The following is a 115,343-nucleotide window of genomic DNA, read 5'->3' on the forward strand; positions in this document are numbered from 1 at the left end:
ACGGGAAGCACGCCATTGAAAGAACATCAGACCGCTCGCTCCATGCGCGAGTGCTTGATGGTTGAGCAGCCGCATCAAGCCGGGCCGTTTCAGGGAATTGCGCTCACGCCAGTTCACAGCGCTGGTCGCCTGTTCCATCAAGATCCACCGCTGCCCACCCCGCAACGAGCGCATCATGTCGTAGCTCATTCCCGCTTCGAAATGAGGACGGCTGCCACCAGGATCAGGATAAGCGTCCAGAGAGACGACGTCTTCCTCCTGTGCCCACTTAAAGTAATCCAAACCCGGCAAGAATCCCAAGAAATTGGTGGTCACCGGAATGTGGGGCGTCATGTTCCGGAGGACGTCCGCTTCCAACCGGTACAGGGTGAGAAGATTGTCGCTAGAAAAGCGCCGCCAGTCGAGTTGCTGTGTCGGATTGGCGTAGGTGGGAGCGCGGCGGGGCGGTTGGATTTCTGCCCAGTCGCCGTACCGCTGGCTCCAGAAAGCAGTGCCCCAGGCGAAATTGAGGGTGTCGAGCGTTCCGTATTTGTCGCGTAACCAACTCCGGAACTCTTCAGCACAGAGAGAGCAAAAGCACTGATCAACGTGGCAGCCGTACTCATTGTTGACATGCCACAGCTTGAGGGCCGGATGATCCTGATAGCGCCGCGCCAACTGCTCAGTCAACTCCCGGACATGGGTACGGAAGGCCTTGTGGCTGGGGCAATAGAGCTGCCGTCCACCCACTTCCAGCCGCACACCGTCGGCCGTCACGGGTTTGGAGTCTGGATATTTGAGGGACAACCAGGGGGGCGGAGACGCTGTAGCTGTGGCCAAATTCACCCCGATGCCATGCTCGTGAAGCAAGTCCATGACCTCGTCTAGCCAGTCGAAAATATAGGTACCGGGTTGAGGTTCGAGGTGAGCCCACGAGAAGATGCCGAGGGAAACGAGGTTCACGCCCGCCTCATTCATCAGCCGGACGTCTTCACGCCAGATTTCGCGGGGCCATTGTTCCGGATTGTAATCTGCACCGTAAATGATGCCGTCAAAGTTGTTGATGTCAAACATACGAGACCTTTTTGACCTAAAGAAGTGAATGGCCTAACCACTTCGTCCTGTGGCCAGGCGAGAGGAGGCTTTAGTCTTTAACAGCGCCGCCCGCAATGCCAGCGACGAAGTGGCGCTGCAGGGCGAGGAAGAGGGCGAGGAAGGGCAAGGTAGCAATGGTCGTTCCGACCATCAGGGCACCCCAGGACACGCGCGTGAGACCCACGAGGGTTCCCAGCGCCACTGGCATGGTGTAACTGTCCTTTTGAGTCAGGACGATCAGCGGCCACAGGTAGTCGTTCCAGCTGGACAAGAACAGCAAAATGGCGAGTGCGGCAAGGGTCGGACGTACCACCGGTAACGCAATCTGCCAGAAGGTACGCCATTCGTTGGCCCCGTCGATGCGGGCAGCATGCAGCAGGTCATCTGGAACGGTTTGAAAGGCCTGACGCATATAGAAGATGCCAATAGTATTTGCGAGGGTCGGAAGGATGACCGCCCAGTAGGTATTGCTGAGGTGCAGGTCACGGGCAACCAGAATGAACTGCGGAATAATCGTGACAAAGCTGGGAATGGTCAGCGTCGCCAAGATAAGACCAAACAAGATGTTGCGGCCGGGGAACACATATTTTGAGAAGGCGTATCCAGCCATACTGGTGAGCAACATGCTGACCAGCGTGTACAGGGTGGAAATCACGATGCTGTTGCCCAGAGCACGGACAAAGTTGGTATCGGCCTGAAGTTGACTAAAGTTTTCCCGGAAGGCTCCCCCGAGCGATAAGGGAGGTGATGGACTAAAGATGGCACTGTCTGAATGGGTGCTAAACACCACCATCAGATACAGCGGTGCCAGAAACAGCAGGGCCAACGGGATCAACGCAGCATGAAGGAGAAGGCTACTGCCCAAGCGACGGGTTTGGGCGCGGCGTGATAAGGCCTGTGCGGTGTTCGGCCGTGTCGTCTGGGAGGTCATTCTTCTCTCCCAAACAGGCGCAGCTGCACCATGCTGACAATTGCAGCGATGCCGGCGACCGTATAGGCAATGGTGCTGGCGTACCCGAAGTTAAAGCTCCGGAATCCCTGTTGGTACAGGTAGGTGCCTAACGTCATGGTGGCGTTTCCTGGACCACTGTTGGTGATCAGCGCAGGCTCGGTGAACAGTTGCAGTGTGCCGATCAGGCTCAGCACCAGGCAAAACAGCAAGGTGGGCCGCAGGAGAGGCAGAGTGATCTTCCAGAACTGATGCCAGGGGGTCGCCCCATCGATCGAGGCGGCCTCATACAGCTCCTCGCGGATGCCCTGAAGACCGGCCAGTAAAATGATGGTGTTGTACCCGGTCCAGCGCCACGTCAGGGCAAGAATAATAACGGCCATGGCAGGGACAGGCTGGTTCAACCAGTCGACAGCAGGAAGGCCAAGAGTGGTCAGGGTATGGTTGACCATCCCAAAGTCAGAGTTGAACAGCAACCGGAAGACCGCGGAGTAGGCGACTGTCCCAACGACGAGCGGCGCGAAAAAAGCGAACCGGAACAGGCCCCGGGCCCGGAGGTGACGGCTGTTCAGTGCGATGGCCAAGGTCGTGGCCAGCATCAGCATGGTCGGTACCTGAATCACCAAGATCAGCAGCGTGTTTTTCAGCGCGGTCAGGAAGAACTCATCCCCCAACAGGCGCGACCAGTTTGCCAGACTGTAGGGCGCGGCCGCGCCCAGCCGGGAGTCTTTGAAGCTCATCAGAAAGGAGCTGATGATAGGCCAGGCCCAGAAGCTGAGGAAAATCAGCAGGTAAGGCAAGATGAACAGGTACGGCGCAGCCGGGAATCGGCGTCGGGTTCGGGGCAGTGCAGGAACGGTCGTCATGGATGAACCTCAAGGCAGAGAACGCAGAGCAAAAGGGCGGGCTGACTGATGTCCCCGCCCTATCTTGGATCTCCTGCAGGAGTCATTTCCAGGCGACCGCAGATTCCCGCTTGACCCAGTGAAATCGCTGGAACTTCAAGGGGAACAGCGGGCCGCGCGACTCTCGCAGGAGACCTGCTGCATCTGATTTATTTCGCGATGGAAAGGCTTGTGGCGCTGCTGATTTTCTTGGCCGCGTCATTCAGCGCTTCCTGTGCAGTTTTATATTTGCCGTTGAGGTAGTCGGTCTGCACGACAATCATGATCTGACGGGCATCCTGAAAGTACTGGGTCCCACGCGCCTGGGGCACGTCGCCCAGGGTGCCGAGAATGGTCTGCCAGACCTTCTGGTTTCCCCAGAACGCTTGACCTTGCGCCACGTAGGGATCTTTGGTGGCGGCGAGCAGACTGGGAACCAGTCCCTGTGTTTTCAGCATGGCGATCTGGCCGGTGGTGCTGCCGACGGCATGCTGCAGGAAAGCAAAGGCCGCGGGTTTATTTTTGCTGCTGCTTGGAATGGCCAGGGCGCTGCCTCCCAAGTTGCTGGCCCGCACGCCGCCTGTTCGGCTGGCCGGCATAAGGTACACGCCCCACTTGCCCTTCTGGTCGGCTGCATTGGTTCGGATGGTGCCTTCGTACCAGGCGCCGTACATGGCGCTGGCCGTCTTGCCCGCCTTGATGTTGGTAATCTGCCCGCCCCAGTCGCCGGTGGCCAGAACCTTGGCGTCATTGAGTTTCTTGATGGTGTTGAGAGCTGTCACGCATCCAGACTTGTTGATCGTGATCTGCTGGCCGCCATCGTCAAAGTAAAAGCAGCCATTCTGGTTGGCCAGCATGCGGAACCACTCGTCGTCTTGGCCATTGGCGATGGTCGCCATTTTAACCTTGTTCCCAAATTTTGCGTTGAGCTTTTTCCCTGCGGCAATGAAGTCGTCCCACGTCCGGATGGCGGTGGGATTGATGCCTGCTTGCTGATACAGGTCGCGCCGGTAAAACAGGACCACGGGGCCGGAATCCCAGGGCATGGCGTAGCGTCGGCCGTTGGCGGTGAGCTCCGTCCACTTAAAAGCGGGGAAATTCTTGACCAGTTTGTCTGCTCCCAGCGTATTGAGGTCAGTAAAGCAGTCAGGGAAGCGCGCCCAAAACACTTCTGCTTCATTGTTTTCAATGGAATACACATCAGGAAGATCGACGCCACCCGCGGCGCAGCCCGCAAGGCCGCGGTCATAGACACTCTGGTTTCCAAGATCGACGATATTCACTTTGACGTTGGGGTACTTCTTGTTAAAGCTGGGCACGGTGCTTTGGAGAGCTTTGGCAGCGACATCCCAAGACCAGAGGGTAACGGTGCCTGACAGCGCACTGCTTTGGGCAGCGGCAGACGTGACAAGAGCAAGAGCGGACAGCAGAATTAACTTCTTCATAGGGCCTCCTGAGGCTAGGAAAACGGTAAAGAGAGGAAAGTGACGCGAAGTAGCCAAGTAACCGGTTGCTGGATAGAATTTTCGACAAACTCAACATCTGGTCTGCCAGTAACCGGTTACTGAACAACAGAGATCTGGATTTGTGATTCTCGGCGGCCAATCTAAAGGAGAACAGTCAATCCACTCATGACCTCCGGAAAGCGAACTCCCCTGAGACGAAGTTCATGTTCTTTGCCAACAGATTAGAGCCCACACAACGAGTAAGGGCATTCTAAACAACAGGGTCGTATCCTAGAAGACCAATATTCAAAGGAGCTGACTAAAGTAATTGATTGTCATGCCTCTTCAGCTTACACTACAAGTAACCGGTTTCTCAAGGGGGGTTCAGCATCCGGAAAAAAGCCCCAACCATTTACGACATCGCCCGACACGCTCAAGTTTCCGTGGCCACCGTCTCCCGGGTGCTCAACGGGATCAGTACCGTCAACAGTGATTTGCGCCTTCGTGTGGAATGTGCCATGCATGACCTGCGCTTCAGACCCAATCGCTTGGCTCAAAATCTCTACCATCACCGTTCCAACACCATTGGCTGCATCCTGCCCGATATCGTCAACCCTTTTTTTGCCCAAATTTTTATGCAGTTGGAGGTCAAAGCGTTCGAGTGTGGATACACGATCATCCTCGGAAATACGGTCAGCACCCGCGAACTTGAACGCACCTACCTGCGGACACTTGCAGAACAGCAAGTGGACGGTCTCGTGGTTCTGGGCGGACTGACCAATGATCCAGAGCCACCTCCAGAAGACATTCAACTGATGCAAGAGCTTGCTGAACGGCTTCCAATTGTCACCGTTAATGGTGACTTAGCCGACGTGAACATTATCTCCAGCGTAAGATCCGACGAATCGGGTGGAATGAGCGCCATTCTCTCGCATTTGCATGAGCAAGGTCATACGGACGTTGCCTTTTTAGGTGGCCGTCCGGACGTCACCAATACCCTCGATAAACTCTCTGTCTATCAAGGCTTCTCCCCACACCATCCCCCTGAATGGGTTCAACTTACCGGCCTGTCTATTGAATCAGGTGTTGAGGCGCTCAAGCAGCTTCTTCACTCTTCGCAGCGACCCACTGCGGCAGTCTGTGCCAATGATCTTGTGGCTGCCGGTGTCCTGATGGCCGCCCGGGAACATGGATTGAATGTTCCGAAAGATCTCTCCGTAGTAGGTTTTGACGACATTTTCCTTGCACAGGTGGTCACACCTGCCCTGACAACTGTGAACCATAATTACAGCGAACTTGCCCGAAGAGCATTAAATGCTCTGCTGGCGAGCATTGAGGGAGAATCACCCGACCGCACGATCAACGTGCCCACATTCTTGGTCAAACGAGAATCAGTTGCTCTACACCACCCACAGGATCGACGTCGTACTTCAGTGAAGTCGAATCAACCGTGAATCTGCTTCTGATCTGCTGTTGTGCCCCCTTAGCCTGCCCATGCTGACGTGATCAGAGCAGCAGTGGGGAAGAGGCTGGGGGGCCGGACATAGCCCTCAGTCCTGCTCAACTCACCATGCTGAGCACGATGAAGGATGGCGAACTATTAACCGTCCTCAACGGTGTTCCGCCTCCTAGCCCACCGGTTGTCCTGGTTGGCTCAGAGAGATTTTCCGTGAGGGATTTTCAAGTGTTGTACGAGCTCGGCTTTCTCGTGTGTACTCACAGTCAACTTGGCCGATTCACCAGATATGTCCTGAGTCCTGCTGGGATATTGGCCATTCAGGAAGCGGAGTGAGTATGGTCTGAGCGCAAGAGGTTTAGACTCTTGCGCTTACCTTAGCGCGGGCTTCTTGCCGGTTGGCTGGTCGGAATTCCAACATCGTCAAAAGAAAGGCTCACCATCTAAGTAGGCGGCTTTTTAGACGTAGCAAGCAAACATACGACAGGCAGCCTGAATTTTAGGCTACCTGTCTGTCCTAGGCTCCATGAAGAGCCCAGCGGGCTCCCCGCACCGCACCGCCGGAAGGCTGGCATTCGCCTTCAGATGCTCGACCAGCTCGGTGGGGCCATCACTGCCCTGGGCATACACATCCTGATACAGCGGCTGCTGAGTGGTCTAGGGCAGCTCGAGGCTGGGTCCCCCACCGTCATGGGCAACGTGCTGCTCAGTGGCCAGTTGGCCCTGAACCGAGTGGATGCCTACGACCTCAAGTCGGGCCAACTGCTCAAGACCATCGCCGGCTGCCCGGGCCTGCATGGTGAGCCCATCTTGGGCGACACCAGCTATTTTGGCTGCACGGACGGCGTACTGGCGGTCAGGGTCAACGGGGCGAACATCACCTCTCAGAAGTTGACCAATCCGGCCAATACTCCTGAAGGCACGCGGGTAGGCAAGGTGGTCGCCCACGCTAAAAGCCCGGTTCTCTACGGCAACTTCGGCACCGGCCTGGCCCGCTCGACAGCGCAGGACGCAGTCCTGACCCCCGTCGCCTTGCCCGCCGCACCCCTGAAATTCATGTTTGCTGCAGATGGGCAGCGGTTGATGGTGCTGACCGCGGACGGCAGCCTGCACAGCTTGGATGCCCATACAGGGCGGGTGCTGCAAAGCGCAGCGGCACTGGTCAAACCCGCGGACGCCGCCGACAAAGCGGCCATCAAACCAACCATGCTCCTTGGCCAGAACTCGGCCTACCTGACCAGCCCCAACACGGGAGAAGTGCTGGAAATCGCGCTGAACAGCCTCACCGTGCTGCGCCGCTTGGCGGTGGGCGGCACTCCAGCCCTGGTGGCCTTGACCTCGGCTTCGGGCGAACAGCACTGACACTGGTTGTGTTGCCTTAACTGGGCTGTTGGCAGGCTGAGGGCAGGGATAGCCTGACCCTTTGACTCCCCTTGCTGCGACCGCAGATCACGTCTGGAACGCCCGTTTCTGGTTGAGTCGTCTGATCTCGGCTGGAACGCTGGCGAGCGCCGCTCTGGTGGAGGGGGGTGGCGGTCGCGCTTGACAAGGGCATCACCCCAACAGGCGTCACGCTGAGGCATGCTCAGTGCTGTGTCTGCCCCTGCCTTGTTTGACGTTGTTCCGGATGGCGTGCACGATTTGGTTCGGTTGCGAGTGCCGATTCATGCTGCCCGCGTCGTCCTGTTGGCACAGGCGGTCGCGCCCCTGCTGGGGGTGAATCCATGCGAGGCCTTCATCGCTGGCTACGTGCACGATATCGGCAAGGTCGGCGTGCCCATGGCGGTCTTGGAGGCCCCACGCGCCTTAACGCTGGCCGAGAGGCGCCTGATGTAAGACCACTCCGTCATCGGGGCGGCGCTGCTCGCTCAAGTCTGGCCGGAGTGTTCCTCCGCCGTGCAGCTCACGGTGCGGAGCCATCACGAGCGCGTCGATGGTGCCGGGTATCCCTTAGGCCAGCGCGAGTTGAGTCCGCTCACCGCACTGGTGGCGGCGGCGGACGTGTGGGATGCGTTGCGGTCCCCACGTGAGTACCGGGCGGCCTTGAGCGTGACCGACGCGGGGGTAGCGCTTGAGGCCGAAGCGTTACCAGATCAGGTAAAGGCGGCAGTGTGGCGTATTGTGAGGGAGCACGGTTGGTGAGGAGCCAGCAGGAGAAGCGCCAGACGCCATTCCAGGCATCTGGCCGTGAGGGTGTGGCCTCGGTCAAGCGCAGCGTAATGCCGATCAAGCAGCTGCACGGGGGAGGGGCTGGGGCAATGACCCATTGCAGTCCACTGTGACGCGCCTCTTCTGCCGCTCCGCTCTTTCAGGCGCAGACTCTTCCTGTGAGGCTCACGATGCGAGCTTTGGCACACCAGCGGGTAATGACCCCTGAGCCGCGTGCCTTCATGGAAAAATTGATCACGCTGCGAGTCAAGCCCGAACGGCTTGTTTCTTGGTGGGCCTTCCTCAACTCTCATGGCACAACGAGACTGAACGGCTGTTGGGGGAACCTCACCAACAACATGCCCCCGCCGAACAGGCAAATCAGAGGCGGTGGTGGAGCCTGTCTGGTGCCGTAGCTGACCGATGGCTTGTCCTGCCAGCCGTGGCGATGCGTCGGAGCCCCTCCCTCCCGCCCCCCACCATTGCAGGCTCAACCTCAGGCGCTGATACTTCACAGATGAGCAAAAAATTAGGCTTGCTTCTGGCCTTTGCCTTCCTCAGCCCCCTCGCTCTAGCCACCGATTTTGTCAGCACATCCACCCTGACAGGCTTTCAGTTGCCCAAAGGCGCACTGGAATTGACTGACGAAGACTTTTCCGAGGAAATGGTTGACCTCCTTGACACTACGGCGGCAGACCTGAAGGGCAAATGCCAGTACCATGAACTGCTCTACTGGGACGGCAAACCTGATGTCATCGCCGCGACCCTCAACCGGGCGATCCCCAAAGAGTTCAAGTACAAGCTTCTTGATGTAGGCGAAACCGATGACGGCGGCACCTACGAGCAGTTCGTGTTGACCACGCCGAAGATGTGGATCGCCGGAACTTGGTTCCAGAGCGAGGCCGACGTGACCTTGGCCTGGTGCACCGTCGTCAAAAAGTAAGTTCATCTCAGGAATTTCCTGACCACAGCATCCTGTGGCTGACTCGCGGGTTCCTGACTTCAGTTCATGCCTGGATTGACTGACCGCCGAAACGCTTTTATGTGCACCATCAACAACCCAACATGGAGTGGGTTTGAGCCTTATCCGGGAATCCTTCCTTCTCACTACTGTTCTTAGGAGTTGCCATGCCCAGATCCACTCCCCTGCCGTGCCTGCTGGTTCTTACCGCTGTGCTCAGTGCCTGCTCCAGCGTGCCCGTCCCGCCGGTTCCCCCTCCGGTGGGCGGCAATCTTCAGTCGTCCCCCGCAGTCACCCTGAGCTTCATCGACGGGATGCAGTTTGCCAGTGGTTACGACTCCACGACTGGCGGCTTCCTCGGCACCACCAGTTGCCTGGTGCCTCAGGCCGAGCCCACCGTCTCCGCTCCTTCCCGACTTCAGCAGACCTTCAGCTTGACCAAAATCGAGAGCAAATCTGATCTCTCAGACGCCCTGGACGTGAGCGGCAAGGCGTCTTACAACGCGGGCGTCACCAAAGTCAGTGCCAGCGCCCAGTTTGCCCAGCAGCAAGACACCAACAGCTATAGCGTGGGCATGCTCCTGAAAGCCGACGCCATTGGACAAAATTACGCGCTCTACGACACCATCACCAAACCGAAACTCACGGACGCGATGCAACAGCTGTACGACACCGACTACAAGGCGTTCAAGGATTCGTGCGGCGACTACTTCCTCAACACATTCACGCTGGGCGGCCGCTACGTCGCGTACTTCAGCTTCACCAGCTACAGCAAAGCGCAGAAGACGCAGATTGCGGCCCAACTGTCGGCCTCGTCCGGACCCTTCTCAATTTCGGCGGATTTCAGCAAGAAGATGCAGTCGCTGGCCAGCACGTCCACCCTGAAGATCAATACCTTTCAAACGGCTATTGCGGGCACGCCCAGTACCGATCTCAATACCTTGATCTCCGACGCGCAGAACTATTCTGCCAAAGTGTTGGCGAGCTGCGCCAGTGCCGACGCACTCAAGAGCTGCGTCAAGTCGGCGACCTTCAACAGTTACGTCAACTTTTTCGGGCCGCCCGATTCCAAGTCCGCAGACGCCATCAACCGGGGATCGGCCGAGTTGACCTCACTCGTGTTGCGCGGCAACCTGGTCGAAAATCTGCTGGGGAGTGCCAAAGTCATTCAACTCAATCCGGCCATCTATGACCAGACGGCCCTGAATGCGGTCAAGACTGCCATTGCTGCTGCGCCCACCTGGAAGCTGGGCATCAACGCGGCCATCACGGCCTGCACCAACGACATCACCACGTGCCTGCCCAGCGCCGTGTCGGGTACCGGCGCTGAAGCTGACGCTGAAGCAACGTATGGCCCACTGCCGACCTACCTGACGCTGAGCACCGCTCTGGACGCTCTACCGGACATCACGGCCAAACTACCCACCAGCTGTGCGGATCAGCAGACGCTCTATCAACAGAAAAACGATCAGGACTACGTCATGTTTCTCGATCAGGATCTCACCAGGTCTTACAAACTGTTCTGCCGCGACATGGCCACGGGCCAGACCCCACTGGACTACCTGAATCTGGGCAGCCAGAGCAACACCCAGTCGGTGGTAGATTTCACCGATTCGCAGCAGTCGTCCAACAGCGGGGCCAAGCTCAGTGGCAAGCAGACCACGACCTTTACCAAGATTCGCATTGACCCCAACACCCTGATTGTCAACCCCAACGACGTCACCTACGCTACAAGCACAGGATTTCTGGTGAGAAACGACGTGCCTAACAATGCAGCAGGCGCGCCCCCAGCCATCCCCCTAGGGAATGCTGGCCAGTGCCGGCCTGAAGCAGGCGCCGTCAACCCCGTGTCCACCATCGACCTGAGTTTCACGTCCTTTATCTTCAACACGGCGGCGACCAGCTTCGTCAGCTCAGGGTGGGATCAACGCGAGCAGGGCGTCGCGACCCCTTCGGCCGACAAAAAGTCCTACGCCATTACGGCTGGGCGTGGCTGGTGCTCTGGTACTGAGCCCAGCCAGATCCGCCTGCTGTTGGTTCCCAACTGAGTCGAGTGCATTTATCGTTGAGCTAGACCCTGCAGAGCGGGAACTGGAGAAAGGACATCGCGTTGGGACTGGAGAGGTTTCGGCGCTGTTCCGAAAACGCATCAGGTGAAGGGCGACGTCCTGAAGCCCACGCTTCCCAGGGGCAGTCAGGCCGTCACCGACTTGGGAACGCGCCTCTGACATCCAGAGGCGCGTTCCCAGTAAAGTTTTCAGGGTGGGTATACCGCCCCACATGCCAGAGGGTTCTGTCAGGTTAATTGTACGGCTGGTAGACGAAGCGCAGGGGTGGCCTGAAGTGAAGTTCAGGCCACCCCTGCGCCGACCTCGTGCCACATCTGAAATGCCCAGTGTTGGTTGCTCCTTCTGATGTGGGCGGGAATTGTCGTTCTAGTATGGTGGTGAAGGTTGGTGATCCGGGCGTGCCTCAGTAGATGACAACTTCACTTTTTGGTCGTCCTGAACGGCACAAAAGAAGATTCCTATCTGTCCCTCGACAGGAACGATCAAAGGCGGTGTGTTGAGGTGCGATGCCCTCCACACCCGCTGCCCATCAGGCAACCGAACTCACCGCCCATTTCAAAACCTGCGTTCCCACTCTCCGGATTGACACCCTCCAGCGTGCCGTCGACGTCGTCCTCGCCATGATCACGGCGCAGAGCGTCAACCACCGAGACCTCGGCCCTCACCTGCCCGGTTCCAGCTCACCGGAAGCCAAAAAACGGCGCGTAGAACGCGCCGTGCACGATGAGCAACTCACCGCGCAGGTCTTCCTGGCGCTGCTGCTGGTTCAGCTCCCCCCCGGCAAGATCCTGATGAGCCTAGACCGGACGACCTGGGAGCACGGCGAATCCCCCCTCAACCTGCTCGTCTTGGGTGCAGTGGTTCATGGGTTCACCATCCCCTTGTATTGGGTTGCGCTTGATCACACGGGCAACAGTCATACCCGCGCGCGGATGTGGGTCGTCTGCAAACTGATGGAGGCCCTTCCAGCACGACGCTGGAAGGGCTTGGTCGCCGACCGGGAATTCATCGGCGCCGAATGGTTCCGTTTTCTTCGGCGGAAGGGTATTCGCCGGGCGGTTCGGATCCGCAAGGACACCGTACTGGACGAACTCTCAGCAGACACTTGGTTCCAAGACCTTCGCCCCGGGCAATTTCGGATGATCGCGGAGAACACGGAAGTTTTCGGGGAACGGATGCGAGTCGTGGCCACCAGGTCACCCGCGGGTGACCTCGTCATCATCGCAACAGATTTTGGCGTCTGGGAGACATGGAAGCTCTACAAACTCCGCTGGACGATTGAGTCCACCTTTAGTTCGTTGAAAGACAGAGGGTTTGATCTGGAGCGAACCGGAATGACAGACCCCAAACGATTGGAGCGCCTGTTCGGGCTGGTGACCCTGGCCTGGCTGAGCTGCCTGCGGGTCGGGGTCTGGCGCCACGAGGCGAAACCAATCCAAGTCCTGCCTCATGGCCGCAAGGCGATGAGCGTGGTGCGGTATGGTTCGGAATATCTTCGCAATGTGTTGCGCTGGATTCCAGACGAACTTGCCAAAATCCTTCAAGTCCTGGTCAGCCCTTTTTCTTCACTGGGACAATCAAAAAGTGAAGTTTTCAGCTACTGAGCGGGCGTGCAAATTCAGGAACTCTTGAGCGCGTTTCCGCCGTCTAAATCCCTGCTGACGTCGTTCTTGTCGCCGCGTGGAACGATGTTCTTGCAAGGTGATGTTATTGCAACGCGCCGCGGAGATCACTTGCTGGTGGTCAACACTTTTCAGGCTGGAGATCTCGCGGATTGCGGCTCCATAGCTGCGGAGCGGCCCCAGTATGAATGACCTCTGGGAAGTCATATTCACCCAGGATTCGGGCTAGGAAGGTCTTCGCAGCCTCAATATCGCGGTGGCGCTGAAGGAGGATACCCTGCACGAAACCGTGCTCATCCGCAGCTCTACATAGCCAATGCCGGACGCCATTGACGCTCGTATACATGTCGTCCAGATGCCACCGGGAACCCCGGCGGGGTTCCCGGTGGCGCAGTTCCTCAGCGAAGAGGGGAGCAAATTTGATACACCATTCGCGGAGAGTCTCGTGGCTGACCTGCTGGGCCGCGCTGGCACAGCAATTCTTGGACATCTCTGTAGCTGAGCGGGAAGCGATGATACAACCAAACCGCGTGCTAAATGATCGTCATCGGAAAACGGTAGCGGTACGGTTTCGGGTCAGTCACGGATGGTCAGCTTAACCCGCCCCAGTTAAGGCAACACAACCCATGGTGGGGCTCCAAAAGGAAAGTTCCCATATTGGGCGAGCAGATCAACTCTTACAAGTTCTTCATACAGAAGTCCAAATTTTTTCATTAACACTTCATACGTGAAGAGGCAGGCGCCTAAACTTAATTCCCACTTCAGATAGACACCAGAAAAGTTATTTTTCTCGCTTTACTGGATTTTCTTCATCTAGTGGAGGATATCGCCTGAGGAATTTATGTGTCTAAATCAAGGCACGCAACAAAGCTTCCTAGGCCGCTAGGTAAGTTGTTTATCCTCAAAGTCAATGCACTTTGAGCGGCTTTGTTGATGATTTCCTGGAGGCTCCTATGAACATGAACGTCAAACTAGGTATGGCTGCGTTAACCAGTGTGCTCCTGCTCGCCTCTTGTGGTGGCAACACGCCCGTCGTGAATCCTCCCGCCGTCACTGTCGGCATGGTCTCTCTCCCGGCCAACCCCAATGGCTACACCCTGACCATCCGCGACAGTGCCGGTGTGATCGTGGCTCCAGGCAACTACGGCAGCCTGACGCCGGGCAACTACACGGCGACCTACAGCAAAGACGGCTTTATTCCTGAGACTCAGAACTTGACCGTCACCGCGGGTGGCACCACCAATCTGGCCTACCCCACCCTGCGGGCCAACACCGTCAGCGGCGCGTTCTACATGGACGCCAACGGCAAAATGGTCGCCATCACCAAAGACGACCTGAACAACGCCGGCACCAAATTTGTCTTCTACTCCTGGCTTGAAAATGAAACGGGCGGCATCGATCCGGCCAAAGTCGGCGGCATCACCGACCCCGCTGCCCCGACCGCTGGCGAGATGGACGAAGTCGCCCCCTTGCTGAGTCAGAACGTGGCAGGTGGCTACGTGGGCTACAAGGCCGCTGACGGCAACGTGTACCCCATTGTCGGTGCCAACGTGCGCTGGGACATTCTGGAGCAGACCGGCAGCGTGCGTTTTGCCGCCGCGGATGACGGTGGCCAGGCCTCTGGTTCCCCGGTCACGGGCCAGGACATCAACGACAATGCCCTGAGCGCCAATACCTACACCAATAGCGCGACCGGCAACAACGTGCGCTTTCCCAGCAGCACCGAGTACCCGCTGTACAACGTGACCGGCGTCAATACGCCCGACACCAACGGCTTTACCTGGACGGCCCTGAACCACGACCCTGCTGTGACCACCACCGCCACGGCCCGCATTCGCGCCATCGCTTACGTCAACGGCACCGAAGTCACCAAGCGCTTCCTGAACAAGACGTTTGCCCCCAGCGCCCGCCTGACCATCGTCAAGGCCCCCAAAGACAATCAGGCCGGCATCAATCAGTCCCGTGACTTCACGGTCACGGTCAGCAACACCGGCGCAGGCCCCGCGACCGCCATCCGCCTCAGTGATGTCCTGAAGTCTGGCGACGCCGCGGCCTACAGCGTCACGGCCCCCGCCGGAACCACCGCCAACGCCACAGACGGCTTCGACGCCACCTTCGACCTCGCTGCCGGAGCCAGCCGCACCTTTACGTTGCCTGCTCAGGCCAGCGCTGTCGGCGTCTACTGTGACGTTGCCACCATCGTCAGCTACAACAACGGCGCGTTCGGCACCGTGACTCCCACCCTGTCCGATCAGGCCTGCCTGACGGTCACGGCCCCCAACCTCGGCATCAGCAAGACGCTGGGCACCCTGGACACCGCCGGAGCCTTCACGCCGATCGCCAGCGGCGTCGTCGTCGGCCCGAACGTGCCCGTCGTGGCCCGCATCACGGTCAGCAACAACGGCAATGCCCCCGCCACCAACGTGGTCGTTACCGACGCACTCGCCAACGCTACGGTGGCTGCCAACTACGCCATTCAGGGCGCTGTCACCGCCGCGCCTCAGGCCGTGGCCGTGACCAAGGCTGGTGACGACGGCTTTACCACAGGGGCATTTACTCTGGCCGCCGGAGCCACCCAAACCTTTACCTTCGCCGCCAGCGGCACCGTCGACGGCGATTACTGCGACCAGGGCACCTTTACGGCCACCAGCAACAACGGCGTCGCCGTTACGGGCGCTTCGGGCATCCCCTGCTTCAAGGTCGCCTCGCCGCTCCTGGCCATCACCAAGGTCAACAACCAGATCGCAGGCCAGCCTGCCCTCAACCAGCTGACGCCCGGCAGCAGCTATCAGAGCGTCATCACGGTGACCAACTCCGGCTCGGCCACGGCCACTGCCGTGGCCGTGAAGGACTTGCTGGGCAACCTGAACAACGTGTTCATGAACTACGGCAGCGGCAGCTACACCGTCACGGGCACCGCGCAGGCCGGCAGCGTGACCTTTGACGCCGCGACCCGCACCGTCAGCACCGTTCCCGCCACTGTGAACTTGGCCCCCGGTCAGGTGCTGACCCTCACCCTGACCAGCAGTGTCGCCGCTGGCACGCCTCGCGGCAGCTACTGTGACACCGGCAGCTTCACCAGCACCAACGGCGGCACGGGTCAGGCTCAGGCCTGCGTGACCGTCACGTCCTTCATCTCCGAGCAGACCCAGCTCACTGACACGGTTGACCCCATTCGTGCGGGCGACACGGTCGGCACGATCCTGGCGAGCGCCGCCAGCGTCGAGCCGGGCTCCAACGAAGGTGCGCTCAACAACGTCTTCATTTACAACTTCGGTGCCATCGATCCTGTTCAGCAGACCCCGGGCATCTTCAACTTCACCGATTCTCAGGTCTACTACGACCCCACGCCGACCCGTGATCCTCAGACCGGAGCGATCATCACCGACTACCTCAACGGCACCAGCACCCGCTTGACCGTGGGCGCCGGGGCAGGCCAGTACACCGTGAGTGCCGAAACGGGTGTGGGCCAGCAGACCATCACGCTGAACCCAGCCTTCCGTGTCGCGCCCGGCGGCGTGGTGTTTGTGCGTACGCAGGTCACGGCCCCCGCCGGAACTGCCGCCCGCCAGTACCAGGAAACCTTCCGCTGGAACAACACCGCCGAAAGCAGTGGCCAGGCCCAGACCAACTTCAAGGCCGAATCCACCACCGTCGTTCCCTAAATCTTCTCACGAGGCCGATGACACCGTGTTGTCGGCCCCTGAAGACCCTCAGGCGGTGCCTGAGGGTCTTCTTTGTTGAACATGAAGAGGGCACACCGTCTGTCACGTCGACAGCTGGCACAGAAGGGAGGCAGAGGAACGAATGATCACCACCCTCGGCAAGACCCTGCGCGTCGCTCGCAAGGCTCGTCATCTGACCCTCACAGAGGTAGCGACGGCCACTGGGATCAGTAACACGCATCTCAGTCGGCTGGAGAATGGCCGAATTGAGAAGCCCGGCAGGGACATCCTGGCCAAACTGGCCCAGGTGTACAGCATTCCGGATCAGATCTTGTTCGACCTGTCCAGTCGCGGGGCGTCTTCAGATCGGACTGAGCTTTCCCGCACGGTGCTTCAGCTGGTTCTGAATGCTGCGGAGGTGCTGACCGAGGAAGACTGGTTGGTTCTCCAGAGCGTGGTGGAAGGCATCATGGCCCTGCGCCGGGTAGGGAGTAAGAGCCTATCCGGAAAATATAATCTACTGATAGGCGATGACAACGACGCAACCCCATCAAGACCAGATCGATGACCAGCACACGCTTGGGGAGGTATCAGATGAACTCTGGATTCGTCTCGCCCCTGTCCTCGTGATCGAAAAGCCTAGGAAGAAGAGTGGGCGTCCCGCGTGGGACGCCCGCTCCATGTTCAACGGGATGATCTGGCTGGCCCGAACCGGCCATCAGTGGAGTCAACTGTCCCGCCGATATGGCCCAACATCGACCGTCCACGAGCGGTTGAGTGGAACACGGATGCTTCTGTGCGGCGTGGGCCATCGTACTCGAAGAGTACGACCAGGAGATCGGGATTGACGGGGAGTGGCAAGCCGCCGACGGAAACATGGTGAAAGCCCCTCTTGGGAAAAGGGGGGCGCTGGTGCGCCGCAAGCCACGGGCAGCAACCCCACTAACCGAGGGACAGCCGCGGCTCGCGCTGTTGGAGAAGGATGTTGGTTGGCGGGGGGCATGGAGGTGTGGAGTGGTGCGGGGCTGATGGATCTGGACGGCGTATGGAGAGATGAGCCCGGGAGCAAAGCACGGTTGTCGGAAGGTGCAGATGGGGTCAGGGGTCGGTCAAGCGGCCGATCCGCAGGTCATAAATTTCGCGTCTTAGGAGCACCTCGCAAAGAGCTTGACGGGTTCAGCACCGGACTTGGTGGGGAGAGTTGTTGGGGCTGACGGCTGGTCGGGGAGCCTTGCGTGGAGGGAAGAACGGTTGAGCGTTCAGTGCAAGGCGGCTCGCCCTGTTGAAGAAGGATGTCCGTTGGCGGGGGGCATGGAGGTGTGGAGTGGTGCGGGGCTGATGGATCTGGACGGCGTATGGAGAGATGAGCCCGGGAGCAAAGCACGGTTGTCGGAAGGTGCAGATGGGGTCAGGGGTCGGTTTGGTGGCCAACGTTCAGGCTGGGGAGTGTGCGTTCGGTGAGGGCTTCGGCCAGCGGTTGATCGGCAGACTGCCGGATCTGTTCGGGAGGTGTGAGGCTGCGGGCGAGTTGGGGAAACACCTCCGGTGGATCACGGAGGCAGCATGGTGGGTTGCCCGTGATCTGTGTTCGGTGGTTCACCACAGATGAATGTGGGTGGTTGGTGGAGAGGGTGGCCTGGAGAACTGGTCGTCAGCGGTGAGTTGTTGGCGGACGCAGTTGACCTGAAGGCGGCGAGGTTTGCGTGCGGTGAGCAGTTGGGCAAGCGGTTGACCGGTCGGCTGCACCGGTAAGGTTGAGGTGAACGGCGATCGCGTGTTGCCAAAGGGTGCGAGCGCAGATGAGGGCAGCGGCGCTGTGGGCGGGACGACGGACGCCAATCAGGTTGGGGAGGATGCTGATGATCGCCGTGATTATGAGGAGTTCAAGAAGCGTGAACGTTTGCTCGTGCCCTCAGGAGGCCCGTGACGGGGTGGGTGAGTGGGGTTGAGGGTACACGCACCCTATTGATTGATACTGGTAGAGATTGAAGTTGCTTTTAGTTCAAGGCGGCAGGCTGGAACACGTCCAGCACAAGACTTGACTCGATCTCACGACTTAGATTTACACCTGTACCAATGGTGTCGGTATTTTCGTACTAATGGAGATTAGTATGAAAGCGCACGTGACCTTCAGAGTGTATCGGCTCAAACCGTCCGCAACTAGGCCAATTCCTTTTGCCCTCAGGACTTGCCAGAGGGGGCTTCCTGGCCTTCCTGTGAGGTCGAGCGTTTTGAGGCGTCTCAGCCGCACTTTTCATTGCCCACCGGAGTCTGGCCAGAGTTGAAAGGGCCGTTTTCCCTCCAGCACCTCTCCAATTGAGCCTGAACAGGCGTCCTAGCATGTACTGTACAGGGGTGATCTACATGCTCACTACGGCCAGCCACCTGTGTTTGGAAGACTTCCTGGCAGCGCGTGGAGCAGCGTTTGCGCCGCACCTGGTACCTCTGCCGTATGCCACTGCGTTCAGGCTCCACAAGCTGCCGCAAGGCACCTATATTTTTGCCGACCTAGAACGGCTGTCCGGGCCCGAGTTGAGCCAAGCCGGGTGGTTGTGGGATCAGTTGGCCCGGCGCGGCGATGGAGTGCAGCTGCTGAACCATCCCACACAGGTCAAACAGCGGTTCGAGTTGCTGCGCACCTTACATACTCAGGGCCTGAATGATTTTGACGTGTACCGCCTGGACGAGCAGCGTGTGCCCGCCCGTTTTCCGGTGTTTGTGCGGAGCGAACAGGAGCATAACGCGGTGGCGTCCGGCCTTCTGCCCGATGCCCCGGCTCTGGCAGACTTTTTGCAGCGCAGGCGGAGCGCGGGTCACAACGTCTGCGGCAGTATCATCACCGAGTTTTGCGGCGAACCGGACGAACGCGGCCTGTACCGGCGATACGCGGCGTTCAAGGTAGGGCAGCGAATCATCCCCACCGATATTTTCTTTGGACACGGCTGGGAGGTGCGCGGCATGGCCCGGACTTTCGTGGTCGATGAAGACACGCTGGCCGCCGAAACTGCTTTTTTACACGGCAATCCCCACGAGGCCGAGTTGCGTGAGGTCTTTGCTACCGCACGGATCGACTATGGCCGGGTCGATTACGGCGTGGTAGGCGGGCGCATTCAGGTCTACGAGATCAATACCAATCCTTATGTTGCCGCCAGTCCATTGGGAGGCGAGCGGCGAGCGGCCCTCTACGAACACTTCTGCCGTCATTTTTTGGACGCCCTCACGTCCCTGAATAATCAGCACAGCACGCTGCTGTTGTCCATCAAACCGCAGCCCGCAGAAAAACGCGCCGATGTGCGCAAGTGGATCAAGCAGACCCTGTATAACGCCCTGTGGAACAGCGGCCCCAGCCACAGCTACGCGCAGCGCCTGCGCCACATCCGGCAACTGATGGTGCGGGCCAGGCAAGTCATGCCCAGCATGCAAAAACGCTTAGTGCGGCGTGCAGAACCCAAGACAGTTCTTGAGAAGATGCCTTGAACTGCGGCCTATCCATACCTATCTGCACGGCCCCCAAGACTCAAGCGAAACGTAAGGATGTCATACCACCGTGCACCCGTGCTTGCTAGGGTATGAGGGTGTGTTTGACATCAGAGCGTTTAGCATTCGACCTGTCTTGTGAACAACAGTGCAGTACCCGTACGGTGTGGATTCGGTGCCGATGAACAGTTGGGCCATAGAACAGGCCGAACTGGAGGCCCGGGTCTTGGCCCGCACCCGGGAGCTGGAAGAACGCAGCGCCGCCCTCGACGCGTTTGTGGCCTTTACCGAAGCGGTAGGCACGGAAACCGATGTGCTGGTGCTGGCGCGTCAGGCCATAGATGTGGTGCGGGCGGCGCTGAGCGGTGTCAGCGTTGCCTATTTTGAACGCAGCGGCCCCTTGTGGAAGGCCCGCGCCTGGTCGAGCGACGTGACGCCTGAGGTTATTGCCGGCCTCCTCGCAGGTATTCCGGTGGACGGCCCCACATCTGCCGAGGCACTCGCGACCCGTGCGCCCGTCTTTACGAATGGCTGGAATGCTGCGCTAGAAGGCGTCGAGCACGCGCAATCTTACGGAGCCGCCGTCTTCTTTCCGTATTTTTTGAGAGATCAGCCCTACAGTTTGCTGACCGCAGGGACGCAGCAGGCCCACACGTGGACGGATCAGGAGCAGGCTGTCATTCGGGCCGTGGGCCGGGGGCTGGGGCTGGCGCTGGAGCGGGCGGCACAGGCCAGTCAACTAGAGCAGCAGAACGCTGAACTCGACGCCCGCAGCCGTGCGTTAGAGGGCTTTGCCCACCTGACCCGCGACCTGAGCATCGAAACAGACCCCTATACCCTGATCAAGCGCGGACAGGAGGTCGTGATGTCGCTGCTGCCAGACGGTTACGCACTGTATTACGAGCGGAAAGACGGTCTGTGGCGCAACCGGGTACAAACCGGACACTTGGGCAACGACGGACTGCAGGCCATCATCGACGCTGGATTTGCCTACACGGTTCCGCAAAGTCTGGTGGTGCCCTGGGTCACGGGGCAGCCCTTTTACCAAGACCAGTACGCGCAGGGCAGCGATACTCCGGCAGAGTTGGTGCAGCACGTCAGTACAGCAGCCAGTTTGCCCGTCTATGTCAATGGTTCGGCCACCGGCATCGTTTGTTTCGTGCTGTTCGGGCAGCGCACCTGGACAGCGACAGACCGCGTGGTAATGGAAACAGTAGTGCATCATCTGGGGCTGGCGCTGGAGCGGGCCGGGGTGGTAGCCCAACTGGAGCACCGCACCGAGGAGCTGGCCCGCGAGCGCACCTTTTTACGCGCCGTGCTGGGCAGCCTCAGCGAGGGCATCGTGGCCTGCGACCCACAAGGACACCTGACGCTGTTCAACGACGCCACGCGCACATTTCACGGCATGGACGCCTCTCCGCTGCCGCCGGGAGAGTGGGCCGAACATTACGACCTCTACGAAGGCGACGGCGTGACGCCCCTGCCCATGCCCCGGGTGCCCCTTTTCCGCGCCCTGAACGGTGAGCGGGTGCAGGGCGCAGAGATGGTGATTCGGCCCAGAGGTCAGGCCGCCCGCCGGATCATTGCCAACGGGCAGGCGATTTTTAGCGAACAGGGCAGCCCACTGGGGGCAGTGATCGCCATGCATGACGTGACCGGGCGCAAAGAAGCCGAGGAGAAGGTGCTACAGGCCAACGAGGAACTGCGCCGCAGCAACGCGGAACTCGAACAGTTCGCCTACATCGCCTCGCACGATCTTCAGGCCCCGATTCGCGCCGTGACCAGTTTCGCGGGCATCATCGCCCGGCGGTACGGCGGCGTGCTGGACGAACGCGGCCAGCTGTACCTGCGCCAGATCGTAGACAGCGGCGAACACATGAAACGGCTGGTGGATGATCTTTTGACCTTTTCACGCATTCATACCGAACAGCGCGAGCAGCTGCCTGTCGACAGTCAGGCGGTGTTCGAGGAAGTGGCGCAGAGACTCCAACCGGAGAGCGGAGCGGAGGTACAGGCTGAGGGATTGCCCACCGTCCAAGCTGACCGCCAGCAACTCGATCAACTGCTGCAAAATCTGATGTCAAACGGTCTGAAATACCACCGGGAGGGTGTGATGCCCCACGTCCGGGTATCTGCTGAGCGCGACGGCCCGCAGTGGCGCTTTGCCGTAACCGACAACGGCATCGGGATCGAACCGCAGTATTTCGAGCGTATTTTTGAAATTTTTCAGCGGCTACATGGGCGCGAAACCTATGACGGCACCGGCATCGGGCTGGCGGTCTGCAAAAAAATCGTGGAGCGGCACGGCGGACAGCTGTGGCTGGAGAGCGTGTTGGGAGAGGGAACAAGCTTCTTTTTCACCCTGCCAGCGGCAGATACCAGGGCAGAAATCAAAAGCGAATAACCACCGCTCTTATCCGTGTGTGCCGTTCTTTGGTTCCCTGATTGCCACTCTGAATTACATAATTCAAACAGAGTGGTCAGTTCTGGCTCTGTCAACCGCCTTCAGCACAGCCCCGCTTCTGACCGCCTTCAGCAACTCATCCAACTCTGGTTTGAAATAGCGGTCTGCGTCCAGCGTGGCGACATCCTGACGAATTCGGGCGTAAGCGGCTCCGACACCTACACCGGGAGCGAGCGGCCTGAACTTCATGGCCTGCATGTCGAGCGCCTGCGCCCCGCACAAGAGTTCGATGCTGATCACCGTAAAAGAGTTGTCCAGCACGTCGCGCAGCTTGCGGCAGGCGTGCGCCCCCATACTCACGTGATCTTCCTGATTGGCACTGGTCGGAATGCTGTCCACGCTGGCGGGGTGGCTGAGCACCTTGTTTTCACTGACCAAGGCGGCGGCGGTGTACTGCGCGATCATCAGGCCGCTGCTGAGGCCCGGCTGCGGGGTCAGAAATCCGGGCAGGCCCGACAGCGCCGGGTTCAGCAGTTGCTCGCAGCGGCGCTCAGAGATGGAGGCGAGTTCGGCTACCGCCACCGTGAGCGCGTCGGCGGTGAGGGCCAGCGGTTGCCCGTGAAAATTACCGCCGCTGATGACTTCATCTGATTCAGGAAGCACCAGCGGATTATCGGTGACGGAAGCAAATTCGACGGCCAGCACACGCTCGGCATGATGCAGTACGTCTTGCGTGGCCCCGTGGACTTGCGGCACGGCACGAAGACTATAGGCGTCCTGCACGCGCCCGCAGTCGGCGTGAGAGGGGGCGATCAGGCTGCCGTGGAGATGCTGCCGCAGTTCGGCGGCCACTTCCAGCGCACCGGGATGGGGCCGCAGCCGCACCACATCGTCGCGGAAGGGCTGGTGGCTGCCGCGCATGGCTTCGATGGTCATGGCGGCGGCGAGGTTGGCAGTTCTTAGCAGGGTTTGGGTGTCCAGCACGTTCAGGGCCAGCAGACTGCCCATCAGTTGCGTGCCGTTGATCAGCGCGAGGCCCTCTTTGGCCTGCAAGGTCAGCGGCGACAGATTCAGTTCGGCCAGCACGTCGGCGGCAGGCCGAACCTGTCCGGCAAAGTCCAGTTCTCCATGTCCGATCAGCGCCAACGCCAGGTGCGCCAGCGGCGCGAGGTCGCCCGACGCGCCCACCGATCCCTGAGCCGGAATGACCGGATGCGCCCCCGCATTCAGCAGCGCCAGCAACAGATCGACGACCTCTTCGCGCACGCCCGAATGCCCCAGCGCCAGCGATTGCGCCCGGAGCAGCAGCATCCCGCGCACCACTTCACCTGGCAGCGGCGGACCCATGCCGATGGCGTGAGACACGATCAGGTTGTGCTGAAGTTGCTCCAGTTGATCCCGGTCTATGCCGATGGTGGCAAATTTACCAAAGCCGGTATTAATGCCGTAGACCGCTTCGGTGCCGTCCACGATGCGCTCGATGACGGCGCGGGCGCGGCGGATGCGGGTCAGGGCGGCGGGAGCCAACGTCACTTGTTCGCGGCCACGCACCACGCGCTCAAAGTCGGATAAAGTCAGGGTGGAATCCAAAATCATAGTGCTTGCTCCTGTGTCTGCCTGTGCAGGTTCATCTGGCCTTGCTCCCGGCCAGCCACGAAGACCGACTGAACCGGATTCGCGCCCAGCGTGTAGGCGAGGTCGCGCCAATCGCCGGAGTGCAAGGCGAGGAAATCGGCCCGCATGCCGGGAACGAGTGCCCCCCGATCCGTCAGACCCAGTGCAGCAGCGGCATTGACGGTGGCGGCGGTCAGGGCCTCGGCGGGCGTCAGGCGGTTCAGGCGCACGCCCAGCGCGAGGGCCAGTTGTGCGCTGTACAGCGGCGAACTGCCGGGATTGAGGTCGGTGCCGATGGCGACGCACGCGCCCGCGTCGATGAGTTGGCGGGCAGGGGCGGCGGGCAGACCCAGGTGGAGGGTGACGCCGGGAAGGATGGTGGCGACAGTATGACTTCGGCCCAGTGCGGCAATCTGCGCTTCCCCGCTGGCTTCCAGATGATCGACGCTCAGCGCCCCGAGTTCACAAGCCAGTTCCGTGCCGCCGAGAGCGTGGAATTGGTCGGCGTGCAGTTTGATGTTCAGGCCATACAAACGCGCCGCCGCGAAGAATTGGCGGGTTTCGTCTCCCGTAAACGCTTCCTGCTCGCAGAACACGTCTACGGCAGTCGCTAGCTTTGCGTTCGCTACGCGGGGGATCAAGCTCTGGCACACGTCCTGCACGTACTCGGCGCGGCCTTCTGCGGGCGGCACATGCAGCAGCAGCGTCGGCAACAGCGTGGCCGCCGTGTGCGTTTGCAGTAACCGCACCGCTTCCAACATCCGAATCTCAGCGTCGAAGTCCAGCCCGTAGCCACTCTTGATTTCGATGGTGGCCGCACCAGAGCGGACTAAAGCCTGTATCCGGGGGGCAGCCAGCGCCACGAGATCAGACAAGCTCGCATCAGCAGTGGCCCTCATGGTGGCGCGAATGCCGCCGCCCTGCGCGAGAATCGTTTCATAGGGAACGCCCTGTACACGGGCCTCGAAGTCGCTGAGACGGTCTCCAGCCCAGACGGCGTGGGTGTGCGGATCAGTCAGGGCGGGCGTGACCGCCACACCGCCGAGATCGTGAAATTGATCGGTTGGGGGCGCGTCCTTTTCTGAACCTACCCAAGCGATCAGACCATCCTCCACCAGCATCGCCGCCCCTGAAATCAGCGTGAGGTCACGCATGGCCGCGCCGCGCTGGGGGCCAGCTCCGGGCGTCACCAGTTGCGAGATTCCGGTAAACAGGGTGCGCTCTCCCCTATTCCCGGACATTGGATACCTCCGCACCGAACACCTCGGCCAGCGTTTCCATGATCAGGCGGGAGGCCAATAGTTCGCTGCGTCCGGTGGGATCGAGGTTCGGAGCCAGTTCGACCACATCCAGCCCTATCACCCGGTGACGCCGCACGACTTCGCGGATCAGGCGCATGGCTAAGGCATACGAAAACCCGTCCGGTTCGGGGCTGCTGGTTCCGGGTAACACGGCAGGGTCGAAGGCGTCTACGTCGATGCTCAGGTAAACCGGGCAGCGGGCGGGTAGGGCGGCGAGAGTGTCCTGAAGCTGCGCTTCCACGACCTCCATCGGCACCAGCGTATGCCCCCGCGCACGGGCCGCCGCCACTGCTTCGGCGTCAAATCTCAGCCCGCGCAGGCCCAGCGTCGTGATATGCACCAGATTGGGCAGGTCTTCACAGGCACGGCGAAACGGGCTGGAGTTGCTGTAGCGCGTGTCGTTGCGGGTATCCGTGAAGTCCAGATGGGCGTCCAGTTGAATGACATGCAGGTCGGGAATGTCATGGAAGGCCCGCAGCAATGGATAAGTGACGCTGTGATCTCCGCCCAAAAAGACAGGCAGGCGGCACCGTTCTTTGATCTGACGCGCCGCGGCCGTGATGCGCTCGCGGGCCAGTTCAGGTTCGAGGCTGGGCAGCACCACGTCGCCTCCGTCCACCATCAGCGGGTCTGGATAGTGAGCGGGGTCAAGGCGTACCCGTCCGTCCAGGCCCGCGAACGGAGGCACGTAGCGCAGGCTGGCTTCCCGCAGGGCACGTGGGGCAAAGCGTGCGCCGGGGCGGAAGCCGAGAGCGATGTCGTAGGGAATGCCCAGCACGGCAGCAAAAGCTCGCCAATGTCCATCTGGCCGCACGATGGGAGCGCGGGCGAAGGAGGCGATGCCGCCGTAGGGGAGGTGGGTGGGTGAGGTCATCGGCAAAACCTTTCTTCTTCTGTAGGCGCTTTGGGCAGAGGAAACGTGCCAGCAGGCTGAAGGTACGGTACAAGGAGACGCTGGACGGTCACGGCAGCCTCATCAAAGGACAGGGGCGAGACACAGGCGAAAAGACCTGTGGTGTCTAGAGCGCCGATGCTGTCCAGCACGCGAGTTCGCAGCTTGCCGTTGGTGTTCCAGAGGCGCAGGGTATTCACGCCGCCGCCGAGGAGATACTGGCCGTTTGGCGTCCAGTTCAGGGTATTCACGTCGCTCTCGGGCAGGGCCAAAATCTGCCCACCGGGTTTAACAAGGTACACCACCGTCACGTTGTCCTTGGCGAAGACCGCATCTTTGAGGAACATCACGGCCACGAACCGCCCATCGGCGGAAGCGGCTTTGCGTTCAAACTGCCAGGTGATCCAGCCGCTATCCGGGTGGGGAGTGGAGGCGGGGGCGGTCACTTCGACTTTTGTGCCACTCCGTAGCGTCACGGTGTAGGTCTGGGGCGCAGGTGGCGAATCGCCTTGTGCCCCAGCAAAGGTCGTCAAGGTCAGAGCGCCGAGCAGCATGTGGAAAGCGTTGGTTATCTGCATGATCTTTCCCCTACTTGTCCTCAATCCCCAAGCTCGGCAAATCCAGCCCCCGCTCCCGTGCCACACTCCGCGCCAGTTCGTAGCCCGCGTCGGCATGGCGAATCACGCCCATCGCAGGGTCGTTGGTCAGACAGCGCGAGAGGCGCCACGCGGCTTCCTCGGAACCGTCGGCCACTGCCACCAGGCCGGAATGCTGACTGTAGCCCATGCCCACGCCGCCGCCGTGATGGAAACTCATCCAGCCTGCGCCCGACGCGACTCCGGTGGCAAAGTTCAGCAGCGGCCAGTCGGACACGGCGTCGGAGCCGTCCAGCATGGCTTCGGTTTCGCGGTACGGGCTGGCGACACTTCCGGCATCGAGGTGGTCGCGGCCAATGACAATGGGCGCACTGAGCCTTCCATCGGCCACCATTTCGTTGAACAATTTGGCGGCGAGGTCGCGCTCGCGGTAGCCCAGCCAGCAGATGCGGGCGGGCAGGCCCTGAAAAGCGATCTGGTCGGCGGCGTAGGTGAGCCACGCTTGCAGGCGGGCGTCGTTGGGGAACAGTTCTAAGAGTGCTTTGTCGGTGGCGTAAATGTCGCTTGCCTCGCCACTGAGGGCCACCCAGCGGAACGGGCCACGCCCCTCGCAGAAGCTGTCACGGATAAAAGCGGGCACGAACCCGGGATACGAGAAGGCGTCATCCACGCCACCGATGCGGGCCTGTTCGCGCAGATTGTTGCCGTAATCGAAGGCCACCGCGCCGCGCCGTTGCAGTTCCAGAATGGCCCGAACATGCTCGGCCATCGCTGCACGCGCCCGGCACAAATACTCGTCGGGCTGGCTGCGGCGCAGTTCGTTCACGTCCTCGTCGGCCTCGGCTCTGGGCAGGTAGCCCCACATCGGGTCGTGGGCACTGGTCTGGTCGGTGATCAGATCGGGGGTGAAGTTGCGGCGCACCAGTTCCGGCACGAGGTCGGCGGCGTTGCCCAGCAGGCCGATGCTCAGCGCCCGGCCTTCCGCTTTGGCCGCCTCTGCCAGCGCCAGAGCGTCATCGAGGTTGGCCGCCACCGTATCCAGATACCTGGTGTCAAGCCGTTTTTGAATGCGGCTGCCGTCTATGTCGATGCAAATGCACACGCCGCCCGCCAGCTTGACCGCGAGGGGTTGCGCTCCGCCCATGCCGCCCAGACCAGCGGTAACCGTGATTGTTCCTTTGAGAGTCCCGCCGAAATGCTTGGTCGCCGCGCCCGCAAAGGTTTCGTAGGTGCCCTGCAAAATGCCCTGAGTGCCGATGTAAATCCACGATCCGGCCGTCATCTGGCCGTACATCATCAGCCCGGCCTGATCCAGTTTGTCGAAGGTTTCCCAGTTGGCCCAGTGCGGCACGAGGTTGGAATTGGCGATCAGCACGCGGGGCGCGAGGGTATGCGTGTTCAGCACGGCCACCGGCTTGCCCGACTGCACCAGCAGCGTCTGGTCGTTTTCCAGCCTGTCCAGCACCTCCACAATTTTGTGAAAGCTGGGCCAGTCCCGCGCCGCCTTGCCGCGCCCGCCGTACACGATCAGGTCTTCGGGATGCTCGGCCACCTCCGGGTCGAGGTTATTCATCAGCATGCGCTTGGCCGCCTCCTGAATCCAGCCTTTGGCGGTGCGGGCGGGGCCACGCGGGGCGCGGATGACGGGGGCCGGGGTGCTGATACCAGGTGCAGATTCGGCGGTCATGCCTTTAGTGTTCGGCCTGAGCAGGTTGCCACTCAAGGGGCGCGTCCAACCATATTGCGCGGTAACATGACCCTATGTCGCCGTCGCTGGATAAAGCCGCCACCGTGCTGCGGGCCTTCACGGTCAACGAGCCGGAATGGGGGTCGCGCCCGCTGGCCGTTCGATTGGGCTGGCCGCGCTCCACAGCGCAGTTTTACCTGTCGGGGCTGGCAGGGGCCGGGTTCTTGCGGCGCATTCCGGGCGGGCGCTACCGCCTGAGTTGGCAGTTGGCCGAATTTGGCGCGCTGCTGACCGACGCGCTGCCCTGGTTTTCCCGCGCCCGCAGCGCCCTGGCCGACCTGGCGCAGGCCACGCGGGGGCTGGGCTTCCTGTGTGTGCTGGAAGAAGGCCGGGTGGTCTGCATTCACCGCGCCCTCGGTGATCCCGACGCCCACCACACCGCTGTACAGACTGATGTGACGCTGCCCGCCAACGCCACGGCTGCCGGGAAAATCCTGTATGCGTATGGTCGTCCGGCGCTGCCCAGCTTCGAACTTTTTACCCCCAGCACCATCACCACGCCTGACGAATGGGCGGGCGAACTGGAGCGTGTGCGGGCCGACGCCTGCGCCCACTCGATAGAAGAATGGATTGCGGGCCACTGCGCGGTGGGCGTGCCGCTCTGGTGGGAAGGCGAAGTGGTCGCGGCCTTTGGGGTGCAGTTGCCGTCCAGCCGCTATCTGGCGCGGGAACGGCAGGTAGTGGCCCGCGTGCGGCAGGCGGCGCAACCCTGGGCTGTTCCAGGATGAGGCTGTTGATCTGAGTCAGGCCAATCCGTTTACAAACTGCTCCAGATAGGTCTTGATTCTGTCGTTAGATACTTCTGACCAGTCAATCCACAGCCTGCGCCTAAATTTCTAACATGAGGCCCAACCCCGTGCGCCTTGAGCCAGTTGGAGGGTAGCCGTAGTTCTGACCCATTTCTGATCTCAGCTGTACCTTATCCTGCACTCGGCTGCACCTGTTCGAATGCCCCTCAGCAGTACCCCTGAGGAGGGCAGCATGTTCTACTACGACAACAAATTACAGTACACCGTCCGCGTCGATACTCCTGATCCCCGGTTTGCCCGCCTGCTTCAGCAGGCCATCGGCGGAGTGGAGGGCGAAATCCGTGTGTGCCTTCAGTACCTCTTTCAGGCGTTCGGCGCACGCGGCCCGGCCAAGTACCGCAACATGCTGATGTCCACCGGCACCGAAGAAATCGGCCACATCGAGATGCTGGCCACCGCAGTTGCACTGAATCTGGAGGGTGCGCCCAGCAGCCTTAAAGAGTCGGTGGCGAAGGCCAATCCGGTAGTAGAAGCCCTGATGGGCGGCATGGATCCCCGGCAATACCTCTCGGCGGGCATGGCGGCGCTGGCCTCGGATGCCAACGGCGTGCCGTTCAATGGCTCGCACGTGTACGCCAGTGGCAACCTCGCCGCCGATATGTACGCCAATGTGACCGCCGAAGCCACCGGACGCGCCCTGGCCTGCCGCCTGTTCGAACTGACCGACGACCCCGGCATGAAGGACATGCTGCGCTTCCTGATTGCGCGGGATACCATGCACCAGCAGCAATGGCTGGCCGTGATCGAGGAACTTGGCGGGCATCAGGGCACCTTGCCGATTCCCAACAGCTTCCCGCGAAGCGAAGAGATTCAGGATGTCAGTTACGACTATTTTTTCCACGGCATTGAGGGCGTGGAGGTGCCCGAAGGCCGCTATACGCACGGGCCTTCGCTGGACGGCAACGGCGAATTCCGCATCCGGGCCTCCAAGCCGATGGGTCAGGAGCCGCAGCTGGCCCCGCCCATGCCGCAGGCCTACGCCGAAACCCAGCAGATGATGGGCGCGGGCGACATGACCAGCGCGAAGAACAAGTCCAGCACGGACTGAAGATGAACGCCTGAATGTCAGAACGCCACCAAGATCAGACCGATTTCGGTGGCGTTCTGCGGTCTACATAAGCGGTGGTGACAACTTCAGTCTGCTGCCACTGCCTCACCTCGCACCACTTCCGGCACGCCCATAAACAGGTTGTTGATGGATTCGCTGAGGGTCGGGTGGGCCAAAGTCGCGTTACGGAGCGTGGTCGCCGTCAGGCCGCCCATCATCGCCAGTTGCAGGGCGCTCATGATCTCGCCGCCTTCCGGCCCCAGCACGGTCACGCCCAACACCTGGTCTGTTTGGTCGTCTACCACGGCCCGCATCAGCCCGGCGGTGGCTCCGGTTTCTATGGCGCGGGCCACCGAGGTCATCGGCAGGGTGTAAATCCGGGTCGGGCGATCCAGCCCTTGCGCCTGCTGACGGTCTAAGCCGACGCGGCCCAGTTGCGGGTCAGTAAACAGCGTGTAGGGCACGAGCCGCCCGCTGACCCGCCGCTGCTGGCCGTGCAGCACGGCGTCGCGCACCATTCGGAAGTCGTCGTAGGAGATGTGGGTAAAGGCGGGGCCGCCCTTGATGTCTCCGAGGGCATATACGCCTTCTGCGGCCTGCAAATAATCGTCTACCACGATAAATCCTTGCTTGTCGAGCGCCGCGCCGGTGGCCTGCACGTTCAGGGTTTCGGTGTTGGGAATCCGGCCCACCGCCACCAGCAGGTGCGAGCCGGAGAGGGTCTGTTCTCCATCCTGACCAGTAAGATGCAGGGCCACTTCTCCCCCGTTGCGTTCGGCGCGGGCCAGGTGTGCGCCCAGCACGAAACTGACGCCTTCCCCTTCCAGCACTTGCCGCAGAGCCGCCGCCACGTCCTCGTCTTCGCGGGGCAGCAGGCGCGGGCCCGTGTCGATCACCGTGACCCGGCTGCCGAGGCGGGCGAACAGTTGGGCAAATTCAAGACTGATGTAGCCACCGCCCAAGATCAGCAGGTGGCTGGGCAGGTCGCGCAGCTGCAGGATGTCGCGGGAGGTCATGACTCCCACTTCGGCCAATCCGGGCACTTCGGGCAGGCGGGGTCTGGCTCCGGCATTGATAAACACCGAGTCGGCGCGGAGGTGCTGGGTGCCGCCACTGTTCAGGGCCACCTCCACTTCCCGCACGCCAGTAAATCGGGCGCTGCCGTAGATCAGCTTCACGCCTGCCCGCACGATTCCAGCTTCGCTGCCGTCCCGGAAGCTGTCCACGATGCCCTGCACGCGGTCTACGATCTGGCCCAGATCCACACGCACGCCCCCAGTATGTATCCCCAACGCCGCTGAGTGGCGGGCCACATGCGCGGCGTGGGCACTGGCGATCATGGTTTTGGTGGGCGTGCAGCCCTCGTTGACGCAGGTGCCGCCCGCATGTTCACGCTCCACCAGCGTCACCGACCACCCGGCGCCGGCCAGTGCGCCTGCCAGCGGGCCGCCTGCCTGCCCCGCCCCGATCACCAACGCCTCAGGCATGGGCGGTCACGCGGCAGGCGCAAGAGGGTCGAGAGGTGCGGGCGGCAGGTATTGATGGGGTCATGGAACATCCTTTGGAACCAAGAAGGGGAAAATACCGGGCGGGATAAGCATAGTCATTTCAGCCCGGTTGCTCAGGCGATTGCCCATCTTTACATCAAGGTACGCAACGGCAGGGCACAAGGTTCAGATGTGCGCGAAATCCGCCTCACCCCACGCGCCTGCCAGCCCGTGAATCCTTGCCTCAGATTTGCCCAAGGTGACCCGGCAGGCTCCCCCGTAAGCTCAGCCTATGCAACACTCTTTCCGATCTGGAGCCGTGCTGGCCGCCCTCGTTACGGCTTCTGTGGCAAGTGCCGAATACGTGAATGCCGCCGAAAAATTTGCGGTGACTGCCCCCAAAGGCTGGCAGCAAGTCAGTGTGCCGGGCGTGGTCGTGGCGTTTGTCGCGCCCGGTACCACAGGCAACTTTTCGGTGAATGCCAACGTCCTCGTCGAAAAATTGCCCGCTGGCATCACTGTTTCGCAGTACGCGCAGGCGGGGCAAGCCACCCTGAAGCGTTTGATTACCGATTACAAACTGGTGTCTTCACGCAATGTAACGCTGGGCGGCGTGGCCGGACGCGAGCAGGTTTTTAGCGGCAGACAAGGCGAATTTAGCCTGTACTTTGTGCAGACCTTTGCGCTGTCGGGCGGCAAGGCGTATGTGCTGACAGGCACCACGCAACTGAAAGACAAGGCCGGCCTGACCCCCGTGATGGCCGCGTTCGTCAAGAGTTTTAAATTTAAGCGCTGAGTTGGGAGTGAAAAAGGCGGGCCTCAACATTCTGAGTCGAGGCCCGCCTTTCTTTGTTGGGAGATCAGTTTAAATTCACTTGTCTTCCGTCAGCGCAAAGCCCCGGCTGAACTGCTTTTGCAGGGCGGTAAACACGACCAGCGGCGGAATCATGGTCACGATGGCGCCCGCCATGACCGCGCCCCAGTCGGTCTGGCCGCCCACTTCGATCAGACGGCGCAGGCCGACTTGCACCACCTGTTTGTCGTCGTTTTGCAAGATCACCAGCGGCCAGATGTACTGATCCCACGCGTACACGAACTGAATGACGGCCAGCGCCCCGATCGTGTTCCAGCTCATGGGAATCAGGATGCGGGTCAGGTAGGTCAGCGGGCCGCAGCCGTCTATGCGGGCGGCGTCGGCCAGACTGGTCGGAATGTTCATAAAGTGCTGCCGGAACAAAAAAGTTCCCGTGGCACTTGCCAAAAAGGGCACGATGATCGCGGCGTAGGTGTCGGCCCACCTCAAGTCTTGGCTGACCAGATCGAACAGGGCGATGATCAGGACTTCGGTGGGCAGCATCAGCGAGAGCAGCACCAAGGTGAAGGCGAGGCCCTTGAGGGGAAAGCGGAAATACACGAAGGCGAGGGCGGCCAGCAGCGACAGCACGGTTTTGCCCAGCGTGACCGACACCGCCAGCACGGTGCTATTCCACATATAGCGCCCCAGCTTGGCATCCACCCACACACCCGACAGGTTGTCGAAGAATGCGCCGCCCGGTATGAGTTTGGGACTGATGACCTCGCTGGAAATCTGGGTGGATTTGATCAGCGCAAAGATCAGGGGGGCGCTGATGACGAGGATGGAGATGATCAGAGCTAGATGCGTGACCCAGACGCGTCCGTGCCTGCCCTTGCTCCGGCCCGCGCCTAGCTTCGGCACGCCCACCACACCCGCCCGCACTTCACGCGCCATAGTGCACCCGCCGTTCTCCGACGCGGAACTGCATCCACGTGATAAAGGCCACCAGTGCCAGCATCAGGGCCGCCTGAGCCGCCGCCGCGCCTGTTTTAAAGTTCACGAATCCGTCCTGATACAGCTGATACACGAGGAACGTCGTCACCCCGGCGTTGCCCGTGTACGGCCCGCCTTTGGTCAGAATGTCGGTGAGCGCAAAGGAGTCGAACAGCGCCGAAATGACGTTGGTGAAGATCAGAAAGAAGGTGATCGGCGTGAGCAGCGGAAAGGCCACCCGCCAGAACACCTGCGCTCCCGACGCGCCGTCTATTTCGGCGGCTTCCATCACGTCGCCGGGCAAGTTTTGAATAGACGCCAGATAAAAGACGATGTTGTACGCCAACCCCTTCCAGATGGCGGCCAGCGTGACCAGCCCGAAGGCGAGGCTGGGCGTGTCCAGCCAGCGCGGGCGCACATCGAACAGCGAGCCGAGAATCTGATTCACCAGCCCGATTTCGGGATTGAACAGGAACAGCCACAGTGTGCCCGCGATGGCCGGACTGAGCGCGTAGGGGTAGATGAGGAGCAGGCGGTAGGTGTTGGCCCCGCGAATGGGGCGGCTCGCCAGCCACGCCAGCCCCAGCGCCGACAGCAGGCCAAAAGTGACGGTCAGCACGGTGAAGACCAGCGTTTGCAGCGCCACCTGGCGGTAGGCCGGACTCAGGAGCAGTTCGGTAAAGTTCGCCAACCCCACAAAACGCTCGGTGCCGAGGATCACGTTGGCGCGGTAGGCCGCCAGCCGCAGGGTTTGCAGCGCGGGCAGGTACACGAACACGGCCAGAATCAGCAGGCTGGGCAGCAAAAACACCCACGGCAGCGCTGTGCCCCGGAACACGGCGCGTTCTTCGGCCTCGGTGGGTTGCGGGCGGGTGGCAGCGGGTTTCAGCATGGTCGGCTTCTCACAGGCGGGACTCCTTAACGCGGCTTCATGGGCAGTGCGGCTTCTGAAATAACGGGTGCGGCCCACTTTCCCAACTCCGGGGAAGGCAGGCCGCCAAAAGGTCAATCGGGTGAAGCGGGCTGAACAACGACTCTCAACATGGGCAACACCTTGAAGGCATTGAGGTGGAAGGTGAACCCCCCGTTGCTTTTGCACCGCCCCCCTTAAAGGTGGGGACTAAAAGCTTTTGTGCTCCCCTTAAGGGGGCTGGCTGCGAAGCAGACTGGGGGGTTCACCCGAAATCGTTAACGCCCGCCAAACCCCACCACCTCTGGAATCAACTTCCCCGGCTCACTTGAAATTGGCGTTGTATTCGTTCAGCGCGGCGTCAGCACGGGCTTTGGTTTCTTTCAAGGCAGCGTCTACACTCTGGCCTGCCAGCACCTTCTGAATGCCTTCCTCGATGATCTTGCGGGTCTGGATGGCCGCGCCGTTCAGTCCACCCGCAGTTGCAGCGCTGGGAATCGTTTTGGTCAGCTGATTAAAGGCCACCAGTTGCAGCGGCGACTGGGTAAACCAGCCCTGCTTGCGCAGCAGTTCGATAGAGCTCTGGCGCACGGGGTAGTAGCCGGTCAGCTTGTGCCAGTCGGCCATATTTTTGGTGTTGGTCATGTACAGGGCAAAGTCCAGCGCGCCCTCGGCCTGCGGCTTGCTGATGCCCTTGGACACCCATAGCGACGCCCCGCCGATGACGACGCCGTTGCGCTTGGTGCTGTCGGCGATAGGCAGCACGCCCACGCCCACCGTAAAGCCACTGGTTTTGGCTGCGTCACGGATATTGCCGATGTCGGCGGTGGAGGTAATGTGGAAGACGGTCTTCTGGTTCGTGAAGATGGCGTCGCTGCCGTCCCAGTCTTCCAGTTTACCCGTGTAGGTGTAGGCCTTGTTGGCCTGCAAGGTCTTGAAGAACGTGAAGATATTCTTGGCAGCGGCGCTGTCGAGGTTGGTGGCGGTAGCGCGGCCCTGACGCCCGTTCCCGTTGTTGAGGAGCGCCGCGCCCTGCTGCGCCATCCACTGCTCTATGAACCACCCGTTCAGGCTCATGCCGAAGCAGGTTGCGCCCAATTTGGCCGCCTCAATTTTCTGGCAGGCTTTCAGCATCCCGCCGAAGGTGGTGGGGGGCGTTTTGGGGTTCAGGCCCGCCTTTTTCATCAGGTCGTGGTTGAAGTACAGCACCGGGCTGCTGGAGTTGAAGGGCAGGCTGTTGACCTTACCGCCGATGGTGTAGTAGTTGATGACGGGCTTGATGTAATCGCTGAAATCCACGGATTTGATAGAACTGACGGGCTGAAACGCGCCGCTGTCTAGGGCCAGTTGGCTGCCGACTTCAAAAATTTGAACCAGGGCCGGGGCCTTGTTCTGGCGGGCGGCCAGAATGGTGGCCTGAAGGCTGTCGTTGTAGCTGCCCTTGTAGCTGGGCACCACCTTGACGCCGGGATTGGCTTTGTTGAACTCGGCGGCGCGGGCCTGAATCCAGTCGCCGCGCTTGGCGTCCCCAAAGGAATGCCAGAATTCAACCGTGGTCTGGGCAGTGGCCGTACCCGTCAGGGCCAGCGTCAGCAAAATAGTTTTCACGTTGCCCAAAGTAGACGCCTCCTATCAGCCTCCTGTCAAGCGGAACTTAGCTCACACTTGAGCCGCCAGAGTTCAGCGGGCGCCCAGCAACACTTCGGGCAGGTCTCCAATCAGGCCGTCTACGCCGAGGGCCACCAGCCGCGTCACCTCTGCCGGGTCGTTCACCGTCCACGTGTTCACGCGCCAGCCGTGCGCCCGCGCCTGCGTCATCAGGGCGTCATCGATCAGCGGAAACATAGGATGCAGGGCGACTGCTTTCAGTCGGCGCATGGCGAATGGCACGGCGTCCAGCATGCCGAGACGGTAGGCCCGGTGAATCAGCAGGCCGCGCTCTATCGAGGGCGAATGGTGCAGCGCCGCCGCCAGCACCAGAGGGTTAAAACTGCTGATGATCACGTGCCCGCGCAGGCCATACGCCAGCACCGCGTCCAGCGTGCGGTGAACGCGGTCATCAGGGCGGGTGGCCTCGAATTTGATCTCGATGTTCACATAGGCGCCTGTATCGGCGGCCCAGGCGAGGGTGGAGGCCAGTGTGGGCACGTCGGCGGGAAGCGCCGCGCTTTGCATCTGCGGCAGCGGGCGGCCATCTTTGAGCGCGGCGTCGTGATGAATGACCAGCGTGCCGTCACCCAGGCGGCGTATGTCCAGTTCTATACCGTCCAGTCCGGCGTCCAGCGCAGCCTGAAATCCGGCCAACGTGTTTTCGCGGTGCAGGCGGGGGGTGCCTCGGTGGCCCAGCAGCAGAGGTGGCATGGCAGCTAGGGTAAAGGGTAATGGCGGCAGGGGTGTCAAGCTGGGGTTTTAAAGCCGTGGAGAGCAGTGGTCTGGGCTTATGACGCAGAGCGCCGTTATGCCCCGCCCCGCCGCCCCGCCGTCAGCACGCGCACCAGCAGCAGCAGGCCAAAAGCGGAGGCCACCATAATCGCGCTCAGCACGAGGGCAGGCCGCAAATCGCTTTCCAGGGCGCTGTAAATCGCCAGTGTCATGGTGCGGGTTTGGCCCTGAAGCGACCCAGCGAACAGGATGGTGGCCCCAAATTCCCCCAGCGAACGCGCCCACGCCAGCACCACCCCTTCCAGCAAAAACGGCAGCGAGAGAGGTAAAGTCACCCGCCAGAACACGCCCGCGCCTCCGGCTCCGTCGACCCGCGCCGCCGCTTCTATGTCGGGGTCGAAGGCCGAAAAACCCGCTCTGGCTGCGCGAATATAGTAGGGCGCACTGGTGAACAGCAGCGCCAGCACCACCGCCGCCGGACTGAATGCCAGGCGGATTCCGGCCAGTTCCAGCGGACGGCCCAGCAGCCCCGATTGGCCAAACGTGAGCAGCAACGCCACGCCCGCCACCACCGGCGGCAGCATGATCGGCAAATCCAGCAGGGTTTCCAGCAGCGCGTGACCGGGAAAACGGCGGCGAGCCAGAACCCAGGCCGTCGGTGTGCCCAGCCCAACCGTCAGCAGCAGACTGAGGCCTGTTGTCCAGGCACTGACGCGCAGGGCGTCCACGACCACCGGACTGAGCAGCGTGGGCCAAAAGTCAGCGCTGAGGCCACGTGCCAGCAGCACCACTGTAGGCAGCAGCAAAAAAGCCACCAGCACGGCGCTCAGGGCCAGCGGCAGCGGGGGCCAGGCCGGGCGTTTTATAGGCCGACCTGACCTGAATGGAGGGCTTCAGGCGGAAGCAGAAGCGGAAGGCGGCGCGGGACGAACACGGCTCTAATCTACCGCGCCCCGACAAAACCCCATTTCTTCAAGATGCGTTGGCCCTCGGCAGACAGGACGTAGGCCACGAAGGCCCGCGCCGCCGCTGGATTCTGGCTGGCGGTCAATGTGCCGATGGGATAACTGACCAGCGGATTAAACCGGGTGGGCAGGCCGATGGTTCGCACGTCTTTTTTCAGCGCGGGCGTCACGTCGCTGACATAAACCACGGCGGCGTCACCCTGGCCCAGCTGGATTTTTACGGCCACCTGCCGCACGTTGGGCTCTTCACTGACCACGTTGGCCTGCACGCGTCTGCTGAAGTCGCTGCCGTAGGTTCCGGCTCTGGCGATCAGATCGAAAGCTTTGCGGCTGGCGTCGCCCACAGGCACGGCTTTATCGGCCAGCACCAGCTGCACGCCGGGGCGGGCCAAATCGGCCAAGGTCTTGACCGCCGTACTGTTCCTGGGCGCGATCACCGTCAGGCGGTTGCGAACGAAGGTCTGGCCTGGCGCGGCGCGGCCTGCTTCCACCAACGGATCGTACTGGGCGGCGTTGGCACTGGCGTACACGTCGGCCCGCGCTCCTTGCCCCAGCTGCGTGCGCAGAAGTTGAGATCCGGCGAATTGAAAGGTGGTGCGGTGTCCAGTTTGGGCATCGAACTTGTGGCCGATTTCGCTGAAGGCGTCACTCAGACTGGAGGCGGCGAACACAGTCAGTGGGGCGGCGTGGGCCGGAAAAACGCCCAGAGCGAGGCAGGCCAACAGGAAACGCATGGAGGCCAGTATGTCGTGTTGTGGCCCAGCTCAAGCCTCTGTGCCTCCCTTTACATCTGGCTCATGTCGGTGCCCTCGCCAATTCTCCTCCCGTATACTTAGAGAACAGCAACGCCGCTTTGTCGGCAGGTACCAACGGCTATACGTTGAACTGGTGGAGTCCGCATGTCGGCCTCCACCATTGTTTTTTGTGGCGTTCGTTTTGACAGCAGTGACCCGCCCCTGTTTCGCCCCGGCACATTTGCTGCTGTTCCCCTTTGAGATAGACGTTTTTGTTGTTGGAGGTTCCATGTCTACGTCCCCCGTCTCAGGTTCCAGTGTTTCTGCCTCTCCATTTGCCCGCTTCGTTCAGAATGGCGCGTTTGCTGGCCTCCTGTTGGTCTGCACGGCGCTGATCGCCTTCGTATGGGCCAATTCGCCCCTGCGTGAGAGTTACACCGCACTGCAGCAAACCTACTTTTCTCTGAATCTCGGCAACTCGTCTCTAAAACTCTCGCTGGAACACTGGGTTAACGACGGCCTGATGGCGGTGTTTTTCCTGTTGGTCGGGCTGGAAATCAAGCGCGAACTCCTGATTGGCGAATTGGCTTCGCGGCGGCGGGCGACGTTGGCGGTCGCGGCAGCGGCGGGCGGCATGCTCGTTCCGGCGGGCTTGTATGCCCTGCTGAATGTGGGCGGGCCAGGGGCGTCGGGCTGGGGCGTGCCGATGGCCACCGATATCGCTTTTGCGCTGGGTGTGTTGGCGCTCCTCGGTTCCCGCGTCCCTGTGGGCCTCAAGGTCTTCCTGACCGCCCTCGCCATCGTGGACGACCTCGGCGCGGTGTTGGTCATCGCGCTGTTCTATACCTCGGGCGTTCAAGGGGTGTTCTTGGGCTTGGCCGCCCTGACGTGGGTGGCGGCTCTGCTGTTCGGACGGCGCGGCTTCGTGAGCCTCAAACTGTACGGCGTGCTGGGCGTACTCCTGTGGTTTTTCGTGTTGCAGTCGGGGCTACATGCCACCATCGCTGGGGTGCTGCTGGCCTTTGCCGTGCCTATTCGCAAGCCCAATCCTGCCGGATACCTAGCCTCGCTGACCAACGCCGCCAAACCCGGACGCGGCGAGCAGGTCGGCGCACGGCTGCGCGACCTTGAAGACCGCTTGGAGCGTGCCCAGAGTCCGCTGCACCGACTGGAACATGCCCTGCACCCGGTGGTCACCTTTGCCGTGCTGCCCGTTTTTGCGCTGATGAATGCGGGTGTGGCCGTGTCTGCGGGCGGCTTGGGCACCATTTCTCTGGGAGTCATCTTTGGGCTTCTGATTGGCAAGCCGCTGGGCGTGGTGGGCGGCGCGTGGTTGGCCGTCCGGCTGGGGGTGGCGTCCCTCCCCCGGCGCGTCACTTGGCCGCAGATGATCGGCGCGGGACTACTGGCGGGCATCGGCTTTACCATGAGTCTGTTCGTGTCCAACCTCGCGTTTGATGACAGTGCCCTGCTGACTCAGGCCAAACTGGGTGTGCTGCTGGCCTCTGTTTTGGCCGCCGTGCTGGGCGCGGGCTGGCTGATGCTGGTCACGCGCAAGGGAAAGAAGCCTGTGGCGGTCAAGCTCGTTCCTGAGACTTGAAAATGGAGGTTCGGGCAGGCGTCTGATGGGGGCATCTGCCTGGTACTTGCTCTGGTGGAAAGCAGCAGACGAATGAATCGTTGAACCACTTCCACCGGAGCGCCAGCCTGGGTCTGAACGTGCCGCTTCTGTGGCTCACTTGGCCTCAGAAGCACGAGGCATTCCGGTATACAAATAATTACATCTGGCTTTGATCTCGCCTACACTGACCGGCAGCATGCATCCACGAGAAGAACGTGCCCTGATTCTGATTCAGGCGCTGCGGGACGCGGATCTGGAGCGGTTAACAACGACGCTTCACACCGCTGGATTACTGAGCCGCCCCCTGCCGCAAGTGCGGGCCAACCTCAAGGCTATTTTTGCTCAGGCGCAGGCCGATCATGTCAACCTGCTGCATCCGCCCGCCGATTTTCAGGGCTGGCTGTCTGGGCCGCTGCACCACCACCAACACGGCAAGCCTGTCAGTTCCAATACCGTCATTGCCCGCCTGAGCACGCTGCGCAACGTTTATCAAGTGCTCCTACGAGAAGACCTGATCGGGCGCGACCCACTGCGCGATTATCCCGCCCCGCCGCCGGTACGCTCCACCGATCCGCTGCCTTCCGCCGCCGAAATCCGGCAACTGCTGCTGCACGCAGGTGCCCTTGACGACGTCCTCTGCGCGGCCCTGACCCTCACCTACGAACACGCGATGCAGGCCCGCGAACTCGTCGCGTTGCGCTGGGGGGCGCTCGACTCGGCACGGGGTACCCTGCTCCGCCGACGCACACTCAGCCTGCTCAGTGCCTCGGCCCAGGCCAGCTTAAACCCGCTGCTGGCACGTGCAGGCGGGCCGCTACATGCCCCAGAGGAAATGAGGATTTTCCCGTATGACAACCTTGACGCCCTCAGGCTGCAGACCCTGAAACTGTGCCGCGCCGCCAACGTGGAGTTCATCAGCCCTGCCGTGCTGCGGCGCTGCGGCTTACGCGACCATGACCTGACCGCGCAGCAGGCCGGATTCAGTGATCCGCAAGCGTACAAATTGGCGCTGGAGGTGGCGCAGGCCTTGGGCGTGCGGGGGGAAGTGGAGGGTTGAGGCTGGCGTCAGGCCGCCGCATTCACGCCCCAGCAGATTCGGTTTTTAATTCTTTGACACTGGGTTCACAGGTCGGTGTCCGGCAGGCGTTGGCCGTAGTGCTCCTGATAATACTGACGAAAAGTGCCGTTACGAATCGGTTGCCACCACTCGGCATGGCCAGCGTACCAGCGGGCCGTTTCGGCGATGGCCTGCTGGCAGGTGTACTGCGCTGCCCAGCCGAGGGCATGCAACTTGCTTACGTTCAGCGAGTACCGGCGGTCATGACCGGGCCGGTCTGTCACGTGTTCAATCAGGCAGCGGTCTTTGCCCAATGTCCCCAGAATGACGTCAACCATCTCCAGGTTGGTGATGTCTTGCCCCGTTCCGACGTTGTAGATTTCTCCTGCTGTGCCGCGCAACAGCACGGCTTCGATGCCCGCGCAGTGATCGTGAACATGGACGTAATCTCGCTGCTGAAGGCCGTCGCCGTAGATGGGCAACTGTTGACCGAGCAAGGCATTGGTTGAAAACAGGGGCACTGCTTTTTCAGGATGCTGATAGGGGCCAACTGTGTTGCTGCCGCGGGTGGTGGTAACCGCCAAACCGTAGGTGATGAAATAGGCCTGTGCCAGTTGATCTGCCGCCGCTTTGCTTGCCGCGTAAGGACTCCGGGGCCACAGCGCGTCGTCTTCTGAACGCTGTTGAGGCTCAGGCACATGCCCGTACACCTCGTCAGTAGACACCTGATGCAGCCGGATTCCCAGCTCACGGGCCACTTCCAGCAGAACGTGGGTGCCCCGCACATTGGTTTCGGTGAACACCAGGGGGCGGGCAATCGACTGATCCACATGCGTCTCTGCGGCAAAATTGACGATCAGGTCAATGGCATACTCATGACAGGTCTGACGAACCCGCTCCAGATCAGTAATGTCCCCCAGAACGAAATGCAGCTGTGGATGGCCCCACAGTTCGCCTAGATTTTCCCGGCGGCCCGCGTAGGTCAGCAGGTCGTATACCACGACTGTGCTGAGGGGAAAGCGCGACAGCCAAAAGCGGACAAAGTTGCTGCCTATAAAACCGCAGCCACCAGTCATGAGCAGGCTACGGGGGAAATCAGCACTCATTTGAAGGACTCTCCAGGGGCTACCGCAGAGGTGCGCCCGGCATAGCAGCCCAACAGTTGACCCAGCCTAGGTTGTGAAACGGTCAAGTTCGTCAACAGACGCCCCCCATGTGGTCGAGTCAGGTTCTAGCACAGCAGGGCCACTTTTCCGCCTCCGCCCGCACAACTGAAGGTGGGGCAAACAGGCTTTTCCCGTCTGCCCCACCTTCACGCCCCCGATTTCAAGAGGGCAGCCCCTAACACATGTTCAGCGGTCGACTGAAAAATTCCAGGTCAGGGCCGCGCCTGCCGTGCCACCCGCGAACATCTTGGAGAACGGCGTGGCGGTCAGGCGGTGGTCGCCGGGCGAGAACACGCTGCCGTCACAGGCATAGAAGTTGCCCTTTGTGCCGGAGTTGTCGCGGCCATCGACGCACAGGGCAAAGGGCGCTTCGTTTTCCAGCACCGTTTTGCCGTCGCGCACGAAGCGCACGCTGCCCACGCCCGCAGAAACATTGGCCCGCACGTTCAGGCGGGGCGGGAGGTTAGAGAGTTTCAGCCGCGCTCCGGCGGGAATGGGGTCGTAGCCGGGCACCGGGCGGTCTGTATCGGCATTGATCAGGGTCAGGCTGGTCACACTGAGGGCCGGAGCCGCCGCCCTGACGATGTTGAGCGTGACCCGCACGCTGGGGCCTGCCGCGCCGCTGGCGCCGCTGGAGGCGTAAGAAGTGGCACTGATTTGGCGCGTACCGGGCGCGAACACGTTGGGTGCACAGGCCGCAAAATCGCCGCCCGTATTGCTGCACAGGGCGTAAGGACCACTGCCTTCGGTACGGAAGTTGCTCTGGTTATCCAGCCCGAAACGCACGCTGCCTATTTTGCCCGCCGTGTTGGCCCGCACGTTCAGGCGCGGCGGCAATTTGGAGAGGTCGAGGGTGGCGTTCGGCGCAATCGGGTCGTAACCGGGCACCGGGCGGTCGGTATCGGCATCAATGAGGGTGAGATTCAGAACGGTTGGATTGACGACGATGGACTGGGTCTGCACCTGGGCGGCAGCGAACGGGACAAGGCTTCCAAAAGTCAGGAGCGCCAAGACTGGCCGGATCAACTGGGGGGAACGAGCAGAAAACAGGGTAGACATAACACTCCTTGATGGGGGACACGGGAAATGACCCAAACGGGCCGACCCATGGTGAGGGAATCCCTCCTGCCGGAGAGTTTCTCACTTGATGTACCGCGCCAGCATGACGCCGTGCTGACTGGGCCTCACAGGCTTTTCTTAACGTCGCCACGCTGGGTGGAGTGACTGGAATACGAGAAACGGCGGCCAACCTCAGCGCCGCCTGACGCCCCGGAACAGCACCACCAGGGCCAGCACCACCACTGCTGCCGCACCCCCCAGCAGCCCGGAGCGCAGCGGCCCCGGTTGGGTCAGACGGGCCAGCAAGGTGGGGTTGTCTCGCCGCCAAAGAGCCGTCAGGTCACGGGCCTGTTCCTCGCCCCAGCCGATCATGACCGCTTCAAAGGGCCGCCCGCCCGCCGCCTCCGCATACAGTTCAGACCATCCGGCGCTAAAGCTGCGCTTTCCAGTGGAGACTTCAGCCCCAGCCGCATTGACCTTCAACGATACGGTATAGCTGTAGGTGTCCTGTCCGTAGCCGATATAGCTGCGTGGGTCGAGGTAGCGCACGCTGGCCCGCGCCTGCGTTTGGCCGACTTGCCCGGTGCAGGAGGGCCGCTGTTCGTAGCGCACCTGACCTTGCTGGAGGGCGGTGGTCAGGCGCTGCGTCAGGGCTGCTTGCAGTTGAGGCCGGGCCTGCGCCACACGTTCAGGCGGCATGTCCTCGAAAACCACCTGTACCGCCGCTGGGTCTAGGCACAGGGTTACGCCGCGCAGGTCGGAACCCGTTTGTCCGTGTGCGCCCACACTGCCCAGCACGGCGGCCACCATGAGGGCACAGAAACGGCGGTGGACGGAGCGTGGAACGCGGGGCATCTGCTCTTAGCTTAGCGGAAGGCAAGTGAAATGAAGCTGCCTGACGGGGAACTGAGACTGCGAGGTGCCAAGTCGCTGACAAGCCACCCTCCCCCCATCAGACACTGTGTCACACGTAACAAAGCGTGCAACAGATGCGGGCCAGCATAATGGGTGTCCGTCATGCAAGCCAAAAAATGGCTGGTCGCGCTGCGTTGGGCAGACGGCGAACGGTCGACTGTGCTGTACGAGGGGCCGCTGTGGGTGGGCAAAGTGAGCCAGGCGGTGCATGTGCTGGCCCAGGCCGAACACCACCGCCGCCGAGAGACCGAACCTGATTTGCCTGCTCAATTGGAATACGAGATTCGTTCCTTTACGGCGGCCCAAGACAGCGGCAGAACAAGAGACAAGAATCTTTTTGGTACGCCTGATACGGATTCCTTATGATTCACGCGAACCATAGACTATTCAAATCTGGCTTGACGCAAGCTTAACAGTCATGTTTTTTGGGCCTGTTTTGTACAAACGGCAATGCAACCCCAACAAAGGAGACAGAGCCAGTCAGGTTGCCACTTTAGCCTGCGCTATGTCTGTTTTTCTGCATGCCCTAGAAACGGCGGTGCCGCCGTACGCCTACCCGCAATCCGAAATTCGGGATGTTTTGAAGGCCCAACCTGAACTTGACCGCCTCGGCCAGCGCATTATCGGCACTATTTTCAATGCGTCCGGGATAGACCAGCGGCACAGCGCCATCGGAGAATTTAAGCGCGGGCCGGGGGAAAGTGCGGGCGTGTTTTTCGACCCCGAAACGCGCCGGATGCTGAAGCCCGGCACAGGCGCACGCAACGAGTTTTATATCGTGGAGGCCAGCAAACTGTTCGTGCAGGCTGCCCGGCAGGTCATGGTGGCCAGTCCCGGCATTGCGGCGCATGAAGTGACCCATGTGATTACCGTGTCCTGCACCGGCTTTTTTGCCCCTGGCCCCGACTACGCGGTAGTGCGCGCGCTGGGACTGCGGCCCGACGTGCAGCGCTTTCACGTGGGTTTTATGGGCTGCTACGCAGCGTTCCCGGCCCTGAAAATGGCCAAAGCCTTTTGTGAAGCCGACCCGGACGCAGTCGTGCTGGTGGTCAGCGCCGAGCTGTGTACCCTGCACATGCGCTCCTCGAACGACGCCGACACCTTGATCGCCAGTTCCGTGTTTGCCGATGGAGCCGCTGCCGCGTTGGTCAGCGCCCGCCTGCCCAGTCCCGGCACACCGGTGCTCAGAATGGATCATTTTGAAACCACGCTCACGCCTGCCGGAGTGGGCGAGGCCGATATGGCGTGGACAATTGGCGACCTCGGCTACGAAATGGTGCTGAGTACTTATGTGCCCTCCATTATTGAGACGCATATTTCGGGAGCGCTGGAGCCGTTGATGGCGCGGGAGCCTGCACTGGCGGCTGGCCCGCAGAACGCCGTGCAGCGCTGGGCCATTCACCCCGGTGGGCGCAGCATTCTGGACAAGGTGCAGACCTCGCTGGGTCTGAGCGACGAACAATTGGAACCTTCCCGCAATGTGCTGCGGCAATACGGCAACATGAGCAGCGCCACTGTCATGTTTATTTTGCGCGACTTGCTGCACGGGGCGCAGGACGATGAGCGGGTCTGTGCAATGGCGTTCGGTCCCGGCCTGACGGTGGAGACTGGGCTGATGACCCGGCTCTCCGGACTGGATTAATGGTGCTAAAGGCTACTCTGAGACCCGACATCGATTTTCGCCGCCGCGCCGCAGAACTGACCGAACGCATGGATGACCCCGACTGCGACCTGACCAAGTTGCACCGCACCTACGCGCAGTTTGCCGCCGTGAACGCGTTGGTGTCGGGTTGGTGGGGCGTGTATACCGGGCAGATTCGGCCATACCTCAGGCGCGATCAGGCCGCGACCCTGCTGGATATCGGCTCGGGCGGGGGCGATGTGCCGCGCCGTTTGGCATACTGGGCGGCCCACGACGGTTTTCGGCTGCAGGTCACGGCCATTGACGCCGACGCGCGGGCGGTGGCGTATGCCTCTAGCCTCGGCACTGCGGCCAACTTGCAGTTCCGGCAGGCCTTCAGCGGCGACCTCGTGCAGGAAGGACAAACGTTCGATTTCATCACGTCCAACCATCTGCTCCACCACCTGACCGCGCCGGAACTGACCGCCTTGCTGGAAGACTCCGAGCGGCTGTGCCGGGTGGCCGTGATTCACAGCGACCTGGAGCGCAGCGCCCTCGCCTATGCGGCGTTCGGCGTGGGCATCGGGCCCTGGTTCCGGGGATCGTTTATTCGGGAAGACGGAATGCTGTCTATTCGCCGCAGCTACACGGCCCCGGAACTGGCGCAGGTGGCCCCGGCAGGCTGGCGGGTGCAGCGGCAGTGGCCGTACCGCACTCTGCTGACGTACCAAGCTCCCCATGCTTGACGTGCTGATCGTGGGCGGCGGCCCCGTCGGGCTGTTTCTAGGTTGCCTGCTGGCGGCGCGTGGCCTGAGTTTTCAGGTCTTGGAACGCCGCACCGAAGCGGGGGCACATTCGCGGGCCATCGGCATCCACCCCCCCGCGCTGGAGGCCTTTGAAGCGCTGGGCATCGCCTCTCCCCTGCTGGCGGCGGGCGTGCCCATCACTTCCGGCCTCGTGCGCGGCGAGCGCGGCGCGGTGCTGGGTGAACTGGATTTCCGGGCCGCGTCAGCCCGCTTTCCCTTTATCCTGTCGCTCCCTCAGCAGCGTACCGAGCAGATGCTGGAGGCCGAATTGGGGCGGTTGGCCCCCGGCACCTTTCAGCGTGGGGCCGAGGTGAAGGCAGTGCAGGACGCTGGGGCACATGTCCAGATTACCTATGAACAGCGCGGGCAGACGCACAGCGCACAGGCCCGCTACGTGGTCGGGGCGGACGGCTGCCGCAGCCCCATGCGCGGGCTGGCACAGATTCCGTATCCGGGGGCCACTTACGCCGACAAGTACCTGATGGGCGATTTTCCCGACACCACCGTATTTGGGGCGGCGGCGGTGATCGGACTGCACGCGGGCGGGGTGCTGGAATCTTTTCCACTGCCGGGGGGATTGCGGCGCTGGGTGGCCCGGACAGACTCGCTGCACTCAGCGCCGGAAGCCGCCGACCTGACCACCCTCGTGCAGGAACGCAGCGGCCACGCCCTGCCACACGCCGAATGCTCGATGCTCAGCGCCTTCGAGGTGCGCCACCATTTGGCCGCCCAGATGGTGCGGGACCGCCTGATCCTGATCGGAGACGCGGCCCACGAGGTCAGCCCGATTGGGGGGCAGGGCATGAATCTGGGTTGGCTGGACGCTGCAGCGTTGGCAGATGTTTTCAGCGGCGGAGCCTCGGCAGCAACGTTGGCCACTTTCCAGCGGCGTCGTCTGCGCTCGGCCCGCATCGCCACCCGGCAGGCCGAAATCAATATGTTTTTTGGCCGTCCGGCAGGAGCAGCAGCGCAGCGCAGGCGCGAACGGCTGGTGCGCGGGCTGCTGAGTTCGGGCGCTGAACCGCTGCTGGCAAAAGCGTTTACGATGCGCTGGCTGTAGATGAAGCGCGTGAATAAAACAAATGGTTAGCCGGTCATCTCCTGACGTCTATAAGGCCGCGGTCTGCTACGGTCAGGTATGCGCCCTCACGTCCTGATTGTCCTGACTGCCTCTGCTGTCGCCTCTGCTCAAAGCAGTGAGGTGACCACTTCTGCAGCGGCCATCACCCGCTTACTGGGGGCCGAGCAACCGCAGGCCGAGTGGTTTGCGCCCGAATTCCTTGCTCAAGTGACGTTTGAAACCATCAACGCGCAGCTGGCCGGGATTCGTCAGTCAATTGGGGCATTCGTGCGGCTGGATCCGGGGCAGGGGCAACCGCTGGCTGTCTTTGAGCGCGGCACGCTGCTGATTACTACCGCACCTGTAGACGCGCAGGGCCGCCTGACCAGCTTCGGCGCAGTGCCCGGCCCAAGTTCGCCTGCGGCCCAGACGCCTCAAATCTCCTCACTCCTGACCCGCGTTTTTGAGCCAGGACAGGTAGACGCCGCCCTTTTTGCACCAGACTTTTTGGCCGCCGTACCTGTGGCGTCGTTGCAACAAACCCTGAACAGTGTGCGGGCCCAGTTTGGAGCCTTCGTGCGGGTGGATCTTTCTCAACCCGTGCCACAAGTTATTTTCGAGAACGGAACACTAAATGTCACGACTTTTGCCCTCAATGATGGGGGCCAGATTTCGGGCCTCGTGATCGCACCTGCCACACCCGAAGCTTCGTTTGCGACATTGGTCGAGGCTCAAGCTGCCTTTGCCGCGCTGCCGGGGCGGGTCAGCCTACTGGTGCGCGAAGTAGGCAGTTCTCAGCCGCCACTCGCCGCGCTGAGTTCGGGCCGTCTGCTGGCGGTGGCATCCTCCTTCAAGCTGGCAATTTTGGGCGAGTTGCAGGCCCAGATCAATGCGGGCCAGCGGGCCTGGACGGATGAGGTGACGCTGGAGGACCCCGACAAGAGCCTGCCCAGTGGGAGCCTGCAAAACGAGGCGACGGGCAGCCTCTACTCCCTGCGCGATTTGGCGACCCGCATGATCAGTGTGAGCGACAACACCGCCACCGACCTGCTGCTGCGCGTGGTGGGGCGGGCGGCGGTAGAAGCACGGCTGGGGCAAACGGCCATGCCCAGTACCCGCGAGGCCTTTGCACTGAAGAATCCGGCCAACTTGGAGTTGCTGCGGGCCTACCGTTCGGCGGGCCTGAACCGGGCGGCGCGGCGGGCCGTGTTGACTCAGGCGGCCACCGCGCTGCTGCCGGGTACAGGCGTGTTTGCAGGCGGCCCTGTCGCGCAGGACGTGGAATGGTTTGCCAGCACCGAGCGGCTGTGCAACCTGATGGCCGAGGTTGCTGCCCTGCCGGAAACCCAGTTCAATCCCGGTGTAGCAGACGCCAACGATTTTGAGGACATCAGCTACAAAGGCGGCAGCGAGGGCGGCGTGCTGAACCTGACCACGCAGGTGACAACCAAAGCGGGCCGCACGCTGTGTATCAGCGCCACTTGGAATGACGCCCGCAATCTCAATGAAGGTCAGTTTCTAGGATTGTACACAGGCCTCCTCAAGCTGCTGCGCTAAGCAGAATTGGACTTGGTGAAGGCGCTCTCCTTGTTCAGACTCGTGGAAATTCCCGGGTTGATTGAGGATGGTCAATGCCACGTGGGTTCTGTCGGTGGCCGGGGCGTTCGGCGGCACTTGCGGCCCAGGCAATAGGCAGCAGGAGACGGCCTCTCAGCTCTGGTGTTACTCTCCGCTTCAGCAGGCAAGGACGGCAGCGCCCCGCACTGGCCCCGCACCAAAGGAGAACATGGATCTCACTTCAACCGCCTCCCTCATCCTCACCGAAATCCTCTGGAACATCCTGGTCTGGATTCCCACCGTCTTGATCAGCCTGGTGTTTATCCGCGTGCTGCTCGGGATCAGGCCCCGCGAATTGATCGTGGAGATAGAAGATCATCAGACGGCGGCCATTGGCGCGGTGTTCTTCTGGGTGTCTCTGGGCTTCAGCATGCTGCTCAGTCGGACGATTGCCGACGCCCCGAGTCAGGCGACCGCGTCGTGGGGTGAGGCGTTCTCCTGGTTTGGCATTGCCCTGCTGGTGTCTCTAATCATGTTCAGCCTGGGGCTGGTGGCGGTCTTTGGCAGCCTGGCCCGCCGACGCCGTGAACCGATTCTGGCCTACATTCAGCGGGAGCTACGGCAGGAACACAACTTGGCCCTGTCCTTTATCATGGGCGCGCTGTTCATCGTGCCAGTCATTGTCGCCTACCACATCACGTTGTAGAGGAGCTGGGCCACCCTGATCTCAGGCGGCCACTGCACCGCACGGCTGACCCCTGAAGGGTTGACGGGCCAGCCGTCCGTCACCACCGCCCTGGGCATCTTTGGGCTGGGCACTCTCCGCACAGACCACCGTAGCTCAGCGTCCAGAATGAGGCCCGTCCCTCTGGCCCCGTAACGCGCAGCCGTTATCCTGTATGTCCCTGACTTCTTTGATGAGGTGCCATGAAGAAACTGTTTCACCTCCCCCTGCTGACCTCGTTGCCGCTGCTGCTCACAGCCTGCGCGGGAAGTGACGACCGCATTGACCTGAACGGGTATCAGCGCAAGTCCTTCAACACGGAGGCCGAATGCCGGGCGTATTACCGCGTTCAGATCGAGCGCGGCCTGACCTATCCCTGTGAGCGCAGCGGCAGCGGTGCGCGGTTCATTTACTTTGGGCCTTACTTTCTGGGTGGGTTCACCAACACCACCTATCTGGGCTACCGCCGCACGGGGGGGGTGAACTCCAGCGGCCTGCAGTTCAAGAACGGCACCTATGTGGGCAGCTACACCGCGCCGTCCGTCTCGCGGGGCGGGTTCACCAGCGGCTCGCGCTCCGGCGGCAGCTTTGGCGGGTAAATTCCTGCACCGGAACGGCAGAGGCACATGCAGCGCCTGACCTGTCCGGCCCGGCCCGACTGGCGCGGGCGGCTGTCCAGCATGGGCATGACCTGGTTCGACGCCACGCCGGAACATCCAGTGCCCTACTGGACGGAAACCGCTGCCTACGCCTTCACTTCGGCCCAGATTCGCACGCTTCAGGCGGCCAGTCAGGAGCTGACCGATCTGGTGCTGGCGGCCACAGGGCACGCCATAGAACATCGCCGCCTGACCGAACTGGGGATTCCGGTCTGGTTGCATGACGCCGTGCAGGCCTCCTGGGAGCGTGACGATCCGAGCGTCTATCTGCGCCTTGATCTGGCCTACAGCGGAGAGGGTCAGCCCAAACTGTTGGAAGTCAATGGGCAGACCCCCACCAGCCTGATCGAGGCCGCCATCTGTCAGTGGCACTGGCTGGAAGACCAGCAAGCCTGCGGCGCGCTCGCTCCTGACCTGTCACAGTGGAACACCATTCACGAGGGTCTGGGCGAACAGTGGCAGCATCTGGTGGGGGCGCACGGCCTCCAACACGTCACGTTCAGCAGCGCCCGCAACGACGAGGACTACGCCACCGTCACCTATCTGCGTGATCTGGCGCAGGCAGCTGGGGCGGCGACCAGCCAGCTCTTTGCCGAAGACCTGGGCACCTCGCCCGACCATGCCCACCTGCTGGACGGGTGGAGCCTGCCCATTCGGAACCTGATGTGGCTCTGGCCGCTGGAATTCGCCTGGGAATCGCGTGACGCGCCTGTCCTGGCCACCACCCAGACCCGCTTCATCGAGCCCCTCTGGAAAGCGGTGAGCAGCAGTAAAGGCCTGCTGGCGCTGCTGCACGAGCTGTCTCCCGGACATGAGTTGCTGTTGCCTGCCACCCTGAATCCCGGCACCCTGGAGATCCCGGGTGTGCTGAAACCGCTGTTCTCTCGCGAGGGGCAGAATGTGACCCTGCCCGGCCAACCCAGCACCCCCGGCGAGTATGGAGATCTGTCCTGTGTGGAGCAGGCGTACACCGCCCTGCCTGAATTCATGGCCGAAGACGGCACGGCCCGCTATCCCGTGTTGGGCGTCTGGGTGGCGGGAAGTGAAGTCTGTGGGCTGGGCATCCGGGAAGGCCGAGGGCGCGTGACCGACAACCGCGCCAGCTTCATTCCGCACTTTACCTAGCCGGTTTCTGACAACCTAGAACAATTGTCCGAACGACAGGTGAAAACGTAAGGGTGGGCGCAGCGATCTGGGGCGAGCGAGTGGGGCAAATACAGCCTGAAGTGACGGGAGCTGCAAGTGGCGCGGAGGCCGTATAAATTCTCGGAACTTTCCGGAGGACTCAAGCCCAGAGACCGACAACCCAACAAAAAGAAGGGAACCCGTCAAGGCTCCCTTCTCTACATTGAGTGAGTGCTCGGATTACCAGCGGTCGTCGCGGCGGGGGCGGTCGCTGAACGCAGGTGCAGGAGCAGCCTTCGTGACAACGATGTTCTTGGCCTGGGGGCCTTTTCCGCGCTGGCCTTCTTCAACTTCGAATTCCACTTCGTCGCCTTCGTTCAGCTTCTTGAAGCCGTTGCTCTGGATGGCGCTGAAGTGTGCAAACACGTCGGGGCTGCCGGGTGTTTCGATGAAGCCAAAGCCTTTCTCTGCGTTAAACCATTTCACTTTACCTGCGGCCATGTTCTACTCCTCGAATCCCAAAATACGAAAAGGCGTCCGGTAGATTACTCGGAGCGCCCCTTGTTCACTGCGTACTGAGGAAAACTCTTTGCAGAGTATAGCGCACCAGACGAGGGGTGTACAGCGGCGGGCGAAAGCGCAGTGATTGGGGTTGCTCTGGCCTGCGCCGCTTCTCTGCCGCGCAGCGCCCCCACCCCGCTATAGTTCGTGGGTGTCCGTTCCCCCTGATTCCCCCGCCTCCCCGCCGCGCTGGATTGCGCCGTGGCTGGCAGCTTCACCAGCGATGTATCTGCTCTCGCCGCTGGCCTTGCTGGCCCTGCCCTACCTCCGCACCCTGCCTCAGCCTGTGCTGTGGATTCTGGGGTTCTATGCGCTGAGCCAGCAACTACCCGCCCTGTTTTCTCCAGAACCACTGCTGGCCAGTGCCACCGCCCTCGTCCGGACGGCCCTAATGTTCGGGCTGATCGGCGTTGGGGTGGCCCTCAAAGACAGCCAGCGCCTGCGCCCCTTGGCGATTGGGGTGGCGATCATTTACGCCACCGCCCTTATTTTTAGTGTGGCGGGCGGCAACGATTTTCTAATCAGCCGCCTCACGCACCCCTATATGACGCCCATCGCCCTCGGTCTGGCAGGCGCATTCGGCATCTGGACGGCGCTGTTCATACAGGGCCACCTTCTCTGGCGGGTTCCCTTGGGGCTGGCCGCTATTGGCATTTTGCTGCTCTCCGGCAGCCGGGGGCCACTGGCGGCGGCGCTGGTGGGTTGTATGGCGGGCCTGATTGTCCGGCGGGGGCGCAAGACCGCACTGGCCCTCCTTCTGGGGGCAGTCGTCCTGCTAGGCGGCTTCTATGTCGGAGACCGCCTGGGCATCAGCGCCGTCTCCCGGCTGGGCAGTGCCGATACAACAGGCCGTGACATCGTCTGGTACAACACCCTAACCGTGATTCAGAGTGAGCCTTGGTCAGGGGTGGGCAGCTACCGACTCGGCAAGTATCTCGCGCCGCCTTCGGAAAGCTGCCCGGTGGTCACGACGTTAGTAGACAATACAGGGTGTCCTGAGTGGATCGAGAAGCTGGGCAGTCCATGGCTGATCGCGCACAACTTGACGTTGCAGCAGCTGGCAGAAACGGGGCCTTTGGGCCTGCTGGGCCTGTTTGTCCTGCTCGGCTCCATCGGAGCGGCGGCCTTGACTACCCGCAACTCCTTGGCCGTAGCCGTTTTGTCTGGTCTGTTGGCAGCCACGATCACCGACAATACCCTGCTGGTGCCCACTCCGTTCTTCGGGGAAGTGTTTTGGGTGGTAGCCGGGATGCAACTGCTGCATATGCCGGTGCTCAAGGCCTCAGCAGGATGGTTGGGAGCAGGGCTGGGAGCGGTGTTGTCGACGCCGCTGTTCGCTAATGCACTGATCATGACCCCACACCTAACCCAACGAGAACAGATAACACTTTTGATCGCTCCCAATAGCAATGTAAGCCAAAAACAATACACTGCATTTGTGCAATTGAACGCCCCCTCTGGACAATATAGAGCTGCACTTCATAGCTGCAATAGCTATTGTAAGCCATTGGAAACGTTGTCTTTTGAGATTTCAGAGTCCATTTCGCCTCTGCTGACTTTTAAGGTGTTTTTGCCTCTGCAGGAAGAACAAACTTTAGAATTGCGTCTCTTGCCCGGACGTTCTTCCCTTCATATCCAGCCTCTGAGTATCAAACGCTGGACGGTTAGGCAGCGTTTATGAGTGTTTCGTCTCGTATATTGTTCTTCTTACCCTTGGCACTGTTGACCACAATAGTGACGTGGCAATCTCAGCGTTCCTCATCAGCAGTTCCTTTAAGAGTCGTTGAGCCCAAACTGGCTTGCATACAGCCGCCACGCTTCCGCATCGGATATCAGCGGGAGGGAAATGGAGTCTCCTTAAAGGAGACTGAGGTCGATTTTCAGGGTTTTGCATGGATAGAGGCGGCAGTGTGTAGTGCAGGTACCCTGACCATCACTGCCGATGGTGAAGTGGCGGCAAACGAGGCACCCATCCTTCAGGTGGCTTTAGACAGAGAGCTGCTGCTCCAAGAAGGTTTTGAAGATCTGAAAACCGTCAAGGTGCGCGTTCCCCATCGTGGTCGTTTAGTTATTGGTTACTTCAATGACTATTACCTCTCTGATGTCAGAGTCGCCACATTGGAAGCTTTCAAATTTACAGGCGTAAGATGTAATGAGGTCAACATTGATGTTCCGAAGTCTACAGGGGGGGAGTGGAATACCGCCACCCGCACAGCTTCATTGATCTTCAGTGTTCCAATGACCATTCGGCCTTGCAGTGCTGGTATCCTTTCAGTCGGGGTTTTGGGAAGAGCAGGTCTAAACGTCTTCCCAAATCTCACATTTCGGCAAAAGAACATTGTATTGAAGTCCATACAAACGTCTGCACAACCACAAAATATAGCGCTGCAGGTAATGGATACTCCCATAAGTGTGACGCTCAACAATCCTTATTTCAAACAATTGGCTGATCGCAACCTCAACATCAGGGCCTTGGTATTTACGCCTGATCGTTCCACTGCACCCTGAGGGTGTGCCAACGTTCAATGTTCAGCGAAACGTCTGCTGGAAGCGTGACGGACGCCTGCGCACGGCTCCCTTCCTGTACCTCAGAATTTCTGCGCCTCGCCGACTCAAATACGCTTTTTTGCTCTGTCACAACATGAGCTTGCCTCGCTTGTGCGGCTCTTCCGCATTCCCGATACCGCTGGTTTACTGAGATGCCCCTGACGAACCGGGCCTTCCGAAGGCGAATTTTCTTTCTACCAAGAGTTTCCACGGGTATCCCAATCGCGTGTCACGCGGCGTGGGGTTGTTGTGCCACAGGCTGCACCTCGGTCAGGACGTACAACTCCGTGTGTCGTGCCGCCCGGCGCTGAGCCGCTCGCCACGCCAATTGCGGCTGCTCCTGACGGACGAGCAGCACCGCATGGAGAGCCTCGACCACGCACCAAGCCCAGTTGTCTTGAGCTTGGATGGTTCGACAACGGCAGCGTCCCAGCGCGAAGTTTTGCTTCATCAAGCGGTGAATGACCTCAATACCCCAGCGGGCCTTCCAGGCCCGCAACAACGTCCGGACGGTCAAGGCAGGGTCAAACGTGCTGAACAGGAAAAAGCAGCTCCATTCGCCATGAACCTTGCGCCAAACGATCAGCACATCGAAGGCCCCGACTGCACGCGACACGGGGAGCCGACGGACACGCCAAGCGAACTCAGCATAGAGATGGCACCGTTCGGGGAGAAAACGCACCGCCAGTGCGTTGAGGGTGAGTGTCTCACCCTCAACTTCAACACTCATATTCCGCTTGGCACGCACCAGGACGGGAATCTGGGTGTCGTGACTGAAGGTCACGACCTCATCTCGTCCAAACTCTACATCAAGCAGCACCCCAACGATGGACACCCCGGCCTCCCGGCACTGCGTGACGGTGTGAATCATCTCTTGGGTCGCGGTGCGGTACGGATACGCGGGCGTCTCCAACAGGCCAGAGACTTTGAACCGCTCCAACAGTGGCGTCGGATCGGCCCCAAACTTCACCAAGGCTGCTGAGGTGAATTGATGGCCCAATTGAGTCCGTGCCTGCCCACTGTAATGAAAGTTCAGACCCTCCATCTCCAGCCCCGCGTGCGGCACCATCACAAAGTCTATGGCCAAAAATGCGCCACAGGGCGCATTCTTGGCGCGACGCTGAAGATCTTGGTTCGTCGTGAACGATTGCTGTGCCAGTCCATGGCACAGCGTGCTTTTCCGGACGGTGCTGTAGGGGGCGATGCCACTCACACGGGTGGCAAGGTTCAACAACGCAGTCACAATGCTGAGCGGTAGGCTGGAGGAGCGAGGCAGAGACACTTCGCATGAAGGCCCACGAGACCGGGGAATTTCAATCCCCACCTCAAGGGCCTTCGTTGCTGTCGCCATAAATCCCTGCGTGGAAACTCTTGATCGGCGTTTACGAGCCAATGGAAAACCTGCCAAGGTGGCGTTAATCGCGCTTGGTCGCAAATTGTTACGGATAGGACTGGCCGTCGGGATATCGGGGCAGCCGTTCAGCGAAACGTACGTGAAACCAGCTTAAAACCACCTATGGAGTGCTCTGGCGAACGGGCAACCAGTGTAACCAATCTCCAAAAACTACGCTATCTATTCGCGGTGAATAAGCTTCGCTCCAACCATTCGGGTAGCCTCGGCGACGTGGCTTATTCCTTCCACGTTGACCCGCCAGCACTGCTCGCGCTCCTGCTCTGCTGCCCCAATATTGGTGTACGCCGCCGCATGCACGATCAGTTCAGGCTGCTCCCGCTCAATGACACGCCGAACTTGTTTTAGGTCGGTCACATCTAGCTCACGGCTACTGGGTGCAAGAATTTGGGGCAACAGCGCTTGTAGTTCAGTTCCGAGCCGCCCGCCACCACCAGTCATTAAATTTTTGCCATCAGCGGATGCTCCCAAATTTATTCTCCGGAATCATGCGGGCCAGATCCTTGCGGATCGCTTCTGCATCGTTCTGCTCAGCGTGGGTACGCAGCAGGCGCAGCTGTTCATGAATCGTCGTCGGTTCTACCCGGCCCAATTTGGCGCTGAAGATTTCGCTGTGGGTGGTGGCGTCCGTACCTTCCCCGCTGGTCAGCAGTTCTTCATACAATTTTTCGCCGGGGCGAATGCCGCTGTAGACCACGTCCACATTTTGAGCACCACTCAGACGAATAACGTCGTGGGCGAGATCAGAGATTTTGACGGGATCACCCATGTTAAGCACGTAGACTTTGCCGTTTTCAGCGAGGCCACCTGCTTGTAACACGAGGCGGGCCGCTTCGGGGATGGTCATGAAGTAGCGCACCATTTCCGGGTGCGTGACGGTGATGGGGCCGCCTGCCCGAATTTGGGCCATAAACGTGGGCACGACGCTGCCCCGGCTGCCCAGCACATTGCCGAACCGTACGGATACGAAGGCCTGTGTTTCACGGGCGCGCGCGGCACCTGCTGACACAACCATTTCTGCGACACGCTTGGACGCCCCCATAACGCTTGTCGGATTGACAGCCTTATCAGTGGAGACATTCACGAGGCGGGCCACACCAAATTCCAAGCACAGATCAACGACGTTGCGCGTGCCCATCACGTTGTTCAGGATCGCCTCAGAGGGCGTCTGTTCCATCAACGGCACGTGCTTATGGGCCGCCGCGTGGAAGACCACTTCCGGGCGGTAGTCTCTAAACACCGTTCGCAGGCGGGCCTCGTCGCGCACATCTCCGATGAGACCCATCTGCTTGATTTCCGGCCAGGTTCGGGCCAATTCCTGCTGAATACCGAAGATACTGTTTTCGCCCCGCCCGAACAGCAAAATGGTGGACGGCGTGAATGCAGCGATCTGACGGACGATTTCGGAGCCGATGCTACCGCCTGCGCCGGTAACCAGAATGACGCGGCCTCGGATATATCCCGCAATTTCACCGGTATTGAGTTTGACCGCCGGGCGACGCAGCAAGTCTTCCAAATTGACATCCCGAATCTGGTTGATACTGACGTCACCGCTAAGGATTTCAAAGACGCCGGGAATGATGCGGTGCCGAAGCTGGGCATCACGGGCCAGATCGACGACACGGCGAACGAAATCCCCGGTTGCCGACGGCACCGCGATCAAGACTTCCTGTGCCCCCTCACGCTGGACCACGGCGGGCAAGTCCTCAATCCGTCCAAAAACAGGTAGGCCCACCACCCGCTGACGCTGCTTGCCGGGTTCGTCATCCAGAAATCCAATTGGGAGCAAGCCCGCTTCTGGGTGACGCTGCATCTCACGGGCTATCAGGCTGCCCGCGTCTCCTGCACCGACAATCAGAACCCGCTGCTGCGGCCCGGCAACCTGGCGCCGCGTCTGCTCGCTGGTCAGGCGGGTGGCTAGCCGAACGCCGCCCATCAGCAAAAAACCCAACACTCCGGCCAACAGCGGCACACTGCGGGGAAGTTGCAGCCAAGTTTGCAGGACAAAGCCCAGAGCAAACATAATCAGCGTCGCTACGGCCACAGCGCGGGCCAACACCGTCAGGTCAAGAATTCCCGCCCGGTGCCAGGCCTGCCGGGGGAGGTGGTAGTGCCACGCCAACAGGCCCATGACGACCATGCTCAGGAGGACGTAGCCCCAGACATTCACCGGGATGCCGGAAGCCAACAGGGAAGGTTTGCGGAAAGCGTATGCCAAAAGCGCCGCTAACGTCCAAAGAACTAAGTCAAAAATGAATTTTAGAATTGATGATGGAATTACCTTCATACCATGTACTCCTAGGGATAGGAAATCAGAATCCAGCCTGGCCCATCCGCAACCGCTTAATACGCGCCGCGTGCCCCGGTCAAGCTCCGTAGCGTGTAAATCAGAATAAGGACATCAGTCAAGAGACCAAGGTGCCGCAAGTAAGTGTAATCGCGTTCTATTTTCTGGTCGTCGGGCAAATCATCACGTCCCGTCACCTGGGCCAAGCCAGTGATCCCTGGACGCAGCTGGTGAATTCCACGCTGTTCTCTGCCCGTGAGCACCACTTGTTGTGTCAGCAATGCTGGGCGCGGCCCGACCAAACTCATCTCTCCGCGGATCACGTTGAGGAGCTGCGGCAATTCATCCAAGCTGCTGCGGCGCAAGAAAGGGCCAAGACGAGTGTAAGGCGTCAAACCCAAACGGCGCATCTCTTCGGTGGAGATACTGGGAGTATTTCGCTTCATGGTTCGGAATTTATAAATGACAAAAGGTTTATGCCAACGTCCAGCCCGCTCCTGTTTGAACAACACAGGCCCTGGATCATCCAAAAAGATAAGGAGCGCCACCACGAGTAGTACGGGCCACAGCACCAACAGGGCGATACTTGCGGCCAAACAGTCACACAACTGCTTCATCTGCAGATAGGTAGACAGCAGTGGAGGCGGATTAAAAGGCGTCACAACATGCCCAGTTGGCGCAGCTGGGACGCTTCCTGGGCAATGCCAGAGAAGAACATTCGGGGCGTATAGGCCAACTCTCGCTGGGCGGCAGAGATGTCAAATGCCTTGTCCTCTTGCAACCGAATAATTTGCTCCTGCTTGAGTGGAAAGCGGGGCACCCGTTGCAGGAGTCCGACAACAGCCGCCACTGGACGGACTGGAATGAAAATCATCAGGCCACGCCGTCCGACAGCATGGAATGCCTCATCCACAATTTGACGGTAAGGCAACGCTTCAGGCCCTGCGAGATTAAACTCGCCGCGTGCATCTTGAATGACTGCCTGCGCGATTCCGTGTGCCAAGTCTTCTACATGAACAGGTTGCATCAGAGCCCGCCCTGAACCGAACACGGGATAGATCGGAACCTTGGCGACCAGGCGCAACAGTTTGTGCATGTTGTGATCGCGCTCATTGCCGTAGATCATACTGGGACGGAGGAGGGTAGTTTCAACTGGGCCGCGCCTCATTTCTTCTTCAATTTCACGGTAAAGCGCGGAGTAGGAATGGTGTTTCGAGAACACACCTGTAGTTGTTACGCAAAATGACCGTCTCACCCCAACCTCAGCCACTGCGGGCAGCATAGTACGGGCGTGGCGAAGATTTGCGGTTTCTAACAAGACATCGTCCGGTTTGACAACCCCCAAGTAGCTTTGAGGCCGGTCTAGATCACAGACATGCCAAGGCACCCCCAACTGCTCGAGGGGGGCCGGATCAGTCGTCTGACGAATTAAGGCCAGTACCGGAAGATCAGGTCGTATGGTCCGGAGACGTGTAAGGGTGGCTAGGCCAGTATTGCCAGTGGCCCCCGTCATGAGCAGTCGCTTGTGCATCCTTAACCTCTCTGGTAACCACGCAGGCCGTGAGACGGGCGGCGAATGAGCAAATTTATCAGCGTAAATACGAAAACCGTGCAAAGAGCAACCCACCAAAGCCCGTTCAAACTTCGTGGATGAGATGACCGACCCGCCTGAGCTTTGGCCAGAAGCTGTTGGTAGAGCGTGTCCCATTCTTGCCACAGACGCTCCTGAGCAAAATCTTGCTGTACCCACGCTTTTCCCTGTTGACCAAGACGCCGCCGCAGAGGTTCGTCATGCGCCAAACGTTTCATCGCCCGTGCGAGGTCATCAACATCACCTACGGCTACCCTTAGGCCAGTCACCTGCTCTTGCACTGCGTCACGTGCGCCTGTGGCGTCTGTGGTGATCAGTGGAAGTCCTAGCGCCGCTCCTTCTAACGCAACTGTGGGAAAACCTTCCCGGTAGGTGGGCAGTACCAACACATCAATCAGGCCATAGTAGGGCACGACATCTGAAGCGTAGCCCGCAGATATGATCGTGTCCGTGGTCTCGATCTGATGCCGCGTGGTGTCATCTACGGGATCACCCGTCTCAAAGTCACCGACGAGCAGCAGGCGTGCCTGCGGGTACATCTGATGCAAGTGATGGAAAGCAGCGACCAGTTCGCGTATCCCCTTGTCGCGGGTCAACCGACCCACGAACCCATAGACGAGCGCTTCTTCAGGAAGTCCCAGTTCCAGACGCAAGGCCTGAACTTTCGCATGTTCAATGCGCATCTCCCGAATTCCGTTGACACTGCCGTGATGAAGTGTGATGATCCTTTCAGGCGACACCAGGCCCAAGGCAAGCGAACGCTCGCGCAAGCTTGGACTCACAGCCACCACTTGATGGGCACACAGCATGGTGAGCCGCTCCGTCCACACCAGGAGCTGACGCTTGACTCCTACTGAAGTTTCTAGCCGCAGGCCGTGAAGCGTATACACTCGCACGGGCACCCTCCACAGAGCAGAGACGATACCGCCGACAAGTCCAGTTTTAGGATTGCCAAAATTGACGATGTCTGGCCGCGTTTTGAGCATAATCTGATGCAACTGCCACATCGAACGCAGGTCACGAACGGGATCAATCTCGCGGCTGACCTCTAATGGAAAGGTACGGACTCCCTCTTGACGGCTGACCTCGGCCAACTCCCCGCCATCGCCCACAGACGACACGAAAACCGTTTCATAACCACGGCGCTGCATTTCAGCCAACTGGCCCCGCAGATACCACAAGGCACTTTGGGGGATGGTCAAAAGATACATCAGGGTAGGTTTCATATTGAACTGGCCTGCTGTGTTCTGAGGGACTGCCAAGTTAAAGCGTCTTGAATACCTTGCCTAAGAGTCAGCTTTGGCGTCCAATTGAGTAGGGTTTGCGCCCGACTTGTATCCGCAAATGCCCCAGCTGTGTCACCTGCCCGCCGCCCACCAATGCGCACGTTAATAGGCAGTCCAGTAACATCTAAAAAGGCGTCTACACATTCACGAACGGTCACACCCACGCCAGAACCGACGTTAATAATAATGAGGTCACCAGCTGATTGCGTGGGCCTCACGACATAACTCAGCGCCGCCAAATGGGCCTGCGCCAAATCCCATACATGAATGTAGTCGCGGACAGGGGTACCATCACGCGTAGGGTAATCATCGCCGTTGATTACGAATTCGCCACCCGCTTTGGCAGCGAGAGCTGTCAGCTTGCCCAAAATATGGGATGGATCAGTTTTGTAAGGCCCGGAGCGCATCATTGGATCAGCACCAATGGGATTGAAATAGCGCAAGGCAACAGCTGAAGCACCTGCCTCAATACACATATCGCATAGCACTGACTCGAACATCAGCTTGGAGCGAGCATAGGGGCTGAGTGGGTGTACCGGAGCCTCTTCTGCCAGTCCACTATAGCCTGTACCGCCTTCGTACACCGCTGCAGTGGAACTGAAGATAATCTGCTTTACGCCACGCTCTAACACCCAACGGGTCAATGTGGCCGCCTTGAATAGGTTTTCTGTGTAATAGAGAGAGCGGAGACGCATAGATTCTTCAACATCTATGAGTGCTGCAAAATGCATCAACACAGTGATATCGGGGTGATCGGAAAAGAGTCGCTCCAGTAATTCAGGATCTGCCATATCACCTACATACAACGGATGCAGCGAGACAAATTCAGGTTGCCCCTGAATCAACGAATCTATGATAACTGGACTGTAGCCTGCATCAGCAAGTGCCGAGACGACAGTACTGCCAATGTAACCTGCCCCACCCGTAATTAGAATCTTCATCATATCTCCAATCCACTAATCAATATCAGTGTCATGAGTGAATCTTTTGTAAACACGCATATATGCGGCCGCTGTAGCACGGATATCAAATGCTTGAGCGCGCACATAACAGTTATCGGCAACCGTTTTTCTAAAAGAGTCGTTACCCATAGAATTTATCGCGTCTGCCAGTGCCAACTCATCCCTAGGTGTAAAAAGTGTTCCTGCTCCTCCCACAACTTCACGTAGACCAGAAACGTCAGAAGCTATCGTGGGTAATCCGACAGCCATAGCCTCTAAAGCAGCTAAGCCAAACCCCTCCCAGTGCGAAGACTGAACATACACGTCGGCGGCTGCGAGTAGGGCGGGAACATCCGAGCGATTTCCTAAAAAAACCACACGCGAAGTAAGCCCTAATCTACTTACAAGGGTCTCCAAAATCGCGCGACGTGTCCCTTCTCCCACTAAGAGAAGCTTCACCTGAGGGCAGAATACAATGGCACGAATAAGTGTGTCATGGTCTTTTTGAGGCTCTAAACGCGCCACAGAGATTACAGTAAGAAAACCACTACGATCATTACTTATCTTAGAGTACTTATTAATATAGTCATCAATTCTTATCCCGTTTAGTATAACTTCTAATTTGTTTGATGTTAATGGAAGCCAATTTTTTAGACTCTCCGCAGTCCCATCACTAATACAAATTATTTTTTTGTAAGGCAAATATATTAAATAGTCTGAAATTCTATAGATGAACGTATTACGACGTCTATTTGAAGTGTTATGCTCAGTTGTTATGTATAGAGCCCTAGTTGACTTGAAAATATATGCAAAAAAACAAGACACTTGGGATGGAGTAAGGTGTGAATGAACAACATCGAAATTCTTGTTTCTTAAGTATTTTACTAAAAATGCTATCGCACTTATGCTGTAAAACTCTGAAATGTTCGAACAATTTAGGGTAGCCAGTTTAGAAACCCTTTCCTCCAAATTATTATTAAGTCTCTTTGATATCAGTACTGTTACTTCTGCACCAAGATCAATCTGCTCTTCAATTATATCTACTAGCATTTTTTCTGCGCCGCCGGTTTTCAGTTCCGGAATAATATGCAAAATTCTCATCTTTCCGCCCTTCTATACGCGGTAAAAAGAATAGTGAACAATTTCAACGGAACAATAGACAAAATCCGCAAAATGCTAAATACTGGTGGGGATGCTGTACGTCTTAAATCTACCATTGATCGGTGCATTGAGTCTTCGTCACCAGATAGTTTTGCATAGACAAATACAGCCAATAAGCGAGAATGGAACATCTTCGGATTTTGTATCTCCATCTTGCTGCCAAAAATGCTCAGTGTTTGAATTGCCAATGCCAGATGCTGTTTCGAATGTCTTATCTGACTTATTACTGACGTAAGTCGAAGTGTGGCATCATCATTTACTAATCCTATCGTATCATACCAAGTTGGAATTCCATAATCATCTGCAATGTGCCACCAAAGTAGGTTTTCACCCCCAATTCTATTATCAGGATAAGAGAGTTCAAGGTCTTTAAACTGCTTAACGTTTATTAGGGGCTGAAAATCGCCTGTTATTGCTCCAGACCAATAATCTTCTAATTTCACCAATTTAAAGCGTTCAAAATTAGTCAGACGACCATTTGAGTGTGCGAATTGTACTACGGGGAAGCGATCTAAATTAGTAATATCAGAAAGACGCCTATATACAACCGAAGTACAGTCGACGACTAATTCATCATCATCATCCAAAATAAGAACGAAATTACCCGATGCTGCCATTATTCCTAAATTACGTGCAGGCCCAGGTCCACCGTTCTCGCTCTGCTTTAAGAGTTTTACTTCAGGATAATACTTTCTTATATTCGAGGTCTCATCTGTGGAACAATCATCTACTACTATAACCTCGTAGACGGGTATAACTTGTCGTCTAACTGAGTTTAAGGCCCGTTTGAGTAAATCGAAACGGTTGTAAGTTGCTATTACCACAGTGATTTGCAGATCATACGTCCTCATGAGCATCCTCCGAACCACCTAAAACTCTAGTACAAGCTATAGCTAATAGATATGCTGACCAGTCTGACCACTCAGTACTAAACGGGTGAAACAAGTTCGTTATAGGCATAATGATAAGCAGAAACGATAAATTGTACGCCTGGGCGCCATGAAACACACTCTTCGTCTGCATAGCGGCACGTATATAAAGACGCGATTGAAAAACTCCATAAGTCATTAATAACAACAGCGCTAGCACAGCTAAAATGCCTGCGTCACTCCAAATTTGAAGATAAGCATTATGAATTGTGATTGATTCACCATTAACTATAGTCGAGGTGTTGCCCATACCAATACCTACTATCGGATGTTGTGTTATTTCTTCCTGCACTCGCGTAAGCATGTCGTAACGAATATTATCAGCCTTCGCTAAACCACCCTCCCCGCTCAACACTTCTAGAATTGTCTTATAAATTCTTGACTCTTGAATGGGTTTATAATTGACAGCAAAGATTGAACTGATTGAAATCGTCATAAACACCACAAGAAGCCTTAGTGTTGCAAAGGTTCCACCTTTTGAAAGATATTCAATAATCATTATAAATATGATATATACCAAAGCAACACCTAATAAAATAAACGCAGTTCGGGATCCATCCATATACATAACAAACAGACATAATACAGTCGTTAGAGAATAGCCAATCTTATTTTTTGATTTAATCATTCCATAAATACCAAAAACAATCATGAATAATCCAACTTTGTACAGCGAACCTGGATAGTTGAATAATGTTCCCCATCTTCCATCTCCAGTGAGAATACGTGCTGCCCACGAGAGACCAAGTATTCCAAACAAAAGAAATAGCGAATTTAGCACTAGGCTAGCAGTCAAAATACTTTTAAAATTTACTATGGACAGAAAATTCGATATAATATAAATTGAGATGAAGATTATGGCAACTTTGTATGTTTGAATAACATTTTCGATCGAAGGAACAATTAAAAAATTTATTGCCATTGCAAGAGGTATAAGCATTAGAACAAATAGATCTCGCCTATCAATTTTAAAGGCTGTGTTTCTTATGCATATCAATAATAACAAACCCACAAAGGCTATTACCCAGTGAATGTATGGCCACACTGTCACTTTTAAATCTGCCTGAAAGAATAGGAAAATGCAAAGGAAAACCACTGCATTTGAATGGCTGCTTTTGTTTTTGGGAAGCCTCAAAAAATATTTCATACTAAGTTCCGACGAAATAGTTTAATCGCTACACAAAACGCCGCAAAACCTAAGACCGCATATAGTGATAGTGCCATATAGGATTCACTAGGTAAACTTATCAAGCTGTATATTGTAACAAGGAGTAAAGAGGCTTTGAGAAGATATATCTGCCAGTGACCTCTCTGAGCAAATTCATCCAATATGAAGGCGTAGAAGGACTGACTAATAACCCATGCCCACCCAATACTAAGAACTCCAATGTGGTCTTTAAAAGCAAAATATACTCCCAACAACAACACAAGAGATAGGACGCACACGATATTTAACCTGACAAAGTCAGTACGAGACTGTAGAACTTCATATGCTAGATTAGCATGAGCATTTAAAGATACACCCAAAACCAGAAGCTTAATCATGCTAATAATTTGATAATCGGAAATCCCTATTGAAGGCAGGATTTGATTGCCATATACAATTACAACAATAGCTATAGATAAATAAAGCATCCAACTTAGCAACATTTGCATGGGTAGTAAACGCTTAATTTGCTGACGACCCTCATTTGAATTATTTAATTTTACCAATCTCGGAAAAACTACTAAGCCAAGACCATTTGAAAAAAACCATATGCGATTTGCTATGTCAAACGCGCTGCGATAAACGCCCAGTCCTACCAAACCAAATGTACTTCCAACACTGAATGAACTTGACAAAATAACCATTGTCTGAAGTAGTTGAGGAATAGAATAATTGAATGATTGCACCGCAAATACCCTCAAAGGTACATATGAAAAAACAGGCTTCCAATTGTAGTGTTCTATTTTCCCTAAAATTAACCTTGCGATCACTATATCAATAATTTTCCTCATGCTTACAGCAATTATAAGAAGAAGTGGATCTTTAAATATAAAGAGCGCCAAGAACATTACTGAATATTTTAACAATCCAGAAATATTGTTATAGGTAGCAAGTAGGCTAAATTTTTCTCTGGCAACAGCTGTAGAAATATAAATATTACATGGAATCGACAAGATATATTCAAATATAGCAATATAAGTTATGACACCAAGCACATCTACATATTCTATAGTGCCAAAAACAAGTTTTGGAACTACAAGCGCAATAATAGGAGATATAAGAACAATAAAAGCGACTATAATTGAATATAAAGCTATGACTAGGCTTACAACATTTTGCCCGACATCAACGCTTTCACATGTCGCCAAATTTCTAGAAAGATTCCTGCCAATACCAAGATCAATTAACGCAATTGCCGAAAGAATCGTTGTATAAAGAGCAAAAACACCAAATCCCTCCAAACCCAACTTCCGAAGTGCAATAGGAACAAAGATTACCCCAAGCACTCCAAGAAATATATTGGATCCATATGTGATCATTAAATTGACACCAAAGTTCTTAGAATTCATCTTTTATCCCTAACTCAAACGAAGCGTTATTAAGCACACCAACTTAAACTATACAGCGTGATTACTTGCGAGCTGAATAAGCATACGAATATCCATAGCTCTTATCTTCCCGCGCATCTGATTTATTGATAACGCAACCCATAATCTTCAGGCCGCCGCGTTCCGCACGGCGTAACGCTGCCCGAACCGACTGCGCTGGGGTTCGACCATACTCACAGATCATCAGCACAGCGTCGGCATGCTCGCCCAAGACTAAGCTGTCAGCCAAGGCCAGCAGCGGCGCACTATCGATCAGGATCAAATCGTAGCTTTGACGCCAGTGAGCCAGCGCCTTGCCCAAATCCGCTTGATTAAGCAAGGAAAGACTGTCATGCATGCTTGGCCCAGCAGGCAGCATGTCTACATTCTCTTCAACCTGCAAGACCTGTACGTTCTCAGGATTCTGGAAGGCTTCGCGGGTGCTGCGTGCCCCGCCTGTACCCACCAGTTGATGCCATTGCCCAGCCTCATTGAATTTTTCCCAGACTACTTCTTGGGTGCCCCGGCGCAAATCAGCATCAATGATCAGCACCCGCTGTCCACTGGAGGCAAAACCGTCGGCAAGAGTGGCGGTGAGGCTGCTTTTGCCTTCGCCAGGAGCGGTGCTGGTAACCATCAAAATCGGGTGCTGCTTCCCTTGCAAGGCCGTCAAGACATTGACCCGCAAGAAGCCGATGGCCTCGTAGAGTCCGGCCTGACGAGCCGCACGCACGATGCCGTTGAGCAGGATGTCGCGTTGGCGCAGGCGCGGAACCACCGCTAGCGTCGGGAGATTGAGGCTAAGCAGATCGTCTTCGTTGCGAATGGTACGGTCAAGTACCGTGATCAGGGCAACGATGCCTGCAGACAACAGGAGACCCAGCAGACCAGCCAACACAGCGTTCCGGAGGGGTTTGGGCGATTGAGGTTCGCGGGGCGGCACAGCGTCCGACAAGCGGCTCAGCACGCCTACAGCAGACTCTTCCAGAATGATCACATTGGCCAAACTCGACTGCAAGTTGGCGCGGCGAGCAATCAACGTCTGACGCTCCAGGTTAGAGAGGGTATTTTGCTCTATCAGTTGCTCATCCACCTGCCCCAATTGGGCGCGGAAGCCCGCTGCTGCACGGCGAATGTTTTCCTTGGCTCGGTCACCGTCCCAATTGCGGAGGGCCTGACTGGCAAGATTGGCGAGGCTGGTGGCCGCCTCGGGAGTCCGTGCTTTGGCGTTCAGTGTATAAATCCCGTTGCCACCGCTGAACTGATCAATTCTGGAGACCAAGGTGACGGTCTTGAGTCGCTGCTCGCTGAGTTCCAAATTCAGGTTTTGGGTGATCCGCGATTTTTCCTCGGCAGACACGCCCTCTTGGGTGCTAAAGGCGGTGATCAGAGGCACAATGACTTGGGTGCTCTGTAACGCCTGCTGCACTGCGCCCTCTGGCAGCGGCGGGGCTTTGACGGTTGCTCCACTAAAAACGGGGTCACTCGTGGCACTGTTGGCTGAAATAAGGGTAGCACTGGCGACATAGACCGGAGCCTGAGCGCGTGACCAAAAGTAAACGCCCAACGCCAGCAACAAGGCCGTGCCTAAAATCCAAAATAAACGCCGTTGAATCCCCCGCCACAATGCGCTGAGATCGATTTCTTGCTCGGTCATAATGTCACCCCTAAAATCTTGGAGGCAGGCAGTTCCTCCCCGAAATTGGGGGTAACGCTCCGAAGATAAAACTGAATCGTTTGACTTTGTCGTTTTGATCCCTGCACCGTCATCTGCGAGATGATACCCCATAAGGTGACCCCTTCAGAACCTCATATCGTCACGACTCTCAACGCCCGCGTTTTGGGAATGATTGACCGCTGAAATTCGCCAATTTATTACGGCTTCCATATGATTTTCAAAATCGGTATTTTTCAACTCGCTCGGCTTGGATTAAAAGCCAACAGATACGGTTTTCGTTGATGTCCCTCTAGGAGAAAAACCTCAAAGCCGGGTCGTTCCCGGTCAGACAGGCATAGCCCTCAGTACCCGACACTTTCCCGAGGGCCTTGAAAAAGTTCGGCTGACACGCGAGAACAGAACGCGTCCCCCGATATCCTCGCCAAGCTGATCCGCTGCTTCACCGCGCACTTCCCAGAGTTCCGCAAGAATCAGGTCGAGTTGCTCTCCCTCATGGTTCTCGCTCTCCTTGGGGGAAAGGACGTCCGGCATGCTGAACTCGCGGCGCGCTTCCCCGGAAGCGCGCACACCGCCTCCGTCATCCGGCGTGTGGAGCGCTTCTTTGACCGTCATCCCATCCAACCGGCCGACGTCGCCCGGGTCGTCCTGACCCTCCTTCCCGCCGCGCAGCCACGCGAATTCATCCTTGACCGGACAAACTGGAAGTACGGACAGACGGACGTGAACGTCTTGCTGCTGGCCGTCATCTGGCGGGGCGTTGCCATCCCCCTGCTCTACAGGGGGGGCAGCAACACGGAGATCCGGCACACCCTCATGGACGATGCCCTCTGCCTGCTGTCCGCAGCGGACATCCGGGTTTTGTATGCCGACCGCGAATTCGTCGGCTACGACTGGATTCAGGGACGAGCTCACCGTGGGATTCCCATTGGCGTGCGGTTGCGGCGCGACACACTCCTGGACGACTGGACAGCGCAGGACTGGCTGAGTCGCTTGCAGACCGGCCATGCCGGTCTGCTGGTCGAGGATACGGTGGTCTGCGGGCAACCGATGAACGTTGTCCTGACGTACACGCGAGACGGCGAGGCGCTGATCATTGCCAGTAACGTCGGAGCGGTGACGACGATCCAGACGCGATATCAGCGGAGATTCTTGATTGAATGTCTCTTCAGGGCGCTGAAAAGCAAGGGCTTCCAACTGGAGGGAACACCTATGACGCTCCACGATCACGTGGAGCGCCTGCTGTGCCTGTTGACGCTGACCTACACGTGGTGCGTGCTCGTCGGGATCACTCTGGAATGTCCGAAAAAGGCACATGGTCGCCGGGCATGGAGCGTGGTGAAGATGGGTTTGCGGGAACTGGTGCGGTCGTTCAGCCGGGAGTCAGCACGCCTGTGCGACTTGATTGACCTGTTGATGCCGTCCCACACGAACTCCCCGGAAAATGTCTGTATGTCAAAAATAAGGTGAGGAGAGAGCGTCGCCCTGAAACTGTCTGCGCTCGTCGCTTGTACCCGAATTGCGCGTTCTCTTTCTCAACGGCACGACACCGCTGCTCTTCGCTTGATACCAGGCTGCCTGCGGGCCCAATCCAGAACAGACCTGCGCGGGTGGGGGTGAAACGCCGAACTCTGTTGGAGGACACCATGATCATTCTTGGACTTGATCCCCACCCCACGACCCATACGGCCGTCGCTCTCGACTCTCGGGGCGTCGTTTTGGACAGCCTGAGCGTCCAGAACGACACCGACGGCCTGAATCAGTTGTGTGCTTGGTCTGCTCGTTTCGAAGAGCATTGCTGGGCCATTGAAGGTGCAGGCAACCGGTATGTCGCTCCCTGTTGGCCCTGCTCTTTGCCAATGATCAGTCGGTGTATCACATCCATCCCAGCCTGACCAGCCAATACCGTGCGCGTCGCGGCAAGAAAAGAACGACCTAGTCGACGCCGAGAACGTCGCCCGGGTGCTGCTGGCCAACCCACAGCTCCCGCCCTACCAGCTCAGCACGCAGCGCACCCGCTTGCAGGAATTGTCCCGCACGCGGGACAAGCTCGCTCAGCAGCGTAAAGCCAACCAGATGAGCTCGAAGCGCTCCCAGACACGACGACGGACTCGCTGAGCACCGCCCTGCAGGCGGTACTGACCTCTCTCGAAGCAGCGTTGAAAGAGTTGGAACACGCCATGGCGACCCTGGTCGCTCAGGTGGCCCCCACCCTGTTGACGTTGCAGGGGATCGGCGTCGTGCTGGCCGGCACTGTGCTCGCCGAAGTCGGTGACATCAAGCGGTTTGAGGATGTCCATCATTTCGCCAGTTATTGCGGCGCTGCCCCAGTTGAACGGGGGAGTGGGAAGAACACGCGTTGGTGCGTGAGTGTCGGTGGCAACCGACAGCTCAACAGGGTGCTCCATCTGATGGCCTTGACCCGGCTGCGCTGTGATGAACGCACCAAAACATTCGTGACCAGGAAAGAACAAGAGGGAAAAACGAAACGAGCGGCACTTCGAGCACTCAAGACCCACCTAGCCCGCGAGCTGTACCGAACCTTGCAGGCGCGTCACATGGGCGGCCCCATCCCAGCCCATTCATAGGATCTTTTTGGGTCTTTTCTCCGCCAACTTGACATACCAGGTTCGGGTACTGAGGGCATAGCCGGTGGCTTGCACTCCTATTCAGACCAATCCCCCGTGGGCCCAAGCGGTAGTGTGCGGCATGTTCCCCCTTCCCTCCAGTGAGGTGCGCTCCCTCACAGACGCCTTCCCTCAGCTGTGGTGTACCACCGATTTGCAAGGACGTACTCTCTGGGGCAACCGGGCGTGGCATGCCCATACGTCTCTTGTCATGGGGACTGACTTGGCCGATCTGGTGTTGCCAGACGATCAGAACCGCGTTAAGGCGCTGTTTGCCTCCGCGCAGGAGAGCTTCTGCCTAGACCTCCCCCTGCGCGACGCTGCGGGCCAAGCCCACTGGTTCCGCCTCTCTGGTCAGCGGCAGGCGGCGGCGCAGGACAGGCCAGCCACCTGGGTCGTCACTGGGGTCAACATCCATGACCTTAAAGAAGACCAGCACCAGCGCACGGTCTTGCAAGATCTGGTCGATGCCAGTCCAAACTGCATCAAGGTGCTGAGTCTCGACGCCCGCCTGCTCTCCATGAACGAGGGGGGCAAGCGACCATGGAAATTGACGATTTCGACGTGTGCCGGCAACTGTTGTGGCCCACGTTCTGGACAGGAGAGGCCCGCACACAAGTAGAAGAGGCCCTCGACCGGGCGCGGCAAGGATTACGCACCTCCTTCGAAGCCCGCACCGCCACGTTTAAGGGCACTCTCAAATGGTGGGAAGTCAGTGTGGCCCCCGTGTACGACGCGCAGGGACGCCTGCACCAGATCAGCGCGGTGTCGCGCGACATCACGCCCCGCAGAAACGCACAGGACGCGGTGACGGCACTGGACGCCTTTGTGGCGTTCACGGAGGCCGTGGGCACCGAAACCGACCGGCTCACGCTGATCGCTCAGGCCATGCGGGTGCTGCGGACAAGCCTAGGCCCGGTCAGTGCGGCCTATTACGAGCTGGAGGGCGCGTGGTGGAAAGCTCAGCTGTGGTCGGAGGACATCGCCCCCGAGATCGTCGCGCAAATCCAGAGCGGCGTGCCACAGGACGCACCAAACTTTGCGGCGGCCACTCAGGCGCAGCGCATCACCTTGGTAGACGGCTGGCACGCCGAGCATGAACACGTTTCGCACGCGGCCCAGTACGGCGCAGTGGCGCTGCTGCCCACCCGCGCTCAGGGTCAAGGCACGGCCCTACTGACGGTGGGCACCGCTCAGGCGCACGCCTGGACAGAACGGGAACAGGCCATTATCCGGGCGGTGGGCCACAGTTTAGACCTTGCGCTGGAGCGTGCCCAGCAAGCCGAGCAACTGAACGTACAACACGCGCTTCTGGACGCCCGTACTCAAGCCCTGGAGGGATTTGCAGCGCTCCTTCAAGACCTCGCGCTCGAAACCGACCCCTACGCCCTGATTCGCTGCGCCCAAGAGATGGTCATGTCGCTGCTGCCAGATGGCAACGCCCTGTATTTTGAGCGCGAAGAGGGGTTGTGGCGCAGCAAAGTACAGACCGGCGTGTTGGGTGAAGGCGTGAACCAAGCCGCTGCTGTGCAGGCGCAGGCCCTCGTGGACGCAGGCATTCCATATGACGTGCCGGAGAGTCTGACCGTCCCGTGGAAAACGCAGCAGCCTTACTACCACGCCAAACACAACCAAACTCAGGGCAACCAGGCCGATTTTCCCGACGCCGCTTCGGTGCAGCACGTCAATACGGTGGCCAGCCTGCCCGTGACCGTACAGGGCACCACACTCGGCATTCTGACCTTCGTGGTGTTTACCCCTCACCCCTGGACACCGACAGACAAGGCGGTGATGGAGACGGTGGTGCACAGCCTCGGGCTGGCCCTGGAGCGGGCGCAGGGCATCCGAGACCTCGCCCGCGTGTCGCGCTTCAACGAACTGATCCTCAACAGCGTCGGTGAAGGATTAACGGGTGTGGATTTGCAGGGCCGCACGACCTTTGCCAATCCAGCGGCCCTGCATCTGCTGGGCTACGTGGCAGCCGACTTTATCGGTCAGCCTCAGCATCCCCTGATTCACCACACCCGCGCGGACGGTACCCCCTATCCACGGGACACGTGCCCTGTGTACGCGGCGTTTACCGAGGGGCAGGCCCAAGCGGTGCAGGGCGAGGTGTTCTGGCGTCCAGACGGCACCTCTTTTCCCGTGGAGTACACCAGCACCCCCATTCGCAATCAGGCGGGCGCCGTCGAGGGCGCGGTGTTGGCCTTCCGGGATATCACGCAGCGGCAGCAAGCCGAAACCGCCCTGCGGCGCACCAACGAGGAATTGCGGCGCAGCAATGCGGAATTGGAGCAATTCGCGTATATCGCCTCGCATGATTTGCAGGCCCCAATCCGGGCGGTGGCCAGTTTCGCGGGCATTCTTGACCGCAAGTACGGACCGCAGCTTGATGACCGGGGCAAACTCTATCTCCGGCACATCATGGAGAGCGGCGATCACATGAAACAGTTGGTCGATGATCTGTTGGCCTTTTCCCGCGTTCATACGGAGCGGCGGGAGCCTCAGCCCACCGACGCCAATACCGTCTTCGATCAAGTCGCCTATCGCCTCCAGACCGACTCTCCCGAAGCCGCCCTGACCCGCGACACCTTGCCAGTGGTGTTGGCCGACCCCCATCAACTCGATCAGCTTCTCCAAAACCTCATTTCGAATGGCCTGAAGTACCACCGGGACGGAACCGAACCACAGGTACACGTCTCTGTCCAGCAAGATGGACTGAGCTGGCGCTTTGCGGTGCAGGACAACGGCATCGGAATAGAGGCGCAGTACTTTGAGCGCATCTTTGAGATTTTTCAGCGCCCGCATGGCCGCGACACCTATCAAGGCACCGGGATCGGGTTGGCCGTCTGTAAAAAGATCGTGGAGCGCCACGGAGGTCGGTTGTGGCTGGAGAGCACGCCCGGAGCAGGCAGCACCTTCTTCTTTACGTTGCCCGGCGCGGCACTCTGACCGTCTTCTCCCAAGGACAACACGGATAGACATTCATCTCCTACTCCCGCGTAATCACGTACACATCCACGTTTTTCGTGTCGTGCAGCACGGTTTTGATGATGTCTCCGTACAGAAATTCGGCGAGGCGGCTGCGACTGGTTTCGCCCATGACGACCTGGGTGGCGTGAACGGATTCCACGTAGCGGACGAGGGTCTGGGCCACGCTGCCCGCCGGAGCCAGCACCTCGAATTGGCCGCCCAGGGCGTGCGTAATGGCCCGGAAGGTGTCCAGCAACTGCGACTGCGGACGGCTCAGGCGAGTGGGGCGCACACTGACCACATGCAGATCGGCGTGCAGTCGGGCCGCCAATTGCCCACCCCGGCGAATCAGGCGAGCAGCAGTTTCTTCGGCAGCCACCGCCACCACCACAATTTCCTGCACGCCCGGTTGCCCTTCCGGTGCGCCGAGTTCCACCACGTTCGCCACCTGCCGCAGCGCGATTTCACGCAGGGCGGTCAGGTTCGCACCCGTAAAAAAGTTGCCCAGCGCCTGCTCTACTTTTTCGGGGCCATACACCTTTCCGGCCTTCAGGCGGGCACGCAGGTCATCGGGCGTCAGGTCGATCAACACGAGTTCGTCGGCGTCGCTGAGCACATGATCCGGCACGCGCTCGCGCACCCGCACCCCGGTCAGGCGGGCCACCGTATCGTTGAGGCTCTCCAGGTGCTGCACGTTCATGGTCGAGAGGACATGAATTCCGGCGTCCAGCAGGGCGTTCACATCCTGCCAGCGTTTGTCGCGGGCACTGCCGGGGGCGTTGGTGTGGGCCAATTCATCGACCAAGACCACGAAGGGACGGCGGGCCAGCAGACTGTCTACATCCAGTTCGGTCAGGGTCACGGAACCGCGCAGCACGGCGCGGCGCGGAAACAACGGCAAGCCTTCTGCCGCCGCGATGGTTCCGGCCCGGCCATGCGTTTCCAGCACGCCGATCAGGGCGTCTTCACCGCGCTCCAGCCGCTCGCGCAACTCATTCAGCGCCCGGTAGGTTTTGCCCACGCCCGCCGCCATGCCCACAAAAATCTTGTGAACGCCGCGCGTTGGGGCCAGAGCTTCGGCCTCGTGGGGACGGCTGAGGCTCAGGCGTTCGGGCGTGCGCTCATCGGTCATCTGACCTCTATTGTCCGGCGTCCAGAGCGAGATTGAGCCGCAAGACATTCACACCCGGTTGCCCCAATCCCAGCACGCTGTTTTGGGTATTGGCGGCGATGAGTTCGCGTACACGGTTGGCAGGCAGACCGCGCACCCGTGCCACCCGCGCCACCTGAATTGCAGCTCCCGCAGGAGAAATATGGGGATCGAGGCCGCCCCCGCTGGCCGTGACCAGATCGACGGGAATCTGGCTGGCAGGCACGCCTTCACGGGCGGCGATGGCCGCAGACGTGGCCGCCACACGCCCATGCAGGGCCGGGTTACTGGGGGCCAGATTGCTGCCCGACGCGTTCACGGGGTCGTATCCCGCACCCGCCGCACTGGGACGGCCAATGAAATATTGATCGCCTGAGAAGGTCTGGCCCACCAGCGCGGAACCGACGACTTTCCCATTCTGCGAGATCAGGCTGCCGTTGGCCTGTGCCGGAAAGAGCGTGCCCGCCGTGAGGGTCGTGACCAACGGATAGGCCAGCCCGCAGGCCACCATCCAAAAGAGCGAGAAGCGCAGCCAGGACAGGGGGCCGGGTTGGGGCAAGTTGGGTGTTTCAGTGGATTGGATGGGGTCAGAAGTCGTCATGATGTCAGTCCTTTAAGACGTCGAGCGGAGAACATTTAGAGCGGAGAGCCAAGCATCTGGAGGCGTTTACAGACGGCTTAAACGCCGATCACACCCAACAGCAGATCGATCAATTTGATGCCGATAAACGGAATAACCAGGCCGCCCAGTCCGTACACCAGCAGGTTGCGGGTCAGCAGGGCGTCGGCGCTGCCGGGGGTGTAGCGCACGCCGCGCAGGGCGATGGGAATCAGGGCCGGAATCACGAGGGCGTTGAAGATGACCGCACTCAGAATGGCGCTCTGCGGACTGTTCAGGTTCATCACATTGAGGGGAGCCAGCACGGGCAACTGCGCGGCGAACAGGGCGGGCAGGATCGCAAAATACTTGGCGACATCGTTGGCGATAGAGAAGGTGGTCAGAGCGCCGCGCGTCATCAGCAGGCCCTTGCCGATCTCCACGACCTCGATCAGCTTGGTGGGGTCGGAATCCAGATCGATCATGTTGGCCGCTTCTTTGGCCGCCTGCGTGCCGCTCTGCATCGCCAGCCCCACATCGGCCTGGGCCAGCGCGGGCGCGTCGTTGGTGCCGTCGCCCATCATGGCCACCAGCTTGCCCGCCGCCTGTTCTTCCTTGATCATCCGCATCTTGTCTTCGGGCGTGGCCTCGGCCAGAAAGCCGTCCACGCCAGCTTCGCGGGCAATGGCTTCGGCGGTCAGGGGGTTGTCGCCGGTAATCATGACCGTTCGCAGGCCCATGCGCCGCAACTGCTCGAAGCGTTCGCGCATACCGGGTTTGACGATGTCCGAGAGGGCCACCACGCCCAGAATCTGGGTGCCGCTCAGCACCACCAATGGCGTGCCACCTGCACGGGAAACCTCATCCACGATGCTCTGAAGTTCGGGCGGAATGTGGCCGCCACGCTCGCCTGCCAGCCGGGACACGGCGCTGCCCGCGCCCTTGCGGATGCTGATGGCTCCGGCATCTACCCCGCTCATGCGCGTCTGGGCCGAGAATTCTATCCACTCGGCACCTTCGGGGGCGGTTGGCGTGACGCCCTGCGTGACCGCCAATGCCACGATGCTTTTGCCTTCGGGCGTGGGGTCAGACAGCGACGCCAGCGCGGCGGCGTGGGCCAATTCTGCCTCGGTCACTCCCGGCAGCGGCGCAAACCGGGTGGCCTGACGGTCTCCGATGGTGATGGTTCCAGTCTTGTCGAGCAGCAGAATATCCACGTCACCTGCCACTTCTACGGCCTTGCCACTTTTGGCGATCACGTTGGCTTGCAGTGCCCTGTCCATCCCCGCGATGCCGATGGCCGGAAGCAGGCCGCCGATGGTGGTGGGAATCAGGCACACCAAGAGGGCCACCAGCGTCACCACGTTCACCTCGACGCCCACAAAACGGGCCATCAGCGGCAGGGTGGCCACTACCAGTAGGAAAATCAGGGTCAGGGCCGCCAGCAAAATACTCAGCGCCAGTTCGTTGGGGGTTTTCTGGCGGCTGGCTCCCTCCACCAGCGCAATCATGCGGTCGAGGAAAGATTCGCCCGGCTGGCTGGTCACGCGCACCACGATCCGGTCAGACAAGACCCGCGTGCCGCCCGTCACGCCGCTGTGATCGGTTCCGGCCTCGCGGATCACGGGCGCACTTTCCCCGGTAATCGCGCTTTCGTCCACGCTCGCCAGCCCTTCGATGATCTCGCCGTCTCCGGCCACGATCTCGCCCGCCTCAATCACGATCAGGTCACCGCGAGTCAGGCGAGTGCTGGGCACGGTTTCTTCCTTGCCAGTCAATGTTCCACCGATCAGGCGACGGGCAGGCGTATCCTCACGGGCAGCCCGCAAACTGGCGGCCTGCGCCTTGCCACGTGCTTCGGCCAGACCCTCGGCAAAGTTGGCAAACAGCACGGTCAGCAGCAGCAGCACGGTGATGGCGGCCTCGTAGCCCCAACTCCTGCCCGTAGCAATGTTGGCAACAGTCAGATACAGAGTGAGCGCCGAGCCCACCAACACGACGAACATAACCGGATTGCGGGCCATAGAGCGCGGGTTGAGCTTCACGACGCTGGAGCGCAGGGCATTGCGTACCTGTTCGGGGGCAAACAGGGATTTCTTGGCTGGGGTCGGATTCGGAGCCGGAGTGTTAGGCAGGACGGTCATTTGGTGGCTCCAGTCGAGGAAACAGGGACAGAAACAGCGGGGGGAGTATTCAGGCTCAGTTGCTCGGCCACTGGCCCCAGCACCAGCGCGGGCGCAAAGTTCAGCAGTTGCAGCAGGAGCATGACGCTCAGCAGCATTCCGGCAAACACGGGGGTATCCACGCGCAGGGTGCCGCTGGTTTCAGGCGCGGCCTTTTTCTGGGCCAGATATCCGGCAATCGCCAATGGGCCAAGAATGGGCAGAAAGCGGGCCAGAATCAGCACGATGGCGCAGGTGATATTCCACCAGGGGGTGTTGTCACCCAGCCCCTCAAAACCGCTGCCGTTGTTAGCATAGGCGCTGTTGTACTCGTACAGCACCTGCGACAGGCCATGAAACCCGGGGTTGGAATGGCCCGTGATACTGGGCAGGGCCAGGGCCGCAGCCGTGAACCCCAGCACCAGCAACGGCTGAAGCAAGATGATCAGCGAGGCCAGTTTGATTTCGCGGGTCTCAATTTTGCGGCCAAACAGTTCGGGCGTGCGGCCCACCATCAGGCCTGCGATAAACACCGTCAGGATGACGAACACCAGCATATTGATCAGACCCACACCGATGCCGCCGTACACGTCGTTCAGGAACATGCCGAGTTGGGGAATCAGGCCACCCAGCGGTGTAAAGCTGTCCAGCATGCCGTTGACGCTCCCGTTGCTGGTCTGTGTGGTCAGGCTGGCCCATAGCGCGGTGGCGTCGGTGCCGAACCTCACCTCCTTGCCTTCCAGATTGCCGCCCGCTGCGGCCAGTCCAGAGAGGGCCGCGTTGGGTTGCCGCTCGGCCACTACTGCGCCGAAGGTCAGGGCCGCCGACATCACACTCATGACGGCGATCAGGGCCACCCCAAAGCGGCGGCGGCGCAGGAACAGGCCAGCGGCGACGACCAACGCTACCGGAAAGACGATGATGCTGACCATCTGAAACAGGTTGCTGAGCGGCGTGGGGTTTTCCAGCGGCACACTGCTGTTGGGGCCGTACCAGCCGCCGCCGTTGGTGCCAAGTTGCTTGATGGCGACCATCGCCGCCACCGGGCCGAGCGGGATGGTCTGGGTGGTCACGGCCTGTCCTTCCACCGTCTGCGCCTCAATGAGCGTGGCCGTTTTTGCGCCGCCGAAGGTGCTCGGCACACCCTGAGAGGTCAGCAGCAGCGCAAGTACGAAGGCAGCTGGAATAAGCAGTCCAATCGCCCGCGTCACGTCCAAAAAGTAATTGCCGACATTGGTTTCTCCCCGGAAGCCGCGCAGCACGGCAAACAGGGCCGCCATGCCCACCGCCGGGGTGATGAATTGCAGCGCCGTGATTCCGAGCATCTGAGACAGGTAGCTGAGGCCACTTTGCCCGCTGTAGTGCTGCTGGTTGGTGTTGGTGATAAAGCTGGCAGCGGTGTGCATCGCCGTATCCCAGCGCAGGTTGGGAATGCCGTCGGGGTTCAGGGGCAGGCCGCCCTGCAAGGTGTAGAGCAGGAAGGCGAACACGCCGAGCACGACATTGGTGCCCAACAACGCCATGCCATATTGCCGCCAGTTCATCGGACGCGAGGCATCCACTCCGCTCAAGCGCAACAGGCTAGAGGTAAAGCGGGAGGCAGGTGTAGAAAAAACCCGCGCGATCTGCGTGCCCAGCGGTACGGCCAGCGCAAAAGCCAACGCGTAGGTCAGGAAAATATCCATCTCAGAGCTTTTCCGGCATGGCGAGGGCGGCAGCGACGATGCCGAACAGGGCCAGTAGAATCAGCAGGCCTATCAAGATGCCCACCGCTAAAACCTCTCGGCACGAATGAGGGCGTACAGGAGGTAGGCGACCAGCGCCAGCACGAGCAACAGCAAAAATGCATCCATAGGAAACATCCTCTGCTCCCACTGGGCGGCGCGGCATTCTCCATTCGGCTCCCCGCGTGGGCCAGTTGGCCAATTCTTCTGGCCCACGCCCACTCTAGGCTGGGCCAGTGAAAGGGAAACCATCGCTGCTTGAACCCGTGTTCCCTGAGACAAAGCTGCTTCCCGCTGAAGATTTCACCCACACCATAGGTACTAGACTGGACAGCGTGAATTCGGCCCTGCCTGTTCGGTTTGCTGTGCCCGGAGAACGCACCGCAGCGGCGTTGGCGTGGACACTCTTGGGCCTGATCACCGCCGCCGACATTCTGACGCCCGCCCAGTGGGTGCTGGGAACGCTGCTGAGTGCGCCCGTGGCGCTGGCCGCGCTCGGGGCCTCGCGGCGCACGACGCTGGCGCTGCTGGCCTGTAGCGTCGGAGCCAACCTGTTGGCAGGCACGCTGAACGCGGGGCGAGACGGCCTGACCACCTTCGACATCGTGAACCGCACCGTCAGTATTCTGACCGTGATCCTGGTGGGTCTGCTGACCCTGCGTGCCCGCGAAGCCAATGCCCGTGCCGCCCGCCTGACCGAAGAGGAACGCCGCCTGACCTTCGAGCGCAGCCTGCGGACCCTGGTGGAAAGCGTGAGCGGGCCGCTGGGCGAGGCCGAATTCGTGACCCGTGCGGCGGCGGCCCTGCACACCCTGACCGGGGCCAGAAGTGTGGAAATCGGCGCGGTAGAGCGGGCCATGTTGCGGGAGCCGTATGCCCGGAGCCTGGATAGCGTGGCGGGGATAGAGGGAACCCCCCAGCAGCAGCCGCCCCCGCGCCTGAATACCCGGCTGCCCCTAGACATCCTCACCCGCCCGCCGGGTCTGGGATCAGAGGTCTGGGCCGCGCACGGGGGCGATGTGGTGTTGGCCCGCCTGAGTCGCCGCCGCGCCGCTGACGGAGCAGGCGACCTGTTGGTACTGATTGACCACCCGACGGCCCCACCCGGAGAAATCGCGCAGGCCGTGGGTACGCTTCAGCCGCTCCTAGACCGCACCGGGCTGCTGGACGAATTGCGGCTGCAACGCGCCCAGTTGGCCGAACGCGGCGAAGTGCTGCGCGATCTGGTCTACGCTTTTTCACACGATCTGAGAACCCCACTGATGGCCAACGCCATGAGCATGCAAACCGCCCTGCGCGGTGCATACGGTCCCCTGCCAGAAGCCTACCGCGCCACGCTGCACAACGGCCTGGAAGCCAACGCGACCCTTCTGGCGCTGGCCGATCAGTTGCTGGCAGTAGCCAAAGTGGAGGGCGGCGAACCCGAAGACCCGCCCAGCGACGTGAATCTGCGGGACGTGACGGTGGGTGTGCTGTCTCAGCTTCGGGCGAGGGCCGACGCCCGCAGCATCACGCTGGAACCGCACCTCAGCGGCGTGCGGGTGCAGGGCCGCCCCCACGATCTACGCCGCGCCGTGCAGAACCTGATCGACAATGCGGTCAAATTCAGTCCCCCCGGCGGCACGGTACGTGTGACCCTCAGGGCCGATGCAGACGAAGCCATTCTGACCGTGCAGGACGATGGCCCCGGCGTCAGCGCCAGCCGCACTCCCACGCTGTTTCAACGGTTTCGGGGTGGCGGGGCTGGCAGTGGCACGGGGCTGGGGTTGTACCTGACGCGCCGGATTGCACAGGCGCACGGCGGCACCGTCACCTACGCCCGCACGGCCCGCGCCCAGAGTGCGTTCACCCTGACCCTGCCCCTTGAACTTCCTGCCAGCACACCGGAGCGCCTATGACCACTTCCCCACCACACACCCGGATTCTGCTCATCGAGGATCACGCCTTTACCCGTGACGGTTTGCGGGCCGCCATCAATCTGGAACCCGACCTGCGCGTGACCGCCGAGGCCCGCAGCGGGGAGGAAGGGCTGGAAGTGTTGGCGCGGCATGAGGTCGATGTGGCGGTGGTGGACATCGGCCTGCCCGGCATAGACGGTATTCAGACCTGCGCCGAAATTAAGCGGGGCTGGCCTGCCGTGCGCGTGGTGATGCTCACGGCCCACGACCTGCGCGACGAAGTGTTCGCGGCTTTGGCAGGCGGGGCCGATGCCTACTGCCTCAAGAGTGCCCAGTCTGACCTGCTGCTGCTGGCGATCCGGGCCGCCGCCGCCGGAAGCGCCTACCTTGATCCACAGGTGGCCCACCACGTGTTAGGCGGTATTCGGGCCCCTGATACGGCCTCTCCCCTGACCCCCCGCGAGATGGACGTGCTGAGGCTGATCGCCGATGGACTCGCCAACAAAGACATTGCCCTGCGCCTCGGCGTCAGCGTCAGCACTGTGAAGTTGCATGTGCAGGATTTACTGGTAAAACTTCAGGCCGCAGACCGTACTCAGGCGGCAGTGAAGGCGCTGCGGCGCGGGCTGCTGTAGGTCAGCCGAACAGGGCAAGGCAGCGCCGAGGGATCAGCCGCGCAGAGCTTCACTCGCCAGATTCCGGAAGCGGAGCAGCTCTTTGCTGGCTGGATCCACCTTCAGGCCCCGCTGCGTCCAGGTCAGGGTTTTCTGGTGCTGGCCCGCCCGCGTCCACGCCTCGAAGGCCTCCTGCCGGTAGACGTAATACGGCGTGGGCACGCCAAGCTGAACAGCACGGTCGAAGTTGGCCGCCGCCGCCTGAAAGTTGCCGAGCCTGAGATTGGCCTTGCCCAGTCCCCACCACGCAAAAGGATCGCTCGGCCGGGCCTTGGTATCCTCCTCACCGTGCAGTTTGGCGTGCTGCCAGTTGGCCGTCACGTTCCAGTCGCTGCCCAATATCTCCCTAACCAGCGCCTCTTTGGCCAGAGGATAGGTCACCAGATACTCCCCGTTGTAGTACCGCCACAGTTCGGTAAATTCGGCTGTGGTCAGGCTGAGGCTTGGCCCCCGCAGCGGGTCGCTGACCAGAAACCGTCCTGCACTGTAGCCGTAGACGGTCCGGAAATGGGCCACCGTGCTGCCCGGCTTCAGGCGCTGCTGCACCACCACCGGCAGCCCCCGCGAGACCAGTTCACGTATTAGGTCGGCGTCTCCGGCATAGCGGATCACGCTCTGAAGCCCGAACCGTCCGAGATACGCTGCCAGTTCGAGACTGCTCACTTGAGGGTCGTTGGGGCCGTCTTTAAGCACCGCCGCCGCCTGTGTCTGGGTCACCGAATTTCCGTAATAGTTCAGGAGGGTCAGTGCCGTGACCGGGCCACAATTGTTAAGCCGCTGGTATTCATGCCGAATATTCCCCAAGGTCGCGCTGGCCGGTGCCGCAGAAGCGAGGCTGCCAAGGGCATACAGGGCCAAGGACCACCAACGAGAAAACGTCATGTCTGATTGTGTAGGGGGCATGGTCTGTATAGGTAGGAGCGAATACCCCCACTGTTGGCCGTCCCTTAAACGACACCCCCAGTTCAGCGAATCTGCCCTCTGAGACGGTATCCATTCATACTTTTCCCTCTGAACGGGATCAGGAAATCGGCGGTGTAAGCATATCGGTGCACCCAGGACTCTCCGTGCGGCAGGAGAGAGCTGGACTCCGGGTGAAGCCCGCACCGTCGGCCGTTCCAGTTGTCACGTCCACCGGATGAAGACGGACTGTTCCCCAATTTCTGTTGGTATGGACTTTCTGAAGGCGGCTGGCCTGCCGAACCGCGCCGCCACCCGCTACAGTCAGGCGTCTTTCCAGCGCCCCTTCGCCCTCACCCTTCCACCCTATCTACCCCACCGGAGGCACCCCATGATCCCCTACCGCAGACTGGGCCGCAGCGGCCTGCACCTGTTTCCCCTCGGCCTCGGCACCATGCAGTTCGGCTGGAGCGCCGACGAGGCGACCTCGTTCGAGATCATGGACGCCTACGTGGCGGCGGGCGGCAATTTTATCGATACCGCCGACATTTACACGACCTGGACTCCGGGCAACCCCGGCGGCATTTCGGAAGAGATCATCGGGCGCTGGATCAAGGCACGTGGCAACCGCGACCAACTGGTGATCGCCACCAAAGTCCGCGGCGGCATGGGCGAGCGGGCCTCAGAGGGCCGCAGCACCATTCATCAGCGTGAAGGCCTGTCTCGCCGCTGGATTCTGAAGGCCTGCGAGGACAGCCTGCGCCGCCTGGGGGTGGATCACATCGACCTGTATCAGGCGCACTGGATCGACAATCAGACGCCCATCGAAGAAACGCTGTCGGCCTTTTCGGAACTGGTGCAGCGGGGCTACGTGCGCTACCTCGGCTGCTCCAACTACAGCGCGTGGCGGCTGATGGAAGCGCTGTGGACGAGTGACCGCCGGGGGCTGGAAAGTTACGTCAGCATTCAGCCGGAATACAGCCTGCTGTCGCCCACACGGGCCAACTTCGAGCGGGAGCTTCAGCGCGTGGCCGTGGAATACGGCATCGGCGTGGTGCCGTGGAGTCCGCTGGGCGGCGGCATGCTGACCGGGAAATACCGCCGGGACCAGCCGCTTCCCGACAGCGTGCGGGCCAATGAAAACGCGGCGCGGCGCTTCAGCGATCAGAACTTCGACACGATTGAAACGCTGGTGTCGGTGGCCGAGCGTCATGGTGTGCCCACCGCGCAGGTGTCGCTGGCGTGGCTGCTGCGCCAACCCGCCGTGACCGCGCCGATTATCGGGGCCAACAGCGTGGAGCAACTGAACGAACTGCTCGGCACCGTGAATCTGAATCTCAGTGACGACGACCTCAGCGACATCAGCCGGGTGAGCGACTGGCCGCGTGCCCGGACGGACATGGAGAACTGAGCCGAGTTTGTGTTTGGCCTGCCTCGCCGCGTGCGTGGGCAGGCCAATTGATGGTCAAACACGCCGCTCTCTTCAAGCTCAGCCACGTCCAGTACACAGATTCTCAAGATTTCACTGGCATTCCTTCATCCCCGCCACCTTCCCCGTAGGCAGAGTGAGGCATGACCCCCAAGGAACTGGAATTCAGGCCCGATCTGCACGCCCACGTTTCGGCGTTTGGTGGGCGGCAGGCCCTCGCGCCCGATGTAGAACGGCTGAGGCTGCCGCTGGCAAACGCCTTCTTTCTGGGTGAACCGGGTCAGCCCTGGGTGCTGCTGGACGCGGGCGCACCGGGAAGCGGCCCCGTGATCGCGCGGGCGGCGGTGGCCCGTTACGGCGCAGGCGCACGGCCCGAAGCCATCGTGTTGACGCACGGACACCTCGATCATATTGGCGGCCTGTGGGGGCTGCTGAAGCAGTGGCCCGACACGCCCATTTACGCCCACCCGCTGGAACTGCCGTACCTGACGGGGCAATCGGCCTATCCGCCGCCCGATCCGACGGTGGGCGGCAGCATGAGCGCCCTCTCTCCGCTGTTCGTGCCCGGCCCCTTCGATTTCCGCCCACATGTTCGGCCTCTGGGTGAATTGCCAGAGTTGGCGGCGCTGAAGGGCTGGACATTCCTGGACACGCCGGGACACTCTCCCGGTCACGTTTCGCTGTGGCGGAAAGCAGATCGCCTCTTGATCGCGGGCGACGCCTTCGTGACCACCGTGCAGGAGCGGGTGACCGGGGCGCTGACGCTGCGGCCCCAGTTGGTTCACCGCCCGCCCGCCTACTACACGCCCGACTGGGATCAGGCCCGCGCCTCGGTCGAGCGGTTGGCGGCGCTGGAGCCTGCGCTGGCGGTCACGGGACACGGCGACCCGCTGGCCGGAAAGAAAGTGCAGGACGAGTTGCGCCGCCTGGCCCAGAATTTTGATGAACTGGCGCGGCCCAAGCAGGGACGGTACATCGTGCAGCCCGCCGTGACCGGGGCGAGCGGGGTGGTCAGCCTGCCGCCATTGAGTCGGCGCGGCCAAATGTTGCGGGCGGGTTTGTTGGTGGGCGCGGGCCTGTTGGTGGTGCGGCAACTGCGCTACTGGGGCGTCCTGGGGAAATAGGGTCTGGGTTGGAGGAGGTGAGGAAGACCTGTGACCGAAATCCCGTCTCCCGCCGTTGAGCTCCCAAGAGCATCCCAAGAAATCTTGCCTTCCCTATCACCCCTGCCCGCTAGCCTGCACCCATGAGAGCCGCACGGTTTGACACCTTTGGAGGCCCGGAAGTCCTGCAACTTAATGAGGGCAACTGGCCCCATCCGGCAGACGACCAAGTGTTGATTCGTGTCCACGCCTCCAGCGTCAACGGCACCGGTCTGGGTCTGCGCTGGGAAGAAGGCCCGATTCCCTTCAGCGTGCGCCGCCCCTTTACGGTGGGGCTGGACGTGGCGGGCGAGGCGGTGCGGGGGCCAACCTGCGTCCGGGCGCACGGGTGCTGGTCTACGGCGCGTCGGGCGGCATCGGGGCGTTCGGGGTGCAGCTTGCCAAACATTTTGGGCGGTGGTTACTGGCGTGGCCCGCAAGGAAAAATTGGACTTTGTGCGGAGCTTGGGGGCCGATGCCGTGCTAGATACCCAAGACTTAGCTTCTGCTTGGCAGGGTGAGCCTTGAGCCGTAGTGTTTGATACACCACCCGCACTGAAATTTGCAGACATGAAACCGCATTTGGGCCAGACGGGGTGTACGTGTCAACCCGGCCTCTGCCCACCAGCCCCGGCGATCTGGGCGGCATGTTGGCCCGCAACAGCCCGCGCTTTGCCAGCTTGATAGCCAGGACCTGACCTATCTACCCCGCCTGATCGACGACGGCGTGCTGCGTGTGCCACTCGACCGTACCTTTCCCCTCTCTGAAATCGGGGCGGCGCACCAGGACATGGAGGGGCCGACGGTGCGGGGCAGAGTGGTGGTGACGGGGTAGCAGCGGGGCTGCAGTTGGGGCAACCTTGCGCAAATAAACAACCACAGGCTCAAGCCAGCAGTTCTGAACGACTGAGTGGAAGACTACGCGCCGTCTGGTGTACTAGTCTGCGATACAGAAATCACGATTTGAATTCAAAATGATGGTGTTGGTGCCGGTTAACTTTCCTCTGACTTGACCCGCTTCCTTACGGGATCAACGGCAGGAGCGGGTTTAGACGACCCTTGAGCTGGTTGACATGCTGCGCGAGAGAGGACGTGGCCGCCACCAAGACGCGGGTCAGCTTCGCGGCCTGAATGTCTCGTTTGAGGGCCAAGGCTTCCAGCTGCGCCCACTGGTCGGCGTTCAGCTGCCGCTTCAGGATCAGTTGGAGCGTCGCGCGCTGGGCTGCCCAGTGGGCAGCCCACTGGACGTCTGGCGGGGCGGCCGTCAACTGCTCGAATTGGGCCTCGGTTTTGACATGGGCTGCCTGTTGGGCTTGCAGGCCCCGCTGACGCTGCTGCACTTCCGGCGTCACGAATCCTGAGGGAAGGTCATACTTGGACGGATTTTCCAAGAAATCGGCCACCAAACCTCCAGGGTTGCGCACCGCCCCATTGGTCGTCTGGCGGCGATGTTCAAGGAAACGCAGGGCCTCTTCCACCCGGTCGGGATGCTTGCCCGCTAGTAAGGCCGCACGCGCCACGGTCACGCCCGCTTGGCGCAGCATCACCACCAACGCTGGATCAGCCGCAGCCACGTCGGCAAAGACATAACAGGCCACCGCAGTTTTCCCCCGCCCCTCGATGGACGCGTGCTCCAGGTAGTTGTTGGCCCGCAGCTCGTCATGCGCCGCCTCCAACGCCCGCCGAACGAGGTCGCTGCGGTCGGTGGTCAAACCAGTAGCCTGTCTCCACTGTGACAGCGGCACCCGGAGTTCAGTCAGCAGGGTGCCGTCATCTTGTCGGCGGTAGGCCTGCAACGTGCGGTAGAGCGCCCGTGCGGGTGGCTGTTCCAATTGGTGAAGCAAGTGACCGTCAAGCACCTGAGAAATACCTGCCCGAATGCTGGAAGCCAGTTGTTCTCCCAAGCGGATGCTGAAGGTGGCCTCACTGTCGAGGGTACTCAGTTCCCCGTCATCCTCACTGTCGCGGTAACGCAGGCCTTCGAAGAACCGAACCCCCACGTTGATCCCACCCCACCCGCTGGCTGCCCGTTAGGGCCGTTTTACGGCCCACGATGACACTGGTGAAGTATAGGCGCCGGATGCTCTGGCGAAGTCGGTGGTAATTCTCGCCGTTATTGGACAGGCCCATCAGTTCCCGCACTGCATAGGGCGTGGTGTGAACCCAGTTGTCTTCCGGACATCCGTGTGCTACGAATAAGGTTTCAAGCGCCACGAGCGTGTCCGTATCAATCCCGTGTGGACGGCCCTGAGGCGTAATGGCCTCAATGCGGAAGGTGCGGGCATTCACGGTGAACTCGGTATTCCAGCTGGTGATGTTCTGGTCGACCCGCGAGTGCATGCTGATGACGCCAAACCGGGCGAAGTTGAGTTCGTCATGGAGATTTTGGGTTTTCGGTTTCTTCGTCACAGGTGCTCCTGTTGTTGTTTTTAACTGAGGTAAAGATATAAAAGAACAACAACAAGGGAGGCAGAGTTTTACGTCCTACACAGGATATCTCAGTTTTTTCCCGCAAAGGTATCGCTAGTTTACCTGCTGATCCCGCAAAGGTATCGCTAGTTTTGAACCATATCCCGCAAAGGTATCGTTGGTGGAGTGAAATCGGCGCTTTTGAGGCCAAGAATCGGGAACAAGCTGTGTGAGGCAGCTGTTCTACCGGAATCCCGCAAAGGTGTCGCTAGTGCCGCTCCAGACGCTTTCCACACAGGTATCGCTAGCTTGCCTGCTGATCCCGCAAAAGTATCGCTAGCTGGGGCTGGTGTATAGAGGCGCACTATGGCATGTAGGCAAAGGTGGGCTGAGCTCGTTCAATACGCCCAGGTGGGTGGCGGCGTCCACCAAGGCGTACCGTAGGCATAGCGGACCTCTACCACACCATCTGATGACTGAACTCCATCACATTCAAAGGCCGCCAGTTGCTCCCCGAAGTGCAGGGTTCCATCCATGGTCCAGCCCCTGGCCTCATCTTCTAGGGGCCCCGTCCATGTCCAGGACTGTGCCTCACTGTGGGAGAGCATGGGCGTATTTCCAAAGCGCTGACGCAAGTCGTGCAAGCAGGCTTGAGCGATTGCCGCCCCCTCCCTCTGATGGACACTGTGTTGCTGGATGAGTGCCGCTGCTTGTGCAGGCTTCCAAATCAACACGATCCAACCCCCACCCAGCACCACGCCAAGAACTAGCAATACCCAAAGCCCCCGATTCAGAAAGCGAAAGAGCTGGAAAAAAGGCATCATGATTCCAGTGTCGCCTGACGTGGGATGGCTGTGCATCCACCGAGTGGATGAGCTTGAGCGTTTCAACACCGGCCTTATTGCTCAAGGCCTGTCATAGGGCTGCACAGCACCTTAGCCTACACGCCCTAGCACGCCCTAGCACGCCCTAGGACAAGCTTCTTCGCGAACGCACCCAGAATCCCGCAAAGGTGTCGCTAGTTGATCTGGCCTGGGTCGAGTCCGAACACAACCTTTGCCTCAGCGTTTTCCCGCAAAGGTATCGCTACTTCGTTCAGTCGAAAGTGGGGTTAGTGCCTGTTGAATGGCGGTAGGCGGCGCACAACGCACTCTGGGATGCGTTTCTGTGTCCGCTCACGTCTGCTGCCGAACCTGACTTTTACCGGACTAACACCCTACTGGGCCATGCCCTCAAAGGGCTGGCAGACTCCTTAATGCGGCGGAATTGACCCTGGCAAGTCTCCCGCCTTATTGTCTGACGCTTGACGATCATTTTTGATCAGATGCAGAGTGCTACATCCTTAGCAGAGGCAGTTCCAGCCACTCCCCCACCTGTGCCACCACGCCGTCACGGTCTGTGCCCTCTAGGGGGAGGCGCTGCACGAATTCCGAAACCGCCTGTGCTGACCGCTGCTGAGCGACGGGAGTCAGCGGCACACCGGTCATTTCCCAGAGCGCCCGCACCCTCTCGGCCCGTGTGGGGCGCGGCGGCAGTCCGAATATCAGCAAGGCCTTCAGGTGTGCAGGTTCCCGCTGAGGTTGGAGGGGCAGCAGCAACTTGCCGTCTGTGTCGGCCTTGACGTCCTGTTCCAACTGCTGCGGCGCAAAGCGTCCCACGCTGTCTGGAAAGGCCCGGAGGAAGCGGTCGAGGCCCACCACTTCTGCGGCTGCCGGATGCACCCACGTCTGGTCTTCGGCCAGCACCGTCAGGCCTGCCCCGGCCAACCGGAGGGCCGCCGTGCTTTTGCCTGCGCCGCTGACGCCCGACACGGCCACGGCCCGGCCCGCTTGCGCTACTGCCGCCGCGTGCAGGGGCAACCAACCGGAGGCCCGGTGCGCTTCTCCGAACGCCAGCAGCCAGTCGGCCCCGTGCACCGCCTGTGGCTGCACTGTGATCTGGGTGTGATCCGCCCCGACCTGCAGGTACAGCCCAGCCCCGATCCAGACCTGCGTGCCCGACCCCCGCACCCGAACTGTGCTGGTCGACAGGGAGGCTTCACGGGCTGGCCCCAGCGGTGGCGGCGGCAATGGCGCGACGTGTAAATCAATCCGGTAGGCGCCAGTGGGCCGGAAAGGGGTGGCCCACCGCTGCACAAGCTCCTGCTGAAGGCTGAGGGGCAGCGTCTCAGCGCTCACCTGTGCGCCCAGACTCGTCCAATCGGGTGGAGCACCCAAGGTCACTGCCGCCGCACCAAGTGCCGACTGCTGAGATCATTCAGCACTGCCCCCAAGTCTTGCTCGGCCTGGGTGTCGGGCAACCCGTAGGCCTCTTTCAACAGGGTCTTGAGCTGCTCCTGCGACGCCGGGAGCGCCTGCCAGATCAAGCGGCCAGAATCGTTCAGGCTGAACATCACGCTCCGCTGAGGATCCATCAGCACGAGTTCATCGCCCAGATCGGTGGTCAAGACTTCCGGATTTGCTTCCCACATACACGTAAGGTAGCGCCTGGCATAGAGATGCAGTTCCAACGGCGGGAAGCGAGTCGGCCCCTGTACGGCAAATTGAAGTCTGGGTGTTGCCACGCAGGGGTGTTGGCTTCCGCGCCGCTGCTCTAGACTCAGGCTGATGGCCCCTCCGTCTGATCCTGTGATTCGCGCCCTGACCACGCTGCCGCCCGATGTAACCCTGGCCGATGTGCCTGCACTGCGGGCCGCGTCTATCGGCGGCGAGGTGCGGCAGCGCTTACCTGCCGGGCACCCTCTGCGCGACGTGTTGCGGGCCGATCACCTGACCCTCGGTGCCCGCCACGCCGCCATTCGCGCCGAACTCCGGCCCCTGCTGCAGCGGTGGGCAGACGCTGGCCTGCCTACCCTATTGATGAAAGGCTTCGCGCTGGCCGAGTTCGAGTACGCCACTCCCGGCGAACGCTTTTACGGCGACGTGGATGTGTTGCTTCCCAACGACCCCGACCAGATCAGCCGCGCCGTGCATCTGGCCCTGGCCCTCGGCTGGCGCAGCGACGGCCAGCACGCCCGCCCGGACGTATGGACGCATGAATGTGCGCACCTGTTCAGTCCCGGTGGACACATCCGGCTGGACGTTCACCGCTTCGTGACTGCCTGGGTGGGCGGATCACGGCGGCGGGTGCAGGGCCTCACGGCGGCGGTGTGGGCACAGGCGCGGCCCCACGACTGGCAGGGCATCGAGATCTGGCGGCCCAGCCCTGTGGACGCGGCGGTGGTGAATGTGGCGTTGGGGCGCTGCTGGGGCGGCGATGCGGGCGGCCTGAAACCCGCCGATTATCCGGATATGCGCGTGCTGACCGAGCGCTACCCTCTGACGCCAGAGGCTTTGCGGGCCAGAGCCGCCGGGCTAGGTGCGGCCCAGACGTGGGAGGCGTTTACACAGGTATGTGACCCGTTCCGGCAACGGCTGGCACTGGGCTTACCCGGCACCCGCGTGACCTTGCTGGCAGGAATGCAGCGTGACGGCTATTATCCGCGCCGGGTGCTGTGGTTGGCCCGCTGGCGTGTGTTGCCCCACCGGTTGTACTGGGCGCCCCGCGTCCTGCCCGACGTGTACTGGGCGTGGCAGGCGGTGCGGCGAGGCGGAGATCCCCGGCTCCATTTGCAGCGTTGGACACGCCCTGCCACCACGCCTATGCCAGCTTTGAAGCTGGAACAAGCGGTGCAAACGGTGGCCTTGCTGACGCGGCTCCTGTATCCCCGGCAATCAAGGATCGGAACTTGTGTCCCGCGCGCTTACGCCACGTACCGCCTGCTGCGGCGCCTGGGTCACCCGGCAGTCTTTGTCAGCGGGGTGACGCGGGGAGCGGTGGGTCAGGTACAGGGCCACGCCTGGGTCGAAGACCAGCGTGGAGAGTTGGAGGCCTACGGAGAACCACAGGTCTCCCGTTACTTCCGGACAGTGTTTGAGTGGGGCCGGTAAGCCCTGCGCGGTCAGGAGGTCAGAGGCCAACACGCGAGCATGCAGATCAGCCGTGCAGATAGGGCTGAATCCACCCGCTGCGGAGGCCGGTTCGGTGGGCCACCAGCAGCGGGTGCATGGTCGGCACGCCGTCTAGGACGCTCTGGCGGCCAGAAGCCTCTTGAAGGCGCAGCGGCGCACGCAACTGCCCCGCCGAATTGACAGATAGTAGCCCCCGCACACCGGCCACCTGCACCGACGCCAGTGATCCGAAGAGGGCTTGAGCCGTAAACTGGGTTAAGGGCTGCGCCGCCGCGCTGATCCAGAGGCCGATGTCGTAGCCCAGCGCGGTGAGGGCGTGGGTCGGAGCCGCGTGTAAACCCTGTTTCCAGCCAGTTTGGCCCAGTTCTTTGGCCGCGCTGAGCGCTCCCGCAGAGGCCGCGTCGGGCAAACTGAGGGCGCGGCGAGGAGAACCCGCAGTCAGGCCACCGACGCTGACGCCGAGGCCCAGGCGCGTACAGGACTGCACAAAATCGGCGGCTCCCGCCCATTCGCTGGCGAGCAGATGCACGTGGGCCGCCCCGCTCTGCTGCGCCGCCCGCGCGGCCCCGGCTGCCGACTGGCCGTTCAGGATGGTGGTTCCGGTCAGGTGCCCCCGGACGCTCGTCAGGCCCGCCGAAAACGCGAACGGCAGGTCATAGCCGCTTTCCAACACAGAGATGAACAGGTGCACCGGCGCGCCCTGCTGACCCAACAGTGCGCCGTGCATCCACTCGGCTTCCCACGCCTGCAAGCTGGCACTCAGCGAGAGGGGCAAGGGGCGTTCAGCATCCGGCATTCGCGCCCCCACCTCGGCGGCGATGACAGGCAGCGTGGCCGTTTCCAAGGCAGGTTGCATCAGGCGGGCCAGCCCGTCTCCCAGCGCGATCAGGGCGTCAGGCCGCTGGGCCAGCGCGGTGTGAGCTGCCTGCACGATCTGTTTGGTGCGCGGGCCGGTCAGGTGAAGACTCAGTTCTATGCCTGCCCGCCGCAGCACGGGGGTCAGGCCGTGCACAAATGGCCCAGTCAGGGCCACCGGGCTGCCGGAGGCAGGGGCCACCAGCGCTACCCGCAGAGGCCGCGCCAGTGGGCGAATAGCTTGCATCTGGGCACCCGCCGTGCCCGTGACGGCCAGGGGCAGCACCGCAGCAAAGGCTTTGAGCAGGCTCCGGCGCGAAGAAATAGGATTGGACATCAGGGCCTCTGGGGGAAAATGCCTTGCAGGGCGATAATAAAATTGACGGTCAGGAAGGGAGGCATATTGTTGTGAGGCTGGTTGCCGCCCACTGGCGCGAGGGTTCCGCTGGCCAGCCCGGTGACCGCGCCACCCGCCGGGGCGTAGGCACTGAACTCCTTGCTGCGGGCCAGGGAGCGGTCTGTGGGGGTGTTGCTGGTGCCGGGTGTATCAAAGGCGTTGACGGTGTGGGTGTGGGCCGGGATCTGGGTGGGCAGCAGCGTGACCTGCGCCTCGCCCGTCATTTCGCCCTGATCGTAGGGGCTAAGACCTGGCCCTTGCCCCGCGCCCACAGGAAACCGGGCCTGCAAATTCGGCAGACCAAAGGTGGATTTGCCGTCGCCGCCGTAATACGTGCCGATCAGACTGAACAGGGCTGTGTTTTGAGAAATAGACAGCAGCTGGCCGTTGCACAGCGCCCAGCCGCGTGGGGCGAAATTCCCCGCGAACATCCTAATTTCTGCGATAAAGGGTTCCATAGTCGTCCTTTGGGGTACGGAGCTGGAGCGGGGCTGCTCCGGGGATCGTCAACGCGGGGCCATTAATGCGCGGGCCATCAACACAAAGCAGCCGCCTTGCTGGTGTCAGAACCAGAGAGCGGAAGTCAGGACTGAGGCGGGAAGCGGCCTGACCAGCAGATGATGAAATTCAGGGCCAGCACAGGCGGGATGTTGGTGTGAGGTTGCGAGCCGCCGCCCACCGTGACCGCCTGCGGCGACAGTGTGGTGGGCCGCCGCCCCGCACCCACATACAGATCACCCACGGCGGGCTGTCCCAACCACTGACCAGTGGGGGCCGTGACCGGGACAGCGGGGGCGGGACCAGCACTGGCGACCAGCGCGTGCGTATGGGCCGGAATCTGGCTGGGGGTCAGCGTGACGTTTTCCGTGCCAGTCTGCCCTCCGATGGTGTAACCATTGCCCATGTGCAGCGGCAAGCGGCTCCTCAGGTCGGGCAACGCAAAAGTACTCTGGCCGTCGCCCCCGTAGGTGGTGCCGATCAAGACGAAGAGTGTCTCGTACTCCGAGATCGGCAGGAGTTGACCCTGACAAAAGAGCCAACCGACTGGGGCAAAGTTGCCCGCAAATATCCGAACTGTTCCTATGTACTCGTCCATTTCAGGCCTCCATTCGGCGGGGTTCGGTCAGTGGGTTGAGGCGAGCGTGCCCGCTGGCCTGCGGCCAAAACAGTTCTGGCCCAGCGTTGATCCAGACCACAGTCAATTCAGACCACGGGGCAAATCCTCAGTCACGCGAAGGAAAGATGCCCTGCAAGGCGATGATAAAATTCAGCGTCAGCACGGGCGGCATATTGGCGTGGGCCTGTGAACCGCCCACAGAAGTCACCGAGGCCGGGGCCATAGAGGCCAGGGCCGCACTGCTGGAATCGTACTGGGCGGCGCTGGCGAGCAGGTTGCCCGTGGGCACCGGAACCGTGCCCGGCGTGGTCAAGGCCTGCAACTGGTGGTTGTGGGTGGGCAATTCGCCCAGGGTCACCGTGTGCTGTTCTTCTCCGCCTTGCTGCCCCAGCCCGTAATTCTGCCCCATATGCAGCGGCACGCGCCCCCGCAGGTCGGGCAGGGCGAAGGTCGTTTGGCCGTTGCCTCCGTAGGTGGTGCCCAGAATGCTGAACAGCGCCTGATTCTGGTTGATGGGCAGGAGTTGGCCGTTGCACAGCGCCCAGCCTTTCGGCGCAAATCCGAAGGCCACGATATCGATCTGACCAAGAAAAGGTTCCATAAACCGTCCTTTGTGCGCGGGAGAAAATTGGTTCAAACATGGGCTGAGGCCCTTGCCGCCAACTCAGAAGGTGGGCAGGGTGCAAGTCAGGGTTGTGACATTGGTGGTCTGTGCAAAGACGGTGGAAGGCATGTTGCGCCCGGCGACAAAAGCCGCGACATTGCCCGAATTGGTGCCGCTGCCCGTGAGGCCCTGCAAGGCCAGCGGATTGCTGCCCACCTGCCACAGGTAGATGCCGAACGTACTCGGGTCAGTGAGGTTGCCGCGCATGATGTTGCCCGAGACATTGGCACACAGCGTGTTGTTCTCACCGGGGGTGCCGCTGCCACTTTGCAGCGACATGCTGTCGAGACCAAACCCACCCGGGGTTGACGCCGTGTTGTTGGTGGCCGTGACGTCCAGCCGCCCGGTTTTTTCCTTGGCCGCGAAGTCCAGCCCATAGCTGCCGTAGCCACTGACGGTATTACTGTCGACTACAAAGCGGGCCGTGCCCAGGCCGTCGACAAACAGCGAGACGCCGTTGGCCGCGCCCGCCGGATTGAGGGTGATCTGGTTGCGCCGCACGTAGCCCTGATCGGCTTGAGAAGTGGCGTGGGCGCTGCGGTACGTTAAGCCGCCCCCCTGTGAGGTCGTGTTGCTGACGGTGTTGTCGTCGAACGTGACCTGCGCGTCGGCCTGCCCGTCGTGCCGGAACTGCATGGCGGTGCTCGCATTGTTGGCGAACACATTGTTGGTGACCACCAGATGGGCGCGCCCTGTCTGTGTGGGCAAGGTGCGGTAATCCACGCCGAGGCCAGCATTGTTTTGCAGCCGCATCCTCGACAGGCTGACGCTGAGCAGGCGGTTCTGGGGCTGAATGGAAACCCCGCTGAGTGCCGCTCCCGAAAGAGTGCCCCCTGAAGAGGCCGTGCCCGTCCCACTGACCGTCAGGTTGCCGCCCACGTCGCTGAGGGTCAGGCCGTTGGAGGGCGAGGCCGCCGAATCGAGGCGCGTGAACGACGCGGCCAGGACGCCGCCCGTCAGGGTCAAGGCAGGGCCAGCCGTGGCTCCTGCACTGAGGGCGCTGGCTGTGAAGGTGCCGAAATTGCTGCCCGACACCCCAGCCGTTTGGCCCGTGATGCCGAGGCCACGCACGGTGTTGTTCTGGGCCAGTGTGACGCCCACGCCCCCCGCGTGCCCGATCAGGCTGGGATTGCTGCCCGCCGCGAGAATGGTGGTGGCTCCGACGGTGAGCGCCGCGGCCTCTCCGGTCAAGACCTGATTGTTCTTCAGTACGATTCCGGCGTTCTGGCCGCTGGTGGTGGCGTTGCCCCGCGCCACGTACAGGGTATCGCCCGTCCCCGACGCGGTCTGGGCAGCCGCCAGGGTATTGAAGGGCGTGTCTTGACGGCCATCGCCGTTGCTCCCGCTGTTGTTCACGTACCAGACCCGGCCCGCCACATTCACGTCGACGTTGGTGTCGGGGCTGGAGCAGGTGCGGTTATCGGTGACGCGGTAGGTCAGGCGGTCTGTCACAGCGGGCGTTCCGTCGCCCACTTTGGGCCGGAAGATGACGTTGCCCGCCGCATCGACGCTCACGTTGCCGCCGCGTGTGCTGGTGGCCGTGCCGCTGAAACTGGGTGTGGCTCCAGCATAGACCGAATAGGCCGCCGCCAGACCACTCGCCGCCGCCACGTTCAGGCGCGTGTTGCCAATGGCGTTCAGGGCCGAGAGTGGCGATTTGAGGGCCAGGTCGCCGCCCACGCGGGCCAGCCGGGCCGTGTTGCCCGCCGTGGTGGCCGACCCCACGAACAGGGCCGTACTGCCCGTAACGCTGCTGCCACACAGGGTGACCACTGGGGTATTGACTCCCAACGCGGCGGCGCGGGCGGCGGCCTCACTGCCCACGCCCTGTTCTTCCACGCTTTCGGTCACGCGGGTCAGGCTGTCGTCCATGGCCTCAAACGACACCGTAAAGCCGAATGGGTCGTCGGCCACCGTGGGTTGCAGCGGTATTTTGACCGCCAGCGTCACCAGACCGTCGAACTGACCCACCGCCGGACTGGCGGCCAGCGTGCGGCTGCCGGTATTGGTCTTGTGGCGCACCACGAATCCGTACGGAAAGAGCCGCACCGCGCCCGCTGGAACCGCGCTGACTTCCTGTTCGGCAAATACCTGCAAGTCTTCGCCACCGGCCAACGGCTTGGGCAGGTCGGTGGCCCGGTTCAGGGTCATGGCGTGGGTGGGCAAGATGGTCGGGGCGACGGCGGCACTGGCCGCGCTGCCATCAAAACGGGTCAGGCTGCCTATCGCCGTCTCACCGCTAGTGGTGGGCGTACTGGCCGCCACCAGCGTCAGGTTGCTGCGGGCGTCGGTGTAGGCCGCGCCGTTCTGGGCCGCGTTCCTGACCCGGAAGGTGACGTACAGGTAGCGCATGCCCCCGGCCCCGCGTTGCCCTACGGTAAATGAGCCGTTGGAGACGGGTTCGAGTTGAATGCCGCTCCGGGCAGTCAGCGCCTGTGGTTCTAAGTCCGATTGGGGCACCTGCCGGGCGGTAAAAGTGCCGTCGGGCTGGCCCGCAAAGGCGATATTGACCACGCCGAGCGGCCTGAGTTCTGCCAGTTGCGGCGTACTGGGCAGGTCGGCGCCCGGAACAGGAACCGGAGTGGCAACCCCGGCAGGAACAGACGCGCTTGGCGGCGCGGGAGAGCTGCACGCCCCCAACACCAGGGCACCCAGCAGGGCAACAGCAAGAGGCGGCAGTGACCGCTTGGACAGTGATCGCATGGAAGCCCTCCTCATGGGCACACGTTGACGAGGTAAGCGGCGGTGGGCGACCCGGCCAGATCAGCGGTGCGAACCTGACAGACCAGGCGGGAAGGCAGGGGGGGCGCAGAGACATAGCCAGTCCCCGGAAGCGTGTTGAGCAGGGTAGCGTTGGCCCCGGCGGCACGCGCCAGCAGGGGGGCGCTGCCCAGGGCCTGCTCGTCCAGACTCTGCGTGATGCGGGTGTTGGGGTCTTCGACCACCAGAAAGGTCAGCCGGAAAGCCCAGGGGTCACGGCGGTTGCCCTGCGGCGGCGTTTGCTGGGCGTCGTCGGGCTGAAGGGGCAATTTGACGCTGAGGGCCACCCGTCCGTCGTACTGGCCCGCCACTGGGTTGGCCGCCAGGGTGCGCCCGCCCGCCGGGGTATCCACGACGTAGCCGTAAGGAAACACCGTTTGCACCCCCAACTGGGCATAACTGCTGACGGGCACACCTGCCCGTGAAAACTGGCTGGCCTGCACTTCACTCTCCGTGAACACCTGCAAATCTTCGCCGCCGCCGGAAGGCAGGGCTTTGGCCGCCAAAGGCGAATACTGCATGGCGTGTGTGGGCTGAAAAGACCGCGCTACACCCGCAGAAGCCGCTGACCCGCCGAACGTGGTCAGGGTGCTCACTGCGGTGCCGTCTACGTTGCTGGGCAACCCCACAGCGATCAGGGTCAGGTTGCTGCGGGCCGTGGCCGAAGCTGTCCCGTCTTGCGCGGCGTTGCGAACGGCGTAGGTGGCGGTGATATACCGGACGCCCCCAGCGTTGCGCGGCCCCACGTCAAACACGCTGACACTGAGGGCTTTGATGTCCAAGCCGCCGGTCTGTTCAGGCAATGCCAGCGGGCGCACTCGGCTGGTCATGTCTGCCGAACCGATCTGCTCGAAGCTGACTTCAATAAGGCCCAGCGGCTGCATTCCCCCGGCTGCGGGCGGGTTTTGTGTCGCGCAGCCCAGCAACATCAGGGTCACTCCAGCTACCAAAGGCCATAGGCGAGGTACGGTGATCAACGTCATTCCATTCTCCTGGGCGGCGCAGCTTTCAGCCGGATCTTCTGACTCCGTCTTTGCCCGCGTGATGTGTTGCCCGACGTGCCGGGAATTTAAGGGGCCGCATTTGTCTTTTGGATCAACCGAGCAAGAAAAGAAAGGCAGAAAGTGCGCCGCAGCGGGAATGGAGAAGTTCTGACGCTCCTGCGGCAAAGCGGAGCCTGAGCAGCGAGGGACTGAGCGCACGGGTTGGCAGTGTCCAGAAGGTTGGACGCGGCAGAACGGACTTGCTCTAGTTGTTGTCAGTAGGAAAGCCGAAATTGCCGGGGCCACCGGGAATCGACTGGGTCAGCGTCACGACTTGCCACTGACCCAGAGGCGTGACTTGCGGGGCGATGTACGTGTTGGGCGTCTCGCTAGACTCCGTTCCTTGAGGGTCACCATGAGGAGCTTCGGCCCACGCCTTAAGATTGTCGTCCAGTTTCTTCATCTTTTTCATAGTATTAGGACGTTTTCACATTTGACGTTAAATTTTCGGCTCTTAAGCAACAGGCTATGCAGCCAGTTCTCCTGCCGATCTGCTAATAAGGTCAAACTGCTCCGGCCGTGCAGCAACAAGAGGAGGAAGGCGGGGAAGTAACCCAGTTGCAAGGTGCCCGCAGCCTCTGTCGCAATCCAGTCCTCCGGTACATTCAGCACGAGGTGGCTTCACAACCATTTCATGCCAGATCAGGCAGCTTGAAGTGTGCTCGGGCCACAGCCAGCTAGAGCAACATTCAATCCCCAGAACTCTTCAGGGTTGGGTTGGTACATGAGCAGTATGCCCGGTGGAAAATGGCCCGACGGTCAACAAGAAAAGAAGTCGGTTTCTAGCCACTTTGCACTGAAAAGTGGCCCTGCGTTAAATAAACTCCGATTCGCAAGGGTTTGAAGGCTTCACCAATTGAGCTGACCCGGTCTTTAGAAACCGACTGGACATTTCAATGCTCAACCGGAGTTTCTTAACCAACCGGCGGCCTGGCTATGCAGTGCATCACGGGCACTCTATCTTCGAGGTTGAGGTGGTTTTGTCTGTTCCTGCCACATTGCCTGATTGGGCTTTGCTGCTGTCTTCCCTGCCCCAAGCTGCACTTGCACCTTGGCTGGTACTGTGCGCCCAAGTGGGGCAAGCACAGGCGGCGGGCCTGAGGCTGAGTGCCGGAGAGGTGGTGTGGGAATCGGCCACGCCCAACCGGCCCAGCACGGCAGCCCAGCGGCGTTACAACTTTGCCTTTGGGGAACTTTCCGGAGAGCTGAGCCTGTGGGAGCCGAGTAATGCCCCCGAACCTGCCGAACCACTTCGGCCAGAAGCGGTGGCGGCAGTGGCCAGCCTGGTCGGTCACCTGCTCCATGTCAGTTCCGCCCTGTTGGACTTTTCAGACCCACTCCCGCCCCCCGCAGCTGCACTCGACCAGTTTCGGGATGGTGTGGCGGTGCTGGACGCGGGTGCAGTGTCGGGCGGTGGGGCCACAGACGAGCCGGGGCCCCGCGTCCTCTATGTCAACCCAGAATTGCTGCATCAGACAGGCTTTACGGCAGGGGAACTGCTGGGGCAACCCTGGTGGAGTCTGCTGGGGCCAGAGACCACGCCGCAGACCCTTGGGCGACTGCGCGGAGCCGTGGAGCAGGGGCGCAGCGTCCGGATAGAAGTGCCTCAGCAGCACCAGGATGGCCGCACGGTTTGGGCCGAATTGTCTTTGACTCCAGTCAGAGCTGAGCGTGGAGACCTGACCCATTGGCTGGCCCACTGGAGGGCGGCGCGGCCCAACCTCGTCCCCGACGCCCGTACATCAGATTCTCCCGATGCCGAGTGGGCACAGGTGTGGGAACTGGCCGCCAAAAATGCCCCGCTGGTCGAAGTGCTAGCCCGCCTAGTGAGCAGTGTAGAACGGCAGTTTGGGGGGCGGCGTGCGGTGATCGTGCTGTCAGAGGAACCGCCCACCGTCCTCACGGCGCAGGGGGAGGCGAGCAAGAGCGGCGGGCAACTGTTTGGACTACAGGCCAACGAAACGCAGTGGATTCAGCCCATCAGCAGCAGCACGGGCCAGCAGTTGGGCACGCTCCTGGTTCAGGCTCAGGGCGGCCCCGATGCAGACACGCGCGCCAAGTTGGAGGCGGCGGCGGGCTTGGCGGCCCTCGTGATAGAGCGTTCGGCTTCTCAGGCGGTGCTGGAGCGGCTGGCCCTGCACGACGCACTGACGGGCCTGCCCAACCGGGTGCTATTCGGGCGCGAGCTGGAGCGGGCGGTGGCAGAGGGGCAGGAGGGTGATGGGGTGGGAAGATCCCTGATCGGCGTGGCCCTGATGGATCTTGACCGCTTCAAGACCATCAACGATACCCTCGGCCACAGCGTCGGGGACGCCCTTCTGCAGCAAGTCGCGCTGCGGCTGCGGGGGGCACTGGAACCGGGCGACCTGCTGGCCCGCATGGGCGGCGACGAGTTTTTGCTGCTGATGGGCCGCTCGGCCACACCGCAGCAGGTGCAGCAGGTGGCCGGGCGCTTGCTGCACACCTTCAGTCAGCCGTTCGTGCTGGCCGGGCGCGAGATTTTTATGCAACCGAGCCTTGGTTTCAGCGTGTTGCCGCGCCGCAGCGCCGACACCGAACGGCTGATTCAGCAGGCCGACACCGCCATGTATCAGGCCAAGCGGCAGGGAGGCGGCTACGCGCTGTACCGCCTGGGCACAGGCGAATCGCTGACCGCCATGACGCTGGAAAGTGGTCTGCACCGCGCCTTGGAGCGCCAGGAATTCAGGTTGGACTATCAGCCGCAACTGGACACCCGCACCGGGGAACTTGTCGGAGCCGAAGCCTTACTGCGCTGGCAACATCCCGAACTGGGCCTGATCTTGCCCGGCGAGTTCATTCCGCTGGCCGAAGTCACGGGCCTCATCGTGCCCATCGGCGCGTGGGTGCTGCGTCAGGGGTGCTTGCAAGCGGCGGCGTGGGTGGCCCAGATGCCCCATCTCAGGATGGCCGTGAACCTGTCGGCGCGGCAATTTCAACAGCCCGACCTGATCGACACGGTCACGCGGGCGCTGACGGCTGCCGGACTGGACGCGCAACACCTTGAACTGGAACTCACCGAAAGTATGCTGGTGCAGGCCCAGGACGCCAAAATCACGCTGGAGCGTCTCAAAGATCTAGGCGTGCGGGTGGTCGTGGACGACTTCGGCACCGGGTATTCCAACCTCGCCTACCTCAAGCAGTACCCCATCGACGCCCTGAAGATCAACGCGACGTTTACCGACAAAGTGGGCGGCGACTTAAGCACCGCCATCCGCGACGAGGTGCTGGTCAAGGCAGTGATGAATCTGGCCCACGCGCTGGATCTGGCGGTGACAGTAGAAGGTGTGGAGCGCCCCGAACAACTGGACTTTTTGCGCCGCCACAACTGCGACTACGTGCAGGGGTACCTGCTGGGGCCACCGCAGGAAGCGGGGCGACTGATGGAGATGTTTCCGGAGTTGGCCGGGCCGGGCGTACCTGAGGAATTGGTCTGATCGGGATGCTGATTGAGAGCGCTGGCGTTTCAAAGGATTTGTCCAAATGACAGCGTTAGAAAAAGACTCCTGACGCTTCCATTCTCCCAAATACTTACCGCGAATAGGGGTTGCCCGGAAGGCCATCAGGTGCTGAAATCAAAGAATTTCAGGTTGTGTGCTAGGACGGTCAGTGCGACCTTGAGCCGCAGACTCAGGTACGTTTTGACCTGTCCCCATCGCAGCCCAGCCCCGACCAGTACGGAAAACGCAGACTCTACACACTTCCTGGCAGCGCCATATTCGGCTCGCCAACGAGGATCAACCCGTCTGGCATTGATCTTCGGTGGCGTCAGGCAGGTTCCGGATTGATCGCCCTGATCCTCAATTTGCTTTGGCCCACCAAAAGCGGGCCAATCTCGGTTCATCTCGCACAGCACAGTGAAATCGTGCTGATTGGCTGGGCGAATCTCGTATTTCGCAATCTTGCCATTCAGAGCGCACCCGGCATGCAGCTTGAAGCCATAGACCGGTCCAGCGGTGCTGAACCATGTCGGGCCCCACGGAATTTGCAGCGGGGGGCGCGCTTGAAGGTCGAGACGGGCAGGGGCTGCGAATCCACCGCGATGAAGTCCAGGCACTGGACTTCGGAGGCCAGCTGCTCGACGACCGGGGTCAACCGGGCGAGTCGAATGCGGGCCTGGGGCGCAGAGGGGAAGTGCGGAAAGTGGTTGAGTTTGAGAAAGCGCCACCAGCGGTTGAAATAGGGCACCTTGTGCAGGCCTTGGAGGATCGCAACCCCGATGAGATCAGCATCGCTGATCTTCTCGTGGGAATGGATGAGCTTCGGCAGAAGGTGAGGCGCGATCCAGCGGCTCAGCAGGGTGACAGCGGTGGAAAGCGGCAGTACAGTGAGGTCGGGACGGCCCATAACACCGTCCCTTTCGCATTTTTTGCCCTACAACTAAACAACCCTGCACTGAAAGTACAGGGGTTTGGAAGCGACTAAAGTCGCCTTGACGCTATGACTCTTACGCCGCTCTCTCTTGGACGGGTCGCCTGTCATTCCGTATCGGTTGCAGGGTAGTTTTTACCTTCTCTGCCGAAATGTCTGATCTCACAGCCGCTTGCACTAAAGTACATGGCTTAAGACCAGCGCGTTGGAACAGTCAACCCCTATTCGCGGCTACTCATTAAATTCACTCACTTCGTTCAGTCAGAAGCAAACAACTCTTTTGAGAATTGCTCTCAATACTTCAGCACTCCACATTGACCCTGTGTGTATGTTTCAGGCCCGCAATGACCTTGCTGCGGGGCACCTGCTCGAATTCGACTGGATTCTTGGTGCTGCTTCTCCAATCGCGCGACCTGTCAAACTCTCCCCATGTCGTTTGACCCGTCGAATCCGCTCATCGTGCAGGCCGACCGGAGCGTGTTCCTAGAAGCATTTAATCCGCGTGCAGAGGCCGCACGAACGGACATCGCGCCGTTTGCGGAGTTGCTGAGCAGTCCGGAGCATCTGCATACCTACCGGGTCACGCCGCTGTCGCTGTGGAACGCCGCCAGCGCGGGCATGACGGCAGAGGCGATGGTTGACGCCCTTGCCCGGCATGCCAAATTTCCGTTGCCCGACAACGTAGCGACCGATATCCGCGAGTTAGCGGGGCGGTGGGGACGCCTCAGACTGGAACAGTACGACTCCATGTTGCTGCTGATCGTCAGGGCCGGAGACGAAGCCCTACTGACCGAATTGACGCGCCACAAAGGCATCAAGCCGCTGCTGGGAGAAGTGATGTCGCCCACGGTGGTGACCGTTCCGGCAGCGCACCGGGGCGTGCTGAAGCAGGAACTCATCGAGGTCGGCTGGCCGGTCGACGATCAGGCCGGATATACCGATGGAGACGCGCTGGCGGTGCAGCTCTCGGACACGCTTCAGGTACGCGGGTATCAGTGGGAAGCCGCCCAAGCCTTTTACCGGGCGGGCAGCGACAAGGGTGGTTCGGGGGTGGTGGTCTTGGCCCCCGGCGCGGGAAAAACCGTGGTGGGCATGGTCGCCATGAGTCTGGTGGGGCAGCGCACCCTGATCCTGACCACCAACCGCACCAGCGTGAACCAGTGGTACCGCGAACTGCTGGGCAAAACGCAGCTGATGCCGGACGACGTGAGCGAGTACGCGGCGGGCAAACCGCTGACCCCGGTCACGCTCTGCACCTATCAGATGCTTACTCACCGCAAGCGGGGCAGCCTCAGCGAAGATATCGGGGCCTACCCGCACCTCGCCCTGATCGGCGCGTCCGAGTGGGGCCTGATTATTTATGATGAAGTTCACCTGCTGCCCGCCCCGGTGTTTCGCCTGACCGCCGAAGTGCAGGCCCGCAGACGCCTCGGCCTGACCGCGACCCTGATCCGCGAGGACGGGCGGGAGAGCGACGTGTTCGCGCTGATTGGGCCGAAACGCTACGACCAGCCCTGGAAAACCTTGGAGGAACAGGGCTGGATCGCGCAGGCCCATTGCCTGGAGGTTCGCTTGCGCCTACCGCCCGCCGAACGCCTGACGTACGCGGTGGCCCCAGACGCCGACAAGCACCGCATCGCCGCCGAAAACCCCGCCAAGCGCACCGTGTTGCAACAGGTGATGGCGCGGCATGAGGGGAGTCCGACCCTGATTATCGGGCAGTTTCTGAACCAGTTGGAACTGATCGGCGCTGATCTGGAGGCCCCCGTAATTACCGGGAAAACGCCGCAGCGCACGCGAGAAGAGCTGTTTCAGGCCTTCCGCGAGGGCCGCCTGAAGACGCTGATCCTGTCTAAGGTCGGCAACTTCGCCCTCGACTTGCCCGACGCCGAGGTGCTGATTCAGGTGTCCGGTGCCTTTGGGTCGCGTCAGGAAGAAGCGCAGCGGTTGGGGCGGCTGCTGAGGCCCAAAGCCGATGGCCGCGCCGCATACTTTTATTCGCTCGTGACCCGCGAAACCAGCGAGGAAGATTTTGCCCACCACCGGCAGCTGTTTTTGGCGGCGCAGGGGTATTCTTACGGCATTCTGGATGAATCTGAAGTCTGAATCTGATCCGGGGGAAACGAATTTCAGCGTCCCCTCTCTGCTGTTCCTGGCCTTCAGCCCCTCTTCGTCCGCACCGGAGTTTGCATGACTGACGCCCCGAAAAAACGCAACCCACCGACCAAACGTGTGAAAACGCCGCCTACAGCTTCCGCCTCCCAGCCGCTCCTCTCCGGGGTGCAAACAGTAGTGGCGCACCGTCCGTTGAGCGTGCTGGAAGTGCAGGACAGTGCCGATCTGGACGCGCTGCTGCTGGACGCCCGCTTTGCCGGACAGGTCGTCTCGCGGCTCGGCCCGACCTTCGCCCTGCTGACTCCCGGCAGCGAAAAGGCGGTGCTGGAGGCGCTCCGCAAGGCAGGCCACCTGCCGAGGGTGGTTGGAGGATGACGGCAGTGGGGATCACAGAGTTGACCTCGCCGCTGCGTCTGGAGCAGATGGCCAACGTGCTGGGCACCAGTCACTTCAACCGGGTGGCCAAACGCTACAGCGGCGAAAAGGGGCTGAACGGAAAGGCCGCTGGCCGGGACGCGCTGATCAGAACTTTTGCCAACCCCGGACGGCTCGACGCCTTGGTCGCCAAACTCCATCCCACCGAGCTTCAGTTGCTCAGCGAGGTGCGGCGTCAGGGCGGGGCGATGGACGGCTGGGCGCTGTACAGCTTTGCGCGGCTGCGTGGCCTCTCCACGCCGCCGATCAAGCTCGATCCTTACGGGCCGAACCTGTTCGAGGGCTACCGGGGCGCGGAGTTTGCTGGGGCCGACCTGATCTGGACGCTGTTTGCCGACGGCCTGTTGTTTCCAGCGGCGCTCCCCAATCCCTGGGTGCGGGACACCTACGCCTACTTTCAGCACCGACCCTTTCCAGACTTGCCGGGGTCGTGGGTGCTGGCCGACCCACGCTTGCTGGCGCGGTTGCCGGAAACAAAACCCGCCCCGCTGACCGTCAAGCCGGTCAAGGTGGACACGGCCCAAGTGCCGAATACCACCCAGGCGGCGGCGCGGTTGGCCCTGCGCCTGCAAGAACTCCTGCGCGGCGTTCGGCTGCTGGGCGGCTTGGGGGTCACGCAGGCCGGAACATACAACAAAGCGGCGCTGGGCAAACTGAGCAAACTGCTGCCCGCCCTGGAGAACATAGGAAGCTGGTTGGTGGTCGCACAGCAGCTTGGCGTGTTGCAGTTGGACGCGGCGGGAAAACAGGTGGAGGTGAATGCAGCGCAGGCGCAGGCCTTGGCCGACGCTGGCCCGCTCTCCCTGCTGGGCCATTTGGCGCAGATGGTGGGCGTGCTGCCCCGGCCCGAAGATCAGGAGCACCGCCTGCCGCACGCCGGGGCGCTGCGCTCCTGCTTGGCGGCGCTGCTGCGCGACCTGCCGCACCCCACCACCGAAGCCGAGTTGCTGCGGATCATGAACGTGGTGACCCCGGTAGAACTGCGCCTGCAACAGCCCGACTACGGCCTCATGACTAGCCGCCAAGTGACCAACCCGCAGGCGTGGGCCGCCTGGCTCGGGGCCACCCTGCGCGGCACCCTCACGGAGTTTGGTTTGGTCAGCCTGGAGCAGCGTGACGGGGAAGCGGTGGTGCTGCCGACAGTTGCAGTAGACGCTGCTCCGAAACAGGACATGACCCCCAAAACCTCCCCCACCGTGTCCGCGCCACCCGCCTGGATTTTGCAACCGAATTTCGAGTTGCTGGTGTACCCAGCCCAGCTTGCGGTGCATCAATGGGCGGTGTTGCAGGCGGCAGAGGCGGTGCGCTTCGACCTCCAGACCGCCACCTACCGCCTGACACGGGAAAGCGTGTATGCCGCGCTGGAAGGCGGCCTGAGCCTCGCTGACTTGCTGGGCGGCTTGCAGGCAGGCTCGGCCACCCCGCTGGCGGCCAATATGCGGAGCACCATTCAGGACTGGGCGGCGCGGCGGGAGCGCCTGACGGTGCATCAGGGCGTGACCCTGCTGGAATACCCCACCCGCGCCGAGCGGGACGCCGCACTCGGCTCCGGCGGGACGGCAGTGGGCGACACCCTGCTGATGCTCGCCCCGGGGCAAAAGCTCCGGCCCGGTATCCCCATCCTGAAGTACGACCAACCCCCAGCAAAAACCCTAAAATTCAGCGCAGACGGCTCATTTAGCGTGACTGGCGAACAAGATTTCTTGACCCGTCAATTGCTGGAAGGCCGGATTCTGACCGCGGGCAAAGACAACTACACCCTCCGGCCCACCCTCCCCGGCGGCCTCCCCACCTCCTTTTTGAGTGATCTGGAGGCCCGCAGTTCCAGCCGGTTGCCCGGCACCCTGCGCCTGCAACTCGGCGTCTGGAGTGGCTCGGTGCCGCCTCCCAGCGTGGCTCCGGTGACGCTCATTCAGCATCCTCAGGCGCAGGCCCTCGCGCAGCATCCCGCCCTGAAAGAATTTATCGGCCTGAGCCTCGGCCCCAACTTATTTACGGTGAAGGCGGGCAAAGAAGCCGCCCTGGAGACTGCATTGAGCGCCCTCGGCCTGGCCCCCAACCGAAAGATTGCCGCTCCACAAAGCGCGGCCTCCGACCTGCTGATCATCACCGACACCCGCAAGAAGCGCGAGTTTTTAGAAGAAGCCATTCGCAACGGTCACAACCTGCTGATCCAGTATCAGGAGGAAAAACTGGTCGGTTCGGGCTGGTACGGCAGCCGGGTCAGCGCAGGCAAACGCCGCCTAGAAGAATTTCAGCCCATGCGGGTCGACCGCGACGGCTCCACCCCTTACCTCCAGGCCCGCGAACTGAAAAGCGGTGAGGAAGAACGCATCCGGATTCAGTACATCTTGGGACTGGCGATTCGGTAGCGCCGTCGTCCGGCTGTGATGACTGGCGCAACAGGCGGCCGTGAGGCTTCCGGCTGGGTGATCAGGATGATTGCTGTGTGGCACCGGCCTTGCTGGCAACTGTGCTGTCGTCACCCTCTCCAGTGGCAGCTCGGCCAGAGCGCAGAAGGTCAGTCTCTAGCCGAACCCACTTTTAGGGTGCTTGTATTTTTACCTGTTGCATGTAACACTCAAGCTCGTTCCACAATTTAACAGCAGTTGAAATCATCCGTAGCGCCTCCCTTGGTGCATCCTGCGCGGTGAAGAGGAGGGTTGACGTTGCTTAAGCCAGTCGCCAGCGCACGGGTCGTGGATGTGGTCCGCGAGCGGTTGCGTGGCGCAATTCTGAGCGGGGAACTCGCGCCGGGCAGCCGCCTGAGCGTTCCCGAACTTGCCCGGCAACTGGAAGTCAGCCGCTCTCCGGTGCGCGAAGCCGTGCTGCTATTGGTCGGAGAAGGGCTGGCGGTGGAGCACTCGCGGCGCGGCGTAGAAGTCATCAACCTGACCCTCGCTGATCTGCTGGAACTGTACGAGTTGCGGGCCAACATGGACAGCCTCGCCGCACGGCTGGCCGCCACCCGTATGAGCAGCACCGACCTGACGGCCCTGCGCGGCGTGCTGGACGCACAGGGCGCAGCCGCCATCGGGGACTGGCGGGGCTTCCGGGAACTCGACGCCCGTTTTCACCAGATCATCGTGCAGACCAGCGGCAACCGGCGGCTGGCGCGGCACGCCGAACTGCTTTCGCGCGAGATGCGGCTGGCGGGGCCGCTGCACATCAACGAAAGCTGGCACCTGAAACGAAGCCACGAGGAACACCGCGAGATAGAACGCGCCCTGCGGCAACGTGACGGCCCCGCCGCCGAAGTCGCCATGCACGCCCACCTGACCCGCGTGGCTGAAACAGTGGCCGCGCGTCACCGCCGCTGATCTCCGTTCTGTTGACCCTCTCATTCATTCTCCCTAGGAGCCTGCCATGCGTAAACTGACCCTGCTCACCCTCGCCCTGACGCCCCTGCTGGCCCTGCCTGCCAGCGCCCAAAGCAGCACTGGAACGATCAAAATTGGAGCCATCACCTCGGTCACGGGCCGTTTTGCCGAGTTCGGCAAGATGCAGTTGGCCGGGTTCAAGGTCGGGGTGGCCGAAGTGAACCGCAAAGGCGGCATTGGCGGGCGCAAAATCGAACTGCTGATTGAGGACAATGCCAGCGACGTGAACAAGGGTCTGGCCGCCGCCGAGCGCCTTGTGAATGCGGGCGTGCCGCTGATCATCAACGAGTATTCCAGCAGCCTCGTGAAGGCGCAGGCGCAGTACTTGGCCCGCCAGAAGGTGCCCAATCTGGTCATCACCAGCAGTGGCGACGACATCACCAAGCCCGGCAGCGACTATATTTTCCGGCTGAACCAACCCGCCACCGAATACGCCCGCGTGATTTTCAATATCTTCCGCGACAACAAATTCAAGAGTGTGGCGATCATCGCCGGAACCGGAGCCTTTGAAAAAAGCGTGGCCGACGCCGCGCAGGACTTTGCCAAGCTCTACAACATCACGATTGTCGAAGACCAGCGCTACGACAAAGGCCTGACCGACTTCCGGCCCGTGCTGAACCGCATTAAGGCCAAGAATCCCGACGGCATCCTGATGGTCAGCTACGCCGAAGACAGCGTGGCCCTGATGCGTCAGGCGCGGGAAGTGGGCGTGAAGCCCCGGCTGTTTGCGGGCGGCGCGGCGGGATTTGCCCTGCCCGACTTTATTAAAGACAGCGGCAGCGCGGGCGAAAGCGTGATTACGGCCACCGCTTGGGTGCCGCAACTGCGCTACGCGGGCGTGCAGAAGCTGAATGTTGACCTGAAAAAAGCGCTGGGCGGGCAGGAACCCAGCTATCACGCGGCGCAGGCCTACGCAGGCGTGATCGTGGCCGCCGAAGCCATTCGTAAGGCAGGCAGCACCGACCGCGAGAAGGTCAAAGCCGCGCTGAACACCATCAATTTGACCACCGCGTTTGGTCCGGTGCAGTTTAAGGACTACGACGGCTTCCGCAACCAGAACCCCCTGGCGATGGTGGCCCAGCAGGTGCAGGGCGGCGCGTTCGTGCCGATCTACCCCAAGAGTGTCGTGCCCCGCCCGATCAAGTTTGAACGCTGAAACGCGCTTGAAGCCGGGAGTGCCGCTTGACCTGTTCACGCCCCCAAAGGAGACCCATGCCCTCAATTGCTCCGTTGATTTCCGCCTTGCCGCTCCTCGCCGCCCTCAGTCTCGGCAGTGTGGGTTCGGCCCAGACCACCATTAAAATTGGGGCCGTGACCAGCCTATCGGGGCGGTTTGCCACCTTTGGCCGCATGCAGGAAGCTGGGTTCAGGGTCGCCATTGAGGAAATCAATGCCGCCGGAGGGGTAGCGGGCAAGAAACTGGAACTGGTGCTGGAAGACGACGCCAGCGATACCAACAAGGCGCTGAACGCGGCCGAGAAGCTGGTGAATCTGAAAGTACCATTGGTAATCGGCGCTTACGCCAGCGGCATCACCAAACCGCTCTCGCAATATTTGGCCCGCGTGAAGGTGCCGCTGCTGGTGGCGACTGCGGTCGACGAGACCATTACCAAGCCCGGCAACCCCTATACCTTCCGGATCAACAACCAATCCAGCGTGTATACGCGCAGCCTGATTGAGCAGCTGGGGCGCATGGGCGGCATGAAAACGGCCGTCGTCTTGACCAGCAACGATGCCTTTGGCAAAAGCGTGCTGAACGACGTGACCCGCTTGCTGCCGGGAGCAGGCTACCAGGTGCTGTCCAAAGATACCTACGACAAAGGCCTGACCGATTTTCGCCCGCTCCTGAACCGCTATAAGGGTCAAAACCCCGACGTGGTCATCTTTGCCAGTTACGAAGAAGACGCTGTAGCTCTGGCCAAACAGGTCAAAGAAACCGGATTGGCCCCCAAAGTCATCGCTGGAATCGCCACCGGATTCGCGCTGCCTGATTTTTTAGCCGGAGCAGGCAGTACCGCTGAGAATTACCTGGTGACAATGATCTGGAACCGGGACGTGCGCTACCCCGGCGCGCGAAATCTATATACCCGCCTCAAAAAAGCACTGGGAGGCAACGAACCCAGTCAGCACGCCGCCCAAAGCTACGCCGCCATGCTCGCTGCAGCCGACGCGGTTCGGCGGGGCGGCACCGATCCTGAAAAAGTGCGGTTGGCCCTCACCACCACCCGCCTCAATACGGCCTTTGGCCCAGTTACTTTTCGCAGCTACGGCGGCTATACCAACCAAAATGCGGTGGTGGGCCTCATCACCCAAGTTCAAAATGGCCAGTTCGTGACCGTGGCTCCGGCCACAGCCGCGACAGGCAAAATGATCTTCCCACGTCCCCGCTGAGCAGGTGGAACACACGCAAGCATAAGTGGCCGCTGCTGACGCTCTATCCCCTGGCACGGCTGTCATGGTTGTTGCCCTACACGTTTGCCCGCACCAAGGAGCCTGCATGGATTCAGCTTCGGTTACCGCCTTCTTTCAGACGCTGGCTCAGGGCCTGCTGACGGGCGGATTGTACGCCCTGATCGGCACGGGCCTGAGCCTGATCTTCGGCGTCATGAAGGTCATCAACTTCGCACACGGCGACTTTTTGGCCATCGGCATGTTTATTACGCTGGCGCTGTTCAAGGCCTTTAATATCGATCCGTACCTCAGCTTGCTGGTGGTCGCGCCTGCCGGATTCGCGCTGGGCTTCCTGATTCAGCGTTTCGTGCTGGCGCGGCTGGGTGACCGCTTGGGCGAAGGCTCCATGCTGGCAACACTCGGCCTGGGCCTGATCGTGAGCAACACGCTGCTGCTGACCTTCGGCGCACAGCCGCAGAGTATCAACGTGCCGTATGCCACCACCACCTTTCAGTTTGCGGGCGTGCAGATCAGCATTCCGCTGCTGGTGGCCGGGCTGGGCACCTTGGTCGCCATCGTGGGCCTGAACCTGCTGCTGTACCGCACCGAACTGGGCCGCGCCATTCGCGCCACCGCCCAGAACCCGCTGGGGGCCGAGCTTCAGGGCGTCAAGACCACCCAGATTCAGGCCATCGTGTTCGGGCTGGGCGTGGCGTTCGCGGCCATCGCGGGCGTGCTGCTGATGCCGCTGCTGTATACCTTCCCGACGGTGGGCGAAAACTACACCACCAAAGCCTTTATCGTGACTGTGCTGGGCGGCCTCGGCAACCTGCCGGGTGCGGTGGCAGGCGGGCTGGTACTGGGCGTGATCGAGTCGCTGGGGGCCTTTTATATCAGCAACAATTACCGCGACGCTTACGGCTTGATCGCCTTCTTGTTGGTGCTGCTGCTGCGTCCTGAAGGGCTGTTTGGCAAAACGGTGAAACGGGTATGACCGCCGTTGCAACCCTCCCCCGTCCCCGCGCCCTCACCTTCGGCAACCTGTGGCTGTCGGGTGCGCTGCTGGTTGTTATGGCGCTGTATCCCTTCGTGTTCGGCAAGGCCATGAACTTTGGGGTATCGACCCTGATTTTTGCGGGGCTGGCCATGAGCTGGAATATTCTGGGCGGCTGGGCCGGACAGACCAGTCTCGGCCACGCCGCGCTGCTGGGCATCGGCGCGTACACGATGACGCTGCTGGCCACGCCCGAACGCCTGCCTGCCTTCCTGCCCTCACCCCTGGCTCCGTGGTGGGGCGCATTGATCGGTATGGTGCTGGCGGTGGCGCTGGCCGCAGTCTGGGGCGGCCTCACTTTCCGGCTGCGGGGCAGTTATTTCACGCTGTCGACCATTGCGGTGGCCCTGGTGCTGCGGCTGGTGGCCATCAATTCGGAATGGACGGGCAGTTCCGAGGGACTGTTCATGCCCGAGCTGCCCACCCTGTTTGGCCTTGACCTGTTTGACCGGAAGGTGGAATACGGCCTCGCCTTCGGTTTCGTGCTGCTGACACTGGTCATTACGCACCTGATCCGGCGTTCCCGGCTGGGCTACGGCCTGCAAGCGGTACGTGAGGATGAAGACGGAGCGCGGGCACTCGGCATCGACCCCACCCGCATGAAACTGATCGCCTTTATGATCAGCGCCGCCCTGACCGCGCTGGGCGGCAGCATCTACGCCATCTACCTGCAAGCGTTCGAGCCGCACACCCTGCTGGAACTCCCGATCAGTGTGCAGATCGCGCTCATGGCGATTATCGGCGGGCGCACCTCTATTCAGGGGCCACTGATCGGGGCCTTGCTGCTGAGCATTTTTGGCGAAGTCTTCCGCACGGTGTTCAGCAACGCCAACCTCCTAATTTACGGCGTGCTGATCTTGGTGGTCACCATTTACGCGCCCAACGGCCTAATGGGCCTGTTCCGGCGCGGCGGCCTGAAACTGGGCGTGAACCGGTGACAGGTTTGGCGACCTCCAGTCTGGCGGCGGCGGTCAAGGCTGCACCGCTCCTGACCGCCGAGGGCATCACCATCCGCTTTGGGGGCGTTACTGCCGTTAAAAACATCAACCTCAGCGTGCGCCCCGGCGAGATTCTGGGACTGATCGGCCCCAACGGTGCAGGCAAAACCACTCTGTTTAACGGTCTGACCGGATTCGTGCGCCTCAGCGAAGGGCGCGTGACCCTGGATGGGCGCGACATCACGCACCTGCAGCCGCAGGCCCGCTCGCGGCTGGGCATGGCCCGCACCTTTCAGGTCGAGCGGCCTTTTGAGGACCTGAGTGTGCTGGAAAACGTGTTGGTGGCGGCCTTCTTGCGTCACCGGGGCCGCGCTGCCGAAGACCACGCTTACGCGGTGCTGGAGCGCGTGGGACTGGCGGACCGCGCCGCGCAGCCCGCCGCCGAACTGAATCTGGCCCGCCGCCGCCGTCTGGAGTTGGCGAAGGCGCTGGCCCTAGAGCCGCGTTTGCTGTTCCTCGATGAAAGCATTGCGGGCCTGAATCCGCCTGCCCAGCAGGAAATGGTGGCCCTGATCCGCGAACTCGCGCAGTCGGGCCTCGGCATCGTGATGGTGGAACACATCATGCACGTCATCATGACCTTGTCGGATCACGTGATCTGTATGGCCTTCGGGGAACTGCTGGCCGAGGGCAACCCGGCAGACGTGGCCGCCCACCCAGACGTGATTCGCGCCTACCTCGGAGACGACCATGACTAGCCTGCCCTCTGCCCCACCTGCCTCCTTTGTGAATGCCCAAGACCGCGTGCTGAACGTCGAAAATCTGGAAGTAGCCTACGGAGAGGTGCAGGTGGTGTTCGGCGTGGGCCTGCATGTCTCCAAGGGGGAACTGGTGGGGCTGGTGGGCGGCAACGGCAGCGGCAAAAGCACCATTTTGCGGGTGCTGTCGGGGATGCTGAAGGCGCGGGGCGGCACCGCGACCTACCGCCAGCACAACCTGAACGGCGTGCCCCCCAACAAAATCACTGATCTGGGCGTGGCGCACGTGCCGATGGGCCGCCAACTGTTCGGGCAGATGACGGTAGAAGAAAACCTGTTGATGGGCGCGTATCTGCCGCGTACCCGTGCAGGGCGGGCGCAGAACCTGCAAAAGGTCTACGACTTTTTCCCCCGGTTGGTGGAGAAACGCAGCACGCCCGCCGCCGCCTTGTCAGGGGGAGAACAGCAGATGGTCGCCATTGGCCGCGCCCTGATGAGCGAACCCGAAGTGCTGCTCATGGACGAACCCTCCCTGGGCCTCGCGCCACTGGTAGTGTCGGAAGTCATGCGCGTGATCGGGTCGCTGCGGGAACTGGGCCTGACCGTGCTTCTGGTCGAGCAAAACGTGCGGCAGGTGTTGAAGGTGACCG

At 60.7% G+C, this 115,343-nt stretch carries 100 protein-coding genes and 2 pseudogenes (2 of these 102 only partly in view); 49 read left to right on the plus strand and 53 right to left on the minus strand.

The window, feature by feature from the left end:
• The 4 genes from M1R55_RS25530 to M1R55_RS25545 all read right to left on the minus strand — a co-directional run.
• Positions 1-1,053, minus strand: the 5' portion of a protein-coding gene (locus M1R55_RS25530) for a beta-galactosidase (RefSeq protein WP_249396108.1). The gene continues 1,017 nt to the left of window position 1, outside the view; only the first 1,053 of its 2,070 coding nucleotides appear in the window; it begins with the start codon at positions 1,051-1,053; its stop codon lies beyond the left edge, outside the window.
• 70 nt (positions 1,054-1,123) lie between these two features.
• A complete protein-coding gene (locus M1R55_RS25535; RefSeq protein WP_249396109.1) occupies positions 1,124-2,005 on the minus strand; it encodes a carbohydrate ABC transporter permease in 882 nt (293 codons plus the stop codon).
• Positions 2,002-2,889 (minus strand): carbohydrate ABC transporter permease, encoded by an 888-nt coding sequence (locus M1R55_RS25540; protein ID WP_249396110.1) that lies wholly within the window; start codon positions 2,887-2,889, stop codon positions 2,002-2,004. Before M1R55_RS25540 ends, M1R55_RS25535 begins: the two co-directional genes overlap by 4 nt.
• A gap of 188 nt (positions 2,890-3,077) precedes the next feature.
• Positions 3,078-4,352, minus strand: coding sequence for a sugar ABC transporter substrate-binding protein (locus tag M1R55_RS25545; RefSeq protein WP_249396126.1), 1,275 nt, complete (start codon positions 4,350-4,352; stop codon positions 3,078-3,080).
• 443 nt (positions 4,353-4,795) lie between these two features.
• Between M1R55_RS25545 and M1R55_RS25550 the strand changes: the two genes are divergently transcribed.
• The 7 genes from M1R55_RS25550 to M1R55_RS25580 all read left to right on the plus strand — a co-directional run bounded on the left by M1R55_RS25550 (position 4,796) and on the right by M1R55_RS25580 (position 12,590).
• The gene (locus M1R55_RS25550; RefSeq protein ID WP_249396111.1) at positions 4,796-5,806 is read left to right on the plus strand and encodes a LacI family DNA-binding transcriptional regulator; all 1,011 of its coding nucleotides are present in this window, start codon (positions 4,796-4,798) and stop codon (positions 5,804-5,806) included.
• Between the two features lie 587 nt (positions 5,807-6,393).
• A complete protein-coding gene (locus tag M1R55_RS25555) occupies positions 6,394-7,170 on the plus strand; it encodes a hypothetical protein (RefSeq protein WP_249396112.1) in 777 nt (258 codons plus the stop codon).
• A gap of 231 nt (positions 7,171-7,401) precedes the next feature.
• A complete protein-coding gene (locus M1R55_RS25560; RefSeq protein WP_249396113.1) occupies positions 7,402-7,644 on the plus strand; it encodes an HD domain-containing protein in 243 nt (80 codons plus the stop codon).
• Positions 7,645-7,716: 72 nt separating this feature from the next.
• Entirely contained in the window at positions 7,717-7,950 is a 234-nt protein-coding gene (locus M1R55_RS25565) for a hypothetical protein (RefSeq protein ID WP_249396114.1), read from the plus strand.
• 523 nt (positions 7,951-8,473) lie between these two features.
• The gene (locus M1R55_RS25570) at positions 8,474-8,899 is read left to right on the plus strand and encodes a hypothetical protein (RefSeq protein ID WP_249396115.1); all 426 of its coding nucleotides are present in this window, start codon (positions 8,474-8,476) and stop codon (positions 8,897-8,899) included.
• Positions 8,900-9,084: 185 nt separating this feature from the next.
• Positions 9,085-10,965: a GON domain-containing protein gene (locus M1R55_RS25575; protein ID WP_249396116.1), complete on the plus strand. Its 1,881-nt coding sequence runs from the start codon at positions 9,085-9,087 to the stop codon at positions 10,963-10,965.
• Between the two features lie 641 nt (positions 10,966-11,606).
• Positions 11,607-12,590: an IS4 family transposase gene (locus M1R55_RS25580; RefSeq protein ID WP_249396127.1), complete on the plus strand. Its 984-nt coding sequence runs from the start codon at positions 11,607-11,609 to the stop codon at positions 12,588-12,590.
• Here the strand turns inward: M1R55_RS25580 and M1R55_RS25585 are convergent.
• Positions 12,591-13,192 (minus strand): annotated as a pseudogene (locus M1R55_RS25585) (IS6 family transposase); the annotation flags it as partial.
• Between the two features lie 375 nt (positions 13,193-13,567).
• Between M1R55_RS25585 and M1R55_RS25590 the strand changes: the two are divergent.
• From M1R55_RS25590 to M1R55_RS32475, 3 genes are all read left to right on the plus strand, one after another.
• A complete protein-coding gene (locus M1R55_RS25590) occupies positions 13,568-16,273 on the plus strand; it encodes a DUF11 domain-containing protein (RefSeq protein ID WP_249396117.1) in 2,706 nt (901 codons plus the stop codon).
• 142 nt (positions 16,274-16,415) lie between these two features.
• A complete protein-coding gene (locus M1R55_RS25595; RefSeq protein ID WP_249396118.1) occupies positions 16,416-16,841 on the plus strand; it encodes a helix-turn-helix domain-containing protein in 426 nt (141 codons plus the stop codon).
• On the plus strand, positions 16,804-17,121 hold the full coding sequence (locus M1R55_RS32475) for a transposase (RefSeq protein ID WP_371827320.1): 318 nt from the start codon (positions 16,804-16,806) through the stop codon (positions 17,119-17,121). Before M1R55_RS25595 ends, M1R55_RS32475 begins: the two co-directional genes overlap by 38 nt.
• Before the next feature lie 560 nt (positions 17,122-17,681).
• On the opposite strand, the gene M1R55_RS25600 is transcribed toward M1R55_RS32475, so the two are convergent.
• Complete coding sequence (locus M1R55_RS25600; RefSeq protein WP_249396119.1) at positions 17,682-17,873, minus strand: hypothetical protein; 192 nt, start codon at positions 17,871-17,873, stop codon at positions 17,682-17,684.
• A 764-nt stretch (positions 17,874-18,637) separates the two neighbouring features.
• Here M1R55_RS25600 and M1R55_RS25605 point away from each other — a divergent pair.
• Together M1R55_RS25605 and M1R55_RS25610 are read left to right on the plus strand one after the other, a co-directional pair.
• Positions 18,638-19,750: a hypothetical protein gene (locus M1R55_RS25605; RefSeq protein ID WP_249396120.1), complete on the plus strand. Its 1,113-nt coding sequence runs from the start codon at positions 18,638-18,640 to the stop codon at positions 19,748-19,750.
• Positions 19,751-19,916: 166 nt separating this feature from the next.
• Positions 19,917-22,154: an ATP-binding protein gene (locus tag M1R55_RS25610; protein ID WP_249396121.1), complete on the plus strand. Its 2,238-nt coding sequence runs from the start codon at positions 19,917-19,919 to the stop codon at positions 22,152-22,154.
• A gap of 63 nt (positions 22,155-22,217) precedes the next feature.
• Here M1R55_RS25610 and hutH read toward each other — a convergent pair whose 3' ends face one another.
• From hutH to hutU, 5 genes are read right to left on the minus strand one after another with little or no spacing between them, the layout of a single operon-like run.
• On the minus strand, positions 22,218-23,750 hold the full coding sequence (gene hutH / locus M1R55_RS25615; protein ID WP_249396122.1) for a histidine ammonia-lyase: 1,533 nt from the start codon (positions 23,748-23,750) through the stop codon (positions 22,218-22,220).
• Positions 23,747-25,009 (minus strand): imidazolonepropionase, encoded by a 1,263-nt coding sequence (gene hutI, locus M1R55_RS25620; protein ID WP_249396123.1) that lies wholly within the window; start codon positions 25,007-25,009, stop codon positions 23,747-23,749. The genes hutH and hutI overlap by 4 nt, the downstream gene beginning before the upstream one ends.
• On the minus strand, positions 24,996-25,943 hold the full coding sequence (locus M1R55_RS25625; RefSeq protein WP_249396124.1) for an arginase family protein: 948 nt from the start codon (positions 25,941-25,943) through the stop codon (positions 24,996-24,998). The genes hutI and M1R55_RS25625 overlap by 14 nt, the downstream gene beginning before the upstream one ends.
• Entirely contained in the window at positions 25,940-26,539 is a 600-nt protein-coding gene (locus tag M1R55_RS25630; protein WP_249395815.1) for a hypothetical protein, read from the minus strand. Before M1R55_RS25630 ends, M1R55_RS25625 begins: the two co-directional genes overlap by 4 nt.
• A gap of 10 nt (positions 26,540-26,549) precedes the next feature.
• Positions 26,550-28,244 (minus strand): urocanate hydratase, encoded by a 1,695-nt coding sequence (hutU, locus tag M1R55_RS25635; RefSeq protein ID WP_249395816.1) that lies wholly within the window; start codon positions 28,242-28,244, stop codon positions 26,550-26,552.
• Between the two features lie 74 nt (positions 28,245-28,318).
• Here hutU and M1R55_RS25640 point away from each other — a divergent pair, with 74 nt between their 5' ends.
• Together M1R55_RS25640 and M1R55_RS25645 are read left to right on the plus strand one after the other, a co-directional pair.
• Positions 28,319-29,032, plus strand: coding sequence for an IclR family transcriptional regulator (locus tag M1R55_RS25640; protein ID WP_249395817.1), 714 nt, complete (start codon positions 28,319-28,321; stop codon positions 29,030-29,032).
• Positions 29,033-29,285: 253 nt separating this feature from the next.
• Positions 29,286-30,161: a manganese catalase family protein gene (locus tag M1R55_RS25645; protein ID WP_249395818.1), complete on the plus strand. Its 876-nt coding sequence runs from the start codon at positions 29,286-29,288 to the stop codon at positions 30,159-30,161.
• Between the two features lie 86 nt (positions 30,162-30,247).
• On the opposite strand, the gene M1R55_RS25650 is transcribed toward M1R55_RS25645, so the two are convergent.
• Positions 30,248-31,648 (minus strand): mercuric reductase, encoded by a 1,401-nt coding sequence (locus M1R55_RS25650; RefSeq protein WP_249395819.1) that lies wholly within the window; start codon positions 31,646-31,648, stop codon positions 30,248-30,250.
• Between the two features lie 292 nt (positions 31,649-31,940).
• Here M1R55_RS25650 and M1R55_RS25655 point away from each other — a divergent pair, with 292 nt between their 5' ends.
• On the plus strand, positions 31,941-32,444 hold the full coding sequence (locus tag M1R55_RS25655; protein ID WP_249395820.1) for a DcrB-related protein: 504 nt from the start codon (positions 31,941-31,943) through the stop codon (positions 32,442-32,444).
• A gap of 75 nt (positions 32,445-32,519) precedes the next feature.
• Here the strand turns inward: M1R55_RS25655 and M1R55_RS25660 are convergent, their stop codons facing one another.
• The 6 genes from M1R55_RS25660 to modA form a co-directional block, all read right to left on the minus strand.
• Positions 32,520-33,398 carry a carbohydrate ABC transporter permease gene (locus tag M1R55_RS25660; RefSeq protein WP_249395821.1) on the minus strand — a complete coding sequence of 293 codons (879 nt, stop codon included), beginning with the start codon at positions 33,396-33,398 and terminating at the stop codon, positions 32,520-32,522.
• Positions 33,388-34,329, minus strand: a complete 942-nt coding sequence (locus tag M1R55_RS25665) for a carbohydrate ABC transporter permease (protein ID WP_249395822.1) — start codon at positions 34,327-34,329, stop codon at positions 33,388-33,390. Before M1R55_RS25665 ends, M1R55_RS25660 begins: the two co-directional genes overlap by 11 nt.
• 342 nt (positions 34,330-34,671) lie before the next feature.
• A complete protein-coding gene (locus tag M1R55_RS25670) occupies positions 34,672-35,964 on the minus strand; it encodes an ABC transporter substrate-binding protein (RefSeq protein ID WP_371827315.1) in 1,293 nt (430 codons plus the stop codon).
• Positions 35,965-36,027: 63 nt separating this feature from the next.
• Positions 36,028-36,708 (minus strand): glycerophosphodiester phosphodiesterase, encoded by a 681-nt coding sequence (locus tag M1R55_RS25675; RefSeq protein ID WP_249395823.1) that lies wholly within the window; start codon positions 36,706-36,708, stop codon positions 36,028-36,030.
• Positions 36,709-36,803: 95 nt separating this feature from the next.
• A complete protein-coding gene (locus M1R55_RS25680) occupies positions 36,804-37,535 on the minus strand; it encodes an ABC transporter permease (protein WP_249395824.1) in 732 nt (243 codons plus the stop codon).
• A gap of 137 nt (positions 37,536-37,672) precedes the next feature.
• Positions 37,673-38,428, minus strand: a complete 756-nt coding sequence (gene modA / locus M1R55_RS25685) for a molybdate ABC transporter substrate-binding protein (RefSeq protein ID WP_249395825.1) — start codon at positions 38,426-38,428, stop codon at positions 37,673-37,675.
• Positions 38,429-38,717: 289 nt separating this feature from the next.
• Between modA and nhaA the strand changes: the two genes are divergently transcribed.
• A complete protein-coding gene (gene nhaA, locus M1R55_RS25690; RefSeq protein WP_249395826.1) occupies positions 38,718-40,028 on the plus strand; it encodes a Na+/H+ antiporter NhaA in 1,311 nt (436 codons plus the stop codon).
• A gap of 217 nt (positions 40,029-40,245) precedes the next feature.
• A complete protein-coding gene (locus M1R55_RS25695; protein ID WP_249395827.1) occupies positions 40,246-41,106 on the plus strand; it encodes a hypothetical protein in 861 nt (286 codons plus the stop codon).
• Between the two features lie 65 nt (positions 41,107-41,171).
• Here M1R55_RS25695 and rfbB read toward each other — a convergent pair whose 3' ends face one another.
• From rfbB to M1R55_RS25710, 3 genes are all read right to left on the minus strand, one after another.
• Positions 41,172-42,212 (minus strand): dTDP-glucose 4,6-dehydratase, encoded by a 1,041-nt coding sequence (rfbB, locus tag M1R55_RS25700; protein ID WP_249395828.1) that lies wholly within the window; start codon positions 42,210-42,212, stop codon positions 41,172-41,174.
• Between the two features lie 246 nt (positions 42,213-42,458).
• Positions 42,459-43,331, minus strand: coding sequence for a hypothetical protein (locus M1R55_RS25705; RefSeq protein ID WP_249395829.1), 873 nt, complete (start codon positions 43,329-43,331; stop codon positions 42,459-42,461).
• Positions 43,332-43,523: 192 nt separating this feature from the next.
• A complete protein-coding gene (locus M1R55_RS25710; RefSeq protein ID WP_249395830.1) occupies positions 43,524-44,186 on the minus strand; it encodes a hypothetical protein in 663 nt (220 codons plus the stop codon).
• Between the two features lie 162 nt (positions 44,187-44,348).
• Here M1R55_RS25710 and M1R55_RS25715 point away from each other — a divergent pair, with 162 nt between their 5' ends.
• The 8 genes from M1R55_RS25715 to M1R55_RS25750 all read left to right on the plus strand — a co-directional run bounded on the left by M1R55_RS25715 (position 44,349) and on the right by M1R55_RS25750 (position 51,798).
• The gene (locus M1R55_RS25715; protein ID WP_249395831.1) at positions 44,349-44,612 is read left to right on the plus strand and encodes a hypothetical protein; all 264 of its coding nucleotides are present in this window, start codon (positions 44,349-44,351) and stop codon (positions 44,610-44,612) included.
• A gap of 139 nt (positions 44,613-44,751) precedes the next feature.
• On the plus strand, positions 44,752-45,888 hold the full coding sequence (locus M1R55_RS25720; RefSeq protein ID WP_249395832.1) for a type III polyketide synthase: 1,137 nt from the start codon (positions 44,752-44,754) through the stop codon (positions 45,886-45,888).
• On the plus strand, positions 45,888-46,613 hold the full coding sequence (locus M1R55_RS25725) for a class I SAM-dependent methyltransferase (protein WP_249395833.1): 726 nt from the start codon (positions 45,888-45,890) through the stop codon (positions 46,611-46,613). The genes M1R55_RS25720 and M1R55_RS25725 overlap by 1 nt, the downstream gene beginning before the upstream one ends.
• Positions 46,606-47,733 carry an NAD(P)/FAD-dependent oxidoreductase gene (locus M1R55_RS25730; protein ID WP_249395834.1) on the plus strand — a complete coding sequence of 376 codons (1,128 nt, stop codon included), beginning with the start codon at positions 46,606-46,608 and terminating at the stop codon, positions 47,731-47,733. Before M1R55_RS25725 ends, M1R55_RS25730 begins: the two co-directional genes overlap by 8 nt.
• A gap of 78 nt (positions 47,734-47,811) precedes the next feature.
• Positions 47,812-49,290, plus strand: coding sequence for a serine hydrolase (locus M1R55_RS25735; protein WP_249395835.1), 1,479 nt, complete (start codon positions 47,812-47,814; stop codon positions 49,288-49,290).
• A gap of 229 nt (positions 49,291-49,519) precedes the next feature.
• On the plus strand, positions 49,520-49,996 hold the full coding sequence (locus M1R55_RS25740; RefSeq protein WP_249395836.1) for a hypothetical protein: 477 nt from the start codon (positions 49,520-49,522) through the stop codon (positions 49,994-49,996).
• A 221-nt stretch (positions 49,997-50,217) separates the two neighbouring features.
• Positions 50,218-50,613 carry a hypothetical protein gene (locus M1R55_RS25745; RefSeq protein WP_249395837.1) on the plus strand — a complete coding sequence of 132 codons (396 nt, stop codon included), beginning with the start codon at positions 50,218-50,220 and terminating at the stop codon, positions 50,611-50,613.
• Between the two features lie 27 nt (positions 50,614-50,640).
• The gene (locus M1R55_RS25750) at positions 50,641-51,798 is read left to right on the plus strand and encodes a glutathionylspermidine synthase family protein (protein ID WP_249395838.1); all 1,158 of its coding nucleotides are present in this window, start codon (positions 50,641-50,643) and stop codon (positions 51,796-51,798) included.
• A gap of 240 nt (positions 51,799-52,038) precedes the next feature.
• On the opposite strand, the gene M1R55_RS25755 is transcribed toward M1R55_RS25750, so the two are convergent.
• Positions 52,039-52,299 carry a cold-shock protein gene (locus M1R55_RS25755; RefSeq protein ID WP_249395839.1) on the minus strand — a complete coding sequence of 87 codons (261 nt, stop codon included), beginning with the start codon at positions 52,297-52,299 and terminating at the stop codon, positions 52,039-52,041.
• Between the two features lie 211 nt (positions 52,300-52,510).
• On the opposite strand from M1R55_RS25755, the gene M1R55_RS25760 reads away from it, so the two are divergent.
• Together M1R55_RS25760 and M1R55_RS25765 are read left to right on the plus strand one after the other, a co-directional pair.
• The gene (locus M1R55_RS25760) at positions 52,511-54,040 is read left to right on the plus strand and encodes an O-antigen ligase family protein (RefSeq protein ID WP_249395840.1); all 1,530 of its coding nucleotides are present in this window, start codon (positions 52,511-52,513) and stop codon (positions 54,038-54,040) included.
• 41 nt (positions 54,041-54,081) lie between these two features.
• Positions 54,082-54,867 carry a hypothetical protein gene (locus M1R55_RS25765; RefSeq protein ID WP_249395841.1) on the plus strand — a complete coding sequence of 262 codons (786 nt, stop codon included), beginning with the start codon at positions 54,082-54,084 and terminating at the stop codon, positions 54,865-54,867.
• A gap of 268 nt (positions 54,868-55,135) precedes the next feature.
• Here M1R55_RS25765 and M1R55_RS25770 read toward each other — a convergent pair whose 3' ends face one another.
• From M1R55_RS25770 to M1R55_RS25825, 12 genes are all read right to left on the minus strand, one after another.
• On the minus strand, positions 55,136-56,149 hold the full coding sequence (locus M1R55_RS25770) for a transposase (protein WP_249395842.1): 1,014 nt from the start codon (positions 56,147-56,149) through the stop codon (positions 55,136-55,138).
• A 330-nt stretch (positions 56,150-56,479) separates the two neighbouring features.
• Positions 56,480-56,758, minus strand: coding sequence for a sugar nucleotide-binding protein (locus tag M1R55_RS25775; protein WP_249395843.1), 279 nt, complete (start codon positions 56,756-56,758; stop codon positions 56,480-56,482).
• Positions 56,759-56,771: 13 nt separating this feature from the next.
• Positions 56,772-58,604 (minus strand): nucleoside-diphosphate sugar epimerase/dehydratase, encoded by a 1,833-nt coding sequence (locus M1R55_RS25780; RefSeq protein ID WP_249395844.1) that lies wholly within the window; start codon positions 58,602-58,604, stop codon positions 56,772-56,774.
• A gap of 56 nt (positions 58,605-58,660) precedes the next feature.
• Complete coding sequence (locus M1R55_RS25785) at positions 58,661-59,221, minus strand: sugar transferase (protein WP_249396129.1); 561 nt, start codon at positions 59,219-59,221, stop codon at positions 58,661-58,663.
• Between the two features lie 41 nt (positions 59,222-59,262).
• Positions 59,263-59,730, minus strand: coding sequence for a hypothetical protein (locus M1R55_RS25790; RefSeq protein ID WP_249395845.1), 468 nt, complete (start codon positions 59,728-59,730; stop codon positions 59,263-59,265).
• A gap of 407 nt (positions 59,731-60,137) precedes the next feature.
• Entirely contained in the window at positions 60,138-61,421 is a 1,284-nt protein-coding gene (locus tag M1R55_RS25795; protein ID WP_249395846.1) for a glycosyltransferase family 4 protein, read from the minus strand.
• Positions 61,418-62,425, minus strand: coding sequence for a UDP-glucose 4-epimerase GalE (gene galE / locus M1R55_RS25800; protein ID WP_249395847.1), 1,008 nt, complete (start codon positions 62,423-62,425; stop codon positions 61,418-61,420). The genes M1R55_RS25795 and galE overlap by 4 nt, the downstream gene beginning before the upstream one ends.
• Positions 62,426-62,437: 12 nt before the next feature.
• A complete protein-coding gene (locus tag M1R55_RS25805; protein ID WP_249395848.1) occupies positions 62,438-63,523 on the minus strand; it encodes a glycosyltransferase in 1,086 nt (361 codons plus the stop codon).
• Complete coding sequence (locus tag M1R55_RS25810; RefSeq protein ID WP_249395849.1) at positions 63,520-64,434, minus strand: glycosyltransferase family 2 protein; 915 nt, start codon at positions 64,432-64,434, stop codon at positions 63,520-63,522. Before M1R55_RS25810 ends, M1R55_RS25805 begins: the two co-directional genes overlap by 4 nt.
• Positions 64,421-65,659 carry an O-antigen ligase gene (locus M1R55_RS25815; RefSeq protein ID WP_249395850.1) on the minus strand — a complete coding sequence of 413 codons (1,239 nt, stop codon included), beginning with the start codon at positions 65,657-65,659 and terminating at the stop codon, positions 64,421-64,423. Before M1R55_RS25815 ends, M1R55_RS25810 begins: the two co-directional genes overlap by 14 nt.
• On the minus strand, positions 65,656-67,068 hold the full coding sequence (locus M1R55_RS25820; protein WP_249395851.1) for a hypothetical protein: 1,413 nt from the start codon (positions 67,066-67,068) through the stop codon (positions 65,656-65,658). The genes M1R55_RS25815 and M1R55_RS25820 overlap by 4 nt, the downstream gene beginning before the upstream one ends.
• A gap of 61 nt (positions 67,069-67,129) precedes the next feature.
• Complete coding sequence (locus M1R55_RS25825; protein ID WP_249395852.1) at positions 67,130-68,743, minus strand: polysaccharide biosynthesis tyrosine autokinase; 1,614 nt, start codon at positions 68,741-68,743, stop codon at positions 67,130-67,132.
• Between the two features lie 513 nt (positions 68,744-69,256).
• Here M1R55_RS25825 and M1R55_RS25830 point away from each other — a divergent pair.
• The 4 genes from M1R55_RS25830 to M1R55_RS25850 all read left to right on the plus strand — a co-directional run bounded on the left by M1R55_RS25830 (position 69,257) and on the right by M1R55_RS25850 (position 74,340).
• A complete protein-coding gene (locus tag M1R55_RS25830) occupies positions 69,257-70,231 on the plus strand; it encodes a transposase (RefSeq protein WP_249395853.1) in 975 nt (324 codons plus the stop codon).
• A 710-nt stretch (positions 70,232-70,941) separates the two neighbouring features.
• A complete protein-coding gene (locus M1R55_RS25840) occupies positions 70,942-71,349 on the plus strand; it encodes an IS110 family transposase (RefSeq protein WP_249393517.1) in 408 nt (135 codons plus the stop codon).
• Between the two features lie 121 nt (positions 71,350-71,470).
• The gene (locus tag M1R55_RS25845) at positions 71,471-72,010 is read left to right on the plus strand and encodes a PAS domain-containing protein (protein ID WP_249395855.1); all 540 of its coding nucleotides are present in this window, start codon (positions 71,471-71,473) and stop codon (positions 72,008-72,010) included.
• Positions 71,932-74,340 carry an ATP-binding protein gene (locus M1R55_RS25850; RefSeq protein WP_249395856.1) on the plus strand — a complete coding sequence of 803 codons (2,409 nt, stop codon included), beginning with the start codon at positions 71,932-71,934 and terminating at the stop codon, positions 74,338-74,340. The genes M1R55_RS25845 and M1R55_RS25850 overlap by 79 nt, the downstream gene beginning before the upstream one ends.
• Before the next feature lie 40 nt (positions 74,341-74,380).
• On the opposite strand, the gene M1R55_RS25855 is transcribed toward M1R55_RS25850, so the two are convergent.
• The 5 genes from M1R55_RS25855 to kdpF form a co-directional block, all read right to left on the minus strand.
• Positions 74,381-75,493 carry a universal stress protein gene (locus tag M1R55_RS25855; RefSeq protein WP_249395857.1) on the minus strand — a complete coding sequence of 371 codons (1,113 nt, stop codon included), beginning with the start codon at positions 75,491-75,493 and terminating at the stop codon, positions 74,381-74,383.
• A gap of 7 nt (positions 75,494-75,500) precedes the next feature.
• On the minus strand, positions 75,501-76,112 hold the full coding sequence (gene kdpC, locus M1R55_RS25860) for a potassium-transporting ATPase subunit KdpC (RefSeq protein ID WP_249395858.1): 612 nt from the start codon (positions 76,110-76,112) through the stop codon (positions 75,501-75,503).
• A 77-nt stretch (positions 76,113-76,189) separates the two neighbouring features.
• On the minus strand, positions 76,190-78,253 hold the full coding sequence (kdpB, locus tag M1R55_RS25865) for a potassium-transporting ATPase subunit KdpB (RefSeq protein WP_249395859.1): 2,064 nt from the start codon (positions 78,251-78,253) through the stop codon (positions 76,190-76,192).
• On the minus strand, positions 78,250-79,956 hold the full coding sequence (gene kdpA, locus M1R55_RS25870; protein ID WP_249395860.1) for a potassium-transporting ATPase subunit KdpA: 1,707 nt from the start codon (positions 79,954-79,956) through the stop codon (positions 78,250-78,252). The genes kdpB and kdpA overlap by 4 nt, the downstream gene beginning before the upstream one ends.
• Before the next feature lie 87 nt (positions 79,957-80,043).
• A complete protein-coding gene (gene kdpF / locus M1R55_RS25875) occupies positions 80,044-80,247 on the minus strand; it encodes a K(+)-transporting ATPase subunit F (RefSeq protein ID WP_249395861.1) in 204 nt (67 codons plus the stop codon).
• Positions 80,248-80,330: 83 nt separating this feature from the next.
• Between kdpF and M1R55_RS25880 the strand changes: the two genes are divergently transcribed.
• Positions 80,331-81,893: a HAMP domain-containing sensor histidine kinase gene (locus M1R55_RS25880; protein ID WP_249395862.1), complete on the plus strand. Its 1,563-nt coding sequence runs from the start codon at positions 80,331-80,333 to the stop codon at positions 81,891-81,893.
• Positions 81,890-82,528, plus strand: coding sequence for a response regulator transcription factor (locus M1R55_RS25885; protein ID WP_249395863.1), 639 nt, complete (start codon positions 81,890-81,892; stop codon positions 82,526-82,528). Before M1R55_RS25880 ends, M1R55_RS25885 begins: the two co-directional genes overlap by 4 nt.
• A 33-nt stretch (positions 82,529-82,561) precedes the next feature.
• On the opposite strand, the gene M1R55_RS25890 is transcribed toward M1R55_RS25885, so the two are convergent.
• Positions 82,562-83,449, minus strand: coding sequence for a C39 family peptidase (locus M1R55_RS25890; protein WP_249395864.1), 888 nt, complete (start codon positions 83,447-83,449; stop codon positions 82,562-82,564).
• A 409-nt stretch (positions 83,450-83,858) separates the two neighbouring features.
• Here M1R55_RS25890 and M1R55_RS25895 point away from each other — a divergent pair, with 409 nt between their 5' ends.
• From M1R55_RS25895 to M1R55_RS32480, 4 genes are all read left to right on the plus strand, one after another.
• Positions 83,859-84,878 (plus strand): aldo/keto reductase, encoded by a 1,020-nt coding sequence (locus M1R55_RS25895; RefSeq protein ID WP_249396130.1) that lies wholly within the window; start codon positions 83,859-83,861, stop codon positions 84,876-84,878.
• Positions 84,879-85,039: 161 nt separating this feature from the next.
• A complete protein-coding gene (locus tag M1R55_RS25900) occupies positions 85,040-86,020 on the plus strand; it encodes an MBL fold metallo-hydrolase (RefSeq protein ID WP_249395865.1) in 981 nt (326 codons plus the stop codon).
• A 122-nt stretch (positions 86,021-86,142) separates the two neighbouring features.
• Positions 86,143-86,559: a hypothetical protein gene (locus M1R55_RS25905; RefSeq protein WP_249395866.1), complete on the plus strand. Its 417-nt coding sequence runs from the start codon at positions 86,143-86,145 to the stop codon at positions 86,557-86,559.
• Between the two features lie 215 nt (positions 86,560-86,774).
• Positions 86,775-86,873, plus strand: coding sequence for a hypothetical protein (locus tag M1R55_RS32480; protein WP_371827323.1), 99 nt, complete (start codon positions 86,775-86,777; stop codon positions 86,871-86,873).
• Between the two features lie 187 nt (positions 86,874-87,060).
• Here the strand turns inward: M1R55_RS32480 and M1R55_RS25910 are convergent, their stop codons facing one another.
• The 5 genes from M1R55_RS25910 to M1R55_RS25930 form a co-directional block, all read right to left on the minus strand.
• Positions 87,061-88,038, minus strand: a complete 978-nt coding sequence (locus tag M1R55_RS25910; RefSeq protein ID WP_249395867.1) for a hypothetical protein — start codon at positions 88,036-88,038, stop codon at positions 87,061-87,063.
• Entirely contained in the window at positions 87,995-88,447 is a 453-nt protein-coding gene (locus M1R55_RS25915; protein ID WP_249395868.1) for a replication initiator protein A, read from the minus strand. The genes M1R55_RS25910 and M1R55_RS25915 overlap by 44 nt, the downstream gene beginning before the upstream one ends.
• A 398-nt stretch (positions 88,448-88,845) precedes the next feature.
• The gene (locus M1R55_RS25920) at positions 88,846-89,271 is read right to left on the minus strand and encodes a hypothetical protein (protein ID WP_249395869.1); all 426 of its coding nucleotides are present in this window, start codon (positions 89,269-89,271) and stop codon (positions 88,846-88,848) included.
• A 510-nt stretch (positions 89,272-89,781) separates the two neighbouring features.
• A complete protein-coding gene (locus M1R55_RS25925; RefSeq protein WP_249395870.1) occupies positions 89,782-90,669 on the minus strand; it encodes a hypothetical protein in 888 nt (295 codons plus the stop codon).
• Positions 90,666-90,917, minus strand: coding sequence for a PqqD family protein (locus tag M1R55_RS25930; RefSeq protein ID WP_249395871.1), 252 nt, complete (start codon positions 90,915-90,917; stop codon positions 90,666-90,668). The genes M1R55_RS25925 and M1R55_RS25930 overlap by 4 nt, the downstream gene beginning before the upstream one ends.
• A 136-nt stretch (positions 90,918-91,053) precedes the next feature.
• Between M1R55_RS25930 and M1R55_RS25935 the strand changes: the two genes are divergently transcribed.
• Entirely contained in the window at positions 91,054-92,376 is a 1,323-nt protein-coding gene (locus M1R55_RS25935; protein ID WP_249395872.1) for a lasso peptide biosynthesis B2 protein, read from the plus strand.
• A 46-nt stretch (positions 92,377-92,422) separates the two neighbouring features.
• Here the strand turns inward: M1R55_RS25935 and M1R55_RS25940 are convergent, their stop codons facing one another.
• The 7 genes from M1R55_RS25940 to M1R55_RS25970 all read right to left on the minus strand — a co-directional run bounded on the left by M1R55_RS25940 (position 92,423) and on the right by M1R55_RS25970 (position 99,636).
• Entirely contained in the window at positions 92,423-93,589 is a 1,167-nt protein-coding gene (locus M1R55_RS25940; protein ID WP_249395873.1) for a hypothetical protein, read from the minus strand.
• Positions 93,589-94,107 (minus strand): phage tail protein, encoded by a 519-nt coding sequence (locus tag M1R55_RS25945; RefSeq protein WP_249395874.1) that lies wholly within the window; start codon positions 94,105-94,107, stop codon positions 93,589-93,591. The genes M1R55_RS25940 and M1R55_RS25945 overlap by 1 nt, the downstream gene beginning before the upstream one ends.
• 125 nt (positions 94,108-94,232) lie before the next feature.
• Positions 94,233-94,745, minus strand: coding sequence for a phage tail protein (locus tag M1R55_RS25950; protein WP_249395875.1), 513 nt, complete (start codon positions 94,743-94,745; stop codon positions 94,233-94,235).
• Positions 94,746-94,872: 127 nt separating this feature from the next.
• Complete coding sequence (locus M1R55_RS25955) at positions 94,873-95,367, minus strand: phage tail protein (protein WP_249395876.1); 495 nt, start codon at positions 95,365-95,367, stop codon at positions 94,873-94,875.
• 63 nt (positions 95,368-95,430) lie between these two features.
• Entirely contained in the window at positions 95,431-98,133 is a 2,703-nt protein-coding gene (locus M1R55_RS25960; protein WP_249395877.1) for a VcbS, read from the minus strand.
• An 11-nt stretch (positions 98,134-98,144) separates the two neighbouring features.
• Positions 98,145-99,173, minus strand: coding sequence for a hypothetical protein (locus tag M1R55_RS25965; RefSeq protein WP_249395878.1), 1,029 nt, complete (start codon positions 99,171-99,173; stop codon positions 98,145-98,147).
• Between the two features lie 265 nt (positions 99,174-99,438).
• Positions 99,439-99,636, minus strand: a complete 198-nt coding sequence (locus M1R55_RS25970) for a hypothetical protein (protein ID WP_249395879.1) — start codon at positions 99,634-99,636, stop codon at positions 99,439-99,441.
• A gap of 577 nt (positions 99,637-100,213) precedes the next feature.
• Between M1R55_RS25970 and M1R55_RS25975 the strand changes: the two genes are divergently transcribed.
• Positions 100,214-102,688, plus strand: a complete 2,475-nt coding sequence (locus M1R55_RS25975; RefSeq protein ID WP_249395880.1) for a bifunctional diguanylate cyclase/phosphodiesterase — start codon at positions 100,214-100,216, stop codon at positions 102,686-102,688.
• A gap of 125 nt (positions 102,689-102,813) precedes the next feature.
• On the opposite strand, the pseudogene M1R55_RS25980 reads toward M1R55_RS25975, so the two are convergent.
• Positions 102,814-103,598, minus strand: a pseudogene (locus M1R55_RS25980) (transposase).
• A 453-nt stretch (positions 103,599-104,051) separates the two neighbouring features.
• On the opposite strand from M1R55_RS25980, the gene M1R55_RS25985 reads away from it, so the two are divergent.
• From M1R55_RS25985 to M1R55_RS26030, 10 genes are all read left to right on the plus strand, one after another.
• Positions 104,052-105,728: a DNA repair helicase XPB gene (locus M1R55_RS25985; RefSeq protein ID WP_249395881.1), complete on the plus strand. Its 1,677-nt coding sequence runs from the start codon at positions 104,052-104,054 to the stop codon at positions 105,726-105,728.
• A gap of 84 nt (positions 105,729-105,812) precedes the next feature.
• A complete protein-coding gene (locus tag M1R55_RS25990; protein ID WP_249395882.1) occupies positions 105,813-106,112 on the plus strand; it encodes a hypothetical protein in 300 nt (99 codons plus the stop codon).
• Positions 106,109-108,544 carry a helicase-associated domain-containing protein gene (locus M1R55_RS25995; protein ID WP_249395883.1) on the plus strand — a complete coding sequence of 812 codons (2,436 nt, stop codon included), beginning with the start codon at positions 106,109-106,111 and terminating at the stop codon, positions 108,542-108,544. The genes M1R55_RS25990 and M1R55_RS25995 overlap by 4 nt, the downstream gene beginning before the upstream one ends.
• Before the next feature lie 291 nt (positions 108,545-108,835).
• The gene (locus M1R55_RS26000; RefSeq protein ID WP_249395884.1) at positions 108,836-109,492 is read left to right on the plus strand and encodes a GntR family transcriptional regulator; all 657 of its coding nucleotides are present in this window, start codon (positions 108,836-108,838) and stop codon (positions 109,490-109,492) included.
• A 46-nt stretch (positions 109,493-109,538) separates the two neighbouring features.
• Entirely contained in the window at positions 109,539-110,708 is a 1,170-nt protein-coding gene (locus M1R55_RS26005) for an ABC transporter substrate-binding protein (RefSeq protein ID WP_249395885.1), read from the plus strand.
• A 56-nt stretch (positions 110,709-110,764) separates the two neighbouring features.
• Positions 110,765-111,943, plus strand: coding sequence for an ABC transporter substrate-binding protein (locus M1R55_RS26010; protein ID WP_249395886.1), 1,179 nt, complete (start codon positions 110,765-110,767; stop codon positions 111,941-111,943).
• Positions 111,944-112,049: 106 nt separating this feature from the next.
• Positions 112,050-112,937: a branched-chain amino acid ABC transporter permease gene (locus M1R55_RS26015; RefSeq protein WP_249395887.1), complete on the plus strand. Its 888-nt coding sequence runs from the start codon at positions 112,050-112,052 to the stop codon at positions 112,935-112,937.
• Positions 112,934-113,935 (plus strand): branched-chain amino acid ABC transporter permease, encoded by a 1,002-nt coding sequence (locus tag M1R55_RS26020; protein WP_249395888.1) that lies wholly within the window; start codon positions 112,934-112,936, stop codon positions 113,933-113,935. Before M1R55_RS26015 ends, M1R55_RS26020 begins: the two co-directional genes overlap by 4 nt.
• 5 nt (positions 113,936-113,940) lie before the next feature.
• A complete protein-coding gene (locus M1R55_RS26025; protein ID WP_371827316.1) occupies positions 113,941-114,693 on the plus strand; it encodes an ABC transporter ATP-binding protein in 753 nt (250 codons plus the stop codon).
• A protein-coding gene (locus M1R55_RS26030) for an ABC transporter ATP-binding protein (RefSeq protein WP_249395890.1) crosses the window boundary here: on the plus strand, positions 114,686-115,343 show its 5' portion. Its footprint extends 101 nt past the window's final position; only the first 658 of its 759 coding nucleotides appear in the window; it begins with the start codon at positions 114,686-114,688; its stop codon lies beyond the right edge, outside the window. The genes M1R55_RS26025 and M1R55_RS26030 overlap by 8 nt, the downstream gene beginning before the upstream one ends.

Source organism: Deinococcus sp. QL22, assembly GCF_023370075.1.
Taxonomy (GTDB): Bacteria; Deinococcota; Deinococci; order Deinococcales; family Deinococcaceae; genus Deinococcus.

Excerpts from the sequence above, each read along its gene's own strand:
- M1R55_RS25675 (WP_249395823.1), bottom strand. The coding sequence starts at position 36,708 with ATGCCACCTCTGCTGCTGGGCCACCGAGGCACCCCCCGCCTGCACCGC.
- M1R55_RS25555 (WP_249396112.1), top strand. The coding sequence starts at position 6,394 with ATGCTCGACCAGCTCGGTGGGGCCATCACTGCCCTGGGCATACACATC.
- M1R55_RS25840 (WP_249393517.1), top strand. The coding sequence starts at position 70,942 with ATGGCGACCCTGGTCGCTCAGGTGGCCCCCACCCTGTTGACGTTGCAG.
- M1R55_RS25730 (WP_249395834.1), top strand. The coding sequence starts at position 46,606 with ATGCTTGACGTGCTGATCGTGGGCGGCGGCCCCGTCGGGCTGTTTCTA.
- M1R55_RS25960 (WP_249395877.1), bottom strand. The coding sequence starts at position 98,133 with ATGCGATCACTGTCCAAGCGGTCACTGCCGCCTCTTGCTGTTGCCCTG.
- M1R55_RS25740 (WP_249395836.1), top strand. The coding sequence starts at position 49,520 with ATGGATCTCACTTCAACCGCCTCCCTCATCCTCACCGAAATCCTCTGG.
- M1R55_RS25785 (WP_249396129.1), bottom strand. The coding sequence starts at position 59,221 with ATGAAGCAGTTGTGTGACTGTTTGGCCGCAAGTATCGCCCTGTTGGTG.
- M1R55_RS26015 (WP_249395887.1), top strand. The coding sequence starts at position 112,050 with ATGGATTCAGCTTCGGTTACCGCCTTCTTTCAGACGCTGGCTCAGGGC.
- kdpB (WP_249395859.1), bottom strand. The coding sequence starts at position 78,253 with ATGACCGTCCTGCCTAACACTCCGGCTCCGAATCCGACCCCAGCCAAG.
- M1R55_RS25660 (WP_249395821.1), bottom strand. The coding sequence starts at position 33,398 with ATGGCGCGTGAAGTGCGGGCGGGTGTGGTGGGCGTGCCGAAGCTAGGC.
- kdpA (WP_249395860.1), bottom strand. The coding sequence starts at position 79,956 with ATGGATATTTTCCTGACCTACGCGTTGGCTTTTGCGCTGGCCGTACCG.
- M1R55_RS25940 (WP_249395873.1), bottom strand. The coding sequence starts at position 93,589 with ATGTCCAATCCTATTTCTTCGCGCCGGAGCCTGCTCAAAGCCTTTGCT.
- M1R55_RS26005 (WP_249395885.1), top strand. The coding sequence starts at position 109,539 with ATGCGTAAACTGACCCTGCTCACCCTCGCCCTGACGCCCCTGCTGGCC.
- M1R55_RS25745 (WP_249395837.1), top strand. The coding sequence starts at position 50,218 with ATGAAGAAACTGTTTCACCTCCCCCTGCTGACCTCGTTGCCGCTGCTG.
- M1R55_RS25930 (WP_249395871.1), bottom strand. The coding sequence starts at position 90,917 with ATGTGGGAAGCAAATCCGGAAGTCTTGACCACCGATCTGGGCGATGAA.
- M1R55_RS25965 (WP_249395878.1), bottom strand. The coding sequence starts at position 99,173 with ATGACGTTGATCACCGTACCTCGCCTATGGCCTTTGGTAGCTGGAGTG.
- M1R55_RS25900 (WP_249395865.1), top strand. The coding sequence starts at position 85,040 with ATGACCCCCAAGGAACTGGAATTCAGGCCCGATCTGCACGCCCACGTT.
- M1R55_RS25775 (WP_249395843.1), bottom strand. The coding sequence starts at position 56,758 with ATGACTGGTGGTGGCGGGCGGCTCGGAACTGAACTACAAGCGCTGTTG.
- nhaA (WP_249395826.1), top strand. The coding sequence starts at position 38,718 with ATGTCTACGTCCCCCGTCTCAGGTTCCAGTGTTTCTGCCTCTCCATTT.
- M1R55_RS25970 (WP_249395879.1), bottom strand. The coding sequence starts at position 99,636 with ATGAAGAAACTGGACGACAATCTTAAGGCGTGGGCCGAAGCTCCTCAT.
- M1R55_RS25735 (WP_249395835.1), top strand. The coding sequence starts at position 47,812 with ATGCGCCCTCACGTCCTGATTGTCCTGACTGCCTCTGCTGTCGCCTCT.
- M1R55_RS25755 (WP_249395839.1), bottom strand. The coding sequence starts at position 52,299 with ATGGCCGCAGGTAAAGTGAAATGGTTTAACGCAGAGAAAGGCTTTGGC.
- M1R55_RS25750 (WP_249395838.1), top strand. The coding sequence starts at position 50,641 with ATGCAGCGCCTGACCTGTCCGGCCCGGCCCGACTGGCGCGGGCGGCTG.
- M1R55_RS25895 (WP_249396130.1), top strand. The coding sequence starts at position 83,859 with ATGATCCCCTACCGCAGACTGGGCCGCAGCGGCCTGCACCTGTTTCCC.
- M1R55_RS25825 (WP_249395852.1), bottom strand. The coding sequence starts at position 68,743 with ATGACCGAGCAAGAAATCGATCTCAGCGCATTGTGGCGGGGGATTCAA.
- rfbB (WP_249395828.1), bottom strand. The coding sequence starts at position 42,212 with ATGAGTGCTGATTTCCCCCGTAGCCTGCTCATGACTGGTGGCTGCGGT.
- M1R55_RS25890 (WP_249395864.1), bottom strand. The coding sequence starts at position 83,449 with ATGACGTTTTCTCGTTGGTGGTCCTTGGCCCTGTATGCCCTTGGCAGC.
- M1R55_RS25955 (WP_249395876.1), bottom strand. The coding sequence starts at position 95,367 with ATGGAACCTTTTCTTGGTCAGATCGATATCGTGGCCTTCGGATTTGCG.
- M1R55_RS25820 (WP_249395851.1), bottom strand. The coding sequence starts at position 67,068 with ATGAATTCTAAGAACTTTGGTGTCAATTTAATGATCACATATGGATCC.
- M1R55_RS25595 (WP_249396118.1), top strand. The coding sequence starts at position 16,416 with ATGATCACCACCCTCGGCAAGACCCTGCGCGTCGCTCGCAAGGCTCGT.
- modA (WP_249395825.1), bottom strand. The coding sequence starts at position 38,428 with ATGCGTTTCCTGTTGGCCTGCCTCGCTCTGGGCGTTTTTCCGGCCCAC.
- galE (WP_249395847.1), bottom strand. The coding sequence starts at position 62,425 with ATGATGAAGATTCTAATTACGGGTGGGGCAGGTTACATTGGCAGTACT.
- M1R55_RS25695 (WP_249395827.1), top strand. The coding sequence starts at position 40,246 with ATGCATCCACGAGAAGAACGTGCCCTGATTCTGATTCAGGCGCTGCGG.
- M1R55_RS25605 (WP_249396120.1), top strand. The coding sequence starts at position 18,638 with ATGCTCACTACGGCCAGCCACCTGTGTTTGGAAGACTTCCTGGCAGCG.
- kdpC (WP_249395858.1), bottom strand. The coding sequence starts at position 76,112 with ATGACGACTTCTGACCCCATCCAATCCACTGAAACACCCAACTTGCCC.
- M1R55_RS32475 (WP_371827320.1), top strand. The coding sequence starts at position 16,804 with ATGACAACGACGCAACCCCATCAAGACCAGATCGATGACCAGCACACG.
- M1R55_RS25715 (WP_249395831.1), top strand. The coding sequence starts at position 44,349 with ATGCAAGCCAAAAAATGGCTGGTCGCGCTGCGTTGGGCAGACGGCGAA.
- M1R55_RS25850 (WP_249395856.1), top strand. The coding sequence starts at position 71,932 with ATGGAAATTGACGATTTCGACGTGTGCCGGCAACTGTTGTGGCCCACG.
- hutU (WP_249395816.1), bottom strand. The coding sequence starts at position 28,244 with ATGACCGCCGAATCTGCACCTGGTATCAGCACCCCGGCCCCCGTCATC.
- M1R55_RS25905 (WP_249395866.1), top strand. The coding sequence starts at position 86,143 with ATGAGAGCCGCACGGTTTGACACCTTTGGAGGCCCGGAAGTCCTGCAA.
- kdpF (WP_249395861.1), bottom strand. The coding sequence starts at position 80,247 with ATGGTTTCCCTTTCACTGGCCCAGCCTAGAGTGGGCGTGGGCCAGAAG.
- M1R55_RS25815 (WP_249395850.1), bottom strand. The coding sequence starts at position 65,659 with ATGAAATATTTTTTGAGGCTTCCCAAAAACAAAAGCAGCCATTCAAAT.
- M1R55_RS25830 (WP_249395853.1), top strand. The coding sequence starts at position 69,257 with ATGGTTCTCGCTCTCCTTGGGGGAAAGGACGTCCGGCATGCTGAACTC.
- M1R55_RS26010 (WP_249395886.1), top strand. The coding sequence starts at position 110,765 with ATGCCCTCAATTGCTCCGTTGATTTCCGCCTTGCCGCTCCTCGCCGCC.
- M1R55_RS25780 (WP_249395844.1), bottom strand. The coding sequence starts at position 58,604 with ATGAAGGTAATTCCATCATCAATTCTAAAATTCATTTTTGACTTAGTT.
- M1R55_RS25805 (WP_249395848.1), bottom strand. The coding sequence starts at position 63,523 with ATGAGAATTTTGCATATTATTCCGGAACTGAAAACCGGCGGCGCAGAA.
- M1R55_RS25950 (WP_249395875.1), bottom strand. The coding sequence starts at position 94,745 with ATGGACGAGTACATAGGAACAGTTCGGATATTTGCGGGCAACTTTGCC.
- hutI (WP_249396123.1), bottom strand. The coding sequence starts at position 25,009 with ATGTCCGGGAATAGGGGAGAGCGCACCCTGTTTACCGGAATCTCGCAA.
- M1R55_RS25580 (WP_249396127.1), top strand. The coding sequence starts at position 11,607 with ATGATCACGGCGCAGAGCGTCAACCACCGAGACCTCGGCCCTCACCTG.
- M1R55_RS25795 (WP_249395846.1), bottom strand. The coding sequence starts at position 61,421 with ATGAAACCTACCCTGATGTATCTTTTGACCATCCCCCAAAGTGCCTTG.
- M1R55_RS25810 (WP_249395849.1), bottom strand. The coding sequence starts at position 64,434 with ATGAGGACGTATGATCTGCAAATCACTGTGGTAATAGCAACTTACAAC.
- M1R55_RS25570 (WP_249396115.1), top strand. The coding sequence starts at position 8,474 with ATGAGCAAAAAATTAGGCTTGCTTCTGGCCTTTGCCTTCCTCAGCCCC.
- M1R55_RS25590 (WP_249396117.1), top strand. The coding sequence starts at position 13,568 with ATGAACGTCAAACTAGGTATGGCTGCGTTAACCAGTGTGCTCCTGCTC.
- M1R55_RS25545 (WP_249396126.1), bottom strand. The coding sequence starts at position 4,352 with ATGAAGAAGTTAATTCTGCTGTCCGCTCTTGCTCTTGTCACGTCTGCC.
- M1R55_RS26020 (WP_249395888.1), top strand. The coding sequence starts at position 112,934 with ATGACCGCCGTTGCAACCCTCCCCCGTCCCCGCGCCCTCACCTTCGGC.
- M1R55_RS25705 (WP_249395829.1), bottom strand. The coding sequence starts at position 43,331 with ATGTCTACCCTGTTTTCTGCTCGTTCCCCCCAGTTGATCCGGCCAGTC.
- M1R55_RS25655 (WP_249395820.1), top strand. The coding sequence starts at position 31,941 with ATGCAACACTCTTTCCGATCTGGAGCCGTGCTGGCCGCCCTCGTTACG.
- M1R55_RS25575 (WP_249396116.1), top strand. The coding sequence starts at position 9,085 with ATGCCCAGATCCACTCCCCTGCCGTGCCTGCTGGTTCTTACCGCTGTG.
- M1R55_RS25935 (WP_249395872.1), top strand. The coding sequence starts at position 91,054 with ATGGCCCCTCCGTCTGATCCTGTGATTCGCGCCCTGACCACGCTGCCG.
- M1R55_RS25885 (WP_249395863.1), top strand. The coding sequence starts at position 81,890 with ATGACCACTTCCCCACCACACACCCGGATTCTGCTCATCGAGGATCAC.
- M1R55_RS25985 (WP_249395881.1), top strand. The coding sequence starts at position 104,052 with ATGTCGTTTGACCCGTCGAATCCGCTCATCGTGCAGGCCGACCGGAGC.
- M1R55_RS25990 (WP_249395882.1), top strand. The coding sequence starts at position 105,813 with ATGACTGACGCCCCGAAAAAACGCAACCCACCGACCAAACGTGTGAAA.
- M1R55_RS25855 (WP_249395857.1), bottom strand. The coding sequence starts at position 75,493 with ATGACCGATGAGCGCACGCCCGAACGCCTGAGCCTCAGCCGTCCCCAC.
- M1R55_RS25535 (WP_249396109.1), bottom strand. The coding sequence starts at position 2,005 with ATGACCTCCCAGACGACACGGCCGAACACCGCACAGGCCTTATCACGC.
- M1R55_RS25920 (WP_249395869.1), bottom strand. The coding sequence starts at position 89,271 with ATGATGCCTTTTTTCCAGCTCTTTCGCTTTCTGAATCGGGGGCTTTGG.
- M1R55_RS25995 (WP_249395883.1), top strand. The coding sequence starts at position 106,109 with ATGACGGCAGTGGGGATCACAGAGTTGACCTCGCCGCTGCGTCTGGAG.
- M1R55_RS25625 (WP_249396124.1), bottom strand. The coding sequence starts at position 25,943 with ATGACCTCACCCACCCACCTCCCCTACGGCGGCATCGCCTCCTTCGCC.
- M1R55_RS25790 (WP_249395845.1), bottom strand. The coding sequence starts at position 59,730 with ATGATCTACGGCAATGAGCGCGATCACAACATGCACAAACTGTTGCGC.
- M1R55_RS25540 (WP_249396110.1), bottom strand. The coding sequence starts at position 2,889 with ATGACGACCGTTCCTGCACTGCCCCGAACCCGACGCCGATTCCCGGCT.
- hutH (WP_249396122.1), bottom strand. The coding sequence starts at position 23,750 with ATGATTTTGGATTCCACCCTGACTTTATCCGACTTTGAGCGCGTGGTG.
- M1R55_RS25845 (WP_249395855.1), top strand. The coding sequence starts at position 71,471 with ATGTTCCCCCTTCCCTCCAGTGAGGTGCGCTCCCTCACAGACGCCTTC.
- M1R55_RS25650 (WP_249395819.1), bottom strand. The coding sequence starts at position 31,648 with ATGCCTGAGGCGTTGGTGATCGGGGCGGGGCAGGCAGGCGGCCCGCTG.
- M1R55_RS25710 (WP_249395830.1), bottom strand. The coding sequence starts at position 44,186 with ATGCCCCGCGTTCCACGCTCCGTCCACCGCCGTTTCTGTGCCCTCATG.
- M1R55_RS25665 (WP_249395822.1), bottom strand. The coding sequence starts at position 34,329 with ATGCTGAAACCCGCTGCCACCCGCCCGCAACCCACCGAGGCCGAAGAA.
- M1R55_RS25945 (WP_249395874.1), bottom strand. The coding sequence starts at position 94,107 with ATGGAACCCTTTATCGCAGAAATTAGGATGTTCGCGGGGAATTTCGCC.
- M1R55_RS25725 (WP_249395833.1), top strand. The coding sequence starts at position 45,888 with ATGGTGCTAAAGGCTACTCTGAGACCCGACATCGATTTTCGCCGCCGC.
- M1R55_RS25640 (WP_249395817.1), top strand. The coding sequence starts at position 28,319 with ATGTCGCCGTCGCTGGATAAAGCCGCCACCGTGCTGCGGGCCTTCACG.
- M1R55_RS25720 (WP_249395832.1), top strand. The coding sequence starts at position 44,752 with ATGTCTGTTTTTCTGCATGCCCTAGAAACGGCGGTGCCGCCGTACGCC.
- M1R55_RS25645 (WP_249395818.1), top strand. The coding sequence starts at position 29,286 with ATGTTCTACTACGACAACAAATTACAGTACACCGTCCGCGTCGATACT.
- M1R55_RS25630 (WP_249395815.1), bottom strand. The coding sequence starts at position 26,539 with ATGCAGATAACCAACGCTTTCCACATGCTGCTCGGCGCTCTGACCTTG.